The organism is Variovorax sp. V213, from assembly GCF_041154455.1.
Taxonomy (GTDB): Bacteria; Pseudomonadota; Gammaproteobacteria; order Burkholderiales; family Burkholderiaceae_C; genus Variovorax.
This window is the reverse complement of sequence record NZ_AP028664.1, coordinates 4,983,040-5,093,804: the sequence shown is the minus strand read 5'-3', so window position 1 is coordinate 5,093,804 and position 110,765 is coordinate 4,983,040. Positions and strand designations below refer to the sequence as shown.

The 110,765-nt window shown below is 67.7% G+C and carries 104 protein-coding genes, 1 tRNA gene and 1 riboswitch (2 of these 106 only partly in view); of the genes, 57 read left to right on the top strand and 48 right to left on the bottom strand.

Features of this window, described 5'->3' with window-relative positions; translation table 11 throughout:
* The 7 genes from ACAM55_RS24025 to ACAM55_RS23995 all read right to left on the bottom strand — a co-directional run.
* Positions 1-286, bottom strand: the 5' end (the start) of a protein-coding gene (locus ACAM55_RS24025) for a branched-chain amino acid ABC transporter permease (RefSeq protein ID WP_369653927.1). Its footprint begins 701 nt before the window's first position; the window shows 286 of its 987 coding nt (coding positions 1-286); the start codon lies at positions 284-286; its stop codon lies off the left edge, out of view.
* Positions 283-1,155: a branched-chain amino acid ABC transporter permease gene (locus ACAM55_RS24020; RefSeq protein WP_369653926.1), complete on the bottom strand. Its 873-nt coding sequence runs from the start codon at positions 1,153-1,155 to the stop codon at positions 283-285. Before ACAM55_RS24020 ends, ACAM55_RS24025 begins: the two co-directional genes overlap by 4 nt.
* Before the next feature lie 154 nt (positions 1,156-1,309).
* Positions 1,310-2,482, bottom strand: coding sequence for an ABC transporter substrate-binding protein (locus ACAM55_RS24015; RefSeq protein ID WP_369653925.1), 1,173 nt, complete (start codon positions 2,480-2,482; stop codon positions 1,310-1,312).
* Entirely contained in the window at positions 2,479-3,282 is an 804-nt protein-coding gene (locus ACAM55_RS24010; protein WP_369653924.1) for an alpha/beta fold hydrolase, read from the bottom strand. Before ACAM55_RS24010 ends, ACAM55_RS24015 begins: the two co-directional genes overlap by 4 nt.
* A gap of 46 nt (positions 3,283-3,328) precedes the next feature.
* Positions 3,329-4,879, bottom strand: coding sequence for a benzoate-CoA ligase family protein (locus ACAM55_RS24005; protein ID WP_369653923.1), 1,551 nt, complete (start codon positions 4,877-4,879; stop codon positions 3,329-3,331).
* 27 nt (positions 4,880-4,906) lie between these two features.
* The gene (locus ACAM55_RS24000; RefSeq protein WP_369653922.1) at positions 4,907-6,457 is read right to left on the bottom strand and encodes a 3,4-dehydroadipyl-CoA semialdehyde dehydrogenase; all 1,551 of its coding nucleotides are present in this window, start codon (positions 6,455-6,457) and stop codon (positions 4,907-4,909) included.
* A complete protein-coding gene (locus ACAM55_RS23995; protein WP_369653921.1) occupies positions 6,454-6,927 on the bottom strand; it encodes a DUF4863 family protein in 474 nt (157 codons plus the stop codon). Before ACAM55_RS23995 ends, ACAM55_RS24000 begins: the two co-directional genes overlap by 4 nt.
* 200 nt (positions 6,928-7,127) lie before the next feature.
* Here ACAM55_RS23995 and ACAM55_RS23990 point away from each other — a divergent pair, with 200 nt between their 5' ends.
* The 5 genes from ACAM55_RS23990 (at position 7,128) to ACAM55_RS23970 (ending at position 13,208) form a co-directional block, all read left to right on the top strand.
* Complete coding sequence (locus tag ACAM55_RS23990) at positions 7,128-8,072, top strand: helix-turn-helix transcriptional regulator (protein ID WP_369653920.1); 945 nt, start codon at positions 7,128-7,130, stop codon at positions 8,070-8,072.
* 127 nt (positions 8,073-8,199) lie between these two features.
* Positions 8,200-9,876 carry a 2,3-epoxybenzoyl-CoA dihydrolase gene (gene boxC / locus ACAM55_RS23985; RefSeq protein WP_369653919.1) on the top strand — a complete coding sequence of 559 codons (1,677 nt, stop codon included), beginning with the start codon at positions 8,200-8,202 and terminating at the stop codon, positions 9,874-9,876.
* A 34-nt stretch (positions 9,877-9,910) separates the two neighbouring features.
* The gene (gene boxB, locus ACAM55_RS23980) at positions 9,911-11,338 is read left to right on the top strand and encodes a benzoyl-CoA 2,3-epoxidase subunit BoxB (RefSeq protein ID WP_369653918.1); all 1,428 of its coding nucleotides are present in this window, start codon (positions 9,911-9,913) and stop codon (positions 11,336-11,338) included.
* A 123-nt stretch (positions 11,339-11,461) separates the two neighbouring features.
* A complete protein-coding gene (boxA, locus tag ACAM55_RS23975; protein ID WP_369653917.1) occupies positions 11,462-12,754 on the top strand; it encodes a benzoyl-CoA 2,3-epoxidase subunit BoxA in 1,293 nt (430 codons plus the stop codon).
* Positions 12,755-12,764: 10 nt separating this feature from the next.
* Positions 12,765-13,208, top strand: a complete 444-nt coding sequence (locus ACAM55_RS23970) for a MaoC family dehydratase (RefSeq protein ID WP_369653916.1) — start codon at positions 12,765-12,767, stop codon at positions 13,206-13,208.
* 68 nt (positions 13,209-13,276) lie between these two features.
* Here ACAM55_RS23970 and ACAM55_RS23965 read toward each other — a convergent pair whose 3' ends face one another.
* From ACAM55_RS23965 to ACAM55_RS23955, 3 genes are all read right to left on the bottom strand, one after another.
* Complete coding sequence (locus tag ACAM55_RS23965; RefSeq protein ID WP_369653915.1) at positions 13,277-13,804, bottom strand: adhesin; 528 nt, start codon at positions 13,802-13,804, stop codon at positions 13,277-13,279.
* 187 nt (positions 13,805-13,991) lie between these two features.
* Positions 13,992-15,026 carry an alpha/beta hydrolase family protein gene (locus tag ACAM55_RS23960; protein WP_369653914.1) on the bottom strand — a complete coding sequence of 345 codons (1,035 nt, stop codon included), beginning with the start codon at positions 15,024-15,026 and terminating at the stop codon, positions 13,992-13,994.
* A gap of 116 nt (positions 15,027-15,142) precedes the next feature.
* Positions 15,143-16,276 (bottom strand): helix-turn-helix domain-containing protein, encoded by a 1,134-nt coding sequence (locus ACAM55_RS23955; RefSeq protein ID WP_369653913.1) that lies wholly within the window; start codon positions 16,274-16,276, stop codon positions 15,143-15,145.
* Between the two features lie 130 nt (positions 16,277-16,406).
* Between ACAM55_RS23955 and ACAM55_RS23950 the strand changes: the two genes are divergently transcribed.
* From ACAM55_RS23950 to ACAM55_RS23940, 3 genes are all read left to right on the top strand, one after another.
* Positions 16,407-16,868, top strand: coding sequence for an Rrf2 family transcriptional regulator (locus ACAM55_RS23950; protein ID WP_369653912.1), 462 nt, complete (start codon positions 16,407-16,409; stop codon positions 16,866-16,868).
* A complete protein-coding gene (locus tag ACAM55_RS23945) occupies positions 16,858-17,766 on the top strand; it encodes an NAD(P)/FAD-dependent oxidoreductase (protein WP_369653911.1) in 909 nt (302 codons plus the stop codon). Before ACAM55_RS23950 ends, ACAM55_RS23945 begins: the two co-directional genes overlap by 11 nt.
* Before the next feature lie 47 nt (positions 17,767-17,813).
* A tRNA-Gly gene (locus ACAM55_RS23940) sits at positions 17,814-17,889 on the top strand.
* A gap of 48 nt (positions 17,890-17,937) precedes the next feature.
* Here the strand turns inward: ACAM55_RS23940 and fahA are convergent.
* From fahA to ACAM55_RS23905, 7 genes are read right to left on the bottom strand one after another with little or no spacing between them, the layout of a single operon-like run.
* The gene (fahA, locus tag ACAM55_RS23935) at positions 17,938-19,269 is read right to left on the bottom strand and encodes a fumarylacetoacetase (protein ID WP_369653910.1); all 1,332 of its coding nucleotides are present in this window, start codon (positions 19,267-19,269) and stop codon (positions 17,938-17,940) included.
* A 21-nt stretch (positions 19,270-19,290) separates the two neighbouring features.
* The gene (locus ACAM55_RS23930; RefSeq protein WP_369653909.1) at positions 19,291-20,097 is read right to left on the bottom strand and encodes a cyclase family protein; all 807 of its coding nucleotides are present in this window, start codon (positions 20,095-20,097) and stop codon (positions 19,291-19,293) included.
* Between the two features lie 46 nt (positions 20,098-20,143).
* Positions 20,144-20,935, bottom strand: coding sequence for an ABC transporter permease (locus ACAM55_RS23925; RefSeq protein WP_369653908.1), 792 nt, complete (start codon positions 20,933-20,935; stop codon positions 20,144-20,146).
* Positions 20,932-21,702: an ABC transporter permease gene (locus tag ACAM55_RS23920; RefSeq protein ID WP_369653907.1), complete on the bottom strand. Its 771-nt coding sequence runs from the start codon at positions 21,700-21,702 to the stop codon at positions 20,932-20,934. The genes ACAM55_RS23925 and ACAM55_RS23920 overlap by 4 nt, the downstream gene beginning before the upstream one ends.
* Entirely contained in the window at positions 21,695-22,477 is a 783-nt protein-coding gene (locus ACAM55_RS23915; RefSeq protein WP_369653906.1) for an ABC transporter ATP-binding protein, read from the bottom strand. Before ACAM55_RS23915 ends, ACAM55_RS23920 begins: the two co-directional genes overlap by 8 nt.
* Positions 22,474-23,418 carry an ABC transporter substrate-binding protein gene (locus ACAM55_RS23910; protein WP_369653905.1) on the bottom strand — a complete coding sequence of 315 codons (945 nt, stop codon included), beginning with the start codon at positions 23,416-23,418 and terminating at the stop codon, positions 22,474-22,476. The genes ACAM55_RS23915 and ACAM55_RS23910 overlap by 4 nt, the downstream gene beginning before the upstream one ends.
* A complete protein-coding gene (locus ACAM55_RS23905; protein ID WP_369653904.1) occupies positions 23,415-24,143 on the bottom strand; it encodes a TetR family transcriptional regulator in 729 nt (242 codons plus the stop codon). The genes ACAM55_RS23910 and ACAM55_RS23905 overlap by 4 nt, the downstream gene beginning before the upstream one ends.
* A gap of 99 nt (positions 24,144-24,242) precedes the next feature.
* On the opposite strand from ACAM55_RS23905, the gene ACAM55_RS23900 reads away from it, so the two are divergent.
* Entirely contained in the window at positions 24,243-26,237 is a 1,995-nt protein-coding gene (locus ACAM55_RS23900; RefSeq protein ID WP_369653903.1) for an acetoacetate--CoA ligase, read from the top strand.
* An 11-nt stretch (positions 26,238-26,248) separates the two neighbouring features.
* Here the strand turns inward: ACAM55_RS23900 and ACAM55_RS23895 are convergent, their stop codons facing one another.
* Genes ACAM55_RS23895 through ACAM55_RS23885 form a run of 3 tightly spaced genes read right to left on the bottom strand, consistent with a single transcriptional unit; the run spans position 26,249 to position 28,398 of the window.
* Positions 26,249-26,965: a 2OG-Fe(II) oxygenase gene (locus ACAM55_RS23895; protein WP_369653902.1), complete on the bottom strand. Its 717-nt coding sequence runs from the start codon at positions 26,963-26,965 to the stop codon at positions 26,249-26,251.
* A 60-nt stretch (positions 26,966-27,025) separates the two neighbouring features.
* On the bottom strand, positions 27,026-27,430 hold the full coding sequence (locus ACAM55_RS23890) for a phage holin family protein (protein WP_055807015.1): 405 nt from the start codon (positions 27,428-27,430) through the stop codon (positions 27,026-27,028).
* A gap of 59 nt (positions 27,431-27,489) precedes the next feature.
* Positions 27,490-28,398 (bottom strand): LysR substrate-binding domain-containing protein, encoded by a 909-nt coding sequence (locus ACAM55_RS23885; protein ID WP_369653901.1) that lies wholly within the window; start codon positions 28,396-28,398, stop codon positions 27,490-27,492.
* A 185-nt stretch (positions 28,399-28,583) separates the two neighbouring features.
* Here ACAM55_RS23885 and ACAM55_RS23880 point away from each other — a divergent pair, with 185 nt between their 5' ends.
* The 3 genes from ACAM55_RS23880 to ACAM55_RS23870 are packed head-to-tail and all read left to right on the top strand — an operon-like array spanning position 28,584 to position 31,487.
* Positions 28,584-29,783: an acyl-CoA dehydrogenase gene (locus tag ACAM55_RS23880; RefSeq protein ID WP_369653900.1), complete on the top strand. Its 1,200-nt coding sequence runs from the start codon at positions 28,584-28,586 to the stop codon at positions 29,781-29,783.
* Positions 29,784-29,791: 8 nt separating this feature from the next.
* Entirely contained in the window at positions 29,792-31,030 is a 1,239-nt protein-coding gene (locus ACAM55_RS23875; RefSeq protein ID WP_369653899.1) for a CaiB/BaiF CoA transferase family protein, read from the top strand.
* Positions 31,031-31,049: 19 nt separating this feature from the next.
* Complete coding sequence (locus ACAM55_RS23870; protein ID WP_369653898.1) at positions 31,050-31,487, top strand: VOC family protein; 438 nt, start codon at positions 31,050-31,052, stop codon at positions 31,485-31,487.
* On the opposite strand, the gene ACAM55_RS23865 is transcribed toward ACAM55_RS23870, so the two are convergent.
* Positions 31,484-31,942 (bottom strand): hypothetical protein, encoded by a 459-nt coding sequence (locus ACAM55_RS23865; RefSeq protein WP_369653897.1) that lies wholly within the window; start codon positions 31,940-31,942, stop codon positions 31,484-31,486. The genes ACAM55_RS23870 and ACAM55_RS23865 overlap by 4 nt on opposite strands.
* A 97-nt stretch (positions 31,943-32,039) precedes the next feature.
* Here ACAM55_RS23865 and ACAM55_RS23860 point away from each other — a divergent pair, with 97 nt between their 5' ends.
* The gene (locus tag ACAM55_RS23860; RefSeq protein ID WP_369653896.1) at positions 32,040-32,870 is read left to right on the top strand and encodes an oxaloacetate decarboxylase; all 831 of its coding nucleotides are present in this window, start codon (positions 32,040-32,042) and stop codon (positions 32,868-32,870) included.
* A gap of 17 nt (positions 32,871-32,887) precedes the next feature.
* Positions 32,888-33,517 carry a uracil-DNA glycosylase family protein gene (locus tag ACAM55_RS23855; protein WP_369653895.1) on the top strand — a complete coding sequence of 210 codons (630 nt, stop codon included), beginning with the start codon at positions 32,888-32,890 and terminating at the stop codon, positions 33,515-33,517.
* Here the strand turns inward: ACAM55_RS23855 and ACAM55_RS23850 are convergent.
* From ACAM55_RS23850 to ACAM55_RS23820, 7 genes are read right to left on the bottom strand one after another with little or no spacing between them, the layout of a single operon-like run.
* On the bottom strand, positions 33,463-35,136 hold the full coding sequence (locus ACAM55_RS23850; RefSeq protein WP_369653894.1) for an amidohydrolase: 1,674 nt from the start codon (positions 35,134-35,136) through the stop codon (positions 33,463-33,465). The two genes, ACAM55_RS23855 and ACAM55_RS23850, sit on opposite strands and share 55 nt — an antisense overlap.
* 2 nt (positions 35,137-35,138) lie before the next feature.
* Positions 35,139-36,128 (bottom strand): Bug family tripartite tricarboxylate transporter substrate binding protein, encoded by a 990-nt coding sequence (locus tag ACAM55_RS23845; protein ID WP_369653893.1) that lies wholly within the window; start codon positions 36,126-36,128, stop codon positions 35,139-35,141.
* A gap of 56 nt (positions 36,129-36,184) precedes the next feature.
* On the bottom strand, positions 36,185-36,541 hold the full coding sequence (locus tag ACAM55_RS23840) for a cupin domain-containing protein (protein ID WP_369653892.1): 357 nt from the start codon (positions 36,539-36,541) through the stop codon (positions 36,185-36,187).
* Positions 36,542-36,564: 23 nt separating this feature from the next.
* Positions 36,565-37,572 (bottom strand): zinc-binding alcohol dehydrogenase family protein, encoded by a 1,008-nt coding sequence (locus ACAM55_RS23835; protein WP_369653891.1) that lies wholly within the window; start codon positions 37,570-37,572, stop codon positions 36,565-36,567.
* Positions 37,569-38,474 (bottom strand): 3-keto-5-aminohexanoate cleavage protein, encoded by a 906-nt coding sequence (locus ACAM55_RS23830; RefSeq protein WP_369653890.1) that lies wholly within the window; start codon positions 38,472-38,474, stop codon positions 37,569-37,571. The genes ACAM55_RS23835 and ACAM55_RS23830 overlap by 4 nt, the downstream gene beginning before the upstream one ends.
* A complete protein-coding gene (locus tag ACAM55_RS23825) occupies positions 38,471-39,235 on the bottom strand; it encodes an SDR family NAD(P)-dependent oxidoreductase (RefSeq protein WP_369653889.1) in 765 nt (254 codons plus the stop codon). The genes ACAM55_RS23830 and ACAM55_RS23825 overlap by 4 nt, the downstream gene beginning before the upstream one ends.
* 17 nt (positions 39,236-39,252) lie before the next feature.
* Positions 39,253-40,119, bottom strand: coding sequence for a dioxygenase (locus ACAM55_RS23820; RefSeq protein ID WP_369653888.1), 867 nt, complete (start codon positions 40,117-40,119; stop codon positions 39,253-39,255).
* A gap of 137 nt (positions 40,120-40,256) precedes the next feature.
* Between ACAM55_RS23820 and ACAM55_RS23815 the strand changes: the two genes are divergently transcribed.
* Entirely contained in the window at positions 40,257-41,288 is a 1,032-nt protein-coding gene (locus ACAM55_RS23815) for a LacI family DNA-binding transcriptional regulator (protein WP_369653887.1), read from the top strand.
* Here the strand turns inward: ACAM55_RS23815 and ACAM55_RS23810 are convergent, their stop codons facing one another.
* Both ACAM55_RS23810 and ACAM55_RS23805 read right to left on the bottom strand, forming a co-directional pair.
* Positions 41,289-42,971, bottom strand: a complete 1,683-nt coding sequence (locus ACAM55_RS23810) for a hypothetical protein (RefSeq protein ID WP_369653886.1) — start codon at positions 42,969-42,971, stop codon at positions 41,289-41,291.
* A gap of 15 nt (positions 42,972-42,986) precedes the next feature.
* On the bottom strand, positions 42,987-43,211 hold the full coding sequence (locus ACAM55_RS23805; RefSeq protein WP_369653885.1) for a DUF1127 domain-containing protein: 225 nt from the start codon (positions 43,209-43,211) through the stop codon (positions 42,987-42,989).
* A 90-nt stretch (positions 43,212-43,301) separates the two neighbouring features.
* Here ACAM55_RS23805 and ACAM55_RS23800 point away from each other — a divergent pair, with 90 nt between their 5' ends.
* On the top strand, positions 43,302-44,192 hold the full coding sequence (locus ACAM55_RS23800) for a LysR family transcriptional regulator (RefSeq protein WP_369653884.1): 891 nt from the start codon (positions 43,302-43,304) through the stop codon (positions 44,190-44,192).
* A gap of 2 nt (positions 44,193-44,194) precedes the next feature.
* On the opposite strand, the gene ACAM55_RS23795 is transcribed toward ACAM55_RS23800, so the two are convergent.
* From ACAM55_RS23795 to ACAM55_RS23785, 3 genes are all read right to left on the bottom strand, one after another.
* The gene (locus ACAM55_RS23795) at positions 44,195-45,229 is read right to left on the bottom strand and encodes an aliphatic amidase (RefSeq protein ID WP_369653883.1); all 1,035 of its coding nucleotides are present in this window, start codon (positions 45,227-45,229) and stop codon (positions 44,195-44,197) included.
* Positions 45,230-45,403: 174 nt separating this feature from the next.
* Positions 45,404-45,904: a hypothetical protein gene (locus ACAM55_RS23790; protein WP_369653882.1), complete on the bottom strand. Its 501-nt coding sequence runs from the start codon at positions 45,902-45,904 to the stop codon at positions 45,404-45,406.
* Positions 45,901-46,839 carry a LysR family transcriptional regulator gene (locus ACAM55_RS23785; protein ID WP_369653881.1) on the bottom strand — a complete coding sequence of 313 codons (939 nt, stop codon included), beginning with the start codon at positions 46,837-46,839 and terminating at the stop codon, positions 45,901-45,903. Before ACAM55_RS23785 ends, ACAM55_RS23790 begins: the two co-directional genes overlap by 4 nt.
* A 95-nt stretch (positions 46,840-46,934) precedes the next feature.
* Here ACAM55_RS23785 and ACAM55_RS23780 point away from each other — a divergent pair, with 95 nt between their 5' ends.
* Entirely contained in the window at positions 46,935-47,930 is a 996-nt protein-coding gene (locus ACAM55_RS23780) for an SDR family oxidoreductase (protein ID WP_369653880.1), read from the top strand.
* Between the two features lie 25 nt (positions 47,931-47,955).
* On the opposite strand, the gene ACAM55_RS23775 is transcribed toward ACAM55_RS23780, so the two are convergent.
* From ACAM55_RS23775 to ACAM55_RS23755, 5 genes are all read right to left on the bottom strand, one after another.
* The gene (locus ACAM55_RS23775; protein ID WP_369653879.1) at positions 47,956-48,894 is read right to left on the bottom strand and encodes a glutaminase; all 939 of its coding nucleotides are present in this window, start codon (positions 48,892-48,894) and stop codon (positions 47,956-47,958) included.
* Complete coding sequence (locus tag ACAM55_RS23770; RefSeq protein ID WP_369653878.1) at positions 48,891-49,790, bottom strand: DMT family transporter; 900 nt, start codon at positions 49,788-49,790, stop codon at positions 48,891-48,893. The genes ACAM55_RS23775 and ACAM55_RS23770 overlap by 4 nt, the downstream gene beginning before the upstream one ends.
* Positions 49,791-49,831: 41 nt before the next feature.
* A complete protein-coding gene (locus ACAM55_RS23765; RefSeq protein ID WP_369653877.1) occupies positions 49,832-50,311 on the bottom strand; it encodes a BON domain-containing protein in 480 nt (159 codons plus the stop codon).
* 17 nt (positions 50,312-50,328) lie between these two features.
* Positions 50,329-50,838: a flavin reductase family protein gene (locus ACAM55_RS23760; RefSeq protein WP_369653876.1), complete on the bottom strand. Its 510-nt coding sequence runs from the start codon at positions 50,836-50,838 to the stop codon at positions 50,329-50,331.
* 113 nt (positions 50,839-50,951) lie between these two features.
* Positions 50,952-52,181 carry a nucleoside recognition domain-containing protein gene (locus tag ACAM55_RS23755; protein ID WP_369653875.1) on the bottom strand — a complete coding sequence of 410 codons (1,230 nt, stop codon included), beginning with the start codon at positions 52,179-52,181 and terminating at the stop codon, positions 50,952-50,954.
* 74 nt (positions 52,182-52,255) lie between these two features.
* Here ACAM55_RS23755 and ACAM55_RS23750 point away from each other — a divergent pair, with 74 nt between their 5' ends.
* Positions 52,256-53,842: a phospholipase D family protein gene (locus ACAM55_RS23750; protein ID WP_369653874.1), complete on the top strand. Its 1,587-nt coding sequence runs from the start codon at positions 52,256-52,258 to the stop codon at positions 53,840-53,842.
* Between the two features lie 7 nt (positions 53,843-53,849).
* On the opposite strand, the gene ACAM55_RS23745 is transcribed toward ACAM55_RS23750, so the two are convergent.
* Positions 53,850-54,656: a metallophosphoesterase gene (locus ACAM55_RS23745; protein ID WP_369653873.1), complete on the bottom strand. Its 807-nt coding sequence runs from the start codon at positions 54,654-54,656 to the stop codon at positions 53,850-53,852.
* A 123-nt stretch (positions 54,657-54,779) separates the two neighbouring features.
* On the opposite strand from ACAM55_RS23745, the gene ACAM55_RS23740 reads away from it, so the two are divergent.
* Positions 54,780-54,953, top strand: coding sequence for a hypothetical protein (locus tag ACAM55_RS23740; protein ID WP_369653872.1), 174 nt, complete (start codon positions 54,780-54,782; stop codon positions 54,951-54,953).
* Between the two features lie 10 nt (positions 54,954-54,963).
* Here ACAM55_RS23740 and ACAM55_RS23735 read toward each other — a convergent pair whose 3' ends face one another.
* A complete protein-coding gene (locus ACAM55_RS23735; protein ID WP_369653871.1) occupies positions 54,964-55,944 on the bottom strand; it encodes a LysR family transcriptional regulator in 981 nt (326 codons plus the stop codon).
* A 107-nt stretch (positions 55,945-56,051) separates the two neighbouring features.
* Between ACAM55_RS23735 and ACAM55_RS23730 the strand changes: the two genes are divergently transcribed.
* On the top strand, positions 56,052-56,600 hold the full coding sequence (locus ACAM55_RS23730; protein WP_369653870.1) for a hypothetical protein: 549 nt from the start codon (positions 56,052-56,054) through the stop codon (positions 56,598-56,600).
* Positions 56,601-56,692: 92 nt separating this feature from the next.
* On the opposite strand, the gene ACAM55_RS23725 is transcribed toward ACAM55_RS23730, so the two are convergent.
* From ACAM55_RS23725 to ACAM55_RS23715, 3 genes are all read right to left on the bottom strand, one after another.
* Complete coding sequence (locus ACAM55_RS23725) at positions 56,693-58,561, bottom strand: phosphoenolpyruvate carboxykinase (GTP) (RefSeq protein ID WP_369653869.1); 1,869 nt, start codon at positions 58,559-58,561, stop codon at positions 56,693-56,695.
* A 145-nt stretch (positions 58,562-58,706) separates the two neighbouring features.
* Entirely contained in the window at positions 58,707-58,859 is a 153-nt protein-coding gene (locus ACAM55_RS23720; RefSeq protein WP_369653868.1) for a hypothetical protein, read from the bottom strand.
* Positions 58,860-58,950: 91 nt separating this feature from the next.
* Positions 58,951-60,174: a threonine ammonia-lyase gene (locus tag ACAM55_RS23715; protein WP_369653867.1), complete on the bottom strand. Its 1,224-nt coding sequence runs from the start codon at positions 60,172-60,174 to the stop codon at positions 58,951-58,953.
* A gap of 116 nt (positions 60,175-60,290) precedes the next feature.
* Here ACAM55_RS23715 and ACAM55_RS23710 point away from each other — a divergent pair, with 116 nt between their 5' ends.
* From ACAM55_RS23710 to ACAM55_RS23700, 3 genes are all read left to right on the top strand, one after another.
* Positions 60,291-62,615 carry an ATP-binding protein gene (locus tag ACAM55_RS23710; RefSeq protein WP_369653866.1) on the top strand — a complete coding sequence of 775 codons (2,325 nt, stop codon included), beginning with the start codon at positions 60,291-60,293 and terminating at the stop codon, positions 62,613-62,615.
* A gap of 81 nt (positions 62,616-62,696) precedes the next feature.
* The gene (locus ACAM55_RS23705) at positions 62,697-64,298 is read left to right on the top strand and encodes a S41 family peptidase (protein WP_369653865.1); all 1,602 of its coding nucleotides are present in this window, start codon (positions 62,697-62,699) and stop codon (positions 64,296-64,298) included.
* Between the two features lie 147 nt (positions 64,299-64,445).
* Complete coding sequence (locus tag ACAM55_RS23700) at positions 64,446-65,636, top strand: nucleoside hydrolase (protein ID WP_369653864.1); 1,191 nt, start codon at positions 64,446-64,448, stop codon at positions 65,634-65,636.
* A gap of 21 nt (positions 65,637-65,657) precedes the next feature.
* On the opposite strand, the gene recQ is transcribed toward ACAM55_RS23700, so the two are convergent.
* Positions 65,658-67,553 carry a DNA helicase RecQ gene (recQ, locus tag ACAM55_RS23695; protein ID WP_369656468.1) on the bottom strand — a complete coding sequence of 632 codons (1,896 nt, stop codon included), beginning with the start codon at positions 67,551-67,553 and terminating at the stop codon, positions 65,658-65,660.
* Between the two features lie 292 nt (positions 67,554-67,845).
* Between recQ and ACAM55_RS23690 the strand changes: the two genes are divergently transcribed.
* From ACAM55_RS23690 to ACAM55_RS23620, 15 genes are all read left to right on the top strand, one after another.
* Positions 67,846-68,814, top strand: coding sequence for an ABC transporter substrate-binding protein (locus ACAM55_RS23690; protein ID WP_369653863.1), 969 nt, complete (start codon positions 67,846-67,848; stop codon positions 68,812-68,814).
* The gene (locus ACAM55_RS23685) at positions 68,795-69,673 is read left to right on the top strand and encodes an ABC transporter permease (protein WP_369653862.1); all 879 of its coding nucleotides are present in this window, start codon (positions 68,795-68,797) and stop codon (positions 69,671-69,673) included. Before ACAM55_RS23690 ends, ACAM55_RS23685 begins: the two co-directional genes overlap by 20 nt.
* Complete coding sequence (locus ACAM55_RS23680; RefSeq protein WP_369653861.1) at positions 69,673-70,458, top strand: ABC transporter ATP-binding protein; 786 nt, start codon at positions 69,673-69,675, stop codon at positions 70,456-70,458. Before ACAM55_RS23685 ends, ACAM55_RS23680 begins: the two co-directional genes overlap by 1 nt.
* A gap of 1 nt (position 70,459) precedes the next feature.
* A complete protein-coding gene (gene hutC, locus ACAM55_RS23675; RefSeq protein WP_369653860.1) occupies positions 70,460-71,197 on the top strand; it encodes a histidine utilization repressor in 738 nt (245 codons plus the stop codon).
* A 58-nt stretch (positions 71,198-71,255) separates the two neighbouring features.
* Positions 71,256-72,812, top strand: coding sequence for a histidine ammonia-lyase (hutH, locus tag ACAM55_RS23670; protein WP_369653859.1), 1,557 nt, complete (start codon positions 71,256-71,258; stop codon positions 72,810-72,812).
* 32 nt (positions 72,813-72,844) lie between these two features.
* On the top strand, positions 72,845-74,572 hold the full coding sequence (gene hutU, locus ACAM55_RS23665) for a urocanate hydratase (protein ID WP_369653858.1): 1,728 nt from the start codon (positions 72,845-72,847) through the stop codon (positions 74,570-74,572).
* Between the two features lie 142 nt (positions 74,573-74,714).
* Entirely contained in the window at positions 74,715-75,449 is a 735-nt protein-coding gene (locus tag ACAM55_RS23660; protein WP_369653857.1) for an IclR family transcriptional regulator, read from the top strand.
* Between the two features lie 42 nt (positions 75,450-75,491).
* Positions 75,492-76,244 carry a transporter substrate-binding domain-containing protein gene (locus tag ACAM55_RS23655; protein WP_369653856.1) on the top strand — a complete coding sequence of 251 codons (753 nt, stop codon included), beginning with the start codon at positions 75,492-75,494 and terminating at the stop codon, positions 76,242-76,244.
* Positions 76,245-76,260: 16 nt separating this feature from the next.
* Complete coding sequence (locus tag ACAM55_RS23650; RefSeq protein WP_124961348.1) at positions 76,261-76,929, top strand: amino acid ABC transporter permease; 669 nt, start codon at positions 76,261-76,263, stop codon at positions 76,927-76,929.
* Positions 76,930-76,993: 64 nt separating this feature from the next.
* The gene (locus ACAM55_RS23645; RefSeq protein ID WP_369653855.1) at positions 76,994-77,569 is read left to right on the top strand and encodes a HutD family protein; all 576 of its coding nucleotides are present in this window, start codon (positions 76,994-76,996) and stop codon (positions 77,567-77,569) included.
* A gap of 24 nt (positions 77,570-77,593) precedes the next feature.
* On the top strand, positions 77,594-78,844 hold the full coding sequence (gene hutI, locus ACAM55_RS23640) for an imidazolonepropionase (RefSeq protein ID WP_369653854.1): 1,251 nt from the start codon (positions 77,594-77,596) through the stop codon (positions 78,842-78,844).
* A complete protein-coding gene (locus ACAM55_RS23635) occupies positions 78,841-80,226 on the top strand; it encodes a formimidoylglutamate deiminase (protein ID WP_369653853.1) in 1,386 nt (461 codons plus the stop codon). The genes hutI and ACAM55_RS23635 overlap by 4 nt, the downstream gene beginning before the upstream one ends.
* 4 nt (positions 80,227-80,230) lie before the next feature.
* Complete coding sequence (hutG, locus tag ACAM55_RS23630; protein WP_369653852.1) at positions 80,231-81,055, top strand: N-formylglutamate deformylase; 825 nt, start codon at positions 80,231-80,233, stop codon at positions 81,053-81,055.
* A 48-nt stretch (positions 81,056-81,103) separates the two neighbouring features.
* Positions 81,104-82,153, top strand: a complete 1,050-nt coding sequence (locus tag ACAM55_RS23625) for a homocysteine S-methyltransferase family protein (protein ID WP_369653851.1) — start codon at positions 81,104-81,106, stop codon at positions 82,151-82,153.
* A 188-nt stretch (positions 82,154-82,341) separates the two neighbouring features.
* The gene (locus ACAM55_RS23620; protein ID WP_369653850.1) at positions 82,342-83,121 is read left to right on the top strand and encodes an SH3 domain-containing protein; all 780 of its coding nucleotides are present in this window, start codon (positions 82,342-82,344) and stop codon (positions 83,119-83,121) included.
* Here ACAM55_RS23620 and ACAM55_RS23615 read toward each other — a convergent pair.
* Entirely contained in the window at positions 83,118-84,029 is a 912-nt protein-coding gene (locus ACAM55_RS23615) for a LysR family transcriptional regulator (protein ID WP_369653849.1), read from the bottom strand. The two genes, ACAM55_RS23620 and ACAM55_RS23615, sit on opposite strands and share 4 nt — an antisense overlap.
* A 103-nt stretch (positions 84,030-84,132) precedes the next feature.
* Between ACAM55_RS23615 and ACAM55_RS23610 the strand changes: the two genes are divergently transcribed.
* The 5 genes from ACAM55_RS23610 to ACAM55_RS23590 all read left to right on the top strand — a co-directional run bounded on the left by ACAM55_RS23610 (position 84,133) and on the right by ACAM55_RS23590 (position 90,742).
* Positions 84,133-84,588, top strand: a complete 456-nt coding sequence (locus ACAM55_RS23610; RefSeq protein ID WP_369653848.1) for a PACE efflux transporter — start codon at positions 84,133-84,135, stop codon at positions 84,586-84,588.
* A gap of 48 nt (positions 84,589-84,636) precedes the next feature.
* Positions 84,637-84,741, top strand: a riboswitch (S-adenosyl-L-homocysteine riboswitch).
* Between the two features lie 59 nt (positions 84,742-84,800).
* The gene (metH, locus tag ACAM55_RS23605; RefSeq protein ID WP_369656467.1) at positions 84,801-87,515 is read left to right on the top strand and encodes a methionine synthase; all 2,715 of its coding nucleotides are present in this window, start codon (positions 84,801-84,803) and stop codon (positions 87,513-87,515) included.
* Positions 87,516-87,567: 52 nt separating this feature from the next.
* Positions 87,568-89,382: an ArnT family glycosyltransferase gene (locus ACAM55_RS23600; protein WP_369653847.1), complete on the top strand. Its 1,815-nt coding sequence runs from the start codon at positions 87,568-87,570 to the stop codon at positions 89,380-89,382.
* On the top strand, positions 89,379-90,356 hold the full coding sequence (locus ACAM55_RS23595; protein WP_369653846.1) for a glycosyltransferase family 2 protein: 978 nt from the start codon (positions 89,379-89,381) through the stop codon (positions 90,354-90,356). The genes ACAM55_RS23600 and ACAM55_RS23595 overlap by 4 nt, the downstream gene beginning before the upstream one ends.
* Positions 90,353-90,742 carry a GtrA family protein gene (locus ACAM55_RS23590; RefSeq protein WP_369653845.1) on the top strand — a complete coding sequence of 130 codons (390 nt, stop codon included), beginning with the start codon at positions 90,353-90,355 and terminating at the stop codon, positions 90,740-90,742. The genes ACAM55_RS23595 and ACAM55_RS23590 overlap by 4 nt, the downstream gene beginning before the upstream one ends.
* A 93-nt stretch (positions 90,743-90,835) precedes the next feature.
* Here ACAM55_RS23590 and ACAM55_RS23585 read toward each other — a convergent pair whose 3' ends face one another.
* Genes ACAM55_RS23585 through ACAM55_RS23575 form a run of 3 tightly spaced genes read right to left on the bottom strand, consistent with a single transcriptional unit; the run spans position 90,836 to position 93,531 of the window.
* Positions 90,836-92,035: an amidohydrolase family protein gene (locus ACAM55_RS23585; RefSeq protein WP_369653844.1), complete on the bottom strand. Its 1,200-nt coding sequence runs from the start codon at positions 92,033-92,035 to the stop codon at positions 90,836-90,838.
* The gene (locus tag ACAM55_RS23580; protein WP_369653843.1) at positions 91,990-92,742 is read right to left on the bottom strand and encodes a TetR family transcriptional regulator; all 753 of its coding nucleotides are present in this window, start codon (positions 92,740-92,742) and stop codon (positions 91,990-91,992) included. The genes ACAM55_RS23585 and ACAM55_RS23580 overlap by 46 nt, the downstream gene beginning before the upstream one ends.
* Positions 92,743-92,757: 15 nt before the next feature.
* Positions 92,758-93,531: a ferredoxin--NADP reductase gene (locus tag ACAM55_RS23575; protein WP_369653842.1), complete on the bottom strand. Its 774-nt coding sequence runs from the start codon at positions 93,529-93,531 to the stop codon at positions 92,758-92,760.
* Between the two features lie 323 nt (positions 93,532-93,854).
* Here ACAM55_RS23575 and ACAM55_RS23570 point away from each other — a divergent pair, with 323 nt between their 5' ends.
* The 14 genes from ACAM55_RS23570 to tssA form a co-directional block, all read left to right on the top strand.
* On the top strand, positions 93,855-95,471 hold the full coding sequence (locus ACAM55_RS23570; RefSeq protein ID WP_369653841.1) for a 6-hydroxynicotinate reductase: 1,617 nt from the start codon (positions 93,855-93,857) through the stop codon (positions 95,469-95,471).
* Positions 95,472-95,474: 3 nt separating this feature from the next.
* Positions 95,475-96,377: a UPF0280 family protein gene (locus ACAM55_RS23565; RefSeq protein WP_369653840.1), complete on the top strand. Its 903-nt coding sequence runs from the start codon at positions 95,475-95,477 to the stop codon at positions 96,375-96,377.
* Between the two features lie 21 nt (positions 96,378-96,398).
* The gene (locus tag ACAM55_RS23560; protein WP_369653839.1) at positions 96,399-97,040 is read left to right on the top strand and encodes an amino acid synthesis family protein; all 642 of its coding nucleotides are present in this window, start codon (positions 96,399-96,401) and stop codon (positions 97,038-97,040) included.
* Positions 97,041-97,077: 37 nt separating this feature from the next.
* A complete protein-coding gene (locus tag ACAM55_RS23555) occupies positions 97,078-97,662 on the top strand; it encodes an amino acid synthesis family protein (RefSeq protein ID WP_369653838.1) in 585 nt (194 codons plus the stop codon).
* Between the two features lie 79 nt (positions 97,663-97,741).
* Complete coding sequence (locus ACAM55_RS23550) at positions 97,742-98,947, top strand: ABC transporter substrate-binding protein (RefSeq protein WP_369653837.1); 1,206 nt, start codon at positions 97,742-97,744, stop codon at positions 98,945-98,947.
* Between the two features lie 30 nt (positions 98,948-98,977).
* On the top strand, positions 98,978-100,900 hold the full coding sequence (locus ACAM55_RS23545; RefSeq protein ID WP_369653836.1) for an ABC transporter permease: 1,923 nt from the start codon (positions 98,978-98,980) through the stop codon (positions 100,898-100,900).
* 149 nt (positions 100,901-101,049) lie between these two features.
* A complete protein-coding gene (locus ACAM55_RS23540; protein WP_369653835.1) occupies positions 101,050-101,853 on the top strand; it encodes an ABC transporter ATP-binding protein in 804 nt (267 codons plus the stop codon).
* A complete protein-coding gene (locus tag ACAM55_RS23535; RefSeq protein WP_369653834.1) occupies positions 101,850-102,584 on the top strand; it encodes an ABC transporter ATP-binding protein in 735 nt (244 codons plus the stop codon). The genes ACAM55_RS23540 and ACAM55_RS23535 overlap by 4 nt, the downstream gene beginning before the upstream one ends.
* Positions 102,585-102,635: 51 nt before the next feature.
* Positions 102,636-103,358 (top strand): bifunctional nicotinamidase/pyrazinamidase, encoded by a 723-nt coding sequence (gene pncA, locus ACAM55_RS23530; RefSeq protein WP_369653833.1) that lies wholly within the window; start codon positions 102,636-102,638, stop codon positions 103,356-103,358.
* 70 nt (positions 103,359-103,428) lie between these two features.
* A complete protein-coding gene (locus ACAM55_RS23525) occupies positions 103,429-104,589 on the top strand; it encodes an ABC transporter substrate-binding protein (RefSeq protein ID WP_369653832.1) in 1,161 nt (386 codons plus the stop codon).
* Positions 104,567-105,058 (top strand): (2Fe-2S)-binding protein, encoded by a 492-nt coding sequence (locus tag ACAM55_RS23520; RefSeq protein ID WP_369653831.1) that lies wholly within the window; start codon positions 104,567-104,569, stop codon positions 105,056-105,058. Before ACAM55_RS23525 ends, ACAM55_RS23520 begins: the two co-directional genes overlap by 23 nt.
* Entirely contained in the window at positions 105,055-108,903 is a 3,849-nt protein-coding gene (locus ACAM55_RS23515) for a molybdopterin cofactor-binding domain-containing protein (RefSeq protein WP_369653830.1), read from the top strand. Before ACAM55_RS23520 ends, ACAM55_RS23515 begins: the two co-directional genes overlap by 4 nt.
* Positions 108,904-108,987: 84 nt before the next feature.
* A complete protein-coding gene (locus ACAM55_RS23510) occupies positions 108,988-110,175 on the top strand; it encodes a fumarylacetoacetate hydrolase family protein (RefSeq protein WP_369653829.1) in 1,188 nt (395 codons plus the stop codon).
* Positions 110,176-110,339: 164 nt separating this feature from the next.
* Positions 110,340-110,765, top strand: the start of a protein-coding gene (tssA, locus tag ACAM55_RS23505; protein ID WP_369653828.1) for a type VI secretion system protein TssA. Its footprint extends 630 nt past the window's final position; the window shows 426 of its 1,056 coding nt (coding positions 1-426); the start codon lies at positions 110,340-110,342; its stop codon lies off the right edge, out of view.

Below are 110,765 nucleotides of genomic sequence, written 5' to 3'. Positions count from 1 at the left end.
GCAGCAGCGCGAGGTTGCCGCCCTCGCTGCCCGAGGCCAGTACCGTGACGTAGGCGCCGATGCCGTAGAACGCCGCATGTCCCAGGCTCACGAGCCCGGTCATGCCGACCAGCAGTTCGAGGCTCAACGCGAAGATCGACAGGATCATCACCTTGACGACGAAGTCCGAGACGTAGTTGCCCATGAGCGGGCCGAACACGCCGATGGCAATGGCGCAGGCCACCGGCACGGCGAATGCGCCGAGCCGCAGGGAGGTTGTGCGCATGGAGGTGGTGGCTTCGGTCATGGCCGCCTCCCCATCAGCCCTTCGGGCTTCCAGATCAGCACGATGGCCATCAACAGGTAGATGCCGATGCCGGCGAGGTCCGCGAAGAACACCTTGCCGAAGGTGTCGACGAAGCCCACCAGCAGCGAGGCCAGCAGCGCGCCGGTGATCGAGCCGATGCCGCCGATCACCACCAGCACGAAGCAGATGATGAGCACGCTCGCGCCCATGTTCGGATACACCGAGGACATCGGCGCCGCGATCATCCCGGCCAGCGCCGCCAGCGCCACGCCGGCTGCGAACACGATGCGGTAGAGCCGCTTCACGTCGATGCCCAGGCCGCGCACCATGTCGCGGTTGCTCGCGCCCGCGCGGATCATCATGCCGAGCCGCGTGCGGTTGACCACCCAATACAAACCCGCCGCAAGCACGATGCACGCGGCCGAGGCAAAGAGCCGGTACCACGGGTAGCTCATGACGTTGCCGAGCGCAAAGCTGCCGTCGAGCCATGCCGGCACCTTCACGCCATGCACGTCGTTGCCCACGAGGATGGAGCGCAGTTCCTCGAACACGAGGATGAGCCCGTAGGTCATCAGCACCTGCTGAAGGTGGTCGCGCTGGTACAGGTAGCTGAAGAAGGCCCATTCGAGCAGGTAGCCGAAGACGGCCGCCAGCACCACGCCGGCCCCCAGCATCAAGAGAAACTGGTCGCCGAACAGCGGCGCGAGCGCGAACGCCATGTACGCGCCGATCATGTAGAAGCTGCCGTGGGCGAGGTTGATCACGCCCATGATCCCGAAGATCAGCGTGAGCCCCGAGGCCACCAGGAAGAGAAGGAGTCCGTACTGAACCGAGTTCAGGCACTGGACGAGGAAGGTGCCGAAATCCACGTTGGGTTCATCCCTGTGAGACCGTGAAGGGAGCGTGGCGCGACAGCGCCCGCGATGTTCGGGGGACACCGCGGAACCGGCTTTGCCGGGCCGCTGGTGTCGCCCCCTTGAGGGGGAGTCGAGCTACACGAAGTGAGCGAGGGACGGGGGTGGGTTACATCCTGCAGCCGCGCGCGGGGTCTGCGAGACCCTTGATCGCCGTGCTCACCAGCTTGTTCTCCTTGCCTTCCACCTTGCGCAGATAGATGTCCTGCACCGGGTTGTGCGACTTGCTCATGGTGAACGTGCCGCGCGGGCTGTCGATCTTCGCTTTCTCGATGGCGGCCGTGAACTCGGCCTTCTTGCCGATGTCGCCCTTGGTGGCGGCGAGGCCCACGCCCAGCATCTGCGCCGCGTCGTAGCCCTGCACGGCATACACGTCGGGCTGCAGCTTGAAGGCCTTGGCGTAGCCGACGCGGAAGGCGTTGTCGCGCGCGGTGTTGAGGCCGTCGGCGTAGTGCAGCGTGGTCAGCATGCCTTGCGCAGCTTCGCCCTGCGCATCGAGCGTGCCGTCGGTCAGGAAGCCCGGGCCGTAGAGCGGAATGGTCTTGTTGAGGCCCGCTGCCTGATAGTCCTTGACGAACTTCACCGCGCCGCCGCCCGCGAAGAAGGCGTACACCGCATCAGGCTTGGCCGCCGCGATCTCGGTCAGGAGGGCCTGGAACTCGACGTTGGGAAACGGCAGCGTGAGCTGCTTCTCGACCTTGCCGCCGTTCTTCTCGAAGCCTTCCTTGAAGCCGTTGACCGACTCGTCGCCGGCCGCGTATTTCCAGGTGATGGTCATCGCCTTCTTCTTGCCCTGCTGCTTGGCGGCGACCTCGCCCATGGCGAACGCCGGCTGCCAGTTGCTGAACGAGCTGCGGAAGATGTTGGGCGCGCACATCGGGCCCGTGACCGCGTCGGCGCCGGCGTTCGGCACGATCAGCACGGTGCCGCTTTCCTTCGCGGCCTTGGCCATGGCCATGGCGACGCCGGAGTGCACGGTGCCCACGATCACGTCGACGTTGTCGCGCTTGATCAGCTTGTTGACGTTGTCGGTCGCCTTGGCGGGATCGGACTCGTCGTCGACCTTGAAGTATTCGATCTCGCGGCCGGCGAGCTTGCCGCCGTGTTCTTCCACGTAGAGCTTGAAGCCGTTTTCGATGGCCACGCCCAGTGCGGTGTAGGTGCCGCTGTACGGCAGCATCAGGCCGACCTTGAGCTTGCCGGTGCCCTGGGCGCTGGCGGCGGATGCCAGGGCGGCGAATGCGATCGCCGTGAGCGCGAGGCGGGCGGTGCGGATGGTCATGATGGCTGTCTCCTGTTTTTGCCAATGAAAGAAGTGGTCGCGACGATGACACGATCCGGCTGATCGCGATGCGGGGAATGCCCGCATTCGGGGATTTCCACCAGTTCGCAGCCGGGCACGCGCGCCGCGATGCCGCGGATTTGCGCAAGGGTGCCGTATTCGTCGTCGATGCCCTGGATGGCGAGCACCGGGCAGCGGATGGTATCGAGCTCGGACTCGATGTTCCATTCACGGAAGGGCGGGTGCAGCCAGATGCGGTTCCAGCCCCAGAAGGCGGAGTCGGCGCTGTCGTGGTAGCGGCCGAGCTTCTTCGGCAGGTCGGTGCCGAGGTAGGCGCTGCGGGCCTGTTCGATGTTCGCCACGGTCACGTCTTCCACGAAGATGTGCGGGGCAAGAACCACCAGGCCGGACACGTTGCCGGGAAAGCGCGAGGCATACAGCAGGCTGATCGAGCCGCCGTCGCTGTGGCCGAAGAGCCAGGGTTTTTCGTCGCCGATCGTCAGCGCGGCGAACAGCGCGGGCAGCACTTCGTGCGCCTGGCGGTGCATGAAGTCGACGTCCCAGATCTCGTTTGCTTCACGCGGCGTGGAGCGGCCGTAGCCGGGTCGCGAGAACACGAGGCCGCGCGCGCCGGCGGCTTGGCAGACTTGCGCGGGAAAGTCCTTCCACATGGCGACCGAGCCCAGGCCTTCGTGGAGGAAGACGATGAGCGGCGCATTCTTCCGCTCGGGTGCGATCCACTGGCACTCGATGCGGACAGGGCGGCCGCGCCATTCGATGGTGGCGAAGTCGGTGGTCATGGCTGTTACTCCCTCTCCCTCTGGGAGAGGGGACGCAGCGGAAACCTCATGCCTGCTTCTCCCTTTCCCGCAGCCTGAACCGCTGGATCTTCCCCGTCGCCGTCTTCGGCAGTTCCTGGACGAACTCCAGAAAGCGCGGGTACTTGTACGGTGCGAGCCGCTCTTTCACGAAAGCCTTCAGCTCGTCGTCCGTGATCGATTGGCCGTCTTTCAGAACGACGAAAGCCTTGGTCTTGGTGAGGCCGTCCGAATCTTCCTTGCCGATCACCGCGGCCTCGAGCACCGCGGGGTGCTGCATCAGCGTGGCCTCGACCTCGAAGGGCGACACGTAGATGCCGCTGACCTTCAGCATGTCGTCGCTGCGGCCGGCGTAAGTGTAGTAGCCGTCGGCATCGCGCGTGTACTTGTCGCCGCTCTTGGTCCAGCCGCCCTGGAAGGTCTCGCGCGACTTCTCGCGGTTGCACCAGTACATCAGCGCCGAGCTCGGGCCGCGGATGTAGAGGTCGCCCACTTCGCCATCGGGCACCGGCCGGCCGTCCTCGCCGCGCAGCTCGACCTCATAGCCTTCCACCGGCTTGCCGGTGGTGCCGTAGCGCACGTCGCCGGGCCGGTTGGAGAGGAAGATGTGCAGCATCTCGGTGGAGCCGATGCCGTCGATGATCTCGCAGCCGAAGTGCGCCTTGAAGCGTTGCGCGATCTCGCCGGGCAAGGCCTCCCCGGCGGAAGAACACATGCGCAATGCGACGGCTTCGCGCGGCGGCAGCTTCGGGGAGGCGAGCATGCCGGCAAAGCCGGTGGGTGCGCCGAAGAACACGGTGGGTTTGTGCTCCACCCAGCGGCGGAAGGTAGCGTCGGGTGTCGGGCGCTCGGCCATCAGCACGACGGTCGCACCGACCGAAAGGGGAAAGGTCAGCGCGTTGCCGAGCCCGTACGCAAAGTACATCTTCGCGGCCGAGAAGCAGACGTCGTTCTCGGTGAGCCCGAGCACCGGCTTGCCGTAAAGCTCGGCCGTCCACCACAGGTTGGCGTGCGTGTGGACCGTGCCCTTGGGCTTGCCGGTGGAGCCGGACGAATACAGCCAGAAGCCGGGATCGTCCGAGGCCGTGGGCGCGGGCGATGCCATCGGCTCGGCAGCGGCGAGCGCAGCTTCGAATTCCTGCCCGCCTGCCGGCAGCGCACCCGTCGGCTGCGAAACGATCAGCGTGTGCACTTCGTGCGCGCCGCGGGTCATCGCCTCCTGCAGCGTGGGCAGCAGCGCACCCGACACCAGCACGGCCTGGGCGCGGCTGTGGTCCAGCATGTAGGCGTAGTCGTCGGGCGTGAGCAGCGTGTTGACGGCGACGGGAACGACGCCCGCATACAGGCAGCCCAGGAAGCTCACCGGCCAGTCGCTGCTGTCGAGCATCAGCAGCAGCACGCGTTCCTCGCGGCGCACGCCGGCGGCCTTCAAAGCGGCGGCCAGGCGGCGCGCGCGCTCTTCGAGCTGGCCGTAGCCGAGCGTGCCGCGGTCGTCGATGTAGGCGGTGCGATCGGCACGGCCGCGGTTGAGGGCGAACAGGTGTTCGGCAAAATTGAATCGTGCGGGCGGGCTCGTCATGGGGTCTCCTTGGGCCGTGTTCTTTTTCTAGAGGCCGAGCTGCGCGAGCACGCCGGGGCTCGCTTGCACGGCGCTGCGGCGATGGTAGAAGTCCAGCGCGCGCAATCCGCCCAGTTCGGCGCCACCGCCGGCGCGGCCGGGGCCGCCGTGCAGCGACATCGGCATCACGTTGCCGTGGCCGGTGTGGGCCTGGGCCACTTCGGGCGTGACCACGTGCACGCGGCCGTGGCTCGGTGCGACGGCCAGCGCGGCCTCTGCCAACGCGGCGTCGTCGCTGCCGTAGAGCGAAGTCACCAGAGAACCCTGGCCGCGATGCGCCAGCGCGATGCCATGCGCAAGGTCGCGGTAGGGCAGCAGCGTGGCGACAGGGCCGAACACTTCCACGTCGTGCACGCGCTCTGCCGCATCGGCATCGCGCGCGCCCAGCAGCACCGGGCCGATGCAGGCAGCCACTGCCGGGTCGGCCTCGATCAGCGGCGTCTTGCGGCCGTCGTACAGCACGGTGGTCTGCGCCGACAGTGCTTCCAGGCCTTCATTCACTGCGTCCAGCTGTGCGCGGCTCACGAGCGAGCCCATGCGCACGCTCTCGTTGCGCGGGTTGCCGACGGCCACGCCCTTGAGCTTGGCGCCAATGGCTTCGGCCACGGCGTCGTACACCTCGGCCGGCACCAGGATGCGGCGGATGGCGGTGCACTTCTGGCCCGACTTCACCGTCATCTCGCGCGCCACTTCGCGCACGAGCAGGTTGAAGGCGTCGCTGCCGGGCGCGGCGCCGGGCAGCAGCAGGGCGCTGTTGAGGCTGTCGGCCTCGATGTTCACACGCACCGAACGCTCGGCCACGGCCGGGTGCGAGCGGATCACCGCCGCCGTTTCGGCAGAGCCGGTGAAAGAGACCACGTCGAAAGGCTGCAGCGCATCCATCAAGCCCGCGGAACTGCCGCAGACCACCGAAAGTGCGCCCGCGGGCAGCACGCCCGCGTCGACCACGTCCTTGACCATGCGCTGCGTGAGCCAGGCGGTGGCCGTGGCAGGCTTCACGATCACGGGCACGCCCGAAAGCAGCGCGGGCGCGGCCTTTTCCCACAGTCCCCAGGAGGGGAAGTTGAAGGCGTTGATGAACAGCGCCACGCCCTGCGTCGGCAGCTGCAGATGCTGCGACTGGAACATCGGCTCCTTGCCGAGCCTGGCCGCATCGCCGTCGCGCAGCGCGCGCACGTCGCCCAGGCCGTCGCCCCACTTGGCGTACTGGCCGAGCGTGAAGATCGCACCGTCGATGTCGACGGCCGAATCGTTCTTCACGGTGCCCGAATTGGCCGTGGCAATCTCGTAGTAAGCGTCGCGGTTGGCCTGCAGCACCTTCACGATGGCGCCGAGCAGCGCCGCGCGCTGGCGGTAGGTGAGGGCGCGCAGCGCGTTGCCGCCCTGTTCGCGCGCAAAGGCAAAGGCGGCGGGCAGGTCGAGGCCGGTGGCGTCGACGCGCGCGAGCTCGGTGCCCAGCACCGGGTCGAACAGAGGCGTGCCGGCGCCCGATCCGCTTTGCCAGCGGCCGGCGACGTGGTTGGGGAGGAGCTCGGTCATTGGGTGAATTTGATCTGCCCTTCGGGCAGTAGATAGAGAACGAGTGCGCGGCCTTGCGCCACGGTCGGCCGGTGCGCAGTGCCGGGCCCGTAGACGCACCAGCCCGCCGGCCGTCCGTCGAAGGTGGCATCGGCGCTGCCTTCGAGTGGCATGATCAGGTCGATCTCGCCATTCGGATGCGTGTGGTGCGGCCCGGCGATGTCCTGCATGTCGACCACGTCGACCGAGAACCGGTGCAGCGCGTCTTCGGCCTTGAACACGCGGCCATACTTGATGCCGCCGCCTTCGCGCTCGCACAGCCAGCCTTCGGCCACGCCGCCGATGCAGGCCTGGCGCAGCTGCTCGAAACGGGGGCTGCCCGCACCATGGGTGGCGTTGAGCCACTGGTCGAGTTGTTCGTCGAGCGGCCTGCCGGCAATTTCGGCGGTCAGGCCGGCGATCAACTGGTGAAATGCTTCCTTGCTGGACATTGGCGGGCTTCCTTTGGGAGGCTGGCTGGCAGGGGTGGTGCCACAGCGAAACTTACGATGTACCTTGCAGGATTGGTGTGCGTGCAGTATCTTGCTTGTGGTCGAACAATAAGCACCGAGACATCGGGTGTCAAGCAATATAGTGCATATATGGTGTTTACCCTGAGCGCGCACAATCCCGGCCAAGAACGAGGACTTGCATGAACGAGCATGTAGACGCGGTGCTGCCCGCCGCGCGCGACGGCAACCACGCCAGCAATGCCACACCGCCGGGAGAAGCCAGGAATCCATTGCTGGCAGCTCTGGGCGACCGTGTGCGCAACCTGCGCGCGCAGCGCGGCCTCACGCGCAAGGCGGTGGCGGTGGCGGCCGGCGTCTCGGAGCGGCACCTCGCCAACCTCGAGTACGGCATCGGCAATGCGTCGATCCTCGTGTTGCAGCAGGTGGCCGGCGCGCTGCACTGCTCGCTGGCCGAGCTGGTCGGCGATGTGACCACCAGCTCGCCCGAATGGCTGCTGATTCGCGAACTGCTCGAGCACCGCAGCGAAGCCGACCTGCGCCGCGTGCGCGTGGCGCTGGGCGAGCTGCTGGGCACGGCCTCGGTCGATCCGGCGCGGCACCGGCGCATCGCGCTCGTGGGCCTGCGCGGCGCGGGCAAGTCGACGCTCGGGCAGATGCTGGCGGAAGACCTCGAAGTGCCTTTCATCGAGCTGAGCCGCGAGATCGAAACGCTGGCGGGCTGCAGCGTGCGCGAGATCCACGACCTCTACGGCACCAACGCCTACCGCCGCTACGAGCGCCGCGCGCTCGAGGAAACCATCCAGATCTACAGCGAAGTGGTCATTGCCACGCCGGGCGGCATCGTGTCCGACCCGGCCACATTCAACGAGCTGCTCGCGCACTGCACCACCGTGTGGCTGCAGGCCGCGCCCGAGGAACACATGGGCCGCGTGGCCGCCCAGGGCGACACCCGCCCGATGGCGGCCAGCAAGGAAGCCATGGAAGACCTGCGGCGCATCCTGAATGGCCGCGCGGCCTTCTATTCGAAGGCCGACCTGTCGGTGGACACGAGCGGCAGGACCCTGGCGCAAAGCTTCCAGGCGCTGCGCGCCGTCGCACACCAATCCATGCGCCCCGGCGCCTGAACGGCTGAATTGAAAAAAAGCGATTCAGGCATTGACTTGCCTGTTCGCATGCAGCATGATGCATGTCATCGGAACCAGAAGATGCATTATTCTTCCGGTTTGCATCTGGCCCACAGGAGACTTCCGTATGACCGAAACCACGACCCTTCAGGCGCCTTCGCGCGTCGACTACCGTATCGAACCCGCGCAATACAAGCACTGGAAGCTCAGCTTCGAGGGCCCCGTGGCGCGCCTGGTGCTCGACATTGCGGAAGACGGCGGCATCCGCCCCGGCTACAAGCTCAAGCTCAACAGCTACGACCTGGGCGTGGACATCGAACTGAACGACGCACTCAACCGCGTGCGCTTCGAGCACCCCGAAGTGCGCAGCGTGATCGTCACCAGCGGCAAGGACCGCATCTTCTGTTCGGGTGCCAACATCTTCATGCTCGGCGTGTCGAGCCATGCCTGGAAGGTGAACTTCTGCAAGTTCACCAACGAGACGCGCAACGGCATCGAAGACTCGTCCAAGCACTCGGGCCTGAAGTTCATCGCGGCCGTGAACGGCGCCTGCGCCGGCGGCGGCTACGAGCTGGCGCTGGCCTGCGACGAGATCCTGCTGGTGGACGACCGCTCCTCGGCTGTGTCGCTGCCCGAAGTGCCGCTGCTCGGCGTGCTGCCCGGCACCGGCGGCCTCACCCGCGTGACCGACAAGCGCCATGTGCGCCACGACCTCGCCGACATCTTCTGCACCAGCGTCGAAGGCGTGCGCGGCCAGCGCGCGGTCGACTGGCGCCTGGTCGATGCGGTGGCCAAGCCCGCGCAATTCGCCGCCGCCGTGCAGGAGCGTGCATCGCAGCTCGCCGCGGGCAGCGACCGCCCCGCGAATGGCAAGGGCGTGGTGTTGACCCGCCTCGAGCGCAACGAAACCGCCGACAGCCTCAGCTACTCGCACGTCGACATCCAGATCGACCGCAGCAAGCGCACCGCGACCATCACCATCAAGGCGCCCACCGGCGCGCAGCCCGCGGACATCGCCGCCATCGAAGCGGCCGGCGCCGCGTGGTGGCCGCTCGCCATGTGCCGCCAGCTGGACGACGCCATCCTCAACCTGCGCACCAACGAGCTCGACATCGGCACCTGGCTGCTCAAGACCGAAGGCGACGCGCAGGCCGTGCTCGCATCGGACGCCGTGATGCTCGCCCACAAGGACCACTGGCTGGTGCGCGAAACCATCGGCGCGCTGCGCCGCACGTTGGCGCGCCTCGATGTGTCGTCGCGCAGCCTGTTCGCGCTGGTCGAAGCGGGTTCCTGCTTTGCCGGCACGCTGGCCGAGGTGGCTTTTGCGGCCGACCGAACCTACATGCTGGCGCTGCCCGACGATGCCGGGCGCGCACCGAAGCTCGTGCTCAACGAGTTCAACCTCGGCTTCTTCCCGATGGTGAACGACCAGAGCCGCCTGCAGCGCCGCTTCTATGAAGAGGCTGCGCCACTCGACGCCGCCCGCGCCGCCGCCGGCAAGCCGCTGGACGCCGACGAGGCGCTGAAGCTCGGCCTCGTGACCGCCGCGCCCGACGACATCGACTGGGAGGACGAGATCCGCATCGCCATCGAAGAGCGCGCCGCCATGTCGCCCGACGCGCTCACCGGCCTCGAAGCCAACCTGCGCTTCGCAAGCCAGGAGAACATGGCCACCCGCATCTTCGGCCGGCTCACCGCCTGGCAGAACTGGATCTTCAACCGCCCCAACGCCGTGGGCGAAAAGGGCGCGCTGAAGGTCTATGGCACCGGCGAAAAGGCCGGCTTCGACTTGAATCGCGTTTGAACCCGCAGCCCTGCGCACAACCCAAGGAACAACGATGAGCACGATCAACTACAGCGAGAAGATCCCCAACAACGTCAACCTCGGCGAAGACCGCACGCTGCAGCGCGCGCTCGAAGGCTGGCAACCCAACTTCATCAACTGGTGGGACGACGTGGGCCCCGAGGGATCGACCAACCACGAGGTGTACCTGCGCACGGCGGTGAGCGTCGATCCGCAGGGCTGGGCGCAGTTCGGCCACGTGAAGATGCGCGACTACCGCTGGGGCATTTTCCTGAACCCGGGCGATGCCAACCGCGAGATCCACTTCGGCGACCACAAGGGCGAGAAGGCCTGGCAGGACGTGCCCGGCGAACACCGCGCCAACCTGCGCCGCATCATCGTGACGCAGGGCGACACCGAGCCCGCATCGGTCGAGCAGCAGCGCCACCTTGGCCTGACCGCGCCGAGCATGTATGACCTGCGCAACCTGTTCCAGATCAACGTGGAAGAAGGGCGCCACCTGTGGGCGATGGTCTACCTGCTGCACAAGCACTTCGGCCGCGACGGCCGCGAAGAAGCCGAGGCGCTGCTGCAGCGCACTTCGGGCGACGCCAACAACCCGCGCATCCTGGGCGCCTTCAACGAGAAGACGCCCGACTGGCTCGCGTTCTTCATGTTCACCTACTTCACCGACCGCGACGGCAAGTTCCAGCTGGCCGCGCTGGCCGAGAGCGCGTTCGATCCGCTGGCGCGCACCACGAAGTTCATGCTGACCGAAGAAGCGCATCACATGTTCGTGGGCGAGAGCGGCGTCTCGCGCGTCCTGGCGCGCACCGCGCAGGTGATGAACGAGCTGAAGACCGACGACCCGCTGAAGGTGCGCGCGGCCGGCGCCATCGACCTGGGCACCATCCAGCGCTACCTCAACTTCCACTACAGCGTGACCATCGACCTGTTCGGCGCCGACCAGTCGAGCAACGCCGCCATCTTCTACAGCTCGGGCCTGAAGGGCCGCTACGAGGAAGGCAAGCGAGGCGACGACCACGTGCTCAAGGGCCAGACCTACAAGGTCCTCGAGGTGAAGGACGGCCAGCTCGTCGAGAAGGACGTGCCGATGCTCAACGCGCTCAACGAAGTGCTGCGCGACGACTTCATCAAGGACTCGGTGGCCGGCGTGGGCCGCTGGAACAAGGTGCTCGAGAAGGCCGGCATCCCGACCCGCCTGACCGTGCCGCACAAGGCATTCAACCGCCAGATCGGCGCGCTTGCGGGCATCAAGATGTCGCCCGAAGGCCGCGTCGTGAACGAGGTCGAATGGGCCGCGAAGAGGGACGAATGGCTGCCGAGCGCCGAAGACTTCGCTTTCGTGGCATCGTTGATGGGCCGCGTCGTGGAGCCGGGGAAGTTCGCTGGCTGGATCTCGCCGCCGGTGATGGGCATCAACCGCCAGCCGGTCGATTTCGAGTACGTGCGTTTCGGCTGATTGGTATGGCTCCCTCTCCCCTCGGGGAGAGGGCAGGGGTGAGGGTAGGCGGTGTCCCCACGACAAGCTGCCGCCCCCTCACCCTGACCCTCTCCCCAAGGGGCGAGGGAAAGGAGAAAAAACATGGACATGGCCGTTGAAGCCGGGGTGATCAAGCAGCACCTGATCGACCCCGAGATCTGCATCCGCTGCAATACCTGCGAGGCCACCTGCCCCGTCAACGCGATCACGCACGACGACAACAACTACGTCGTGCGGGCCGACATCTGCAATGGCTGCATGGCCTGCATCTCGCCGTGCCCCACGGGCTCGATCGACAACTGGCGCACGATGCCGCTGGTGCGCGCGTACTCCATCGAGGAGCAGTTCACCTGGGAGTCGCTGCCCGCCGAGCTTTCGACCGAAGAGCTGGAAGCCGCGGGCGTGTCCGCCGAAGCGGCCGGCGATGCGGCAGCCGCCGTGCCGGCGCAAACCCAGGCGCAAGCCCAGGCCGCGGTCGAATCCGTCGAGCCGGTTTTCAACTCGGCGCAATACGGCGCCACCGTGCCCCCGTGGTCGGCCGCGCACGCCTACACCAACCTGTTTGCGCCCAAGGCGCCGACCACCGCCACCGTGGTCGGCAACTTCAACTGCACCGAGGCGGGCTTCGACAGCGAGACGCACCACATCGTGCTCGACTTCGGCGTGGTGCCGTTCCCGGTGCTCGAAGGCCAGTCGATCGGCATCATTGCGCCGGGTGTCGATGCCATTGGCAAGCGCCACCATGCGCGCCAGTATTCGGTCGCCAGCCCGCGCAACGGCGAGCGGCCCGGCTACAACAACGTGTCGCTCACCGTGAAGCGCGTGACCGAAGACCACCAGGGCGACCCGGTGCGCGGCGTGTGCTCCAACTACGTGTGCGACCTGAAGGTGGGCGACACGGTGCAGGTGGTCGGGCCCTTCGGTACCTCGTTCCTGATGCCGAACCATCCCAGGTCGCACATCGTGATGATCTGCACCGGCACCGGCAGCGCACCGATGCGCGCCATGACCGAATGGCGCCGGCGCCTGCGCAAGAGCGGCAAGTTCGAAGGCGGCAAGCTCATGCTGTTCTTCGGCGCGCGCACCCAGCAGGAGCTGCCGTACTTCGGTCCGCTGCAGTCGCTGCCGAAAGACTTCATCGACATCAACCTCGCGTTCTCGCGCACGCCCGGCCAGCCCAAGCGCTACGTGCAGGACCTGATGCGCGAGCGCGCCGCCGACCTGGCCGCGCTGCTGAAAGACGGCGCGAGCCACTTCTACGTGTGCGGCCTCAAGAGCATGGAAGAAGGCGTGGTGCTCGCATTGCGCGATGTGGCCACGGAAGCCGGGCTTGACTGGGACACGGTCGGCGCCGCACTGAAGCGCGAAGGCCGCCTGCATCTCGAAACCTACTAAGCTCCGGCGAATGAAGTTCGCCGACTTCCACCCCGGCCAGGTCATCGAGGCCGGACCCTATGTCGTTTCCGAAGCGGAGCTGATCGGGTTCGCGCAGGCCTACGACCCGCAGTGGTTCCACACCGATCCCGTGGCCGCGGCGGACAGCGCCTTTGGCGGGCTGATCGCGAGCGGCTGGCACACCTGTTCCATCGCGATGCGCCTCGTGGTCGATGCCGCGCTCCAAGGCTCCGAGTCGTTCGCGTCGCCCGGGCTCGAGCATGTGCGATGGCCCCATCCGGTGCGGCCCGGCGATGCCTTGCGGCTCGTGGCCGACGTCATCGAGGCGCGGCGTTCCGGGAAGCGGCCCACGCTCGGCATCCTGCGCTGGCGCTGGCGGCTCTTCAACCAGCGCGAATTGATGGTGCTCGACGTCGAAGTGACGAGCCTCTTCAGGCTCGAGGCGACCGCCTGATTCGAAACACAAAGAAGCCCGCAACACGCGAGCGTTGCGGGCTTCATGGGCGCTACGGCCGTAGCGTCTTACTTCGTGACGTCGACGGCGCCCGAGCCCTTCGCCTTGCCGCTGGCCTTCACGCCGGCGCCCGACGGCTTCACTGCGCCGCCGGCCGAGCCCACGGCGCCGGTCGCGCTGTTCAGCGTGCCGCCCACGGTGTTCGTGACGCCGCCCGCCGCATTGGTGGCGCCACCGACGGCGCCCGTCGCACCGCTCACAGCCCCGGTGGCACCGCCGACCGTATCGGTCGCTTTGCCCACGGCACCCGTTGCACCGCCCACCACACCGCCGAGCGTGTTGCCCAGCCCGCCCGCTGCACCGCCGGCATTCCCGCCAGTGGAGGTGCCGGAGGTGCCAGCCGTTGCGGAGGTTCCCGCCCCTGCGCCTGCACTGCCCTGGGCTGGCGCGGTCTTGACGGCGCCCGAGGTGTTGACATCGGCATTCACGCCCACGCCGACACCCACGCCTTGTGCCTGTGCGAAGCCGCTCACGGCAAGCAGGCCTGCGAGCAAGGCGCCGACGATGATGGACTTGTGTTGTTGTTGCTGCTTCATAGGTGACTTTTCCTTTCGTTTGAAGATGGCCGGTGACCCGGCCAGAACCGGCTTGGGGCCAGTTCGGTCGCTACCGTCGCGGGCGGCTCCTATGTCGCCATGTGCGAGAGGGCCGCTCGCTCTTGTGGGACGTCTCCGTCGTCGGAAACCGGGGCTCGTGCGTTAGGGCCCCGGTCCAAGCCGGCACTCAAGGCAGCAGATGCGTGCTGAAGAAGGCCGTTGTCTTGCGGTTCACTTCCGGCAGCAGCGCGGCGCGGTCGAACCCCGGTGGATCGTTGAGCATGTCGCCGATCAATCCCGTGAGCCCCGGCGGCAGGGGCGAGAGCAGGGCGCCATGGCCGCCCCTGGGCAGGTCTGCAATCAGTTCGCAGCGCGGCCGGCAGGCCGCGAGCACGCGGTCGCTGTGATAGCGCCGGATCAGCCAGCGGTCCTCGCGCGCGGTGACCAGCCCCAGCGGCACGCGCGGCGTGGCGAGCGAGGCCATGTCGAAATCAGCCGAAGACGGCACGCCGGCCACCACGGCGGCGATGCGCGGATCGTCGTGCCCCTGCGGCGTGTCGTCCGCAAAGCGGCGGCGGATCACGAGCAGCGCGCCCCATTTGCGGAGGCCGTCGAACCAGCTCCCCGTCAGCCGCGTGATCAGACCGACGCAGGATTGGAAGTCGCCTTCGAGGTTGGCTTCGCAATGCCGCGTGAATGCGGCCGGCGACCAGCGCCCGCCCGCCAGGCTCAGCGCGGTGTGGCCGCCGGCCGACATGCCGTACATCCCCACCTTGTCGAGTTCGAGCAGCGGCGCAAGGCGTGCATCGCGCGCCACCGCGTCGATGGCGCGCGACACTTCGGCCGGGCGCATCGCCCAGCTGCCGGGACCCGGGTTGCTGGTGTCCTTGTAGTTGTCGGCCTTGTGCTCGGGCATCGCCACGATGAAGCCGGCATCCACGAAGCTGCGTGCCAGGTCCGCATGGACCCATGGCGCGCCGCCCGACCCGTGCGAAACCACAATCAGCCGGCCGTTGCCGCGAACAGGCGTGCCCTCCGCCGCCACGTCCAGCGTGAAAGGGCCGCGCCGCATCGGACGGGCCTCGCCGCTCGACGGATAGAACACGGTGACCGGGCCATCGCCGGCGGTGCCGGGAATCTCGGCAAATCCCACGGCGGCATGCACCAGCCCGGAGAGCAGCGCCAACCCCAAGGCCGGCAGAAAGAGAAACAGACGTCGCATCGGATCGAACTCCTGGTGGTCATCGAAGGCCCATGCCTTCAGCGAGCCGGAGAATGCCCCAGCCTGCTCGCCGCGTCTTGCTGAAAGCCGCAAGCGCGGCTTTCGGTTGGCCGATTTCAGGAATCGGCCAGCTTCTGCTTGCGGAATTCGGTGGGCGTGAGGCCCGTGGCCGTCTTGAACGCGCGATTGAACGGACCGATGGACTGAAAGCCCGCGGTGAGGGCGATGGTGAGGATGGGCAGGTCGCGCTTGCCCGGATCCGCCAGCGCCGCCAGTGCCTCGGCCAGCCGGAAGCCATTGACGAAGGCGTTGAAATTGCGATGCCCCAACCGCTGGTTGATGAGCCGCCGCAGCCGGTACTCGGGCGCGGCCAGCCGTGCGGCAAGGCTGGCGATGCTCAGGTCCTCGCTGCGGTAGGCGCGATCGACCGCCATGAGGTGCTGCAGGGATTCGGCGAGACGATCTTCTGCCGGATCGGGCTCGGTTTCCGATCTGCGTCCGGCCACCGGCTGGGCGAGGGGTTCGACCGCGGCAGGCTGGACAGTCGGCACAGCAGGAAGCACCGCCGGCACCTGCGCCGTCGGAAACAGCTCCGACCCCGCGAGCCGCAGCATCCGCCACGCCACCGCTGCGACGATCAACAGCAGCATCGCTGCGTCCGCCGTGGCCGACATGCCCGAGAGCCGGCCATGCGGCGAGGCCAGCCGAACCCCGACCATCGCCAGGCTGTAGCCGATGCCGGCCACCACGATGAACACGCGCAGCCGGCGCCTCTTCTCCACCAGATCGCCGCGCCAATGCGAAGCCGCGGCAAGCGCGGCAAGCACCGCGAACACCAGCGGTACCGCGCGCTGCAAGCCTCGCATGACCGATGCCATGGCCGAGCCGTCGGCCACGGCCGCGCAGTTGAACGCCGCCAGCGCCGCAACCGACACCCAGGCCGCGGCATGCAGCGGCCGCAGCGTGAAGTCGTCATCGAACAGCGCCTGCACGAACACCCAGAACAGCACGGCGTTGCCGACCGACACCGCCACCAGCGGCGCTTGCCAGATCCAGGGCACGAGCGCCTCGAACATCGGGGTGGAGTCAATGACCTGGACGCATAAGCCGAGCGCCAGTGCCGCCCCGGCCCGCGCGGCCGACAGGCGCGGCCGATCGCGGCCCAGCACCAGCGCCAGCAGGAGCAGCAACGCAATCAGCACGCCGCGCAGGGCGGCGTCGATGAGGATCGAGGGAGGGGCTGCGGACATGCGTGGGCTGGCGGCTCGAGGGGGAAGGGCGGCCGACGATAACAGGCGGCGGCTGCGGCAACCGCAGGGCCGGCAGGGTCAATATCCGCGATTCTGAATGCCTGTGCTTTCATGCAACTAATAATGTTGCATGAAACGAGACAGCAAGCTTTCAGGCGTTCTCCACGTGCTGCTGCACATGGCCGAGATGGACGGGCCCGTCACGTCCGAATCGCTGGCCGTTGCCATGCACACCAATCCGGTGGTGGTGCGCCGGGTCATGGCGGGCCTGCGCCAGGCGGGCTTCGTGAGCTCGGCCAAGGGCCACGGCGGCGGCTGGGTGCTGTCGTGCCCGCTGGCCGCCGTGACCTTGGGTGACATTCACAACGCCGTGGGTTCGCCCGCACTGCTGGCCATGGGCAACCGCACCGAGAGTCCCGGCTGCGTGGTCGAGCAGGCCGTGAATGCGGCGCTCGACGGCGCCTGCCAGGAGGCCGAGGCCTTGCTGCGAAAGCGTTTCAACAGCATCACGCTGGCCGATCTCTCGAAGGACTTTCATCGCCGCATGACGGGCGGCGGCTTCACTCACAAGGACATCGAACATGCGCCATGACGCTCTCATCGTGGGCGGCAGTTTTGCCGGCCTCTCCGCTGCGATGCAGCTTGCCCGTGCACGCAAGAAGGTGTGCGTGGTCGACGCGGGCTCGCCGCGCAACCGCTTTGCCGCCGCTTCGCACGGCTTCTTCGGCCAGGACGGCATGCCGCCCTCGAAGATGATTGCCGATGCGCGCGCCAAGCTGCTCGCGTACCCGAACGTCACTTTCATCGAAGGCAGCGTGGTCGGTGCCCAGGCCGACGACGCGGGCGGGTTCACCGCATCGCTGGACGGCAGCGATCGACAACAGGTGTCGGCCGCCAAGCTCATATTGGCGTTCGGCGTGCAGGACGGCTTTCCGGACATCGCCGGCCTGCGCGAACGCTGGGGCGCCAGCGTGCTGCACTGCCCTTACTGCCACGGCTATGAATTCAGCGGCCGGCAGCTGGGCGTGCTGCTCGAGAGCCCGCACCCGCCGGACCACGCGATGCTGATCGCCGAGTGGGGGCCGGCCACGCTTTTCCTGAATGGCAACAACACGGTCGAGGACGAGGCGCGTGCCAAGCTGCAGGCGCGCGGCGTGGCCATCGAGCCGGGCCGCATCGTGGCGCTGGAAGGGCCGGGGCAGGATCTGTCTGCCGTGCGCCTCGACGACGGCCGGCGCGTGCCGCTCGACGCGCTCTTCATGGCGCCCCGCACCCGCCCGGGCAGCCCGCTGGCCGAGCAGCTCGGCTGCGCGTTCGACGAAGGTCCGTTTGGCCCGATCATCCGCACCGATGCGATGAAGATGACCACCGTGCCCGGCGTGTTCGCCGCGGGCGACGCGGCCATGATGATGCATAACGCCACGCTGGCGTCCGCCGACGGCGTGATGGCAGGGGTGTCGCTGCACAGGTCGATGGTGTTCGAAACCTGACCGGTCAAAACAGCCCCAAAATCCCTCTATAATTCGACTCCTGAAATGCGGGAATAGCTCAGTTGGTAGAGCGCAACCTTGCCAAGGTTGAGGTCGAGAGTTCGAGACTCTTTTCCCGCTCCACATTTAATGCAAAAGGCCACCTCACCGGTGGCCTTTTCTTTTGGGCCATCAGACGTTCCGCGTCCTGGCCGGCAACACGGTTCCACGGCTTTCGCCGAACCCGATGCGCGCGTGCCCCGGCTTTTCGCACCAGCCGCGCAGCAGCACGGCATCGCCGTCTTCGAGGAATCCGCGCTCTTCGCCATTGGCCAGCGTGACCGGGCTTTGCGCGGCGCGGGTCAGCTCGATGATCGCGCCGGCCTCGCCCGGCCCCGGTCCCGAGATGGTCCCGCTGCCGAACAGGTCGCCCGGGTTCAGGCTGCAGCCGCCCACCGTGTGGTGCGCCACCATCTGCCCCACGCTCCAGTACTGGTGCTTGAAGCTCGTACGCGACAGGCGCGAAGGCCCGCTCCTGTCGTTGCGCGCCTTCTCGCTCTCCAGCCACACCTCCAGGCGGATGTCGATGGCGCCGCTTTCGCGGTTCGCCGGGCTTTCGAGATAGCCGAGCGGCTGGGGCTCGTTCGCGGGCCGCGTCCAGGCCTGCCGGTAGGGCGCAAGCGCTTCCATCGTCACGATCCACGGCGAGATGGTGGTCGCGAAGTTCTTTGCGAGGAAGGGGCCAAGCGGCGCCATCTCCCAGAACTGGATGTCGCGCGCCGACCAGTCGTTGAGCAGGCAGATGCCGAAGATGTGTTCTTCCGCGCGCGCGAGCGGAATGGGCTCGCCGGCCGCATTGCCTTCGCCGATCCACACACCCAGCTCCAACTCGTAGTCGAGCCGCGCACAGGCGTGGTACGTGGGCGCCTTCGCGCCCGGTGCCATCGTCTGGCCCATCGGGCGATGAAAGCGCTGGCCGCTGATGCCGATGGTCGATACGCGCCCGTGATAGGCCGTCGGAATCCAGCGGAAGTTGGGCGTCACGTCGCCATCGGGATTCATCAGGCGGCTGATGTTCAATGCGTGGTCGATCGAGGTGTAGAAGTCGGTGTAGTCGCCGATGCGAGCGGGCACCGTGTATTCGACCTCGGCCTGCGGCACGAGGCACTCGCGCACGGCATGCACCGTGGCGGCAGGCGCATCACCCCGCAGCACCGCGAACACAGCGTGGCGCAATGCTTGCCAGGCAGCGCCGCCAAGCGCGAAGAAATCATTCAGCGCCGGCAGCGCGGCGGCACGCGCTGCATCGAGTGCGAGGCCGTCGAGCAATTGGCGCACGGAGAGCGCCGCCATGTCGAGCACCTGGTCGCCAATGGCCACGCCGCCGCGAAACGGCTCCGGACTGCCTGCGCGGCGAAACACGGCGTACGGCAGGTTCTGGATCGGGAAGTCGGTTCCTTCGAGGTTGGCCGTGTCGACCCAGCTCCTGGCGCCGGCGTCGTGCGTGTGGTTGAGCGCAATCATTTGTTTTTTACGCCTTCGCGTTCAGACCGATGCCATCAACGCATCGTCGAAGATCGCCACCGCGCGCGTCCACCCCGCCGAGGCGCCGCGGATCTTGTGTGGAAAGCAGCTGATGAAAAAGCCGGTAGGCGGCAGCACCTCCAGGTTGTGCAGCTTCTCCAGGTGGCAGTAGCCGATGTCGCGGCCGGCCTTGTGGCCCTCCCAGATCAGCGAGGCATCGTGCGTCTCGCCGTACTTCCTGGCGGTGTGCACGAAGGGCGCGTCCCAGCTCCATGCATCGGTGCCCGTGAGGCGCACACCGCGCTCCAGCAGGTACATGGTGGCTTCGTAGCCCATGCCCGCGCCGGCCGACACGTAGTCGGGGTTGCCGTAGCGCGAGCCCGCGCGCGTGTTCACCACCACGATCTCCAGCGGGCTCAGCGTGTGGCCGATGCGCTTGAGTTCGGCCTCGACGTCGTGGGCGGTCACCACATAGCCATCGGCGAAATGCCGGAAGTCGAGCTTCACGCCGGGCTGGAAGCACCATTCGAGCGGCACCTCGTGAATGGCGATGGCGGGTTTCTTCTCGCCCAGCGCCTTGTCCATGGTCGAGTGGAAGTGGTAGGGCGCATCGAGGTGCGTGCCGTTGTGCGTGGAAAGCTGCACCAGCTCCACGGCCCAGCCTTCGCCATCGGGCAGGTCTTCGCGCTGAAGGCCCGGGAAGAAGGGCTCGATCTGCTCGTAGGTCTGCTCGTGCGTGAAGTACTGGATCTTTGGCGCGAAGGCGGGCGGGTCGGACAGCACATCGTTTTCGAGAAAGATCGAGAGGTCGACGAACTTGCGTGGCATGGGGGCTCCTTGTGCGGTGTTGGTATTGATGGGGCGTGAAGAGAGTTCAGGGCTGCCGCCAGCGCAGCAGCCGCTTCTCGGCAAGGGCCAGCAGCGCGTTGCTCACGAAGCCGATGAGCCCGAGCAGCACGATCCCGGCGAACAGGTCGCTGGCGCGAAACGCGCGCGCCGCGAGAAGAATGGCCTGGCCCAGGCCGCTTTGCGAAGCGATCATTTCGCCCACCACCGCGACGATGAGCGCAATGGTCAACGCGAGCCGCATGCCGGCCAGGATGTCGGGCATGGCATTGGGCAGGCCCATCTTCCAGACAAAAGCCGCGCGCGACATCTGCAGGCAGCGGGCCACTTCCGACAGCCGCGGCTCCACCGCCGCGAAGCCGTGCACCGTGGCCAGCAGCACCGGCCACATCGCGCCGAAGGCCACCACGAACAGCACCATGCCGGGGTTCAGCCCGAAGATCGAAATGGCCAGTGGCAGAAGTGCCGAAGCGGGCAGGGGGCGGATGAATTCGAGCGTCGGCTGCACCCACGCGCGCACCGCGGGCGACACGCCGATGGCGGCACCCAGCAGCACGCCGAAGAGCGAGGCCAGCAGCCAGCCCTGCACCATGCGGCCGACCGTGGCCTGCGTGAAGGCGAGCAGCTCGCCATGGCCGGAACCGCCGGAAAGATTGAGCCCCTCGAGCAGGCTTGCCAAGGTGGCTTGCGGCGTCGGCAGAAAGACGCGACTCACCCAGCCTGCATTGCTCGCCATCCACCAGAGCGCGATGAATGCGCACAGCACGGCGAACGAACCGAGCCGGTTCATGCCCACGAGGCGGCGGTTGTCGGCGTTCATGGCAGCACCCCCATGCGCCGGGCGACCACGCGCTGCAACTGCACCATGCCCGCGTTGATTGCAAAACCCACCACGCCGATCCAGCCCAGCCACGCGAGCATCAGCGCGGGATCGAAGCTCTGCTGCGCAATCATCATCGCGTAGCCCATGCCGTTCGGGTTGGCCGCGATCTCCACCGTGACCGCCACCACCAGCGCCACCGCGACGCCCAGCCGCAGCGCGACGAACAGGCGCGGCACGATGGCGGGCAGCACGATCTTGAAAGCACGCTCTCGCGCCGAGAGGCCCAGCACGCGGCTCACCTCGAGCAGCCGGGGCTCGATCTGCTGCACCGCCGACTGCACCAGCACCACGAGCGGCCAGAAGGTGGCGAAGGCGACGATGGCCAGCTCCATGCGCACGCCGAATCCGAAGGTCAGCATTGCCAGCGGAATCAGCGCCACCGAAGGCACGGGCCGCAGCACCTCGATCGACAGCGAACCCCACTGCGCCGCGCGGCGCGAGAGCCCGAGCACCAGCCCGAGTGCGATGCCGAGCATCGCGCCCAGCAGCAGGCCGAGCGCGGCCGTGCCGAGCGTGAAGCCGGTGGCCTGCCACAGCGAGCCGTCGAGCGCCGCACCGACGAAGGCCTTGGCGGCCGCGCTCGGCGGGGCAAGCGCATCGCTGCCCAACGCGGACGCGCGCCGCGCGTACCACTCGAAGGCGGCGGCAAGCATTGCAGGAAACACCCACGGCCGCACCCAACGAAGCAGGCGGCGTTCAGTCATGGCCCTGCTCGATGAAGGCGAACAGCTCGCGCCGCAGCTGCAGATACTCGGGATGCTCCTTGGTCGTGAGCTGGTCGCGCGGACGCGGAATCTTCACCTCGATCATCCGCGCGAGGCTGGGCCGGCCGGGCCCCGGATTGGCTTGCAATGCGATCACGCGGTCGCCGAGGTAGATGGCTTCTTCCAGGTCGTGCGTGACGAACAGCACCGTGAGTCCGTCGTCGCGCACCAGCCGCGCGAGCTCGTCCTGCAGGCTCTGGCGCGTGAGCGCATCGAGCGCGCCGAAGGGCTCGTCCATCATCATCAGCTCGGGCTTCTGCGCCAGGCAGCGGGCAATCTGCGCGCGCTGCTGCATGCCGCCCGAAAGCTGCACCGGAAACTTCTGCGCATGCTTGGCCAGGCCGACCTTGCCGAGCACATCGGCAATGCGACGCGCCCGCTCGGCAGCGGGCACGCCGGCCGCTTCGAGCGCGAGGCTCACGTTGCCTTCGACCGTGCGCCAGGGCAGCAGCGCGCGGCCGTAGTCCTGGAACACGAAAGCCACTTCGCGCGAAGGCTCGGTCATCTTCACGCCGCTGCGCCGCACCTCGCCGGCACTGGCTGTGACCAGTCCGCTGGCCGCGCGCAGCAGCGTGGTCTTGCCGCAGCCGCTCGGGCCCACGATGCAGACGAACTCGCCGCGTGCCACGTCGAAGGAGGTGGGCGACAGGATCTCACGCCCGCCGAGCCGGATCGCGACGCCGTCGAAGCGAAGAAAGTCGGCTGCAGCGTTCACTTGGCGATCAACTTTGCAACGTCGATGGAGGTCTTCAGCATGTCCTGGTCCTTCATCAGGCCGACCCAGTAGCCCAGCTGCTTCTCGTTCACCATGGCGCCGGGGGGCGAGACCTGGATCTTCGCGAGCACCTCCGGCGGCAGCTTGATGTACTTGCCGATGGCCCCGCGCACCTTGGCGTCGTTCTTCGGCTGCTGCATGAACGCGGCGGCCTCGACCAGCGACTCGCGGAACGCGCGCGCGGCGGCCGGGTTCTTCGCCACCCATTCGCGCTTGGCCGCATGCACGATGGTCTGGTTGTTCTCCGGCAGGAAGGTGGAGTAATACGACGCCACGTAGCCCGCGCCGCTTTCGGTGATGCGGCTCATGAACGGGTCGGCCGACACCACCGCATCGACCGAGCCGCCGCGCAGCAGGTCGGCATGCTGCGGGAACGAGGCCTCGACGAAGTTGACCTTGCGGTAGTCCACGCCACTGTCCTTGAGCCAGGCGCGGAAGGTCACGTGCAGGAACGCGCCCAGCCCGGGCACGCCGATCTTCTTGCCCACGCAGTCCTGCGGCCCCTTGATGCCCGAGCCGGCGCGCGCCACCAGGCCGAAGCCGGTGATGGTTTTCGACGTGAGCCCGCCGCCGGCCACCAGCACCAGGTCGAGCCCGCCGTCCACCGCCTGCAGGAACACCGAGGGCGTGGGCCCGCCGATCTGCAGCGAGTCGGACTGCAGCGCCGCGGGAATGGTGGAGTTGAGCGGAATGAACTTCAGCTCGACGTCGAGGTTGCGCTTCTTGAAGTAGCCCTCTTCGGCGGCCACGAAGACCGAGGCGAAGTCGGACACGGCCGTGTAGCCGAACACGATCTTCGGGTTCGCCTGCGCGCGTGAAGGCAGCGCCGCGGCGGCCGATGCGGCGGCCAGCGCCGACAGCAGGGTGCGTCTTTTCATCATGTCTTTTGTCTCCTGGGGGTGGTTTTCTTCTGCGGGGCCTTGGGTCGCGGGAGCGCGGCGCGCAGCCCGCCGACGATGAAGTTCACGAGCATCGGCGCCACGGCTGGGTCGCTGCGCCGGTTCTCGCCGTGCGACAGCCGCTCGATGCGGCTGTCGTTCAGGTGATGCAACAGCGCCCCGAGCGAGAACTGGTAGCCCCAGGCGGCCTGCCCGCGCGTGGCATGCGGCAGCGCGACGTGCAGCGCGTCGATGTAGGCCTCGGCCAGCGGGTCGAAGTAGCCGCGCAGCACGCGGTCGGCTTCCTCGGTGGCGTGATAGAGCTCGCGCGCCACCAGCAGCGCGTAGTACTCGCCCTCGGCGCTCGCGCGCAGCGCCAGCACCGGCCCCGTGAAGGCCTCGATGATGCGTGGCAGCGTGCGTACGTCGTCAGGGTCGTTGTTCACCGCCTTGAGACCCGCGAGCCGCTCCTCGATGCTGTGGCTCCAGTGTTCGAAGATGGCGTGGAAGAGCTCGTGCTTGGGCCCGAAGTAATAGCCGACCAGCGCCAGCGGCACCCCCGCTTCCTCGGCGATCTGGCGGATCGTGACCGCGTGGTAGCCGTGCTGCGCAAAGAGTTTCTCGGCCGCCAGCAGGATCGCGTGGCGCCGGTCGGGCCGGGCCGCTTCGGCGGTGAAGGCCGCGGCCCGGTGGGCGCTTCGTTTGGCGGTCGGGGTGCGGGCATTCATGGGGCGTATTGAACGTCTGTACAAAACTATTGAACACACGTACAAACCCTGAGGTCAACCCCGATTGAGCGCCGCGTGGCGCGGCATTACGCTCGAACCATGTCCGCTCCCAACACCCCTCAGATCCGCCTCTACCAGGATTGGCTGCGCGACAAGCGCGGCCTCTCCTTCGACACCTACGACGCGCTGTGGCGCTGGTCCGTGACCGATCTCGACGCTTTCTGGCAGAGCATCTGGGACTACGTCGGCATGCGCTCGCCCACGCCGCACACGGCGGTGCTGGCCGATGCGCACATGCCCGGCGCCAGGTGGTTTCCGGGTGCGCAGGTCAATTACGCACGCGAGGTGCTGCGCCACGCCGATGCAGCCCATGCGGCCGGCATGCCCGCCATCGTGAGCGACAACGAGCTGGGCGAAGTGCGCGAGATGTCCTGGCCCGAGCTGCGCCGCCAGGTGGCCTCGGTCGCGCTCACGCTGCGTTCGCTGGGTGTGCAGCGTGGAGACCGCGTGGCGGCCTACATGCCCAACGTGCCCGAGACCATGGTGGCGTTCCTCGCGTGCTCGAGCATCGGCGCCGTGTGGAGCGTGTGCGCGCCCGACATGGGCACCGCCGCGGTGGTCGACCGCTTCCGCCAGATCGAACCCAAGCTGCTGATCGCCGCCGACGGCGTGCACTACGGCGCCAAGCCCATCGACCGCAGCGCCGTGGTGCAGGAACTGCGCGGCGCGCTGCCCAGCGTGCAGAAGCTGCTGCTGCTGCGCACGCCGCATGCCGCGCAACAGCTCGCCGCCGATGCCGACTGGCACGAGGCCATGGCACGCGATGACGCCGAGGTGGCGGCCTTCGAACCCGAATGGCTGCCCTTCGACCACCCGATCTGGATCGTCTATTCGAGCGGCACCACCGGCCTGCCCAAGCCCATCGTGCACGGGCAGGGCGGCATCATCATGACGATGTATGCCTGCGGCCTGCACAACGACGTCGGTGCGAGCTACGGCGCCAACAACTTCGGCGAGCGCTTTCACTGGTACAGCTCGACCGGCTGGGTCATGTGGAACTGCCAGCTCTCGGGCCTGGCCTTCGGCACCACCATCGTCATCTACGACGGCCATCCGGCCGGCAGCAAGGAGAAGCCCGACTGGGCCGTGCTGTGGCGCTTCGCCGCCAAGCACCGCATCACCTTCTTCGGCGCCGGCGCGGCCTACTTCACCAACTGCATGAAGGCCGGCGTGGTGGCGTCCGAATGCGGCGACCTGTCACGCGTGCGCGCGCTCGGCAGCACCGGCTCGCCGCTGTCCGAAGACGTACAGCGCTGGGGCACGGCGCAGCTGCGGGCAGCCGGCGCCAGCGAGGTGTGGTGGTGCAATATTTCAGGAGGCACGGATTTTTGCGGCGCCTTCGTGGGCGGCAACCGCGAGCTGCCCGAGGTGCCCGGCCAGATGCAGTGCCGGCAGATCGGCCACGCGGTCGAGGCATGGAACGAAAACGGCCAACCCGTCATCGGCGAAGTGGGCGAGCTGGTCTGCACGCGGCCCATTCCCTCGATGCCGCTGTACTTCTGGGGCGACGAAGGCAATGCGCGCTACCTGTCGAGCTACTTCGACACCTACCCCGGCATCTGGCGCCACGGCGACTGGATCAAGATCGGCGAAGACGGCGGCTGCATCATCTACGGCCGCAGCGACGCCACCATCAACCGCCAGGGCCTGCGCATGGGCACCAGCGAGATCTACAGCGCCGTGGAGGCCTTGCCTGAAGTGCTCGACTCGATGGTGGTCGACCTCGAATACCTCGGCCGCGAAAGCTACATGCCGCTGTTCGTGGTGCTGCGCCCCGGCGTGGCGCTGGACGACGCCATGCGCGCGAAGATCAACGGCGCCATCAAGACCTCGCTCTCGCCGCGCTTCCTGCCCAACGACATCTTCCAGGTGGACGAGATTCCGCGCACGCTCTCGGGCAAGAAGCAGGAGCTGCCGATCAAGAAGCTGCTGCTGGGCCAGCCGCTCGAGAAGGTGGTCAACCGCGAGGCCATGGCCAACCCCGCTTCGCTCGGCTGGTACGTGGAATTTGCGGCGCGGCGCGCGGCGTCGTGAAGCCCTAGCGCCTAGCGCGCGTCGTGGAAGATGATGCCCAGCGTATGGCGACGCCCCGAGCGCACGCGGCTCACGCCATGGCGCATCGTCACGCGATAGCTGCCGCGCGTGCCCGCCACCGGCCGCTGGTTGACCGCGAAGATCACCGCCTCGCCCTGCGCGAGCGCCACCACCTCGGCGCGTGACTGCATGCGCGGCCGCTGCTCGGTGAGCACGAACTCGCCGCCGGTGAAATCTTCGCCCGGCCGGCTCAGCAGCACCGTGAGCTGCAGCGGAAACTGCAGGTCGCCGTACAGGTCCTGATGCAGGCAGTTGTAGTCGCCCTCGCCGTAGCGCAGCAGCAGCGGCGTGGGGCGCAGTTGCCCCGCCGCATGGCAGCGCGCGAGGTAGTCGGCATGGTCCGCCGGATAGTCGGCGGCCTGGCCCATTGCGGCGGCCCAAGCGTTGGCCAGTGGCGCCAGGCGCTCGTACAGCGCGCCGCGCCATGAGGCCACGACCGGCGGCAGCGGGCTGGCAAAGTACTGGTACTCGCCTTGCCCGAAGCCGTGCCGCTGCATCACCACGCGGCTGCGGAAATGGCCCGGTTCGTCATAGAGCGCCGCCAGCGCGCTGCATTCCTTCGGGCTGAAGAGCACGCCCGTGGTTGCAGAGCCGCGCGTCGCAAGGTCGGTTTCAATGCGGGGCCAGTCGAGGGCGGCAACGGATGCTTCGGGAGAGAGGGTTGGCATGCCGGCAGTGTGCTGTGGGCGCGGCCCTGGCGCTCGCTGTTTCCGGACATGGGTGCAGCGCTACAGCCACTTGCCGCTGCCCGTCGGCATCTGGATCGTCGTGGCCGGGTCGCCGCTGTTCACCAGCGAGTCGATCCCGATGCTCAGGAGCGAGATGAAGATGCTCGCGAAGAACGCCGTCCAGAAGCCCGAGAGCTTGAACCCGCGCACCATCGCGGCCACCAGCATGATCATCAGCGCGTTGATCACCAGCAGGAAGAGACCGAGGGTCAGCAGCGTCAGCGGCAGCGTGAGCACGATCAGGAGCGGCTTGACGATGGCATTGGCCAGGCCCAGCAGCAGGGCCGAGATCACGAGCGCCGAAGTGCTTTCGAACTTGATGCCGCGAAAGATCAGGCTGGCCACCCACAGCGACAGCGCGGTGATGGCCCAGTGCACGAGAAAGGGAGCGAGGTTGTTCAGCATGGTGTGAGAGGCGGAAGACGGTCCGCGAGGCGTTGCGGTCCGATCATATCGGCAGCTTCTCAGGGCGAGCCACGCCGTGCCTCGCCCAGCAGCCAGTCGCTGAAGAACTTCAGCAGTGGACGCTGGTCGGCGCGCTCGGGCGTCACGAGGTAGTAGTTGCGCTCGCCCGACAGCGGCCGCGCGCAGGCCACCACCAGTTCGCCGCGCGCGAGTTCGTCGGCCACCAGCATGGTCGGCATCAGCGCCACGCCCAGGCCGTGCGATGCGGCCGCGGCCAGGATGGAAAACAGCTCGTAGCGTGGCCCGCCGCGCGCATTGGGCGCATCGATCTGCTGCGCATCGAACCACTGGCGCCAGCCGTCGGGCCGCGTGCTCTGTTGCAGCAGCGGCATCTGCGCGATGGCCGCGGGCGCCACGGCCTTGCCGCGCGGCAACAGCGAGGGGCTGCACACCGGCACCACGTCCTCGTGCATCAGCAGCAGCGCACGCGTGCCGGCCCAGTTCTCGACCTGCGCGGGTGTGCCGGCGTACAGCGCGGCGTCGAATTCCGCATCGGCAAAGAGAAAAGGCCGCGTGCGCGTCTCGATGTGCACCACCACGTCGGGCTGCAAGGCCGCAAAGCCCTTCAGGCGCGGCATCAGCCAGCGCGTGGCAAAGGTAGGCACGGCCGCCAGCGAGAGCGAGCCGCCTTCGCCCTGGTGAGCCATGGCGTCGAGCGTGTCGCGCTCCATGGCTTCGAGCCGCTTGGTGATCTGCCGCGCGTAGGCCGCGCCGCTGGCCGTGAGCGCCACGCCGTGGCGGGTGCGGCGGAACAGCGCCACGCCCAGGAAGGCTTCGAGCGTGCCGATCTGGCGCGACACCGCGCTTTGCGTGAGCGCGAGTTCCTGCGCGGCGCGGGTGTAGCTCTCATGGCGCGCGGCGGCGTCGAAGCACACGAGGGTCTGCAGGGGCGGGATCTTTCGGCGCATGTATGCCGGTAGTGTATGACTGGAGAAGTGCCGCTACCAATGGAAACGTCTTTCCATGCCGGTGCAAGATGTGCGTCGAGCGCATATCTGGGTGAGGATTCATCGTTTGCGCCCGGCCCCCCGCATGGCTAGGATCGACCTATTCCCCCTCCTTTTCCTTTTTCCCCCAATTCCGGAGACAGCACATGGCCGCCAAAGCGCAATTCCACTGGGACGACCCCCTTCTTCTCGACCAGCAACTGACCGACGAAGAACGCATGATTCGCGACGCGGCCAATGCCTACTGCCAGGAGCGCCTCGCGCCCCGCGTCATCGAAGGCTTCCGCAGCGGCGAGACCGACCCCGCCATCTTTCGCGAAATGGGCGCGCTCGGCCTGCTCGGCCCGACCATTCCGGAGCAGTACGGCGGCCCCGGCCTCAACTACGTGGCCTACGGCCTGATCGCGCGCGAAGTCGAGCGCGTGGATTCGGGCTACCGCTCGATGGCCAGCGTGCAGAGCTCGCTCGTGATGGTGCCCATCTTCGAATTCGGCACCGAGGCGCAAAAGCAGAAGTACCTGCCCAAGCTCGCCACCGGTGAATGGATCGGCTGCTTCGGCCTGACCGAACCCGACCACGGCTCCGATCCTGGCAGCATGGTCACGCGCGCCAAGAAGGTGCCGGGCGGCTACTCGCTCAGCGGCGCCAAGATGTGGATCAGCAACTCGCCCATCGCCGACGTGTTCGTGGTCTGGGCCAAGGAAGTCAGCGAAAGCGGCACCGTGGGGCCGATCCGCGGCTTCGTGCTCGAGAAGGGCATGAAGGGCCTCTCCGCCCCCGCCATTCACGGCAAGGTCGGCCTGCGCGCCAGCATCACCGGCGAAATCGTGATGGACGGCGTGTTCTGCCCCGAGGAAAACGCGTTCCCCGAAGTGCAGGGCCTGAAGGGGCCCTTCACCTGCCTCAACAGCGCGCGCTACGGCATCTCGTGGGGCGCGATCGGCGCCGCCGAAGACTGCTGGCACCGCGCCCGCCAGTACACGCTGGACCGCAAGCAGTTCGGCCGCCCGCTCGCCGCCAACCAGCTTATTCAAAAGAAGCTGGCCGACATGCAGACCGAGATCACGCTGGGCCTGCAAGGCAGCCTGCGCCTGGGCCGCATGAAGGACGAAGGCACGGCCTCGGTCGAGATCACCTCGATCATGAAGCGCAACAACTGCGGCAAGGCCCTCGACATCGCCCGCCTGGCGCGCGACATGATGGGCGGCAACGGCATCAGCGACGAGTTCGGCGTGGCGCGCCACCTGGTGAACCTCGAAGTGGTGAACACCTACGAAGGCACGCACGACATCCATGCGCTGATCCTCGGCCGTGCCATCACCGGCATCGCCGCCTTCGCCAACTGAACGAACGCATGACAGCCAAGCCCGCAGCACTCGACGGCATCAAGGTCCTCGATCTGTCCCGCGTGCTCGCGGGTCCGTGGTGCACGCAGATCCTCGCGGACCTGGGTGCCGACGTCATCAAGATCGAGCGCCCCGGTGTCGGCGACGACACGCGCACCTGGGGCCCGCCGTTCATCAAGGATGCGGACGGCAACGACACCGACCAGGCCAGCTACTTCACCGCGTGCAACCGCAACAAGCGCTCGGTCACGGTCGACATGGCCACGCCCGATGGGCAAGCCTTGCTCAAGCAGATGGCCGCGCAGAGCGACATCGTGGTGGAGAACTTCAAGACCGGCGGCCTCAAGCAATACGGCCTCGACCACGAGGCCCTGCGCGCGGCCAACCCGCGGCTCATCTACTGCAGCGTGACCGGCTTCGGCCACGACGGCCCCTACGCAGAGCGCGCCGGCTACGACCTGATGATCCAGGCCATGACCGGCATGATGAGCATCACCGGCCGCCCCGACGACGTGCCCGGCGGCGGCCCGCTGCGCGTGGGCGTGGCGCTCACCGACCTTTTCACCGGCGTCTATGCCAGCACCGCGATCCTCGCGGCGCTGCAGGTGCGGGACCGCACGGGCGAAGGCCAGCACATCGACATGGCGCTGCTCGACGTAGGCATGGCCATCCTCGCCAACCAGGCCAGCGCCTTTCTCAACACCGGCAAGGCGCCCGAGCGACAGGGCAACACGCACCCGAGCCTTGCGCCGTACCAGGACTTTCCGACGCTGGACGGCTCGATGCTGCTGGCCATCGGCAACAACGGCCAGTTCGCGCGCTTCTGCGAAGCGGCTGGCCACGCGGAGTGGGCAGCCGATGCGCGCTTTGCCACCAACACGCTGCGCGTGAAGCACCGCGGCGTGCTCATTCCGATGATGGAAGAACTCACGCGCACGCGCACCACTGCCGACTGGGTCACGCTGCTCGAAGACAAGGCGGTGCCCTGCGGCCCGATCAACGACATCGCGCAGGCCTTCGACGACGCGCAGGTCAAGTCGCGCGGCCTGGCCGTCACGCTGCCGCGCCATGCGGGCGACGGCATCGAAAGCATCACCGGCGTGGCGAGCCCGCTGCGCCTCACGGCCACGCCGCCCGTGCTGCGCCATGCGCCGCCGGCGCTCGGGCAGCACACGCGCGAAGTGCTGGCCGAGTTCGGCATCGACGCTGCACGTTTCGACGCCCTGCGCTCGGCGGGCGTGGTCTGAAGAAGAGGGAAGGGCAGCCATGACCGGCCCGATGCGTCCACCGTTCTCGGTGCTGCGCATCGACCATGTCGTGCTGCGCGTGAAGGACGTGGAGCGCGCCATCGCCTTCTATCGCGACGTGCTGGGCTGCGAAGTGGAGAAGCGCCGCGACGACCTGGGGCTTGTCCATCTGCGTGCCGGCTCGAACCTCATCGACCTCGTCACCGCGGACGGCCCGCTCGGCCGGCAAGGCGGTGCACTTGCGGGCAAGGAAGGCCGCAACGTCGATCACCTGTGCCTGCGCATCGAGCCGTTCGACGAAGGGGCTATCCGCGCGCTGATGGCGCGGCATGGCGTGCCGGTGAACGGCGAGGTGCAGAACAACTTCGGTGCCGAGGGCAACGGGCCTTCGATCTACATCAGCGACCCCGACGGCAACGGTGTGGAGCTGAAAGGGCCGGCCGGCAGCAGCTTCTAGCCGGCGCGCCCCAGGATCGCCACGGCGAACACCGCCACGCCGAGCGCGAGATTCAGGCTCACCAGCTTGCGGATCAGGTCGAGCCGCCCGGCCGCGACGGGCCATGCGCTCTCGTCCACCGCGCGCCGCAGCGCCCTGAACACCGAGGCGCGGATGTACACGTAGATGCCCGCCATCACGATGGCGATGCTCATCATGGCCTCGACGCGCCAGTGCACCGTGCGGAAGCCGCCCGCGAGCAGAATCATGGACACGCCGGTCACGAACAGCAGCGTGACCGCCGCATCCACGCCGACAAAGAAGCGCCGCAGCGCTGCCGCCATCGTGGGCAGGCGCAGCGGCGGCTCCAGCGTGGCGACCGCGGCGGGGCGCACCGCGAAGTGCAGGGTGGCCATGCCGCCGACCCAGAAGGCGGCGGCGAGAAGATGGATGAACAGCAGGATGACGTAGGACATGGGGGTCGATCAGAACACCGAAAGGGGCGGGCGCGCAATGTCCGCGTCGTTGCGTTAAAACCCATCCTTCGCACGCAAGAAAGAAAGATGAGGCCTCATGACCCGCACCATCGCGCAGAAGCGCGCTGACTTCCGCGCCCTCCACGAGCAGGGCTGCTTCGTCATTCCCAACCCCTGGGACACGGGCAGCGCGCGCTACCTGCAGGGCCTGGGCTTCAAGGCGCTGGCGACCACGAGCTCGGGCCATGCGTGGTCGCAGGGCCTGTCCGACGGCGCCCAATCGCGCGACGTCGTGCTCGCCCACCTGCGCGACATCGTGGCGGCCACCGACCTGCCCGTGAACGCAGACTTCGAGAACGGCTTCGGGGCCGGGCCGCAGGAAGTGGCCGAGAGCGTGCGGCTCGCCATCGACACCGGCGTGGCCGGCCTGTCGATCGAGGACTCGACCGGCAATCCGGCGAATCCGCTCTTCGAGATCGATGTCGCGGTCGAACGGCTTCGCGCGGCCCGCGGCGCCATCGACGCGGCCGGCGGCGACACGCTGCTGGTGGGCCGTGCAGAAAATTTCTTCGTCGGCCGGCCCGACCTCGACGACGCCATCGCGCGCCTCAAGGCCTATGCCGAGGCCGGTGCCGACTGCCTCTACGCGCCGGGCATCCGCACGCGCGAGCAGATCGCGGCGGTGGTCGCGGCGGTGGCGCCCAAGCCGGTCAACCTGCTGATCGGCTGGGCCAGCGAGCTCACCATGCAGGACATTGCAGCGCTCGGCGTGCGGCGCGTCAGCGTGGGCGGCGCGCTCGCACGCGCGGCCTGGGGCGGCTTCGACCGCGCCGCGCGTGCGCTCGCCGAGCAGGGGCGCTTCGATGGCTTCGCGGGCGCCGCTGCGGGCGCGGACCTCGACGCCTTCTTCCGCCCGTTCGCCGAATAGCGCGCGCCGCCGGTGCCATGGACGCGCTGCTTGCGGAAATCCGCGGTTGCCGAGCCTGCGCCGCGCACCTGCCGCTCGGTCCCCGGCCGGTCGTGCAGGCCAGCGCCAGCGCGCGTCTGCTCATCGTCGGCCAGGCGCCCAGCCTGACGGTGCACGCCACCGGCGTGCCGTGGGACGACAAGAGCGGCGAGCAGTTGCGCCGCTGGCTCGGCATCGAGCGCGAGGTGTTCTACGACGCCACGCAGTTCGCGATCATGCCGATGGGCTACTGCTACCCGGGCCGAGGCAGCAGCGGCGACCTGCCGCCGCGCAGGGAATGTGCCGAGCTGTGGCATGCGCGCCTGCTCGCGCAGATGAAGCGCGTCGAGCTGACCTTGCTGATCGGCCAGTACGCGCAGCGCCAATTCCTGGGCGCGGCGCGCAAGGCCGGCGTGACCGAAACCGTCGAGGCCTTTGTGGAGTACGCGCCGCGCTTCATTCCGCTGCCGCACCCGTCGCCGCGCAACACCGGCTGGTTCAAGCACCATCCGTGGTTCGGAAACGATGTGCTGCCGGTGCTGCGCGAGCGCGTGCGGCAAGCGCTCGCTCAATCCTATGGTGCCACCGCGACCGAGGCGCCCACCGCATCGAAGGGCCGCGCGGCATAGACCACGCGACCACCCACCACCGTCATCAAAGACACCGTCCTGCCGATGCGTTCCACCGGCACCGCGAAGAAGTCCTGGTCGAGGATCGCGAAGTCCGCGAGCTTGCCGACTTCGAGCGTGCCGCGCTTTGCCTCGTCGAAGCTGAACCACGCGCTGCCCGCCGTGTAGAGCCGCAGTGCCTGTTCGCGCGTGGGCGTTTCCTCGGGGCCGCGCATGGCCTTGCCGCTGACGGTCTTGCCGTCGAGCATCCATTGCAGCGCGACAAAGGGGTTGTACGAAGCCACGCGGTGCGCATCGGTGCCCGCGCCCATGTTCACGCCCGTGCGCAGGGCGGTGCCGATGGGCGGCATGCGGCGTGCGGCCTCGCCGCGCACCGTGAGCGCGCGGTCGCCCTGGAAGTACATCGCGTCCTGCATCGTCCAGCCGATGCCCAGCGCCTTCATGCGCGCCAACGTTTCGGGCGAAGCATCGTCGAGGTGCGCGATCGACCAGCGCAAGTCGCGGATCGGCACCTCGGCATTCAGCCGCTCGTAGAGTCCGAGCAGGTGATCGACCGAGCCGTTCTCCTGCCAGTGGATGGTGACCGCGAGCTTGCGCGTCGCCGCCCACTTGATCAGCTCGTAGAACTTCTCCTTCGCCGCCGCGTCGGGAAAATTGTTGTTGTACATCGCGAGCGTCACGCGCTCGCCGAGACCGTTGAACTTCAGCATGTCGTCGCCGAAGCCCATCGGCAGCATCTGCGTCAGCTCGCGAAATTCCTGCAGCTCGGCGCCGGGCTTCTGCGCGAACACGCTGTAGGCCACGCGCAGCGTCAGTGCCTTTTCGCGCCACAGCTCGAACAGCGCCGCGTACTGCGAAGGCGCGATGCTGAAGCCGCCCGGGTCCATCAGGCCGGTGATGCCGAGGCGGTTGAGCTCGCTGAAGAAGGCGCGCGTGCCGGCCACGTTGTCGGCGTATGTCGGCTTGGGCAGCTTGTCGAACAGGGCCGAGATCCCGACGATGTCGCCCGTCATCCAGCCCGGCGCGCCATCGGCCGCGGGCTTCATGCCGGCCGGCAGCGTGCCCGCTGGAACGCCGAGTGCCTCGAGCGCCTTCGGTGTCATCACTACCGCTTCGTAGAACAGCTGCACGTACACCGGGTGCTCCGGCGCGGCCTCCTGCAGCTCGGCCATGGTGGGACGGCGGCGCTCGGCGAACTGCTGCTCGGTCCAGCCGCCCGCCACGATGAGCCACCCGCCGGGCCGTGCACGCGCGGCCGCGGTGCGGATGCGCGCCATGGCTTCGGCGATGGTGCCGGCGCCGATCCAGTTGACCTCGGTCGAGTAGCTCAGCGCCGCGCGCACCGCGTGCATGTGCGAGTCGATAAGCCCGGGAATCAGGGTGCGCCCGCCGGCATCCACTGTGCGCGTGGCCGGGCCCGAGAACGCGCGCATCTCGCCAGCACCGCCGACGGCCACGATGCGGCCTTCGCGCACGGCGAGTGCCTGCGCGGTGGTCGAGGCGGCGTCGAGCGTCGCGATCTTCGCGTTGGTGACGATGAGGTCGGCCGGCTGTGCCTGCGCGCCGATCGGCAGCAGCAATGCGGTGGCCGCAGCCATCGCCAGGAAGGTGCGCAGCATGTTCAATCCACCTTGATGCTGGCTGCCCTGACCACCTGCTGTGCCTTGGCCGTTTCGTCTGCGATGAACTTGTTGAACTGCGCCGAGGGCATGGTGAAGGGCTCGGCGCCCAGCTTGTCGAGGCGCTCCTTGAGTTCGGGCGAGGCCATGATCTTCGCGACCTCGGCCTGCAGGCGGTCCACCACCGGCTGCGGCGTTTTCGCGGGTGCGAAGAGCCCGACCCAGAACAGATACTCGGAACCCGGCACGCCGGCTTCCACGGTGGTGGGTGCCTCGGGCAGGGCCGGTGAGCGCTTGGCCGTGCCGACCGCCAGCGCCTGCAGCTTGCCGCTCTTGATGAGCGGCAGCGCCGACACCATCGGCGCGAAGAACCAGTCCACGCGCCCGGCCATCACTTCGGTCATGGCCTCGGGCGTGCCGCGGAAGGGCACGTGCTGCGCATCGAGCCCGGCCGCGAGGCGGAACACCTCGGCGTTCATGTGCGTGGCCGAGCCGTTGCCCGCGGAACCGTAGTTGAAGCTGCCCGGCTTGGCCTTGGCCTTGGCGACGAGGTCTTGCACGTTTGCGAAGCGCGAAGGCGCGGTGACCAGCACGTTGGGCAGGCTCGCCATCGGCGTGATGCCGGTGAAGTCCTTGAGGGTGTCGTACGACAGGCCCTTGTAGATCCACGGATTCACGAGGTGCCCCGCCGAATGCACCAGCAGCGTGTAGCCGTCGGCGGGCGCCTTGGCCGTGATGGCCGCGCCGAGCGTGCCGCCCGCGCCGGGCTTGTTGTCGACCACCACGCTGGTGCCCAGCACGGGCCCGAGCTTCTCGGCCACCAGCCGCGCGACGATGTCGGTGCCGCTGCCTGCGGTGAAGGGCACGACCAGCTTGATGGGTTGCGTGCCCGGCCATGTGCCCTGCGCATGTGCGCCGCCGAGCGTGCAGGCCGCGAGCGCTGCGGCCATCGCGAGCGCCTGCCGGCGGCTCGGTTTGAATGTCTTCTTCATGCGTCTTGTCTCCGTTGATTTGTTGGGGTGAGCGATGAATGACTGGAAAGAGGGTGCTAGCCTGGTGGCGTGTTCGGCATCACCAGCGCCACCAGCACCGGCCGGTTGCCGCGGTTTTCCAGCTGGCGCTTTTCGCCGGGCGCGAAGCGGCAGCTGTCGTAGGGGCCGAGCACTTCTTCCTGGTGCGCGCCGTCAAGTTCGCCGACCACGTGGAGCTGGCCTTCGAGCACGAGGTAGAGCTTTTCCATCGGCGAGCCGTCGAGGCCCGTGTGGCCACCGGGCAGGATCTGGCTCATGCCCATCCACATCTGCGTCGAGGGCCCGGCTTCCTTGCCCTGCAGGCGCAGGCAGCGCATGTCGAAATGGTTGGGCGCTTCGTAGTGCGGCGCTTCGCTGAAACGGGTCACGTGCATGGGGGTGTTCCTCTTCGGGGGGGTCAGGGCCGCAGCACGACGCGGTCGGTGCTGCCGGAGAGCACGAGCCGGTAGGCGTCCATGGCTTCGTCGAGCGTGAAGTGCCGCGCGACCGGAAAGGGTTTCAGCGTGCCGCGCTCGAAGCCCTCGCGCATCGCGTCGAGCTGCGCGGTGGAGGCCACGCAATCCATCGCGAGCGAGTCGATGCCCACGAAGGTGTGCATGCCGCGGTAGAACGCGAAGATGTCGAAGGGCACCGCGCGTTCGTGCGTGGCGATGAAGATCTGCGTCGCGCCCTTGGCCATCGCCTTGTTGGCGGCTTCGAAGTAGGCGCTGCCCACGGTGTTGTAGACGATGTGCGCGCCGCGCCCTCCGGTGAGCTCGCGCACCTGCGCACCCACGTCGGCGTGGTGGCGTGCGTCGATCACGTCGACCGGCCCGCTCGCGAAGCCTTCGAAGGGTCCGGTACGGCGCTGCACCGCGATCACGCGCGCACCGGCCTGCGAGGCGAGCTGCACCGCCGCCTGGCCGACCTTGCCGTTGGCGCCGAGCACCAGCACGGTCTGCCCGGCCTGCGGCATGCCGCTGCGCCGGAAGCCTTCGTACGCGGTGACGAAGGGAACGCCCACCGCGCCGGCTTCGTCCATCGAGATGCCCTGGGGCTTGGCACGCAGCGCTGCTTCGGGAAGCACGAGGTAGCGCGCATGCGAACCGTCGCGCGTGATGCCGATGTCGCCGCCCGATCCGTAGACCTCGCGGCCGATCCATTCGCTGGGCCCACTCACCACGGTGCCCGCGAAGTCGCGCCCCGGGGTGCGCGGCCACACGGCCTGCGGCATGATGCCCAGCGTGGCCTTCACGTCGCTCGGGTTCACCGCGGCGGCGGCGACGCGCACCACGGCGTGACCGGGGGGCGCTGTGGGTTCCGGCTGCGGTGCGGCTTCGAGTTGCAGCGCGTCGAGGTTGGCGGCCTTTTCGTTCACGCGCAGGGCGCGCGATGTGTAGGTTGTGTGCATGGCTGCGATGCTCATCGTGCGGCTCCCTGCGCAACCTGCGCACCGGGCAGGCCCAGCATCGCGCGCGCCTCGCGCGGATTGGCGATCTCGCCGCCCAGGCTCCGCAGGATGTCGCGCGCCTTCGCCACGAGCTGCGCATTGCTTTCGGCGAGCACGCCCTTCTCGAGGTAGATGTTGTCTTCCATGCCCACGCGCACATGGCCGCCCAGAAGCCACGCCTGCGCGACGATCGGAAACTCCATGCGGCCGATGCCGAAGGCGCTCCAGAAGGCACCGCGCGGCAGCATGTTGCGGGCATAGAGTAGCGTTTCGGGTGTGGGCGCGAAGCCGTACTTCACGCCGAGAACGAAGGTCCACATCGCGGGTCCGTCGAGCGTGCCGTCGCCGATCAGGTCGAGCGCGAGGTTGATGTCGCCCGAATCGAAGATCTCCAGCTCGGGCTTCACGCCCGCCTCGCGGATCACCTTTGCCATGCGGCGCACGTTCTTCGGCGTGTTCATCACCACGTCGGGGCCCGAATTCATGGTGTTGAGATCGAGCGAACACACGTCGGGCTTAATGAGCGCGATGTGTTCCACGCGCTTCTCGGGCGGCAGCAGCGTGGTGCCGGGCGCGGCGATCTTCGGATCGTCTTCGCTGGGAATGAAGCGCCCGCCGGGCCCGGTCGTGAGATTGATGACCAGCTCGCGGTTCTCGCGGCGGATGCGGTCGACCACCTCGCGGTAGAGCTCCACTTCCATCGATGGCTTGCCGGTTTCGGGATGGCGCACGTGGATGTGCACCTGCCCCGCGCCGGCCTCCGCAGCGGCCAGGCATTCGTCGGCGATCTGCACCGGCGTGATCGGCAGGTGCGGTGTCTGCTCGGGCTTCACGAGGTTGCCCGTGACGGCGCAGGTGATGAGGGTCTTGGCGTTCACAGGTGACGCCCTCCATCCACCACGATGCGCGTGCCGGTGACGAAGCGCATCGTCGTCGCCAGCGCCTCGACCGTGGCAGCCACGTCGTCGGGCTTGCCGATGCGCCCGAGCGGTGTGGTGCTCGCCATCTTGTTGGCAAACTCGGCGCCGCGGCCTGGCACGAAGGCCGACTCGACCGCGCCCGGCGACACCGACACCACGCGCACGGCCGGCGCCAGCGCCTTGGCCAGCGCATCGCCCACCACGTCGAGCCCGGCCTTGGCCGCGACGTACGCGAGGTTGCTGCCCACGCCGGTGAAGCCCGCGATCGACGAGATGTTGGCAACGAGGCCGTCGCCGCTTTGCTTCAGCATCGGCGCGAACGCGCGGATGGTGGCGAACACGCCGCGGAAGTTGGCGCGCAGCAGCTCGTCGATGAGCTCGTCCGTCAGTGCGTCGAGGTCGCCGGCGGGAATGGGTTGCGTATGCCCCGCGCTGTTGACCAGGATGTCGCAGCGGCCGTGCGTGGCTTTCACCTCGGCGGCCGCGGCCTGCAGGCTCGGCGTATCGACGATGTCGGCGCGAATCGCCGTGTGGCGCTGCCCATTGGCACGGGGCAGGGCCGCGGCGCGCGCGGCCGCATCGTCGCCCTTGCGATGCAGCAACACGCAGGTGGCGCCAAGCGCGGCGAGCCGCACGGCCGTCGCGTAGCCGATGGCGCCGAGGCCGCCGGTGATGACGGCCACCTTGCCGTCGAGTCGGGAAACAGGATCGAAGCTCATGGGATGGAAGAGTGGGTTCAGGGGATAGGGGGGCGTGGGAACTTCATCTCGCCGGGTTCGAGCCGGAAGTCGTACTGCAGCGTGGCGGTCTTGCCATCCGGCGCCAGCGCGAAGCGGCCGATCAGCCGCCGCGTCACGCCGAAAGTCGGATCGCTTTCCAGGTTCTCGTCGTCATCGGCGAACACCTGCGTGACCAGCACCTTGTGGCCCGGCTTGCTCACCATGAAGTGCAGGTGCGCGGGCCGGTTGGGGTGGCGTTGCTGCGCGCGCAGCAGCACGCCGCACGGCCCGTCTGTCGGCACCGGGTAGCCGGCCGGCCGCACGCTGCGAAAGCGGAAGCGCCCTTCGGCGTCGGTCGTGAAGCGCCCGCGCAGGTTCATGTCTTCCTGCGCCGGGTCCTGGTTTTCATAGAGGCCGATGGGCGAGGCCTGCCACACGTCGACCGTGGCGCCCGCGATCGGTTCGCCCCGCGCGTTGCGCACCGTGCCCGATACCGCGAGCGGAGCGCCCGGCGTGCCCGAGCGCGCGATGTTGTCGCCCTGCGCGCAGGCCGGCGAGTTGGCGCGCCAGAAAGGCCCGAGCAGCGCGGCCGGCGATTCGCCGTGCGGGTCCTGGTTGTTCTGCAGCGCCACCACCGTGGACACGCCGAGGATGTCGGCCGCCAGCACCACCTCGTTCTTCTTCTCGCCCGTGGCCTGGCCGATGGCGACGATGAATTCGAGCGCCTGCTCGAACTCTTCCTCGGTGAGCTTCACCTCCTGGACGAAGGCATGCAGGTGGCGGGTGAGTGCATCCATCACGGTGCGCAATCGCGGGTCGGCTGTGCGTGCCATGGCCTCGAGTGCGAAACCCAGCACCGAATCAGGAGAGGTGGCGATGTTCATGGAAAGTCTTTGCAATCGTTTGCATGATCTTAGTCCAAAACGCGGAAAAGTAAAATGACCCTGTTCGGATGGCCGGCAATGGAGAAAAGCCGCTCCGGCATTCCGCCTGAACGACAATCGTTTGCACCAATCAGTCCATGAGCACCAGCCCGCCTTCTTCTCCCGTCACCATCCGCGACGTTGCGCGCGCCGCCGGTGTGCATGTGTCGACCGTGTCGCGCGCGCTCAGCCCGGAAAAGCGCTCATTGATCAGCGACGAGGTGCTGCGCGTGGTGGAGGAGGCGGCGCAGCGCCTGGGCTACCGGCCCAACCGCGCGGCCTCGGCCTTGCGCACCGGACGCACCCACACCATCGGCGTGCTGGTGCCCGACATCACGAATGCGGTGTTCCCGCCCATCCTGCAGGGCATCGAGGCCAGCGCGGCGGCGCGCGGGTACTTCGTGTTCGTCACCAACGTGGTCGACCCTGCGCTCGCTCGGCCCGTGCTCGAACGCATGCTGGCACAGCGCGTCGACGGTGTGATCCTGGCCACGGCCACGCGCGACGACCCGCTGGTCGATTTCGTCACCAAGGCCGGCATGACCGCGGTGCTGGTCAACCGCGCCGACGAAACCGGCCGCCTGCCCGCCGTGGTGAGCGATGACCGGCTTGCGATGAAGCTCGCGGTCGACCATCTCGTGAGCCTGGGCCACAAGCGCATCGCGCACCTCGCGGGTCCGCAGAACATTCCCACCGGCGTGGGCCGGCGCCTGGGCGTGGAGCAGGCACTGCGCGACCACCGCATGAAGCCTTGCCGCGTGGTCGAGTGCGCGAGCTACAGCCGCGAGGCCGGCGCGGTGGCGATGCAGCAGATGCTCGAAGCCGGCGCCGCGCCGCAAGCGGTGGTGTGCTGCAACGACCTCGTGGCGCTCGGCGCCTACGACGCGCTGCGCCAGGCCGGCCTGCGCGTGCCGAAGGACATTTCCATCACCGGCCACAACGACATGCCGCTGGTCGACATGGTCGATCCGCCGCTCACCACCATCCGCCTGCCGCACCGCGAACTCGGCTGGCGCGCGGCGGAGATGCTGTTCCAGGAGATCGACGGACAGGCGATGTCGGCATCGACCGTGGTGCTGCGGCCCGAGCTGGTGGTGCGCAAGTCGACGGGGGCGCCGACGGCCCGGTGATCAACCGGGCCGGGGCACGGCCTTCTTGCGCGCGGCCGGCCGCCGCGGCGGCTTGGCTTCGAGCACCAGTTCCGCCGGCAAGGTGTCGTTCCACGATTCGGTGAAATAGGCGCGGTCGCTCGGCACCAGCTGGGGCAATGCCTCGCGCAGCGATCCCAGCGACTGCTCGGCTGCCTTCAGGTCGCCCGCATGCGCCGCATACCAGGCGTGCTCGAACAGCAGGCTGCAATGCTGCAGGCCGGGGTAGCGCCGCCGGCCGGCCTGGTGGTCGGCCAGCCGCGCCTGCGCGACGTCGACCCAGCGGGCGGGCCAATGCGCGGCATCGAAGGCATCGGCGAGCGGGCCGGCGAGCCTGGAGATTGCCGCCGGGTCCAGCGGCTTCTGCGTGCGGAACTGCGCGAGCGTGGGTTGCTTCTCGGGCCGGCATTGGCCGCGCGCGATGCGCATCAGGTAGATCGCATTCCAGGCCGAACGGCCCTGGCCGTCGGCGTGGCCGCAGAGCCATTCACTGAAGGCGATCCACTGCACGGCGCGGCGCGTGGTGTCGGCGTGCCCGTCGTGCGCGAGCGCTGGCAGGTCCGAGAGGCCCACGCGGTCGAACAGCCAGGCGGCCATGCCCATGTTGGCGGCCACGTGCTGTGCCGCGTCGAAGGAGTGCGATTCGAAGGCGGCGGCCAGGGCCTCGCCGAAGCGCTGCAGCGATTCTTCGGCGAGCGCGGCCGCCGTCTGTTTGTCGTCGGCGGAAAGGCCGAGTGCGCGCGAGCGGCACACCAGCGCCCAGAGGTTGCACCATTCGAAGCGCACGTCGGGGTGATGCCGCAGCACCAGTGCGCGCGCCGCATCCTCGCCCATGCCGGCAAGGAGGGACTGCGCGAGCGGCAGGTCGCGCGCGGTGTAGGCGCACCAGGCCGAGACGATGCATTCCATCGCGCCCAGGTAGTCGTTGCCCGCCACGTGGTGGGCGAGGCGTTGCTTCTTCAGGGCCTGCAGCCGCCGCCGCGCCTGCTCGTTGTCGCCGAGGCGGCGCCACAGCATGGCCTCGTTGAGCGTGACCAGCGCGCGTTGAAAGTCGGTGGCGGCCAGGGTGCCGGCGAGGCGGATCGATTCGAGCGCGCTGGCCGACGACCCGGTCGCGCTGCCACCCGCCACCGGCGCCATGAGCCTGCCTTGCCGCGCCGCCTGCTGCGAGGCGACCAGCTGCTTCCAGAAGGCGGCGTCCTGCAGGTGCACCGCATCGGGCGGCGGCGGAGAGCCGGGTTCTGCCGCACGCGCCCGGCGCGAGCGCAGCCCCAGGAAAGAAGCCACCTCGCTGGCCGTGGCCGCGCGGCCACCCACCAGCATGCGCACGCGCTTCGCTTCGGCCGCCGGCAGCCAGAAGGGGCCCTGGCTGCGCCGCTCGGCGTTGAGAAAGCGCGGCTCGCGTTGCGTGTCCTCGCCCCAGCCGACCTCGATGTTCCAGGCCTTGAAGTCGCGGAACGCGCGGCTCACGACCATGCGCAGCGTGCTCGCATCGGAGACTTCGCCGCGCAGGTCGGCGAGCCGCACGAGGCCGCCTTCGGCGTCGTGCGCGTGCTTCATGCGTACGAGCAGCCAGAGCGACTGGAACGCCGCGCGCTGGCCGTTGACCGATTGCGGTGAGGTGAGTTCGAGGGAAAGCGGGGTGGGCGTAGCGGGCTTGGGCACGCCCCGGATTGAACCTCAAATTCCGGCGCGATGGCCGACCGGGCGAGCCGTTTTCTTCAGATCCATCAAGCCCTGCACCTGGCTGCGGCCGATGCCCAGGTCGCGCAGCTCGTGGTCGCTCATGCCGGCCAGCTGCAGCGAGTCCGCGCGGCTGCGGCGGCGCTCCGCGGCGCGGCGGCGCCAGCTGCGCAGGGCATGCATCAGGCGTTGATGAAAGGGCGAGTGCGTCGGCGCTGTCACGGTGGTCTCCTTGTGGGGGAGCGCTCATCTTGCGGCGATGCATGCTATTGTGGAAGTTGAGATTCCTGACACCTTCAATCAGCATTCCTGATGCGACAGCTCAACCTCGACCAACTGCGCACGCTCATCGCCATCGCGGATCTGGGCACCTTCTCGGCGGCGGCCAAGGCGCTGCATCTCGCGCAGCCGACCGTGAGCCTGCACATCAGCGAACTCGAATCGCGGCTGGGCGCGCCGCTGGTGCTGCGCGGCAGCCGCCGCGTCACGCCCACGGCAGCCGGCGCGGCGCTGGTCGAGCGCGGGCGCAAGCTGCTGCGCGATACGGACGATGCCGTCGAGGCGGTCAAGCGCCAGGCCGAAGGCCGCACCGGCCGCGTGCGGCTCGGCACTTCCACCGGCGTGGTGGTCGACCTGCTGCCGCAAGTGCTCGAAGCGCTGGGCGTCCGGCATTCGGGCATCGACGTGGAGGTGAGCATCCTCGGCTCGTACGAGGCGATGGCGCGGCTGGCCGCTGGCACGCTCGACATCGGCCTGGTGGCCATGCCGCAGCCGCCGCAGCGCGACATCGTCGTCACGCCGTGGCGCGACCAGGCCATGATGGCCTTCGTGCCGCAGCGCTGGAAAGCGCCCCGGCGCGTCACGCCGGCGTGGCTCGCGGCGCAGCCGCTGATCTTCAACGACGCCACCACACACATGTACCGGCTCTCGATGGAGTGGTTCGCGGCGGCCGGCTTCGCGCCGCGTGCGCGCATCGAACTCAACTACGACGCAGCCATCCGCAGCCTGGTGGCGGCCGGTTACGGCGCGGCGCTGCTGCCGATGCAGCAGACCACCGATGCGGCGCTGAACGAGCGCATGCAGATCCTGCCGATCGCGCCCAGGCTCACGCGACGCCTGGGCATCGCGCACCGCCAGCGAGCCATGCTCGATGGCGCCACGCAAAGCGTGCTGCAGGTGTTGACGACGTTTCGCCAGCTCTGATTTCAGCCCTGGGCGGTCCCGTTCGGAATGCCCTCGATCGGGCATTCGGCCGTGCCGATGGTGCTGCGCGTGATCGACTCCACCTTCCTGCGCGTGCCCTCGGGGTCGTTGATCCACTGCGTGTAGAAGTCGTAGGGGCAGGCCGCCACGCCCTTGTCGCCGTCGCCGGAGTTGATGATGCCGGTGTAGCCGCGGTGCATCAGCTTGAAGAGGTGGTTCTGCGACTGGCCGTTCTTGCGTGCATCGCGGATCAGGCTCATGGAGAGCTCGGCGTAGTTGATGCCCATTTCTTCCTCGCCGCATTCGCCCAGCGTGCGGCCGTCGAAACCGATGAGGGCCGAATGCCCGAAGTACGAATACACGCCGTCGAAGCCCGCCGCGTTGGCCACCGCCACGTAGGTGTTGTTCATGAAGGCCATGGCCTTCGACACCAGGATCTGCTGCTCCTTGGCCGGGTACATGTAGCCCTGGCAGCGGATGATCAGCTCGGCGCCGCGCATCGTGCAGTCGCGCCAGATCTCGGGGTAGTTGCCGTCGTCGCAGATGATGAGGCTGATCTTCATGCCCTTGGGCCCGTCGCTCACGTAGGTGCGGTCGCCCGGGTACCAGCCTTCGATCGGCGTCCACGGCATGATCTTGCGGTACTTCTGGACGATCTCGCCCTGGTTGTTCATGAGAATCAGCGTGTTGTAGGGCGCCTTGTCCGGATGCGCCTCGTGGCGCTCGCCGGTCAGCGAGAACACGCCCCACACGTTGGCGCGGCGGCAGGCATCGGCAAAGATCGCGGTCTCCTCGCCGGGCACGGTGGCGGCGGTGTCGTACATCTCCTTCGCGTCGTACATGATCCCGTGCGTGGAATATTCCGGAAAGATCACCAGATCCATGCCCGGCAGGCCCTTCTTCATGCCGACCAGCATCTCGCCGATCTTGCGGGCGTTGTCCAGCACCTCGGCCTTGGTGTGCAGGCGGGGCATCTTGTAGTTGACGACCGCGACGCCGACGCCATCGCTGCTGCTCGAAATATCACCATGTCTCATGACGCTGCTCCTGAAGGGTGGTTGAGAAAAGAGAACAAAAAAAAGCCCGAGCCGGTGTTGAACCGATTCGGGCTTTGCGTCTCTGGTGCAGGAGCGGGTTCGTGTCGTCGGAGCCGATTGTTCTCAACTCAGCGCGGGCTGCACATACGTCATTTCGCTGATTGCGGGGCGCGTTCAGCGGGGCCGTGCATAGCCGGATTCGATCCAGGCGCTGGCGCTGGTGGCGGTGAGCCTGAAGGCGGGCGATGCGTTGACGCTGGCGAGTTCCGAGTCGTCGGCATCGTCATAAGCCGTCAGCGTGGCCGAGGGGTTGTCCTCGTCGGGCACGATGCTCAGGGCCACGCGAATGCGCCGGTCGCCCTGCGCAGTGACGGTCACGCTCTTGTTGAGCGTGGCGTGCAGCTGCTGCTCGTGGCGGCGAATGACCTCGGCGGCGGTCTTCACCAGCGTGGAAAAGGCGGGCCCGTCGAGCGGCTTCGGGTTCTTCTTGTCGCGGCCCATGGTCCAGGGGCCGACCAGCGCCGGCTCGGGGTCGCCGTGGCGGGTCATCTCGACGGCCCAGCCGTCGTCTTCCTCGTTCTTGATGACACGCGCGGTCCATTGGCCGTCGCGCCAGAGGCGGGGTTCCTGCAAGGGGAGGGTGTCGGAGTCGGTGGAGTCTGTAGCTTCTGTCATTCGGATGCTTGTGTTCGTGCGCGGCCCATTTTCGCCTGCGCCTGGGAGCCGATGTATTGCCGCAGGCCATCGACCAAGGCATCGAAGGCGGCGCGGCAGCGCGGGCTGTTGCGCAGGTCCTCGTGCATGGTGACCCAGGTTTCGAGCTTCAGCGAGAAGGTCCGCGGCACCAGGCGCACCAGCGCCTCGTTGCGCAGGGCGAGCCCGACCTGGCAAATGCCGATGCCCGCGCCGGCGCGGATCAGCGCGAGCTGCGCCAGGTCGTTGTCGGTACGCAGCGAAAAAGTTTCGCGGTTGAACCCCTTCAGCGACTTGCCCGCATTGCGAACGAAGGCCGAAGGCTGGTCGTAGCCGATGACCGAATGCGCTGCCAGTTCTTCGAGCTTGCGCGGCGTTCCGTGGCGGGCCAGGTAGTCCTTGTGCGCATGAAAGCCGAGTTCGATCTGCCCGATGCGTCGCGCCACCAGCTGCTCCTGCCTTGGCCGCATCATGCGCACGGCAATGTCGGCTTCGCGCCGCAGCAGGTCTTGCACACGGTTGGTGGCCACCAGTTCCACCTTCAAGGCCGGGTGCTGTTCGCGCAGCCGGGCGACGATGGGCGGCAGCACCTCGACGCCGATCACTTCGCTGGCGGACACCCGCACCACGCCCCGCACGCCTTCGCCCTGGCTCGTGGCGGCGCGCGCCAGCGAGGCCGCGGTGCTCTCCATGGCCTCGGCGTGGCCCTGCAGCGCCAGTGCCACTTCGGTCGGCATCAAGCCCACCTGCGAGCGCGTGAAGAGCACCACGCCCAGCGCTTCCTCCAGCGCCGCGACATGGCGCCCCGCGGTCGGCTGGGTGATGCCGAGCGCGCGCGCCGCGCCCGAGAGCGAGCCTTCGCGCAGCACGGCGAGAAAAGAGCGGTAGAGCTCCCAGCCGATGTTCTTCGAAGTCATGCATGAATGTATAGCTGTTGGCTCATGTTCGGCAATTCCAATGGAACGAGAGGCGCTCCAGAATTCATCATCGACAACTCTTCTGGGGCGTTTTCATGGCACGCGGCAACGACACGGTTCTGGTTCTTGGCGCCACGGGCGGCATCGGCGGCGAGGTGGCGCGGCAGCTTCGCGACGCGGGATGGCAGGTGCGCGCACTGAAGCGCGGCGCGATCGACCCGATGGCACCGAAGGACGGCATCACCTGGATTTCCGGCGATGCAATGGACAGGCACGCCGTGGCAGAGGCCGCGAAAGACTGCTCGGTCATCGTGCATGCGGTCAACCCGCCGGGCTACCGCCGCTGGTCGGAGCTGGTGCTGCCGATGCTCGACAACACCATCGCGGCCGCCACCGCCGAAGGCGCCACCATCGTGCTGCCCGGCACGCTCTACAACTACGGGCCGGATGCGTTCCCGGTGCTGGCCGAAGACTCGCCGCAGCGCCCGGCGACACGCAAGGGCGCCATCCGCGCGGAGATGGAAAGGCGGCTCGAAGCCGCCAGCCGCCGCGGCGCCCGCGTGCTGATCGTGCGCGCCGGCGACTTCTTCGGTCCGAAGGCCGGCAACAACTGGTTCTCGCAGGGGCTGGTCAAGATGGGGAAGCCGGTCGGCACGGTGAGCGATCCGGGCAGGAGCGGCATCGGCCACCAGTGGTCCTACCTGCCGGACGTGGCGCGCACCATGGTCGAACTGCTGGCTCGCCGGGGAAGCCTGCAAGACTTTGCGTGCTTTCACATGGCCGGCCATTGGGACGCCGACGGCACGCGCATGAGCGGTGCCATCCGCAGCGTGGTGGCGCGCCGCACCGGCACCGAGCCGCGCGTGGCAAAGTTTCCGTGGTGGCTGCTGACCCTGGCCTCGCCCTTCGTCACCACCTTTCGCGAGATGCGCGAAATGCGCTACCTGTGGAAGACGCCCGTGCGGATGGACAACGCGCGCCTCGTCGCTTTCCTCGGCCGCGAGCCGCACACGCCGCTCGACGAAGCGGTGGAGGCTTCGCTCGAAGGCCTGGGGTGCCTGCGCACCGCGTCCGTGGCGGTGCCAGCCTGAGGCCGATGCCCGAGCAGGCAGCCGCTCAGAAGACCGACAGCCCGGTTCTCGCGACGAAGAGTTCCAGCGCCTTCATGCCGAGCAGCGAATTGCCCGTGGCGTCGAGCGCGGGCGACCAGACGCACAGCGTGAGCCGGTCGGGCACCACGGCCACGATGCCGCCGCCCACGCCGCTCTTGCAGGGCAGGCCGATGGAGAACGCCACGTCGCCCGCGGCATCGTAGGTTCCGCAGGTGAGCATCAGCGCATTGATCCGGCGCGTCTGCCGCTCGCCGGTCACCTCGGCCGCGCCGTCGATCGGATGCGCGCCGTCGCGGCACAGGAACGCCGCCGCGCGCGCGAGCTGGCGGCAGCTCATGCGCAGCGCGCACTGGTGAAAGTAGGTGTCGAGCACCATGGCCACGTCGTTGTCGATCTTGCCGAAGCTCTTCATGAAGTTGGCGAGCGCGATGTTGCGGAAACCGGTCGCGGCTTCGGACCGCGCCACCTCGTCGTCGAACGAAATCGGCTCGCCGCACAGGCTGCCCATCAACGCAAGAATGTCGGCCTTGGCGCTGCCGCCGGCCTGCAGTGCCTGGCTCACCAGGCGGTCGGCCACGGCGATGGCACCCGCATTGATGAACGGGTTGCGTGGCTTGCCGTGTTCGTTCTCCAGCTGCACCAGCGAGTTGAAGGGATTGCCCGATGGCTCGCGGCCGATGCGCTCCCACAGCGCGTCGCCCATGCGCTGCATGGCCAGCGTCAGCGTGAAGAGCTTCGACACGCTCTGGATCGAGAATGGCGTTTCGGCGTCGCCGGCGAAAGCCTCGGTGCCGTCGCAGGTGCGCAGCGCAATGCCGAGCTGGCGCGGGTCGATGCAGGCCAGCGCGGGGATGTAGCCGGCCACCGTGCCGGCCTTGCCCAGCATGGGCCGCAGGGCGCTGACGATGTCGTCGAGCACCGGCTGGAAGTCCGTGTCTTTCATGGGCGCACCCTCCGCCGGTTGACCATCACAATGCCGAGCCCCACGCCCGCCAGCGCCAGCATCAGCTGAAGCGTGAGCGGTTCGCCCAGCAGCACCACGCCGAACACCAGCGCGAACAGCGGCGTGAGGAAGCTGAACGACGACATCTGCGTGGCGGGATAGTGCCGCAGCAGCCACATCCAGGTGAGATAGCTCGCGAAGGCGCCGACCACGGTCTGCAGGCCGATCGAGGTCCATGCCCACGCCGAATACGAGAAGCCCCATTTTTCCCCGAGCGCCAGCGACAGCACCGGGCACACGGCGGCGGTCACGCCCACCTGGTAGAACAAGGATTTCTCGGCGCTGGCGGTGGCCAGGCGCGTGGTGCGCAGCGCCAGCGTGGTCAGGCCCCAGAGCATGCCGCCAGCGAGCCCCATCGCATCGCCGATCAGCTGGCCCGAGCCCGAATGCCCGAAGCCCTCGCTGAACGCGAACAGCACGGCCGCGAAGGCGATGGTGAGGCCCAGCCACTGCAGGCCGCGCAGGCGTTCGGCGGGCACCCAGCGCGGCAGCAGCAGCGAGACCCAGAACGGCGCGGTGTACAGGAACACCGTGAGCCGCGAGGCCGAGGTGTGCTGCAGGCCCAGGTAGATGCAGGCGAACTCGCCCGCGAACAGCAGCCCCACCACCAGGCCGCCCGGCAGCGTGCCGTCGCGCTTGAAGAGCGGCACGCCGCGCGACACGCACCAGAGCCACAGCAGCGCGACGGCGCCGACCATGCGGATCGTTGCCTGCCAGAGCGGCGGCACTTCCGCCACTGTCGTCTTGATGAGGATCTGCTGCAGCCCCCAGAACGCGCAGCATGCGATGAGAAGGCCGATGGCGAGGGAATCGAGGTGGGTCTTGCGTTGGATCATTCGGCTCGTTGTCGTCGTTGCCTGTGCTGCTGTTTTTGCGTTCATCGGCCGGCCACGGGATAGGTCGGCTTGCCGCGCGTGCCCACCATCAGGTCGGGCACCACGGTTTCGACATCGGGCACCGCGCGTGCGGCGCGCTCGAGTTTGCGGGCCAGTGCGGCCGACGGCACACAGCCTTGCAGGTAGACCCAGCGGCGCTGGATGACCACCCACACGCTGCTCTTCTGCACGCCCGGCACGGCCAGCAGCGCGGCGCGCACCTTGGGCGCGAGCGGCTTGTCGTAGCGGTAGGCGTTGCTGTCGGTGCACTTTCCCGCGAGCCAGCAGCTGGTGCCGCGCTCCAGCCGCGAATGGGTCTGGGCGCGCCTTTCGTCAGCGGTATAGAACGGGCCTTCGGGCATGGTGCAGGCGGGCAGGCCGGCGGAGACCCGGAAGAAGGGATCATCGAACCAGTTCTGCTTGAGCGGCGCCGCCGCCTCCTGAGCCACCGCAGCCTGTGCAGCCAGCAGCAGGACGGGCATGAGTGCAGCCCAGCGGCTCACAAGGGATGTTCCGTGTAGAAACGTCCGCCGTGGAACAGCAGCGGCGAGGCGCCGGCGTTGTGGGTGCAGCGCTCGACTTCGCCGACGAAGATCACATGGTCGCCTTCGTCATAGCGGCTGCGGTTGAAGCACTCGAAACTCGCCGCCGCGCCCGCCAGCACCGGGGCACCGCCCAGACCTTCGGTAAAGGCCACGTCGGCCCAGCGGTCGATGTTCTTGGTGGCGAAGCGCTCCGCCAACTGCTTCTGGTTGGCGGCGAGGATGTTGATGGCGTAGTGCGAGCCGGTGCTGAGCGCGGCCATCGAAGCCGCGGCGCGCGCCAGGCTCCACAGCACCAGCGGGGGCGCGAGCGACACCGAATTGAACGAATTGGCCGTGAGGCCGACCAATGCGCCCTCGGCTGAACGTGCGGTGACGATGGTCACGCCAGTGGCGAACATGCCGAGCGCCTCGCGGAATTCTTCGGGCGAAAAGGTAGGGGGCTTGGCCCGGCGGGAGGTGGTCACGAGGAAGGCTGAACGTTGAAAGGCAGAGGACTATTCTGGCTCAGCGCACGGTCGGCTGCTCGGCGGGGCCGCATCACCCCGGCGGCCCCGGCTGCGCGACAGGTTCCGCGGCGTCAGCCGAAGAACCAGTAGCAGACTGCAATCGCGGCAACCACGCCGGCCAGCTCGGCCAGCAGCGCGCACGACACCGCATGCCGCGCGCGCTGGATGCCGACGGCGCCGAAGTACACGGCCAGCACGTAGAAGGTGGTTTCGGTGCTGCCCTGGATGGTGGCGGCCACCAGCGCGGGGAAGCTGTCCACGCCCTGGGTCTTCATGGTCTCGATCAGCATCGCGCGTGCCGCGCTGCCCGAGAAGGGCTTGACCAACGCGGTGGGAAGCGCGTCGACAAAGCGTGAATCCCAGCCGCCCATGTCCACCAGCCAGCGCAGCCCCCCGAGCACGAAGTCGAGCGCGCCCGAGGCACGCAGCACGCCGACCGCGCACAGCATCGCCACCAGGTAGGGCAGCAGGTTCTTCGCGATGTCGAAGCCTTCCTTCGCGCCCTCGATGAAACATTCGTAGACCTTGATGCGCCGGATCGCGCCGGCCAGCAGGAACACGATGATCACGCCGAACAGCGCGAGGTTGCCCATCAGCGAGGAGAGCGAGGCGATGGCTGCGGCAGACAGCGTGCCCAGCAGCGCCATGAAGCCGCCGAGCAGCAGCGCGCCCGGCACCAGGTAGGCCAGCACCACCGGGTCCCACAGCCGCAGGCGCTGCGCCACGGCCACCGAGAGCAGGCCCACCAGCGTCGATGCACTGGTGGCCAGCAGGATCGGCAGGAATACCATCGTCGGATCGCTTGCGCCCTGCTGCGCGCGGTACATGAAGATCGTGACGGGCAGCAGCGTGAGCGACGAGGCGTTAAGCACCAGAAACAGGATCTGTGCGTTGGTGGCCGTGACCGGGTCGGGGTTCAGCCGCTGCAGCTCGCGCATGGCCTTGAGGCCGATGGGCGTGGCCGCGTTGTCGAGCCCGAGCGCGTTGGCCGCAAAGTTCATCGTGATGAGGCCCAGCGCCGGATGGCCCGCCGGCACGCCCGGCATGAGCCGACTGAAGAGCGGGCCCAGCAGCCGGGCAAGCCAGCCGACCAGCCCCGCCGCCTCGGCGATGCGCAGGAAGCCGAGCCACAGCGTGAGCGTGCCGAACAGCAGCACCATCACCTCGACCGCGAGCCGCGCCATGGCAAAGAGGCTTTCGACGATGGCCGCAAAAACGGCCGGGTCGCCGCCCACGAGCCAACGCCCGAGCGCGGCCAGCATCGCCATTCCGAAGAAACCCAGCCACAAGCCGTTGAGCACGCGTGTTCTTTCCTTTTTTTGTGAGCGCGATCATAGGGCTCCACTCGCGCCTGTCTCGGGCTACAGTGCGGCCCATGGCAGCTTCTCCCCTGATCCGCAGGCTCGCGGCCCTGGTGTGGGCCGCCGTGGCTTCGGCGTGGCTGGCGGGCTGTGCGAGCCTGCCGCCGCCGCAACCGCACGCGCCGGCCACGGCCATGACCGACGTGGCCGACACCGCGCTGGGCCAGCTGGCGCGGCTGGGGGCGGCGCCCCATGGAGCCGCGTCGCTGTCGGGCTTCCGGCTGCTGCCGGAAGCGGCCTTCGCCTTCGACGCCCGCATCTCGCTCGCCCGGCATGCCGAGAAGTCGCTCGACGTTCAGTACTACCTGATCCAGAACGACGACGTCGGGCTGCTGTTGCTGCGCGAACTGCGCGACGCGGCGGCGCGGGGCGTGCGGGTGCGCCTCTTGGTGGACGACCTCTACACGGCAGGAGAGGACGAGGTGTTCGCCGCGTTCTCGGCGTTTCCGAATGTCGAGGTGCGCCTGTTCAACCCGCTGCCCTCGCGGGTCGGCTCGTTCGCGCTGCGGCTCCTGTTCTCGGCCGCCGATTTCGGCCGCATCAACCATCGCATGCACAACAAGCTGCTGGTGGCCGACAACAGCTTTGCCGTCTCGGGCGGCCGCAACATCGCCAACGAATACTTCATGCGCGGCACGGCCGCGAACTTCATCGACATGGACGTGCTTTCCAGCGGGCCGGTGGTGCGCCAGATGTCCGAAGGCTTCGACCGCTACTGGAACAGCGAGCATGCCTGGCCCATCGAGCGCATCGCGCCGCTGCGCATGACGGTGGACGAGGCGCAGAAGCGCTTCGACACCATCGCCAGCACGGCGCAGCCCGACGTGCCGATTCGCCAGCGCGACGTGATGGACAGGTCGCCGGTGGGCGAGCAGCTCACCACCGGCAAGGTCGAGCTGCGCTGGGCGCCGTTCACGCTTTTCGTGGACGACCCCGCGAAGATCACGCGCGCGCCCGGGGCGGCCTATGCGGGCAGCGTGAACGAGGGTGCGCTGGGCGTCATCAATTCGGGCAAGCGCGAGGTCAAGATCGCCTCGCCGTACTTCATTCCCGGCCCGCCAGGCATGGCCATGATGAAGGCGGCGATCGATCGCGGCGGGCGGATCACCGTGGTGACCAATTCGCTCGGCGCCACCGACGAGCCGCTGGCCTATGCGGGCTACGAACGCTATCGCGCCGACATGCTGAAGATCGGCGTCACCATCTACGAGATCGCGCCGATGCTCACCGGGCGCTCGGGGCGCTTCGGCAACTTCGGCCAGTCGATCAGCCGCCTGCACGCCAAGATCGCGGTGATCGACGACGAGCGGTTCTTCATCGGCTCGATGAACCTTGACCGTCGCTCCGCCGCGGTCAACACCGAGATGGGCCTCGTGATCGACAGCCCGGAACTGGTGGCCGACTACGAAAAGCTCTTGGGCGGAGAGCGCGTGAGCCTGGGTTACCGCCTGCGGCTCGCGCCCGGCGGCCGCCGCGTGCAATGGCTGGAATACGACGACGCGGGCGGCGATATCGTCCACGAGGACGAGCCCGGCGAGTTTCTCTGGCTGCGCTTCAAGAACTGGCTGCTGCTCCCCATCGTGGGCGAAGAACTGCTGTAGCCCGGCGTCAGGACACTTCGATCAGCAAATTCGGGCGAAAGCCTTCCTGTTCGCCCTTGCCTTTGTAGCCGAGCGGGTTGGCCACCACGCGGCAGCCGTCCTTCACGTAGTCGAAGGGGCAGTGCAGGTGGCCATGCAGCCACAGCCGGGCGCGGGGCAGCAGCGCATCGAGCGAATTGCAGAAACCCGCCGTGCCCGGCGTGAGGCCGTAGCGCGGATCGGCGCTGGCCAGGCTGGGCGCGAAATGCGTGATCGCCACCGTGGTGCCGCCGAACGGCTCGGCCAGCGCCGCTTCGAGCCAGGCCTGGCATGCCAGCCCCTGCTCCCGCATCGCGCCGGCCATGAAGGGCTGGCCATGGCGCACGGTGGCGGCCTTTTCCAGGTAGAAATCGGCCGCCCGCATGGCCTTGCCGCGTTTCTTGAGCGCGTCCGCCAGGCCGTCGGTGGGCGTCACCAGCGCGTCGAAGTCGGCCCAGAGGGTGGTGCCGATGAAGCGGATGCCCTCGATGACCGTTGTTTCCCGCTCCAGCCAGAGGATGTCGAGCTCCTTGCAGAGCACACGCAGGCGGTCGTGGGTCTGGTCGAAATCGGCGTTGTCGTATTCGTGATTGCCCGGCACATACATCACCGGCACGGGCCAGCCGTTGCGGGGCGAGAAGCGGCCCAGCCCGAAATCGGGGTCGGTCAGGCGGGAGCCCTGCTGGTAGGAGCCGATATCTCCTGCCAGCACCAGCATGTCGGCCCCGGGCGCGGGCTCGGCCTGGAAGCGGGGATGGGACTCCAGATGCAGGTCGGAGAGCAGTTGCAGCTTCATCTGGGTCAGTCTAGGGGAATCAGTCCATGCATAAAGCGCATGAAGTGGGGCTTTCAATATTAGGGATAACCCCTATTCTTAGGACATCAACCACTCCAGCGCAGCCAAAAGCAGCGCACTGTCATGTTCAGCCTCATTGCCCAAGTGGCCCGTTTCTTCCGTTCTTCCAATGACAGCATCCCGGCCAGCCATGCCGCGACGCTGATGGAAACCGCCGACGTCCGCGCCGGCCTCGATGCCCACCACGCGCAGGAACTGCGCGTCGCGGCATCGGCCTGGCTCTCGGTCGTTCGCTAAAAAGCCCAGGTCAGCCGGGCACCTTCTGCCCGAGGACCGAATCCGCGAATGCCGCCGCGGCCGAGCGCAGCAGCGCCGTTCGCAGCCACTCGTGCGCGTGCCCGTGCTGCGCACGGCGATGCCAGATGGCGTCGACGTGCACCATCGGCTGGTCGAAGGGCAGGTCGCGCAGTACCAGCTGGTCGTCGATGCCGGTCACGGTGACGAAATGGCGCGGCAGCACCGTCAGCAGGTCTGAATTCGCGACCACCCGGCCGGCCGTGAAGAACTGGTTCACGGTCACCACGATGCGCCGCTCGCGACCCATGGCGCCCAGCGTCTGGTCGATGAAGCCGTATGGGCGCCCCGAAAAACTCACGAGCAGGTGCCGGGCGGCGCAGTAGTCGTCCAGCGTGAGCGGCGCATCCGCGAGCGGGTGTCCGCGCCGCATCACGCAGACATACTGGCCCAGATAGAGCCGCTGCGTCTCGAACGCCACCCCCACGCCCGATTGCCCCCGCGCCGCAAGGCTGGCGATCACGGCCGGAAAGTAGCCGATCGCCATGTCGACTTCTTCCTGCTCCAGCATCCGCCGCGGATCCCGTGTCGTCAGCGGCAGAACGCGCAGCGAGATAGCGGGCGCTTCCTTCTCCACGATTTGCACCAGCCCCGGGATGAGCTCGGCGGCCGTGGCATCGGCCATGGCCAGCAGGAAGGTGGTGTCGGCCGTGGACGCATCGAACTCGCCCGGCGCGAGCGTGTGCTGCAGCTGCCGCAAGGCATCCCGTACGGTGGGCCAGAGCGCCAGCGCGCGCGGCGTGGGCTCCACGCCCGCGCCCGACCGGCTCACCAGCTCGTCGCCGAGCACTTCGCGCAGGCGGCGCAGCGCGTTGCTCACCGCCGGCTGGGTGATCGACAGGTTGCGCGCGGCGCGCGTGAGGTTGCGCTCCGCCATCACTTCATCGAAGACGCGCAGCAGGTTGAGGTCGAAGGTGCGGAAATTGACATCCATCAGTGATGTGAATGATAAACATCAGAAAGATAAAGTGGCAAAACACTAGGGCAAACCCTAATATCACTACATCGGCACCCAGCCATTCATCCCTGGAGGGATTCATCATGACCAGCTTTGTCCACGTAGACCAACCCACTGTGCACCCTGGCGTCCAGCGCGCCGAGGTGCTGTTCGGCCAGATCCAGGCCGCCCGCGCCGGCGCGAAAGGCTCGCGTCCGCTGATTGTCCTGCTGATCGTCGCCGTGGTTTCCGCGGTGCTGGTGGTGGCCGACACGCTCGTTTCCAACTGGGACGAAGGCGCGCTGCTCGCCGCCTGGGCCGTGCTCTGCGGCGCCGCTTTCGGCATCGCCGCGTTGTTTGCCGGCTCGCTGCGCAACGTTTTCGCCGGCGTGGCCGGCGCCTGGAACGCAGCCGCCCAGCGCCGTGCATCGGCCCGCGCCGACGCCCGCTTCCTGGAAACCGCGAAGAACGACCCGCGCGTGATGCAGGAACTGCAAGCCGCCACCTGGCGCCAGCAGTCCGAAGGCAAGGTTTCGACCGCGACGGCTGCGAAGGTGGACGCGCTGGCCCGCGTGGCCGCACGTTCCAGCGAAGCGCGCATGCCCACGCTGTACGAAGCCATGCGCCGCATGAACAGCTCGCGCTACTACTGATCGACTGATCGATCCGCCAGCCGAGTCATGAAAAAGCCGCCCTTGGGCGGCTTTTTTCATTGGTGCGGCCGGGGCCGCACAAGTGGATGGCGTCAGGCCGCCAGGCGCTGTTCGATGGCGGCCTTGGTTTCCGGCAGTTCCTTCGGCAGGTGGTGCGCCAGCTGCTGGAACAGCTCGGCATGCAGCTTCAGCTCGGCCTGCCAGGCGGCCTTGTCGATGCTGGTGACGGTGGCGAACTGCTCGGCGCTGAAGTCCAGGCCGGTCCAGTTGAGGTCCTCGTAGCGCGGGCTCACGCCGAAGACATGGTCCACGCCCTGGGCCTTGCCTTCGATGCGGTCGATGATCCACTTGAGCACGCGCATGTTCTCGCCGTAGCCGGGCCAGACGAACTTGCCGTCCGGACCCTTGCGGAACCAGTTGGTGGTGTAGATCTTCGGCTGCTTGGCGCCCGAGGCTTCGAGCTTCTTGCCCAGGTCGAGCCAGTGCTGGAAGTAGTCGCTCATGTTGTAGCCCATGAAGGCCAGCATGGCGAACGGATCGCGGCGCACCACGCCCACCTGGCCGACGATGGCGGCGGTGGTTTCCGATCCCATCGTGGCGGCCATGTAGACGCCCTCGGTCCAGTTGCGGCCTTCGGTGACCAGCGGCACCGTCGTCGAGCGGCGCCCGCCGAAGATGAAGGCGTCGATCGGCACGCCGGCCGGGTCGTCCCAGGCCGGGTCCAGCGCCGGGTTGTTGGTGGCAGCGACGGTGAAGCGCGAGTTGGGGTGCGCGGCCTTGGCGCCGGTTTCCTTGGCGATGGCGGGGGTCCAGTCCTTGCCCTGCCAGTCGATCAGGTGCTCGGGCAGCTTCTTGCCGGGCGTGTCGTCCTCGAGGCCTTCCCACCACACGTCGCCGTCGTCGGTGAGTCCCACGTTGGTGAAGATCACGTCGCGGTCCAGGCTCTTGAGGCAGTTGGGGTTGGTCTTGAGGTTGGTACCGGGGGCCACGCCGAAGTAGCCGGCTTCGGGGTTGATGGCGTACATGCGGCCATCATTGCCGGGCTTGATCCAGGCGATGTCGTCGCCGATGGTCGTGACCTTCCAGCCGTCGAAGCCGGCCGGCGGCACCAGCATCGAGAAGTTGGTCTTGCCGCAGGCCGAGGGGAAGGCGGCGGCCACGTGGTACTTCTTGCCTTCGGGCGAGGTCACGCCCAGGATCAGCATGTGCTCGGCCAGCCAGCCCTCGTCGCGGCCCATGGTGGAGGCGATGCGCAGCGCGAAGCACTTCTTGCCCAGGAGCGCGTTGCCGCCGTAGCCCGAGCCGTAGCTCCAGATCTCGCGCGTCTCGGGGTAGTGGACGATGTACTTCGTCTTGTTGCAGGGCCAGGCCACGTCCTTCTGGCCGGCTTCGAGCGGCGCGCCCACGGTGTGCACGCAGGGCACGAACTCGCCGTCGGTGCCGAGCACCTCGTACACGGCCTTGCCCATGCGGGTCATGATCTTCATGTTGACCGCGACGTAAGGGCTGTCGGAAAGCTCGATGCCGATGTGCGCGATGGGCGAGCCGAGCGGGCCCATGCTGAACGGCACCACGTACATCGTGCGGCCCTTCATGCAGCCGTCGAACAGCGGCTGCAGCGTGGCGCGCATCTCGGCCGGGGCCAACCAGTTGTTGGTGGGGCCGGCGTTTTCCTTCTTCTCGGAGCAGATGAAGGTGCGGTCTTCGACGCGCGCGACGTCGCTCGGGTCGGACAACGCGAGGAAGGAGTTGGGGCGCTTGGCGGGGTTGAGCTTCTTGAAGGTGCCCGCGTCGACCAGTTTCTGGCACAGGCGGTCGTACTCTTCCTTGCTTCCGTCGCACCAATGAATGGCCTCGGGTTTGCAAAGCGCGGCCATTTCGGCCACCCAGGCAATCAGCTTTGCGTTCTTGACGAATGAGGGTGCCTGAATGGCGAGGCCCTGCATCGTGGGTGCGTTCATCGGAAATCTCCTAAGTTGAAAAATCGTCTTTCCGAACGGGGCGCCGCGCCGGCATGGCGCGGAGGTCCGTTTGAGAAAACGTTTCTCTTAGGGAGACTGCGTCAACGCGGGCCGCAAAACCCGCGGACGAAGACGCAAATGGCTGTCAGGCCAAATAGACAGCGATGGATGCGAGCAGCAGCATCAGCACGCCGCCGGCCAGCGGCAGGACGAGCGGCATCAGGTGCACGACCGATTCGACGGCGTCGTGTTCAACGGCGGCGGCGTGGTGGGGCTCGACGGGAGTGGGGTTGGACATTGAAATTACCTCGAATACGCAAATACAAAAAACTGGGGGCATTTTACGGGCGGGGCCCGCCGGCTCGGTCTAGGGGGTTGCGAGCCCCCTGTCAGTGCTGTTCTTCGGCCTCGAAGCCGGCCTCGTGCAGCGCGCCCAGCACGCTGGCCAGGTGGGCCCGCCCGCGGGTCTGCAGCACCAGCTCGATGTCGACGTTCTGCGCTGCCAGCATGGTGAATGCACGTTGATGGTGAACCTCATCGACGTTAGCGCCCGCTTCCGCTACGGTGGCCGTGATCTGGGCCAATGAGCCCGGTACATCTCGCGCGCTGACCCGCACGCGGGCCAGCCGGCCGGCCCGCACCATGCCGCGTTCGATGATGGCCGCGAGCAGCAGCGGGTCGATGTTGCCACCCGAAAGCACCAGCCCCACGCGCTTTCCCTTGAAGCGCTCCGGATACCGGATCAGCGCCGCCAGGCCGGCCGCGCCCGCGCCTTCGACCAGGGTTTTCTCGATTTCGAGCAGCATCAGCACGCCCTGCTCGATGTCGCCTTCGTCGACCAGCAGCAGGTCGTCGACGTGGGTGGCGATGATTTCCCGCGTCAGCACGCCCGGCGTGCCGACCGCGATGCCTTCGGCGATGGTGCTCTTGCCCTGCAGGTGCTGGGTGCCCTTGACCGCATTGACCATGCCCGGAAAGCGCGTGGTCTGCACGCCGACGATCTCGATGCCGGGTTTGCGGTCGCGCGCCGCAATGGCCATGCCGGCAATCAGCCCGCCGCCGCCGACCGACACCACCAGGGTGTCGAGGTCGGGCACCGCGTCGAGCATTTCGAGCGCCACCGTGCCCTGGCCCGCGATGATGGCCTCGTCGTCGTAGGGGTGGACGAAGGTCAGCCCTTCGCGTTCGGCCAGTTCCAGCGCATGCGCGCGTGCGGCGTCGAGCGTGTCGCCGTGGAGCACCACCTCGGCGCCGAAGCCGCGCGTGCGCTCGATCTTGACGCCGGGCGTGAACCGCGGCATCACGATGAGCGCGCGCAGGCCGAGCCGCTGCGCGTGATAGGCCACACCCTGGGCATGGTTGCCGGCCGACATGGCCACCACGCCCCGCGTGGTTTCCTGGCCGTCGCCGCGCGGCCCGTTCTCCGAGAGATCGACCAGCTTGTTACACGCCCCGCGTTCCTTGAACGAGGAGGTGAACTGCAGGTTCTCGAACTTCAGGAACACCTGCGCGCCCACGATCTCCGAGAGCGTGCGCGATTCGACACAGGGCGTATTGAGCACCTGACCCTGCAGGCGCGCCGCGGCGCGCCGGATTTCTTCGATTCCGACCATGGCGGGCATTGTGGCTGGAATCGCATCATCAGGGTTTTTACCGTTCCAGTGTCTTCCCGAAGAGAAAAGTCTGCGTTATGGTCGCCCCAGGAAATTCCTCGTCTGGAGGCTGTCTGATGGTCAAGCGTGCGGGTGTCGATGTCGTGGCTGCTGCGGTGCGCGGGCAGGCATTGCCGTCGCCCGGGCTCAAGGGCGCGCCGGTGCTCGAGCTGATGTGCTCGCACTTCGTGCTCACGCTTGCCGCCAAGCAGGGGCCGCGCTTCAACGTGCGCCGCGACATCAACGGCCTGCTCTCGCTGACCGGCCGCCACCTGGTGTGGCCGGCCGCAGTGCTGCAGCGGTTGCGCGAATTCCTCGGCCGCCGCTGCGCGGGCAACGAGGCCTGGAAGGGCGTCGAGAATTTCGACGGCCGCACGCTGCTGGAGCGCCACGGCGTCTGGCGCGGCCCGTACGAGGAAGGCACGCTCTTTTTCTACCTGGACGAATACGCCAAGGACCAGCCCAAGGACCTGCTCTCGGTGCTGGCCGTCACGCGCGACTGGCTCACCCACGCGCTGCGCAAGCAGTCGACGCTGGTCGAGAAGAACATCGATGCGCTCGCAGGCCTGCTGCAGCTCAACAAGGCCGAGCGCGCGCTGCTGCTCTACGGCACGCTCGCGCGCTACCAGCGCGACCTGCGTTCGCTGCTGGTCGAGTTCAAGGTCAACAATGCGCCCGAGGCCTACGCGGCCATTGCCGACATTGCGGGCGTCAACGCGAGCGAGGTGGGGGAGGCGCTGCGCGCGGGCTCGCGCCTGGAGCGCATCGGACTGGTCGAGAACCTGATCTCCGAGCACAACATCACCGACCTGGCCGACCTGATGAAGGTCAGCGAAAAGCTGCCGCCGGTGCTGATGCGCGAATACCGCGACCACAACGAACTGATGGCCGTGTTCACGCGGCCCTCGGCCAAGAGCGCACTTACCGCGCACGACTTTTCCTTTGTCGAGGAAGACGCGCAGATGCTCGTCACGCTGCTGCGCGCGGCGGTGGCGCGCAAGGAGCCCGGCGTCAACGTGCTGCTCTACGGGCCGCCCGGCACAGGCAAGACCGAACTCGCCAAGGTGGTGGCGCAAGCGGCCGGGCTCGAGCTGTTCGAGGTCGAGTACGCCGACCGCGACGGCAACTCGCTGAGCGGCCGCGACCGCTACCGCTCGCTGCAGATCGCGCAGGTGTTCCTCAAGGGCAGCGCGCAGGCCGCGCTGTTGTTCGACGAGGTCGAGGACGTGTTCCCGCCCATCAGCACCGAGGCCGCGCAGTTCATGGCGCGCGCCGAGCAGACTCCGGCGCCCACCAGCGGCAGCGTGAGCGGCAAGGCCTGGGTCAACCAGATCCTCGAAGCGAACCCGGTGCCCACGCTGTGGGTGACCAACCGCATCGAGCAGATCGACCCGGCGTTCCGGCGCCGTTTTGCCTATCACCTCGAACTCAAGTCGCCGCCCCCCGGCGCGCGCGAGCAGCTGGTGAAGAAAACGCTCGAGGGCATCGTGGTGTCGGAAGCCTTCACCGCCAAGCTGGCCGAGCGCAAGGGCCTCACGCCCGCGCAGATCCGCACCGCGGTGCGCTTTGCGGGGCTGGCGCAAACCGATGGTGCGTCGATGGAGGCGCTGATCGAGCGGCAGCTCAAGAACGCCGACCTCGCGCTGGGCACGCTCGACACCGGCCTGGGCGAGCGCCGCAACGTGACCACCTACGACCTCGGCATGCTCAATGTCGAGACCCGCTTCGAGATCCCGCGCGTCGTGGCGGCGCTCAAGGCGCGCGGCCACGGCACGCTGTGTTTCTACGGCGCGCCCGGCACCGGCAAGACCGCGCTGGCCGAGCACATTGCCAAGGCCATCGGCCGGCCGCTGATCATCAAGCAGGCCAGCGATCTCATGAGCAAGTACGTCGGCGAAACCGAGCAGAACATGGCCGCCATGTTCAAGGAGGCGGAGGCCGAAAAAGCCGTGCTGCTGCTCGACGAGGCCGACAGCTTCCTGCAGGACCGGCGCGGCGCCCAGCGCACCTACGAAGTGACCGAGGTCAACGAGATGCTGCAAGGCATGGAGCGCTTCAACGGCGTCTTCATCTGCACCACCAACCTGCTCGACCGGCTCGACCAGGCGGCGCTGCGGCGCTTCACTTTCAAGATCAAGTTCATGCCGCTCACCGCCGCGCAGCGCGAGCGCATGTTCGTGACCGAGGCACTGGCCGGCGATGATGCATTGCTCACCGGGGAGATCAAGGCCCGCCTCGCGCAATTGCGCCAGCTGTGCCCGGGTGATTTCGCGGCCGTGAAGCGGCAGACGGACATTCTCGCAGTCGAGTTCTCGGCCGCCGAATTTCTCGACCAGCTCGAGGCCGAGCACCGCATCAAGCCCGAGGTGCGCGAGTCGCGCGGCATGGGTTTCGTGCAGTAGGTATAGAGAGCCACAAAAGTCCGCCGGCACACGGCAAACAAGAAAACACCGTCCGTCGCAACGGACGCGAGGAGGGGTTCGATGAACTCAGGCAATGCGGGCACGCGGGAGATGCCGCGCCCCACCGTATCGGCCGCGGCCGCATTCGTGCTCGCCTGCGCGGCCTTCGCACTCGAGGGCTGCGGGGGCGGGGGCGGCGGAGGAGGAGGCGGCGGCGGCGCGTTCCCGATCATTGCGCCCCCGGCGGCCATCGCACCGCCGCCCAGCGGCGGCGACGACGACGCCATTCTTGCCTCGTCCACCGTGGCGGGCCTGTGCGCCGCGCCGCGCGGCGGCCTCAACCCCGAAACCGGGCTGGCCTACCCCGACAAGCCCGGCACGCTGACCGACGAGAAGCGCTGGGTGCGCGGCTGGATCGACGAAACCTATCTCTGGTACGGCGAGGTGCCGACCACCCTCAAAGCCGCCGACTACGCCACGCCGGTCGCTTATTTCAACGTGCTCAAGAGCCCGGCCGTCACCGCGTCGGGCCGCGCGAAGGACCGTTTTCACTACGTCTACGACACCGAGCGCTATCGGCAGCTGTCGCAGAACGGCGTGGCGCCGGGCTACGGCATGGAGTTCGCGTTCGTGCGCAACTCGCGACCGCGCGACCTGCGCATTGCGTTCATCGAACCTGGCTCGCCCGCGGCAGCGGCCGGCATTGCGCGCGGCGCCAAGGTGCTCGAGGTGGACGGCATCGACGTGATCAACGGCACCAACACCACGGTCATCAACCGAGGCATCTCGCCGACGACGATCGGCGAATCGCACGTCTTCAAGCTGCAGGAAGGCAGCGCGACGCGCACCCTGACGCTGGCGGCCGCGAGCGTCACGCGCACGCCGGTGCAGAACGTGAAGAGCATCGACACCGGCAGCGGCCGCGTGGGCTATCTGCTTTTCAACGACCACATCACGACCTCGGAGTCGCAGCTCATCGATGCCTTCAAACAGTTCAGGCAGGACGGTATCCAGGACCTGGTGCTCGACATGCGCTACAACGGCGGCGGGCAGCTCAACATCGCGAGCCGGCTCGCCACCATGGTGTCTTCGTCCACCGCTTCGTCAGGCAAGGCTTTCGAGCGCCTCGTCTTCAACGACAAGAACCCGTTCCACCTGACGCCGGCGCAGTCGATCATTCCGTTCTACGGCACCAGCCGCACCGGCGCGACGCTGCCGAGGCTCGGCCTTTCGCAGGTGACGGTGCTGGTCGGGCCCGACACCTGCTCGGCCAGCGAATCGGTCGTCAACAGCCTGCGCGGCATCGACGTCAAGGTCAACCTCGTGGGCGGCGCCACCTGCGGCAAGCCCTACGGCTTCTCGCCGCAGGACAACTGCGGCACCAGCTACTTCGCGATCCAGTTCCAGGGCGTCAACGCCAAGGGCTTCGGCGACTATGGCGACGGCTTCGTACCCGACTGCACCGTGGCCGACGATTTCGACCATGCGCTCGGCGACCCGGCCGAGGCGCGGCTCGCGGCCGCGCTTGCCATGCGCGGCGGCGGCGCATGCCCTGCATCGGCTTCGGCCAAGACCCTGCCGGGGCTGGAGAAATCCGAAGCGATCGAGGAGCAGCCCTACCTGCTTCACCGCACCCCGCTGCGCGAAATGCGCCTGCTCGAAGCCGCGCCCTCGCCGGGCTGAGCCGCTTCGGCGGCATCGCCGTTACCCTTTGAAACCTTGCCCTCCGCCATGTCCGCGGCATGCGCTTTAGAGTTACAGCAAACGTTTGCGCAAACGTTTGGCATTTAGTTCTACATCGCCAACAACACCACTCGAGAAGGAGCCGGGATGAAGATTCGGATTCAGCGACGCAAATGGATGGCGGCGGCATTGCTCGCCACGGTGCTCTCGGCCTGCGGTGGTGGCGGTGGCGACGGCAACAGCGGCATCGGGCTGGCTCCGGGCTTCGGCGCGGCCCCGCCGCCGGCGCAGAAGATCATCATCGACAGCGACTACAACACCATGAGCGACGACGGCCAGCTCGGCGTGATGGCCGCGCAATTGCAGGCGTCGGGCAAGGTGCAGGTCATGGGCATCAGCGTGGTGTCGGGCAACCAGTGGCTCAAGCAGGGCGTGGCCGATGCGCTGAAGTCGGTCGAGCGGCTGGGCGTGGGCGATCGCATCGGCATCTATGCGGGCGCGAACTACGCGTTCAATCACGACTACGCGACCATCGAGGCCGAGATGGCTGCCGGCTCCGGCGGCGACGGCTACCTGGGCGCCTGGAGCTCGCCCGAGCCCAAGACCGATGCCGACCTGAAGCCCTCGCCCGACGGCTTTGCCACGCATACCCCAGTGCAGGGCAGGAGCGCGGTCGACTTCATCGTCGACACCGTGAAGGCCAACCCCAACGAGATCACCATCCTGGCCATCGGCCCGCTCACCAACATCGCGCTCGCGGTCAAGCAGAACCCCGAGATCGTGCCGCTGATCAAGAAGATCATCTACATGGGCGGCGCCATCGACGTGGCGGGCAACACCACCAAGTTTGCCGAGTTCAACTGGTGGTTCGACCCCGACGCCGCGCAGTTCGTGGTGCGCCTGCCGATCCCGCAGGTGGTGGTGCCGCTCGACGTGACCGACACCGTGTTCCTGACCAAGCCCATCTACGACCGCATCGCGCATCCGGCCAGGCCGACCGCTGTGACCGAGGTGTTCAGGCAGCTCAATGGCTACGGCTTCAGCGGCACCAACGGCTTCGAGAACAACCCGGCCTACACGCAGAACATCTGGGACACGCTCACGCTCGCCTACCTCATCGATCCGAGCTATGCCACGCAAACGGTGGAGCGCTATGTCGACGTGGTCGCCAAGCCCGGCGCCGCCGACAACGGCCGCTCCGTCGGCTACGGCTCGCAGCCCGCAGGCCCGGCGCTGCAGAAGATGACGGTGGTGAAGAAGTTCGACAACGCGCGTTTCTTCGAGCTCTACGTCGACCTGCTCACGCGGCCGGTGCCGATCACGCTGCCGGCCGGCTGACCGCCGGCGCGCGTCGCAAAGCTAGAAGGCGCTGCAAACCCGCAGCACCTCGGTGCCGTAGGCCTCGAGCTTCTTGGTGCCGATGCCGCTGATGCCCTGCAGGTCTTCGAGCGTCGCGGGTGCGCGCTCGGCAATGGCCGCCAGCGTGGCATCGTGGAAGATCACGTAGGCCGGCAGGTTGTGCTCGCGTGCCACCTCCGCGCGCCACGCCTTGAGCGCCTCGAAGCGCTTCTTGCCGGTGTCGTCGAGCTTGGCAGCGGCCGGCGACGGCGCGCCTTTGGCGACCTTCTCGCGGCGGGGCTTGCGCTCCGCCGGCGACGAGACCGATTCGCGCAGCGTCACGTTCGATTCGCCCTTGAGCACCGCACGCGATCCCTCGGTGAGCTTCAGCGTGTTGAAGGCTTCCGCATCGACGGCCAGCGCGCCCGTGGCGATGAGCTGACGCAGCACGCCGCGCAGCTGCACCTCGCTGAACTCGGCGCCCAGCCCGAAGGTGCTGATGCGTTCGTGCCCGAACTGCTTCACCTTCTCGGTTTCCTTGCCGCGCAGGATGTCCATGATGTGGCCCGCGCCAAAGCTGATGCCGCTCAGTTGCTGCACGCGGTAGATGGTGGAGAGCAGCTTGCGCGCGGCGTCGGTCCCATCCCACACCTGCGGCGGGTTCAGGCAGTTGTCGCAGTTGCCGCAGGGCGTGCTCTTCTCGCCGAAGTAGCCCAGGAGGCGCACGCGCCGGCAGTCGCTCGCCTCGGCCAGCGACAGCAGCGCGTCGAGCTTGCCGCGCATCACCTGCTTGAACTCTTCGCCGGCAGGGCTCTCGTCGATCATGCGGCGCTGGTTCACTACGTCCTGCAGGCCGTAGGTCATCCAGGCGTCGGCCGGGGCGCCATCGCGGCCCGCGCGGCCGGTTTCCTGGTAGTAGCCCTCGATGTTCTTGGGCATGTCGAGGTGGCCGACAAAACGCACGTCGGGCTTGTCGATGCCCATGCCGAAGGCGATGGTCGCCACCATCACGATGCCTTCCTCGCGCAGGAAGCGGTCCTGGTGCCTCTGGCGCACCGCCGCATCCAGGCCGGCGTGGTAGGGCAGCGCATTGATGCCCGCACCCTGCAGCATCACCGCCACGTCTTCCACGCGCTTGCGCGACTGGCAATAGACCACGCCCGCGTCGCCTTCGTGCTCGCGCTCGATGAAGCGCAGCAGCTGCGTGGTCGCGTCTTTCTTCTCGACGATGGTGTAGCGGATGTTCGGCCGGTCGAAGCTGGAGACGAACTGGCGCGCCTCCTCGAGCTGCAGCCGCTCGACGATGTCGGCGCGCGTGAGCGCGTCGGCGGTGGCCGTGAGCGCAATGCGCGGCACGCCCGGATAGCGCTCGTGCAGCACCGTGAGTGCGCGGTACTCGGGACGGAAGTCGTGGCCCCACTGGCTCACGCAATGCGCCTCGTCGATCGCGAACAGCGAGAGCTTGCCGCGCTCCTTCAGCGAATCGAGCTGCGACAGAAAGCGCGGCGTGTTCACGCGCTCGGGCGCCGCGTACAGCAGCGTGATCTCGCCGCGCAGCATCCGGCGTTCCACGTCCTGCGTCTCTTCCCAATCGAGCGTGGAATTGAGAAAGGCCGCGTTCACGCCGGCCTCGTGCAGCGCGCCGACCTGGTCGTGCATCAGCGCGATCAGCGGCGACACCACCACCGAGACGCCGCGCCCCGCGCGCTGCCGCGCAATGGCCGGGATCTGGTAGCACAGCGACTTGCCGCCGCCGGTGGGCATCAGCACCAGCGCGTCGCCGCCGCCCACCACGTGGTCGACGATGTCCTGCTGCGGCCCGCGGAACTGCGAGTAGCCGAAGACTTCGTGAAGGATGTCGGCGGGGGCGCTGCTGCTGCCGGGGGCGTCGAGGGGGAGGGGAGCGAGCGAGGACACAGGCAGCGGTGCGAAGGGCGGGATGGGCAAGAAGAGGGGGAAGCGTCGATTGTCCCCCAGCGGCATCGACATGACTGTGGCATGAGGTTTGCAAAGGTGAAGCCCGTCCCGCCACCCTTCCTGTATAGACAGCAATCTGGTGCATTTTCCCGAGGAATGCACCGGAAAAGGTACTTCCGGGTTATCCTGTATATACAAGTTGGGGCGCTTGGCAACAATGCGAGGTTCGTGCAGCCCGGACACCGGAGCGCATCGCCGAGCTTTTTCCCAAAGAACAGAACCAGGAGTACCCATGGTCAAGACGGTAGTTGTGAAAATCGCCTCCCTGCTGGCAGCAGGCGCATGTGCAGCGGGCATGGCCGGAACGGCCGCCGCGCAGGAAACCAAGATCGCGCTGGGCATGTCCGGCTGGACCGGTTTCGCGCCGCTCTCGCTGGCCGACAAGGCCGGCATCTTCAAGAAGAACGGCCTGGACGTCGAACTCAAGATGATTCCGCAGAAGGACCGCCACCTGGCGCTGGCCTCGGGCGCCATCCAGTGCGCGGCCACCACGGTGGAGACGCACGTGGCCTGGAACGCCAACGGCGTGCCCATCGTGCAGATCTTCCAGATGGACAAGTCCTACGGCGCCGACGGCCTCGCGGTGCGCAACGACGTGAAGAGCTTCGCCGACCTCAAGGGCAAGACCATCGGCGTGAGCGCGCCTGGCACGGCGCCCTATTTCGGCCTGGCCTGGATGCTCAACAAGAACGGCATGACGCTGAAGGACGTGAAGGTGGTGTCGCTCGAGCCGCAGCCCGCCGCCCAGGCCTTCGTGGCCGGCCAGAACGACGCCGCCATGACCTACGAGCCCTACCTGTCGACCGTGCGCGCCAACCCCACCGCCGGCAAGATCCTGGCCACCACCCTCGACTACCCGATGGTGATGGACACCGTGGGCTGCGCGCCCACCTGGCTCAAGGCCAATGCCAAGGCCGCGCAGGCGCTCACGCAGTCGTACTTCGAGGCGCTCGACATGATCAAGGCCGACCCGGCCAAGGCCAACGAGCTCATGGGCTCGGCCGTGAAGCAGACCGGCGAGCAGTTCGCCAAGTCGTCGGCCTACCTGCGTTGGCAGGACAAGGCGGCCAACCAGAAGTTCTTTGCGGGCGAACTCACCAGCTTCATGAAGGAAGCCACGCCCATCCTGCTGGAGGCCGGCGTGATCCGCAAGGCCCCTGAAGACTACGCGGCCACCTTCGATGCAAGCTTCGTCAAGTAAGGCCCTGCCGCAGGTGCAGCCGCGCACGGCGGCGCCTGCGCCGGCCGTTCCCTCCCAGGCCGCCGCGCCCGCGCGGCGCCGTTCGCTCGCGCCGCTCGAGCCCATCAGCGGGCGCGCCCGCGTGGTGCTCGGGCTGGCCTTCTTCGTGGCCTTCGTGCTCGTGTGGTCCATCGCCACGCTCGGCGGCTTCGTGCCGCCGACCTTCCTTGCCAGCCCGTTGACCATGCTCAAGGAAGGCTGGATGCTCTTCGCCGAGTTCGGCTTCATCGGCGACGTGGGCATGACCGTGTGGCGCGTGTTCGGCGGCTTCCTGCTGGCGGCCGTGCTGGCGGTGCCGCTCGGCATTGCCATGGGCACATGGAAGGCCGTGGAGGCCTTCTTCGAGCCCTTCGTCTCGTTCTGCCGCTACCTGCCGGCGTCCGCATTCATTCCGCTGCTCATCCTGTGGGCGGGCCTCGGCGAAATGCAGAAGCTGCTGGTGATCTTCATCGGCTCCTTCTTCCAGATCGTGCTGATGGTGGCCGTGACCGTGGGTGGCGCGCGGCGCGACCTCGTCGAGGCGGCCTACACGCTGGGCGCCAAGAGCCGCGGCATCGTGGCGCGCGTGCTCATTCCGGGTGCCGCGCCCGGCATTGCCGAAACGCTGCGCCTCGTGCTCGGCTGGGCCTGGACCTACGTGATCGTGGCGGAGCTCATCGGCTCCTCGTCGGGCATCGGCCACATGATCACCGACAGCCAGGCCCTGCTCAACACCGGGCAGATCATCTTCGGGATCATCGTGATCGGCGTCATTGGCCTCGTGTCCGACTTCGCTTTCAAGGCGCTCAACCGCCGTCTCTTTGCATGGGCGGCACTCTGATGACGAACAAGCAGCTTTCCATCCAGGGCGTCTCGCGCGTCTTCACCGGCACCAAGGGACAGAGCACGCAGGCGCTTCTGCCCATTGACTTCGAGGTGCGCGAGAACGACTTCGTCACCATCCTCGGCCCTTCGGGCTGCGGCAAGTCGACGCTGCTGCGCATCGTCGCGGGGCTCGACTTCCCGACCACCGGCCAGGTGCTGCTCGACGGCGAGCGCATCGAAGGCCCGGGCGCCGACCGCGGCGTGGTGTTCCAGAGCTACACGCTGTTCCCGTGGCTCACGGTGGCGCAGAACATCCGCTTCGGCCTGCGCGAGCGCGGCATGAGCGAAGCCGACCAGAAGGAGCGCAGCGAATTCTTCATCGCCAAGGTGGGCCTGCGCGGCTTCGAGAACCACTTTCCGAAGCAGCTCTCGGGCGGCATGCAGCAGCGCACCGCGATTGCGCGCGCGCTCGCCAACGACCCCAAGATGCTGCTGCTCGACGAGCCCTTCGGCGCGCTCGACAACCAGACCCGCGTGCTGATGCAGGAACTGCTGCTCGGCATCTGGGAGTCGGCGCGCAAGACGGTGCTGTTCGTCACGCACGACATCGACGAGGCGATCTTCATGGCCAACCGCGTGGCGGTGTTCAGCGCGCGGCCCGGCCGCATCAAGACCGAGATCGCGGTGGACTTTCCGCATCCGCGCAGCTACACGATCAAGACCTCGCCCGAGTTCATGGACATCAAGGCGCAGCTGACGGAAGAAATCCGCGCCGAGTCGATGGCCGCGGCCGAGCACTGACATGAAACGCGACTTGCCGTCCCTCGCGCTCTATGCGCAAGTCAAGGATCACATCTCCCGCAAGATCCAGGACGGTACCTGGCCGGCCGGCCACCGCCTGCCGTCCGAGAGCGAACTGGTGGCGCAGTTCGGCATCTCGCGCATGACGGTGAACCGCGCGCTGCGCGAGCTGATGGAGCAGGGCCGCATCGTGCGCATGGCCGGCGTCGGCAGTTTCGTGGCCGAGAACAAGCCGCAGTCCACGCTGCTGCAGATTGCCAACATCGCGAGCGAAATCCGCCAGCGAGGCCACGACTATCGCTGCGAGATGCTCGCGGTGGAGCGCGTTTCCGCATCGCCCGACGTGGCGGCCTGGCTCGACATGCGCGCGGGCACCTCGGTGTTCCACAGCGTCTGCCTGCATCTGGAGAACGACACGCCGGTGCAGCTCGAAGAGCGCTACGTCAATCCGCAGGTCGTGCCCGATTTCCTCGAGCAGGATTTTGCCGCCGTACCGCCCAGCGAGTACCTGGTGCGCAACGTGCCCTTCGACCAGATCGAACACGTCGTCGATGCCGTGCTGCCCACTGCGGAGCAGGCGAGCCGGCTCGCGATGGAGCCCACCGATCCCTGCCTGCTGCTCACGCGCCGCACCTGGACGCGCAACACGCCGGTCACCTGGGTGCGCTGCCTGCATCCCGCGTCGCGCTACAGCCTGGGCAGCCGCTTCAAAGCCGACGGCAATCCATCTTTCGGTTGAGTTTTTGTCCTTAACGACTTACGTTTTCTCTCGCAACCACTTGTATAGACAGGTTCACATGCCAACAAGCCATCACACCACCACCACCACCCTGACCCTCACGCCCGGCACGGTGGACCTCGCGATGCTGCGCCGCATCCAGGCCGGTGGCGTGCGGCTGGCGCTCGACCCCTCGGTGCAGGAAGGCATGGCGCGCGCCGAAGCGGCGGTGCGCCACATCGTCGACAACGACCAGGTGGTGTACGGCATCAACACCGGCTTCGGCAAGCTCGCGAGCACGCGCATCGGCAACGACCACCTGGCCGACCTGCAGCGCAACCTCGTGCTCTCGCACAGCGTGGGCACAGGCGAGGCGCTGACCGCGCCTGTCGTGCGCATGGTGCTGGCCACCAAGGCCGTGAGCCTGGCGCGCGGCCACTCCGGCGTGCGGCCCGCACTGGTCGATGCGCTGCTGGCCTTGTTCAATGCGGGCGTCATGCCGCGCATTCCGTGCAAGGGCTCGGTGGGCGCCTCGGGCGACCTCGCGCCGCTCGCTCACATGGCCTGCGTGCTCATCGGCGAGGGCGAGGCCACCACGGCCGACGGCGCCGTGATCAGCGGCGCCGAGGCCATGCGCCTCGTCGGCCTCGAGCCCTTCGTGCTCGGCCCCAAGGAAGGCCTGGCGCTGCTCAACGGCACGCAGGTGTCGACTGCGCTCGCACTCGCAGGCCTGTTCGGCGCCGAAGACGTGTTCGCTTCGGCCTTGATGTCGGGCGCGCTATCGCTCGAAGCCATCCAGGGTTCGATCAAGCCTTTCGATGCGCGCATTCATGCGGCGCGCGGCCAGCCGGGACAGATCGCGGTGGCCGGTGCCGTGCGCACGCTGCTCGAAGGCAGCGAGATCGTGCCGTCGCATGCCGATTGCGGCCGCGTGCAAGACCCGTATTCGGTGCGCTGCATCCCGCAGGTGATGGGCGCCTGCCTCGACAACCTCGCCCATGCCGCGCGCGTGCTGGTGATCGAAGCCAATGCCGCATCGGACAACCCGCTGGTGTTCTGCGACACCGGCGAAGTGATCTCGGGCGGCAACTTCCACGCCGAGCCGGTGGCCTTCGCGGCCGACATCATCGCGCTGGCCGTGAGCGAAGTCGGCGCCATCGCAGAACGCCGCATCGCGCTCTTGCTCGACACCGGCCTTTCGGGCCTGCCGCCGTTCCTGGTGCACGACGGCGGCCTGAATTCGGGCTTCATGATCGCGCAGGTCACGGCCGCTGCCCTTGCGTCGGAGAACAAGTCGCTCGCGCATCCCGCCAGCGTCGACAGCCTCCCCACCTCGGCCAACCAGGAAGACCATGTGTCGATGGCCACCTTCGCGGCGCGCCGCCTGGGCGACATGGTCAACAACACGGCGGTGGTCGTGGGCATCGAAGCCATGGCCGCCGCGCAAGGTATCGAGTTGAAGCGAAAGCTCAAGAGCTCGCCGCTGGTCGAAGCCGAATTCGCCAACATCCGCCAGAAGGTCGCCTTCCTCGAACGCGACCGCTACCTCGCGCCCGACATCGAAGCCATGCGCCAATGGGCGCTGAAGGCCGAGCTGCCGGCCGCGCTGCTGAACATCCTGCCCAGCCATTCGTAAGAACCGACATTCCGATTGAGGAGAACCACGCCATGAACGCTCCGGAAAAATTCGCCCTGAACAACCCCGACGCCGCCGATCCGCGCCACGATCCCACGCGCGTGATCCGCGCTCCGCGCGGCAGCACGCTCAACTGCAAGAGCTGGCTCACCGAGGCGCCGTTCCGCATGCTGCAGAACAACCTCGACGCCGAGGTGGCCGAGCGCCCGCAAGACCTCGTGGTGTACGGCGGCATCGGCCGCGCCGCGCGCAACTGGGCCTGCTACGACCAGATCCTGGCATCGCTGAAGGAACTCAACGACGACGAGACGCTGCTCATCCAGTCGGGCAAGCCGGTGGGCGTGTTCAAGACGCACGAGAACGCGCCGCGCGTGCTGCTCGCCAATTCGAATCTCGTGCCGAAATGGGCCAACTGGGAGCACTTCAACGAGCTCGACCGCCAGGGCCTCTTCATGTACGGCCAGATGACGGCGGGCAGCTGGATCTACATCGGCAGCCAGGGCATCGTGCAGGGCACCTTCGAGACTTTTGTCGAAGCCGGCCGCCAGCACTACAACAACAGCCTCGCGGGCAAGTGGATCCTCACGGCCGGCCTCGGCGGCATGGGCGGCGCGCAGCCGCTCGCGGCCACGCTGGCGGGTGCGGTGTCGCTCAACATCGAGTGTCAGCAGACCAGCATCGACTTTCGCCTGCGCACGCGCTACGTCGACAAGCAGGCGCGCGACATCGACCACGCGCTCGAACTCATCCAACAGCACCGCGACGCGAAGGAAGCCGTGTCGATCGCGCTGCTCGGCAACGCGGCCGACATCCTCCCCGAGCTGGTGAAGCGCGCGAAGGCCGGCGGACTCAAGCCCGACCTCGTGACCGACCAGACCTCCGCGCACGACCTGATCAACGGCTACCTGCCTTCGGGCTGGAGCGTTGCGCAATGGCAGGCTGCGATGAAGGACCCGTCGCAGCACGATGCGCTCAAGACCGCGGCCGCCAAGTCGTGTGCCGTGCACGTGCAGGCCATGCTGGACTTCCAGGCCATGGGCATCCCCACGGTCGACTACGGCAACAACATCCGCCAGGTCGCTTTCGACGAAGGCGTGAAGAACGCCTTCGACTTCCCGGGCTTCGTACCGGCCTACATCCGCCCGCTGTTCTGCGAAGGCAAGGGCCCGTTCCGCTGGGTGGCGCTCTCGGGTGACCCCGAAGACATCTACAAGACCGACGCCAAGATCAAGGAGCTGTTCCCCGAGAACACCCACACGCACCGCTGGCTCGACATGGCGCGCGAGCGCATCGCGTTCCAGGGCTTGCCCGCGCGCATCTGCTGGCTGGGTCTGGGCGAGCGCCACATCGCGGGCCTGGCCTTCAACGAGATGGTGAAGAACGGCGAGCTCAAGGCGCCGATCGTCATCGGCCGCGATCACCTGGACACCGGCTCCGTCGCCAGCCCCAACCGCGAGACCGAAGCCATGAAGGACGGCACCGATGCCGTCTCCGACTGGCCGCTGCTCAACGCGCTGCTCAACACCGCGGGCGGTGCCACATGGGTGAGCCTGCACCATGGCGGCGGCGTCGGCATGGGCTATTCGCAGCACTCGGGCGTGGTCATCGTCTGCGACGGCACCGAGGCCGCCGCCAAGCGCATCGAGCGCGTGCTGTGGAACGACCCGGCCACCGGCGTCATGCGCCATGCAGATGCGGGTTATGACATTGCCGTGGCCACGGCGAAGAAGCAGGGTCTCAATCTGCCGATGGTGCGCTGACCTTCCTCTGCAGCGGTAAGACGAAGGTAGAAAGAAAAAGCGCGCCCATTCCCACTTGGTGGGAATCGGCGCTTGGATGTGGGAACGGCGGGCAAGATACTGCACGCCGCATCCACTTTCGACGCCCCCGCGATTGCCCCCGATGACACCGCTGACCGAAGCTTCCGCCCACAACGATCGCGCCCTGCTGGTGCTGTCGGTGCTGGCGCAGAGCAAGGTGGCGATGTCGGCGGCGCAGCTGATGCAGGCCACGGGCCTTTCGCAGAGCACGCTGTACCGGCAGATCGCGATGCTGCGGCGCTGGGGCTTCGCGATGGAGTCCGACGGGCGCTATTCGCCCGGCCCGGTGAGCGTGCAGCTCGCGAGCGGCTTCGACGGCAACTCCGACCTCGTGATGGCGGCGCGCGCCGACATGCGCGCGCTCGCACAGCAGAGCCATGAAAGCGTGGCGCTGGTCACGGCCGTGAACGACCGCGTGGTGTGCCTCGAGATGATCGACAGCGAGCAGTCGCTGCGCTGTTCGTTCGACCGCGGCCGCAGCGTGCCCGCGCGCGACGGCGCCAGCGCCAAGTGCCTGCTGGCCCACATGCCGCTCGATCAGCGCGACGCCTTGCTCGACGCGTTCGGCGAAAGCCCCGAGCGCCGCGCCGAGCGCGCCGCCGAACTCGACGCCATCCGCGAGGCCGGCCATGCCGTGACGCATGGCGAGGTCGATGCCGGTGTGTGGGGCGCGAGCGCGCCGGTGCTGGCCTCGGGACGGCGCCTGCGCGGCGCGATCACGCTCATGGCACCGCTCACACGCGTCGAAGGCACGGAAGCTGCATTGCTCCACATGACCGTCGTCACGGCGGCTCGCATTTCCCGCGCACTGCAGTAGACATCGCTGCGCCTTTCTTTTTCAACCCATGGAAGCCTTCACATGAACACCCGCCGCACCCTCGTCGCCGCCGCCCTCTCGAGCCTCGCCTTCTTCGGCTTTGCCGCCACCGCGCAAGCCCAGGGCGAGCCGCTGCGCGTGGCTACCGATGCCACCTTTCCGCCGATGGAATACGTGGAGAACGGCAAGCGAACGGGCTTCGACGTGGAACTGGTGGAGGCCATCGGCAAGACGCTGGGCCGCAAGATCGAGTGGATCGACATCGACTTCAAGGGCCTCGTGCCGGGCCTGGTCTCCAAGCGCTTCGACATGGCGGTGTCGGCCATCTACATCACCGACGAGCGCAAGAAGGTCGTCGATTTCACCGTGCCGTATTACGCGGGCGGGCTGGTCGTGATGGTGAAGGACGGCAACGCGGCCATCAAGACGCCGGCCGACATCAACGGCAAGAAGGTCAGCGTGCAGGTGGGCACCAAGTCGGTCGCCTACACCAAGGAAAAATTCCCGCAGGTGCAGCTGATGGAAGTCGAGAAGAACCAGGAGATGTTCAATCTCGTGGACATCGGCCGCGCCGACGCCGCCGTGACCGGCAAGCCCGCCGCCTACCAGTACGTGCGCACGCGCGGCGGCCTGAAGGTGCTGCCGGAGCAGATCACCACCGAGGAATACGGCATGGCCATTCGCAAGGACACGCCCGAACTCACCAAGGCCGTGAACGGCGCCATCGAGAAGCTCAAGGCCGACGGCACCTATGCGCAGATCGTCGCCAAGTGGTTCAGTGCCAGCGCCAAGTAAATAAATAGAACGGCTCATGGATTTCGACTTCTCGCCGGTCTGGCAGGGCTGGCCGGACCTGCTGCGCGGTGCGCTCGTCACGGTGGAAATCACCGCCTGCGCGCTCGCGCTCGGCTGCGTGTTGGGCCTCCTGGTCGGCATCGGCCGGCTCAATCCGAAACGACGCTGGCTGTACGGCGTGTGCACGGCCTACGTGGCGGCGATTCGCGGCACGCCGCTGCTGGTGCAGCTGTTCATCTTGTTCTTCGGTCTGCCGCACTTCGGCATCCTGCTGCCGGCCTTCTTGTGCGGCGTGCTGGGGCTGGGCGTGTACTCGGGCGCGTACGTGTCGGAGATCGTGCGCGGCGCGATCCAGTCGATCGACAAGGGCCAGACCATGGCCGCGCAGTCGCTGGGCATGACGCCCGGCACGGCGATGCGCGAGATCGTGCTGCCGCAGGCGGTGGTCCGCATGATTCCGCCGCTGGGCAACGAGTTCATCGCGCTCATCAAGAACTCGGCGCTGGTGTCGCTCTTGACGATCCACGACGTGATGCACGAGGGGCAGAAGATCATCAGCGTGTCGTACCGTTCGCTGGAGGTCTACCTGGCCATTGCGCTCGTGTACTTCGTGCTCACGGGCACGATGACGCTGGTCCTGCGGCACTTCGAGCAGAAGCTGAGGCAGGGCGGGTTGATGCGATGAGCGGCGCTGTATTTGCATTTCTCCCTCCCCTCCCCCGGAAGGGGAAGAAGCAAGAGGATGCGTCATGAACAACGTGCAGCGTTTCTCGCGCAGCGCGCTGCCGGCCACGCCCTGGAAGAACGGCGGCGGCACCACGCAGGAAATCGTCAGCTGGCCCCAAGGCGCGGGGCTCGAAAGCTTCGGCTGGCGCGCAAGCATCGCGACCATCGCGGCGGCCGGGCCGTTCTCGGTTTTCGCGGGCGTCGACCGCAGCATCATGCTGCTGGAGGGCGACGGCGTGCGGCTCTCCACGCAGGACGGGCGAGTGGACCACCGGCTCGACGTGCCGCATCGGCCGTTCGCGTTCGGCGGCGATGACGCGATCGATTGCACGCTGCTGGGCGGCGCATCGTCGAACGATTTCAACATCATGACGCGGCGCGGCAAATGGCGCGCCGACGTGCGGGTGCTCGCGAATGCATCGGCCGTCGAGCCCGCGCCGCACGGCGTGCTGCTTGTGCTTCGCGGCGCATGGCGCCTGAACGGCGAGGCCTGCGCCGAGGGTGAAGGCGTCTTCTGGACCGACACCGAGCAGGCATGGCAGGCCGTGCCCGAAGGTGAAGGCGCGCGGCTGGCTGCGGTTCGCATCGTCCCGGCGTAAGCTGTGGAAACCGGAAGACGAACCATGACATCCGCACACCCATTTCCATCGGCCGACGGCCTCTGGACCGGCCTGCGCCTGGCGCCCGGTGCCGCGCCCGACGCCGCATTGCCAGCCGACACCGAAGCCGCGATCGCGGTCACGGAGGGCACGATCCGCTGGGTCGGCGCCCGCGAAGCGCTGCCCTCCGAGTTTGCCGCCCTCGCGCCGCACGACGGCGGCGGCGCGCTCGTCACGCCCGGCCTGGTCGATTGCCACACGCATCTGGTCTACGGCGGCCAGCGCGCCAACGAGTTCGCCATGCGCCTCGCTGGCGCCACCTATGAAGAAGTGGCAAAGGCCGGTGGCGGCATCGTCTCGTCGGTGCGCGCCACGCGCGAAGCCGACGAAGACACGCTCTTCGCAGAGGCCGCGCCGCGGCTCGAACAGCTGCTGGCCGATGGCGTCTGTGCCATCGAGATCAAGTCGGGCTACGGCCTTTCGCTCGAGCACGAACGCAAGCAGCTGCGCGTGGCGCGGCGCCTGGGCAAAGCCTATGGCGTCACCGAGCGCACCACCTTCCTCGGCGCCCATGCGCTGCCGCCCGAATACGCGGGCCGCAGCGGCGACTACATCGACCTCGTCTGCAACCAGATGCTGCCCGCGCTCGCGGCGGAAGGGCTGGTCGACGCGGTGGACGTGTTCTGCGAGCGCATCGCCTTTTCGCTCGAGGAAACAGAGCAGGTCTTCAAGGCCGCGAAGGCGCTCGGCCTGCCGGTCAAGCTGCATGCCGAGCAGCTCTCCGACATGGGCGGCGCCGCACTGGCCGCGCGCTATGGCGCGCTGTCGTGCGACCACATCGAGCACCTGTCGGCCGAAGGCATCGAGGCCATGCGCCAGTCGGGCACCGTGGCCGTGCTGCTGCCCGGCGCCTACTACACGCTGCGCGACACGCACCTGCCGCCCATCGAGGCGCTGCGCGCCGCGGGCGTGCCGATGGCCGTGTCGACCGACCACAACCCGGGCACCTCGCCGGCGCTGAGCCTGCTGTTGATGATGAACATGGCGTGCACGCTGTTCCGCCTCACCGTGCCCGAGGCGCTGGCCGGCGTCACGGTGCATGCGGCGCGCGCGCTGGGGCTGTCCTCCACGCACGGCGTGATCGCCGAAGGCATGCCCGCCAACTTCGTGCTCTGGAACGTGCGCGATGCGGCCGAGCTCGCCTACTGGTTCGGCCAGCGGCCCGTGCGCAGCGTCGTGCGCCGAGGCCGCATCGCCGTCGGAGCTGCCGCATGACGCAAACGCTTTTCGCGGCCGACGCATTGCTGCCCGAAGGCTGGGCGAAGAACGTCCTGCTGTCTTGGAACGACGCCGGCCAGCTCACGCAGGTGCAGTCCGCCGCGCCGCCTGCCGCCCGCGTGCAGGTGGCGAACGGCCCCGTGATTCCCGGCATGCCCAACCTGCATTCGCACGCCTTCCAGCGCGCCTTCGCGGGCCTCACCGAACACCGCGCCGAGCAGCAGGACAGCTTCTGGAGCTGGCGCACGCTGATGTACCGCTTTGCCGCGCGCCTGGGCCCGCAGCACATGGAAGCCATCGCCACCTGGCTCTATGCCGAGATGCTCGAGGCAGGCTACACCAGCGTGTGCGAGTTCCAGTACGTGCACCACGACGCCGACGGCCGACCCTATGCCGACGATGCAACCCTGAGCCTCGCGCTGCTGCGCGCTGCGCAGAAGGTGGGCATCGGCTTCACGCTGCTGCCCGTGCTGTACCAGACCAGCGGCTTCGGCGGCCTGCCGCCCAACGAAGGGCAGCGCCGCTTCATCCGCTCGACCGATTCGATGCTGCGCCTGCTGGGCACGCTGAAGCCCGCGTGCGATGCAGCGGGCGCGCGGCTCGGGCTGGCGCCTCACTCGTTGCGCGCCGTGCCACCCGATGCGCTGCGCGAGGCCGTTGCGGGCCTTGAAGCCATCGACCCCGGCGCGCCCATTCACATCCACATTGCCGAGCAGACCAAGGAGGTCGACGACTGCGTCGCCTGGAGCGGCCAGCGGCCGGTCGCCTGGCTGCTCGACCACGCACCGGTCGATGGGCGCTGGTGCCTGGTGCATGCCACGCACATGGACGCGGCCGAATACGCGCGCGGCGCAAAGAGCGGCGCGGTGGCCGGCCTGTGCCCGACCACCGAAGCGAATCTTGGCGACGGCATCTTCGATTTCCCGGCATGGCGCCACCATGGCGGCGCCTGGGGCGTGGGGTCCGACAGCCATGCCACGGTCAACGCGGCGGAAGAGTTGCTGATGCTCGAATACAGCCAGCGCCTGGCTTGGCGGCAGCGCAATGTCGGCGCCGATGCGGCGCAGCCGCACGTGGCCACCGCGCTCACGCTCGGCGCGGTGAGCGGCGGTGCGCAGGCATCGGGCCGGGCCATCGGCGGCCTTGCCGCGGGGCAGCAGGCCGACTTCGTCGTGCTCGATGCCGCGCAGCTTGCGCTGCAGGGCCTCGCCGCGCCCGACATGCTGTCGTCGCACGTCTTTGCCAGCCACCGGACTTCCGCCATCGATGCCGTCTGGGTGTCCGGCCAGCCGCGCGTCGCCGCGGGCCGCCATGCCTTGCACGACGAGGCCGCCGCCGCATTCGTCGCGGCGCGCGGCCAGCTTCTTCTGGAAAATTGATCCCATGAGTTTCACCACCACCGAACCCCCGTTCCGCTTTCGTCAGGGCACGCGGCCCTTGCTGATCTCGATGCCGCATGTCGGCACCCACGTGCCGCCCGCGCTCGCCGCCCGCTTCACCGAAGAGGCGCGCCAGGTGCCCGACACCGACTGGCACCTCGAGCGGCTCTACGACTTCGCCGATGCGCTCGGCGCCTCGGTGCTCGTCGCCACGCATTCGCGCTACGTGATCGACCTGAACCGTCCGCCGGACGGCGCCAGCCTCTACCCGGGCCAGAGCGTCACCGGCCTGTGCCCGGTCGACACCTTCGACGACACGCCCGTCTACGCGTCCAGCGGCGACTTGCCGGACGACGAGGAAATCGCCGCGCGGCGCGACGCGATCTGGCGGCCGTACCACCAGCAGCTGCAGGCCGAGCTTGACCGCCTGAAGGCCACGCACGGCACCATCGCGCTGTGGGACGCGCACTCGATCCGCTCGGTGCTGCCGCGCTTCTTCGAGGGCAAGCTGCCCGACCTCAACCTGGGCACCGGCAACGGCACCAGCTGCGATCCGGCGCTGGCGGCCACGCTGCTCGATATCGCCAAGTCGGCCGAATCGGCCACGGGCTACACCGGCGTGCTCAACGGCCGCTTCACGGGCGGCCACATCACGCGCCGGTACGGCAACCCCGCCGCTGGCGTGCATGCGGTGCAGCTGGAGATGACGCAGTCGAGCTATATGCAGGAGAAGCTGCCCTTCGACTACCTGCCCGAAGTCGCGGCCGGCGTGCAGCCGCACGTGCGGCGCATGATCGAGGCGGTGCTGGAATTCGTGGAACGCCGTTAAAGCACCGACAGCGGCCAAGGGCAGCCTCGCTTCCTACAATCAGGGGCTATGAAGCCCGTCACCTACACCCGCGGCCAGGCCCTGCCCGGCATCCTCGAAAAGCGCATCGCCATCCTCGACGGCGCGATGGGCACGATGATCCAGCGCTTCAAGCTCACCGAGGAACAGTACCGCGGCGAGCGCTTCAAGGACTTCGAGCGTGACGTGAAGGGCAACAACGAGCTGCTCTCGCTCACGCGGCCCGACGTGATCCGCGACATCCACGAGGGCTACCTCGCGGCCGGCGCCGACCTGATCGAGACCAACACCTTCGGCGCGACCACCATCGCGCAGGAGGACTACAAGATGGCGCATCTCGCGCGCGAGATGAACCTCGAATCGGCCAAGCTCGCGCGCGCCGCCTGCGACAAGTTCAGCACGCCGGACAAGCCGCGCTTCGTGGCCGGCGCCCTGGGCCCGACGCCCAAGACCGCGAGCATCAGCCCCGACGTGAATGACCCCGGAGCGCGCAATGTCGACTTCGAGCAGCTGCGCGCGGCCTACTACGAGCAGACCGAGGCGCTGGTCGAAGGCGGCGCCGACGTGATCCTGGTCGAGACCATCTTCGACACGCTCAACGCCAAGGCCGCGCTGTTCGCGGTGGACGAGTACTTCGACAACAGCGGCCAGCGCCTGCCGCTGATCATCAGCGGCACCGTGACCGACGCGTCCGGCCGCATCCTGAGCGGCCAGACGGTGACCGCGTTCTGGCACAGCGTGCGCCACGCGCAGCCGCTGGCCGTGGGGCTCAACTGCGCGCTGGGCGCGGCGCTGATGCGCCCCTACATCCAGGAACTGGCAAAGGTGGCAGGCGACACTTTCATCAGTTGCTACCCGAACGCCGGCCTGCCCAACCCGATGAGCGAAACCGGCTTCGACGAGACGCCCGACGTCACCTCGCGGCTGCTGCACGAGTTCGCGGCCGAAGGGCTGGTGAACATCGTCGGCGGTTGCTGCGGCACCACGCCGGACCACATCGCGGCGATCGGCAAGGCCGTGGCGCCGGTTGCAGGCCGCCTGCTGAACAACAACGCCGGCTTCTATCGCGAAGCCGCGTAACTGGGCTCGCCCCCAGTCTTCGCGCACTTCGTGTCGCTTCGCCAAACCCCCTACCGGGGGCAACACCAGCGGCCCGGCAAAGCCGGTTCCGCGGTGTTTCACGAAGGGGACAGCGGCGCTGTTGCGTTCGTGGCTGATTGACGGCATCTGTGCCGCCGCCTAGGCTGGCTGCGCAAAGGAAGCCCATCATGAACAACAAACTCCTCATGCGCTGGATCGGCATCGGCGCCATTGCATTGGCCTTGCCGCTGGCGGCCGCGGCGCAGCAGGCCTTCACGCGCGGCGCGGTCAACCTGCGGGCCGGCCCTTCGGGCGACTATCCGCTGGTGGCGCGGCTAGGGCCGGGCCAGCCGCTTGATGTGATCGGCTGCACCGGCGGCTACAGCTGGTGCGACGTGGTGCTGCCCGACGGCGGGCGCGGCTGGGTCTGGGCGAGGAGCCTCGACTACGCCTACCAGGAGCGGCGCGTACCGCTGGCGACTTATGGGGCGGTGATCGGCGTGCCGATCGTGACCTTCGTGATCGGCAGCTACTGGGCCGATTACTACCGCGACCGGCCCTGGTATGGCGAACGGCGCTGGTGGGGCAGCCGGCCGCCGCCTCCGCCGGTGCCCGGATGGCGCCCGCTGCCGCCCGTGCGCCCTGACTGGCAACCCAAGCCGTGGCCCGGCCCCGGTTTCAAACCCCAGCCAGGGCCCGGCGTCCGGCCGCAACCCGGGCCCGGCTATCGCGCGCCCCATCCGGGACCAGGCTACCGCCCGCCGGCGGACCCGGGCTTCAAGGCGCCTCGGCCCCAGCCGGCCTTCCGGCCCGGGCCACTGCCCGGCCAACCGCAAATGCACCAGGGCGGCGGACGGCCCGAGGGTGGCGGAGGCGGGCGCAAGCAGCGCGGCGATGAAGGCGGCGGCAAGGGTGGCGGCCACGGTGGCGGCGGAGGCAAGGGCGGCGGCCACGGCCATCGCGACTAGGGCGCAAGGCCCGCCGCAGCCTGGCGGTCGCGCGCAATCAGCGCCACGAAGCGCTGCGCCCCCAGGCCCAGCGGCCGCTCGCGCGACCACACCACGTCGACCCACAGGTCGAGCCCGTTGCTGAGGTTCTCGAACGGAATCTCGACCAGCGCGCCGGCGGCCACATGGGGCTTGGCAAAGTTGCGCGGCAGCCAGCCCCAGCCGAGGCCGGCGGTGATCAGGCTCAGCGCGGCCAGCGCGTTGTCGGTGCGCCAGACATGGCGCGCGAACACGAAGCGCGGGTCGCTGGTGGCCAGGTCGCGCCCCGCCACGACGATCTGCCGGGTGTTCGTGAGGTGTTCTTCCCGCAGGCGCTCGCCGGCGGCCGCCATCAGGACGGGATGGTTGGGGGCCATCACCGCCACCATGGTGTCGCTGCCGACTTCCTGAAAGCCTTCCCGCCCGTCGAGGCTCGGGCGCTCGAACACCAGCGCCAGCTGCGCGCGGCCACTGTGCAGCAGCGCCAGCGCATCGGCCTGGGGGGCGGCCAGCACCTCGACCTGAAGCAGCGGATATTCCTCGGCCAGCGCGGCCAGCGGTCCGCTCCAGGGCGCGGCCAGCAGTTCGGGCGCAATCGCCAGCGTGAGCCGGTTTTCCAGCCCCTGGGTGAGTGCGAGCGCCTGCACCTGCAACTGCTTCAGCTGGGCCGCCAGGAGCCGCGCCTGCGGCTCCAGCGATCGGGCGGCGGCGGTCGGTTGCGGTTCGCGGCCGCTGCGGTCGAACAGGGGCAGTGCCAGTTCGGCCTCGAGGTTGGCAATGGCCATGCTCACGGCCGAAGGCACCTTGTGCAGCGCGCGCGCCGCAGCCGAAAAGGAGCCGTGGTCGATCACGGACAAAAAGACTTCGACGTTGTCGCTGGAGAAGGCCATTGCCGCACCAATCTATCAATAAAACTGAAATAAGTTAACTTTTTATATCAGTTAACAACAAATAAAGTCCAGCCATCGTCTTCATTCGCCAGAGGAAAGAGCCATGCAGGGGTTTCAGCGTCGCGTCGTCTACATCACCCTTTACGAAGGGATCGCCATCGTGGCCGCCAGTGCCGGCCTGGCGCTGATGACGGACGCCGGGCTCGGCCATTCCGGCGTGCTGGCGGTGGCCGCCTCGGTCATCGCGGTGATCTGGAACCTGGTGTTCAATGCCCTGTTCGAGCGCTGGGAGTCGCGCCAGGCGGTGCGCGGGCGCAGCGTGCGCCGTCGCGTGGCGCATGCCATCGGCTTCGAGGGCGGGCTGATTGCGTTCCTGGTGCCGATGTTCGCCTGGGGCCTGGGCGTGTCGCTTTGGCAGGCGCTGGTGATGGACCTGGGGCTGGTGGTGTTCTTCCTCGTCTACACCTTCGTCTTCAACTGGGCTTTCGACCGGGTGTTCGGGCTGCCGGCTTCGGCCGCGCCCCTCGGGCCTGCGTCCGTGGCCGGGCAGGGGGCCTGAACATCCCCAACGGCCGCGGCCCTTGCCGCAGCCGGTAAAATTGCGCTCCCTTCCAAGGAGCGTTGCAGCGGCGGCCCACATCAACAGGCCCGCCGTCAGGCTTGGAAGGCGCCCTGTGGCCGGGGCGCAAGCCGCAAACGACGCTCACCTGACGTTTTTTCCTGCACAGGTGAGCCCCCATGAGCGATGTTCCCACGCCTTCCGTTCCCCCGATGAAGCTGTCCGGCCTCGAGCCGGTGGCCATCGATGCCGGATCGCTGTTCGTCAACATCGGCGAGCGCACCAACGTCACCGGCTCCAAGGCCTTCGCCCGCATGATCCTGAACGGCCAGTTCGAAGACGCCCTGGCCGTCGCGCGCCAGCAGGTCGAGAACGGCGCGCAGGTGATCGACATCAACATGGACGAGGCCATGCTCGACAGCAAGGCCGCGATGATCCGCTTCCTGAACCTGATTGCCAGCGAGCCCGACATCGCGCGCGTGCCGGTGATGGTCGACAGCTCCAAGTGGGAGGTCATCGAGGCGGGCCTGCGCTGCATCCAGGGCAAGGGCATCGTCAACTCCATCTCCATGAAGGAGGGGGTCGACAAGTTCAAGCACGAGGCCAAGCTGGTGAGGCGCTATGGCGCCGCCGCGGTGGTCATGGCCTTCGACGAAAAGGGCCAGGCCGACACCTACGAGCGCAAGATCGAGATCTGCGAGCGGGCCTACCGCATCCTGGTGGACGAGGTGGGTTTCCCGCCCGAGGACATCATCTTCGACCCCAACATCTTCGCGATTGCCACCGGCATCGAGGAGCACGACAACTACGCGGTCGACTTCATCAACGCGGTGCGCTGGATCAAGGAGAACCTGCCGGGCGCCAAGGTGTCGGGCGGCGTGAGCAACGTGAGCTTCAGCTTCCGCGGCAACGACCCGGTGCGCGAAGCCATCCATACCGTGTTTCTGTACCACGCGATCAAGGCGGGCATGGACATGGGCATCGTCAACGCCGGCATGGTGGGCGTGTACGACGACCTCGAGCCGACCCTGCGCGAGCGCGTGGAAGACGTGGTGCTGAACCGCCGCCCCGACGCCGGCGAACGCCTCGTCGAAGTGGCCGAGACCGCCAAGAGCGGCGCCAAGGACGACAGCAAGAAGCTCGAATGGCGCGGCACGCCGGAACATCCGGTGCACGTGAACCAGCGCCTCTCGCACGCCATGGTGCACGGCATCACGGACTTCATCGTGGAGGACACCGAGGAGGCCTACCAGCAGATCCTCGCCAAGGGCGGCCGTCCGCTGCACGTGATCGAAGGGCCGCTGATGGACGGCATGAACATCGTGGGCGACTTGTTCGGCCAGGGCAAGATGTTCCTGCCGCAGGTGGTCAAGTCGGCGCGCGTGATGAAGTCGGCCGTGGCCCACCTCATTCCCTACATCGAGGAGGAAAAGCGCCAGGACGAGGCCGCGGGCCGCGACGTGCGCACCAAGGGCAAGATCATCATCGCCACCGTGAAGGGCGACGTGCACGACATCGGCAAGAACATCGTCACCGTGGTGCTCCAGTGCAACAACTTCGAGGTGGTGAACATGGGCGTGATGGTGCCGTGCCACGAGATCCTCGCCCGGGCGAAGGTCGAGGGCGCGGACATCGTGGGCCTGTCGGGCCTCATCACGCCCAGCCTGGAAGAAATGCAGTACGTGGCCGGCGAGATGCAGAAGGACGATCACTTCCGCATCAAGAAGATTCCGCTCCTGATCGGCGGCGCCACCACCAGCCGCGTACACACCGCCGTGAAGATCGCGCCGCACTACGAAGGCCCGGTGGTCTACGTGCCCGATGCTTCCCGCAGCGTGAGCGTGGCGCAGTCGCTGCTGTCCGAGCAGGCCACCGCGTACATCGACGAGATCAACGCCGACTACGAGAAGGTGCGCACGCAGCACGCCAACAAGAAGCAGGTGCCGATGTGGCCGCTGGCCAAGGCGCGCGCCAACAAGACGCCGATCGACTGGTCCGGCTACACGCCGCCCGCGCCCAAGTTCATCGGCCGCCGCGTGTTCAAGAACTTCGACCTGACCGAGCTCGCCAAGTACATCGACTGGGGCCCGTTCTTCCAGACCTGGGACCTGGCGGGCCCGTTCCCGGCCATCCTGAAGGACGAGATCGTCGGCACCGAGGCCGTGCGCGTGTATGCCGACGGCCAGCGCATGCTCAAGCGCCTGATCGAAGGCCGCTGGCTCAGCGCCAGCGGCATCGTCGGCTTCTGGCCCGCCAACACGGTGAACGACGACGACATCGAGCTCTACACCGACGAGACGCGCAGCGAGGTTGCCATGACCTGGTACGGCATGCGCCAGCAGACCGAGAAGCAGGTGATCGACGGCGTGATGCGGCCCAGCCGCTGCCTGGCCGACTTCGTCGCACCGAAGGACAGCGGGCTGAAAGACTATGTGGGCGTGTTCGCGGTCACGGCGGGCCTGGGTGTCGAGAAAAAAGAGAAGTATTTCATCGACGATCTCGACGACTACTCCGCCATCATGCTGAAGGCCCTGGCCGACCGGCTGGCCGAGGCCTTTGCCGAATCGCTGCACCATCGCGCGCGCACCGACCTCTGGGGCTATGCGCCCTACGAGGGTTTGAGCAACGAGGACATGATCGCCGAGAAATACCGCGGCATTCGACCCGCGCCCGGCTACCCCGCCTGCCCCGACCACAGCGTGAAGCGGCCGATGTTCGACCTTCTGGGTTGCGCGGACATTGGCATGACGCTGACGGAAAGCCTCGCTATGATGCCCGCCGCCAGCGTGAGCGGCTTCTACCTGAGCCACCCCGAGTCGACGTACTTCAACGTCGGCAAGATCGGGCACGATCAATTGCAGGACCAGGCGGCACGGCGCCGGACGAGCGAATCCGACCTCGAGCGCCTGCTGGCGCCGAACCTTTGAACCTGCCGGCCGGCATGGCCGACCGGCGCCGGGAGTTGTTATTCAGAAGTTGATGTTTGCCGCCGCGCACTACGCGGCACTGGCGGTCTTTGTCATTGCCTGCTGGGGTTTCGGACGCGCGCTGCTGGCGCGCCTTTCGCCGCCGCCACGCCGGGACGCCTGGCTCGAATCGGCGATGGCCGCGACCCTGGGCGTCGGCCTCTTCATCTGCGCCTTCCAGGTGCTGGCGATCTTCGGCGCGTTCAAGGTCGGCGCGACGGTGACGCTGATCGCCGCCGGCTTGGTGGCCGCCGCCCTCCAGCTGCGGCCCGGGTGGCGCGACGTTCGCACGGTTCGCGCTGCGGCTGTGGCCTCCGCCGCGCCATGGACCCGCGCCGACAAGATCGCGGCCATCGCGCTGGGCCTGGTGGCGCTGCCCGCGCTGGTCGCGCCGCTCGCGCCGCCCGCCGCCTTCGACGAGCTGATGTACCACCTGCCCTATGCGCGGCAGGTGGCGCAGCAGGGCTCCCTGGGCATCCACGAGTGGCTGCGCTACCCCTGGTTTCCGTACAACTACAACCTGCTGTATGCCGCCGCGCTGCAGGTGGGCGACGACGTGCTGCCGCATTTTCTCAATGCGCTGGCGGGTGTGCTTTCGGCGGTCATGGTCCTGCGCCTCGGCATCCAGCACACGAACCGGCTCACGGCCTTGATCGGCACGGCCATCTGGGTCGGCATCGGCGACTATTCGAATGCGCTGATCGACATGGGCGTGGCGCTCTTCGTGCTCGGCGCCTGCGTGGCGCTGTGGTGGTGGCGCGAATCGCAGCCGGTGCAGGGCGGCATGCGCTGGCTCGGCCTGGCGGCGTTCTGCCTCGGCGTGGCCGCGGGTTCGAAGTACCAGGCACTCACCTTCCTGCCCCTGGTGGCCCTGTTCGTCGTCTGGCACGAGCGCCGGCCCAAGGCGTGGGCGCTGGCGCTCATTTGCTTCCTGGTTCCGTGCGTGTACTGGTACGCCCGCAACGCCATCATGACCGGCGATCCGTTCAACCCCATCGGCGCGCGCGTGTTCGGTTTCACGGAGTGGATTCCGGCCGACTACGTGCAGCAGGTGGCCGACGTGCGCGACCATGCGGCGCGGCCCAATGCGCTCATCTGGGCCGTGTTCCTGGCACCGTTCAGCATGCTGTGGAAGCGTTCGGCCGCCGTGCGCGCGGCGGGCTGGTTCTGCTTTTATTCCGTGGCCGTGTGGATCGTGACCTCGCGCTATCCGCGCTATCTCATGGCCTCGTTTCCACTGCTCGCGCTGATGGCGGCCATCGGCTGGCAGGTGCTGTTCGGCTGGATTGCCAAGGGCGTGCGCCGCGCGTTCGGCGGCAAGGGGGCGACGGCGACCGCCGAGGATGTGCCGGCCGCCGCCTCCACCGGGCGTCTGGGCCTTGCCGGCGACTGGATCGTCGTGCTGCTCGTGGCCGCGCTGGCCGCCGTGTCGTTGCGGCAGACGGCGGTCAAGGTGGCGATGATCTCGCCCACGCCCGAAACCCGCGAAGCCTTCCTGCGCCAGCACGTGCCCGGCTATGCCGCCATGGACTACCTGCGCCAGCATGCCGACGGGCGCGTCTACCAGATTGCGCTGAACGAGGCGATCTACTACGGCCCCAATCCGATCTGGGGCGATACGCTCGGCCCGTGGCGCTACCGCGATTTCCTGCTGCTGCCTCCGGGCGACATGGCGGTCAAGCTCGCCCGGCTGGGTTTCACGGCCATCGTCATGCCCACGTCGATGGTGCCCACGCTCGCTACCCGGCCCGGCTTCGACCAGCATTTCGCCCTGCTGTACGAGAAAGACGGCGGCCGGGCCTATCGCATTATTTCGACCGCACCATGACCGACGACAACCAATCCGCCGCAGCCCGCGCACCGATACGCATCGCAGCGGTGATCCCCTGCTACAACGAGGCGCTGTCGATCGCGCAGGTGGTCGCGCAATTCCGCGCGGCGCTGCCGGAGGCCGAGATCCACGTCTTCGACAACAACTCCACCGACGACACCGCCGCCATCGCGCGCGCGAGCGGCGCTTTCGTGACGCACGTGGCGGCACCCGGCAAGGGCAACGTCGTGCGGCGCATGTTCGCCGACGTCGAGGCCGACGTGTACGTCACGGTCGACGGTGACGCCACATACGACGTGGCCAGCGCACCGCGGCTGGTGGAAACGCTGGTGCAGGGCAACCTCGATATGGTGGTGGGCTGCCGTGTCGACGACGGGCGGAACGCGCTCACCTACCGCGCCGGCCACCGCTTCGGCAACCGGATGCTCACCGGCGCCGTGGCGCAGCTTTTCGGCGGCGGCCTGACAGACATGCTGTCGGGATACCGCGTGTTCTCGCGCCGCTATGCCAAGTCGTTTCCGGCCCTTTCGCACGGCTTCGAGATCGAGACCGAGCTCACGGTGCACGCACTCGAGCTGCGCATGCCCCATGCCGAGCTCGACACCGCCTACAGCACGCGGCCTGAGGGTTCGCACAGCAAGCTCTCGACCTACCGCGACGGCTGGCGCATCCTCCGGACCATCTGCAAGCTGTTCATCAGCGAGCGGCCGCTGCAGTTTTTCACGATCCTTGCGGCGCTGCTCGCAGTGGGTGCGATCGCGCTGGCCATTCCGCTGCTGATCACCTACCTGCACACCGGCCTGGTGCCCCGGCTCCCCACGGCGGTGCTGTCGACCGGCGCCATGCTGGCCGCCATGCTGTCGATGGTCTGCGGCGTCGTGATGCACGCCATCCGGCTCGGCCGCCGCGAGGCCAAGCGGCTGCGCTACCTCGCGATTCCCGGCGTCGGGCAGTTCCGCCGCACGCCATGAAGGCGGGCCGCGAGTTCCTGGCGTTCGCCATCGTCGGCGCGGCGGGATTCGTGGTCGACGTGGCCGTGCTATATCTCGCGGCGCCCTTGCTGGGCTGGTACGGCGCGCGGGTGCTGTCGTTTCTTGCGGCGGCCACGGCCACCTGGGCGCTGAACCGGCGCTACACATTCAGCGGCCGGCGTTCCGATGCTTCGGTGCTGCGCGAGTACCTCGGCTACCTCGTGACCATGCTGGGGGGCGCGGTCGTGAACTATGGCGCCTACGTGCTCGTGCTGCACTGGGCTTCGGGTCCCTGGGCACCCGCGGCCGGCGTGGCGCTGGGCAGCTGCGCGGGACTGGTCGTGAACTTCCTGTCGGCGCGCTACCTGGTGTTCAAGGCGCGATAGATGCCGGCGGAGATCGGCGCCGACGCTGCATGGGCGCTGCTGACCCTCACCCTGGCCCTCTCCCGGAGGGAGAGGGGACAAGGCGGGCGCTGCTCAGTGTGCGCCTGACACCACCACCGGGATTTCCGTCGCCGGCGGCGTGTTGCGGCTGCGGCCGCAGCGCACGATGCCGTCGATCATCACCATGCCCACGCCCGGAATGTCGCCGAGCTGCACGCTTTCGAGCAGGCCCGGCGCCGGCGAATGCTGCGCGCGGTCCATGAAGACGAAGTCGGCGTCGCGGCCCACCTCGATCAGCCCGCAGTTGAGCTTGCGGATCTTCGCCGTGTTGCCGGTGGCAAAGCAGAACACCAGCTCCGCCGGAATGTTGGCGATGGACGACAGCATGGCCACCATGCGCAGGATGCCCAGCGGCTGCACGCCCGAGCCGGCCGGGCCGTCGGTGCCCAGAATCACGCGGTGCGGGCACTTGAGTTCGAGCGCGGCCTTGGCCGCGGCTATGGCGACCTTCTCGTTGCCGTTGTGCACGATCTCGATCGCACGCGAGCTCTTCTCGCACAGCTCGCACACATGCGCCTCGGGCAGCGAGGTGTGGCCGCCGTTGATGTGGCCGATGATGTCGGCGTCGGCCTCCAGCACCACGTCCTTGTCGATCAGGCCGGAGCCCGGAATCGACGGGCCGCCGGTGTGGATGGTGCTCTGGATGCCGTACTTGCGCGCCCAGGCCACCATTTCCTTGGCCTCGTAGCCGGCCTTCACCGAGCCCAGGCCCACTTCGCCGAGCAGGCCCACGCCGGCTTCGGCGAGCTCCTTGAAGTCGCTCTCGACCATGCCCTTCTCGATGACCGGCGCGCCCGCCAGCACCTTCACGCCGCCGGGACGGAAGTTGTCGAACGCGCGCTGCGCGGTGATGGCCAGCGCCTTCAGGCCCACGATGTCCTTCGGGCGGCCCGGCAGGTGCACCTCGCCGGCCGAGATCATGGTGGTCACGCCACCGTGCATGGTGGAATCGATCCAGCCGATCTGGCCCTGGCGCGGCGTCCAGTCGCCGAACACCGGGTGCACGTGGCTGTCGATCAGGCCCGGCGCCACGCAGGTCTGCTTCGCGTCGATGACGGTCTTCGCGCCTTCGAGGTCGCAGTCTTTTTCCTTGCCCACCTGGACGATGAGGCCGTCGTTCACCACGAGGGTGTCGGCGTCGAGGATGGGCTTGTCGATGTCGCCCGAGAGCAAGAGGCCGATGTTCTTTATGACGACCTTGCCCGACTTTGCGCCGGCTGCGATTTCTGCCATTTCGTGGTGTCCTCGTGGGGTGGGGTGTTGTCTTGTATGTCGTCCGAGCGCACGGTGCGCAGCACGGTCTCGATCACGAAGTCTTCCCAGTGCGTGATGGCCTCGGGCGATTCCAGCGGCTCGCCCAGGAATGCGGTCAGCGTGTGCCGGTTGGAGGTGTAGAAATAGCCGGTGGACGCGATCAGCAGGTAGATGTCGCGCGCCACGAGATCTTTGCGGAACAGGCCCTGGGCTGCGCCGCTCGCGAGGATCTCGGCAATGATGGCCACCGCCCGCGACGAGTACTCGCGCGCCCGCAGCGACTTCGAGATGTGCCGGCCCTTATGCAGGTTCTCGGTGTTCAGGAGCGTGACGAACTCGGGGTTCTTGCGGTAGTAGCCCAGCACGAAGCGGATCACCTCGGTGAGCGCCTCCACGGGCCGCGAGGCATCGAGCGCAATGGCGGCCTCGGCATCGTCCATGCGCTTGTAGATGCCTTCGAGCACTGCGATGAAGAGGCCTTCCTTGCTGCCGAAGTAGTAGTAGATCATCCGGTCGTACGACTTGGCCGCCTTGGAGATTTTCTCCACGCTGCCGCCGTCGTAGCCGTACTTGGCGAACACCTTGGTCGCCGCCTTCAGGATGCTGTCGCGCGTGGCCTGCGCCGCGGCCTCGCGAACGCCGGTGCGGCGCTGGGGCTTGGTGCTGGCGGAGCGGCTGTCGGCCATCGTGCGCGGCGCCGGCTACTTTTCCGCGAAGGCGCGTTCGACCACGAAGTCACCTGGTGTCGAGGTGTTGCCTTCCTTGAAGCCGCGCCCCTCGAGGATGTGCTTCAGGTCCACCAGCAGGCCGGGGCTGCCGCACAGCATCACGCGGTCTTCCACCGGGTTGAGCGGGGGCAGGCCGAGGTCGTCGGTGAGCTTGTTGGTCGCGATCAGGTCGGTGATGCGGCCCTGGTTGCGGAACTCCTCGCGCGTGACCGTCGGGTAGTAGAGCAGCTGCTTGGCGACCATCTCGCCGAGGAATTCGTGCTTGGGCAGGTGGTCGGTCACGAGGTCGTGATAGGCCAGCTCGTCCACCTGGCGCACGCCGTGCACCAGGATGACCTGCTCGAACTTCTCGTAGGTGTCGGGGTCGCGGATGATGCTCATGAACGGTGCGAGGCCCGTGCCCGTGCCGAACAGGTACAGGCGCTTGCCCGGCAGGGTGTAGTCGATCAGCAGCGTGCCGGTAGGCTTGCGGCCCACGATGATGGTGTCGCCCACCTGGATGTGCTGCAGCTTCGAGGTGAGCGGGCCTTCTTCCACCTTGATGCTCAGGAACTCGAGATGCTCCTCGTAGTTCGGGCTCACGATGCTGTAGGCGCGCAACAGGGGCTTGTTGTTGACCTTCAGGCCGATCATCGTGAAATGACCGTTCGAGAAGCGCAGCGCCGGGTCGCGCGTGGTGGTGAAGGTGAACAGGCGGTCGGTCCAGTGGTGGACGCTCAGGACGCGTTCTTCGCTGAATGCACTCATACGGAACTCAAGAGTTGGTTGAAACAGTGGAAAGTGGCTGGGCCGAAATGCACGCCCCTGGGGCGGCAGCCTTCGGCCGGCTGCGAACCCTCCATTGTCGTTGGTCGGAAATACCCCCGGCGGATACCGCGAGAAAACACCATTGCAAGCATCGGGCCTGTTTGCTACATTGACCGCGAATGTAGTGAACGCAACATGAAAGTGTAGGGAATGCTACACAAACGGAAGGCGGCGCACAAGCGGGCAGACGGCACGTTTGTTGCAACCCTTCGCAGACCGAGATTCCCGACGCCCCCCGCACCACACGCCCACGAGACCGCCCGATGACAGAACACACCAAGACAGACGGACTGCCCGGCATGGACATGCCGCTGGTTGCCGACGCCGGCGGCGGCGCCTTCGGCAAGGCGCCGCCGCGCAACGAGCGCATGAGCACTGCCAAGGTCGAGTGCAACGCCTGTCCGGTGCTGTGCCAGATCTCCGACGGCCGCACCGGCGCCTGCGACCGCTATGCCAACAGGGAGGGCGTGCTGGTGCGCGTCGACCCCGTGGTCCTGCTGCGCCGCGAGATCGCGACCGAGGCCCCCGTGCTGGTGCCCTTCGACCGGCCCGCCGCCGAAAAAGCCGAAGCCGGCGCGCCCGACTGGAGCGGCGACCTGCTGCATGCCGACGAAGTCTTCGTGACTGGCGTGGGCTCGTCCACCACCTACCCCGACTACAAGCCGGCCCCATTCATCGTCGCCTCGAAAGCCCAGGGCGTCGACATGGTCACCGTCGTCACCGAAGGCATCTTCAGCTACTGCAGCTTCAAGGTGAAGATCGACACCGACCGTTTCCTCGGCTCCGAGCAGGCCAACGTGCGCTACCGCGGCGAAGTGGTCGGCCACGTCACCACGGCCGAGTACGGCTCGCAGATGCTCTCGCTCGGCGGCGTGCACCACCTCACCGGCGGCAGCAAGAAGGAAGGCCGCATGACGGCCGAGCTGATGCAGCTGCTGGGCAACAAGAAGGCGGTGGAGTGCACCATCGACGGCGGCTCCACCCTCGTCATCCAGGCTGGCAAGGCGCCCATCGTCAACGGCGTGGAAGAGCAGCGCATGCGCGTGGGCTGCGGCTCGGCGGCGGTGGGCATCTTTGCGCGCCAGTTCGCAGGCGTGGCCGACGAGGTGGTGGTGGTCGACGACCACATCACCGGCGTGCTCACCGAACACCAGGCCGGGCGCTGCCTCGACATGGCGCCTTCGGGCATCCAGATGCTGGGGCGCAAGTCCACGCCGGGGCGCTACTTCCAGGTGGCGAACCCGGGCAACGGCTGGGGCGGCACCGACATCGCCGATCCGCTCTCGATCATCGAGGGCTGGGAAGAAGGCGTGGCGCGCCCGGGCCTGCGCCTCCTGATGACGTCGACCACCGGCGAGCACGCGCAGTGGTATGTGCTGGACGACGCATTGAAGCCCGTCGAGCAGCCCATGCCCGCCGACGTGCGCCGCATCGTCGAGCGCATCGGCGAGAACTGCGAACCGTCGCTGTGCACCGTGCTGTTCCTCGGTGGTGCGGGCGGGTCCTTGCGCGCCGGCGTGACCGAAAACCCCGTGCTGCTGACGCGTGCCATCAAGCGCGCGCTCGTCAACGTGACCTGCGGCGGCGCGCCGGCCTATGTGTGGCCAGGCGGCGGCATCACCGTGATGGCCGATGTCATGCGCATGCCCGACAACAGCTTTGGCACCGTGCCCACGCCGGCCATCGTGGCGCCCATCGAGTTCAGCATGCGGCGCGATGACTACGAGGCGCTCGGCGGCCACATGGAGCACATCTTCTCGCTCGAGCAGGCGCTTGCGCGCGGCGCGTGGCAGGAAGACGGCGCTCCCTTGGCGCGCCAGTGGGTCGTCATGGACGACGCCAATCCGTGGCCGCTCGGCCAACCACCCATGCTGGGTTGAACCATGACCGCCCAACGCGCCGCGCTCGACAAGAACCGCTGGCACTTCAACCACGGCCCGATCGACATCGTGGCCGAGGCGCATGGCGACCCCTACGCCGTTGCTGCCGCGCACGACGCGGCGTGGGCGCGCTTCGGCCATGTGCTGAATGAGCTGGTGCGCGAGTTGCCGCTGCTGCGCCTGGCTGCGAGCGACAACATGCGCCCGCGCGGCGTGGTCGGCAGGCGCATGTGGGATGCCTGCGCCGCGTTCTCGCCGATGTTCATCACACCCATGGCGGCCGTGGCCGGTTCGGTGGCGCAGGAGCTGATCGCGTTCTACGACCGCCCCGGCATCGAGCGGGCCTGGATCAACAACGGCGGCGACATTGCGCTGCACCTCGCGCCGGGGCAGTCGGCACGCGTGGGCGTCTATGCCGACCTGGCGCGCTTCGACTGGCGGGGCACCGGCATTCTCACGACCGACGGCCAGTTCGAAATCAGGGCCGAGCAGCCGGTGCGCGGCGTCGCCACCAGCGGCTGGCGCGGCCGCAGTTTCTCGCTGGGCATTGCCGACAGCGTGACCGTGCTCGCCGCCACCGCGGCCGAGGCCGATGCCGCCGCCACCGTGATCGCCAATGCGGTGGATGTGGACGATGCCGCCATCCAGCGGCGCCCGGCCAGCGAGTGCAAGGACGACAGCGACCTGGGCGACCTCCTGGTCACGGTCGACGTGCCGCGGCTGGCGTCTTCGCAGGTGAAAAGCGCGCTGGATACGGGCGCCGTTTGCGCCAAGGTCCTGCAGAAAGGCGGGCTCGTCTGGGCTGTCCTGCTCGTTTGCCAGGGTCAGTGGCGACTTGTTGAACCCTTATGCTCGAAGGCGCTGTCAAAATCGCCGTCCGGTGCAGTTGGTTCAGTATTTGCTTAACGAAAAGCAAGGTTCTTTTTCATGATCGATATACGCCGCGTCTTCACCCATGTCGAGCACATCCACCACGAGTTCGGGCCGCGCGCCAGGACCCCGTTGGTGCGCGGTGCCATCGGCGCGGTGCTGACCAATCCGTTTGCGGGCCGCTACGAACCCGACATCCTGCCGATGATGGCGCTGCTCGACCCCGTGGGCGTCGACATGGCGCACAAGCTGCATGCCGCCATGGACGTGCCGCTCGAGCAGATCGCCACCTACGGCAAGGGCGCCATCGTCGGCGCCGCCGGCGAACTCGAGCACGGCGCGCTCTGGCATGTGCCCGGCGGGTACGCCATGCGCGAGCTGCTCGGCTGGAAGGGCGACCGCGCGGCCTACACCGCGGGCAAGGCCGAGGAAAAAACCGGCCAGCCCGGCAATGCGCTGTCCATCGTGCCCTCGACCAAGAAGGTCGGGCCGCCCGGCGCCGCGCTCGACGTGCCGCTCACCAACATCAACGCCAGCTACGTGCGCGGCCAGTTCGACGCCATCGAGGTGCGGGTGCCCGGCGCGCCCGCGGCCGACGAGATCGTGTTCATCCTGGCCATGAGCACCGGCTATCGCATCCATGACCGCGTGGGCGGTCTTCGCGCCGAAAACATCAGCAAGTGGGACGGCCTGCGCTGAGCCGCCGCACAGAGACAAAAGAAGGAACATCCAAGCCATGACTGCCAACATCCGAAAGCTCGTGATCCAGGTCGACGAGACCCGCAAGGAAATGGGCCAGGCCATCGATCCGCCCACGCGCCGCGCCGTCGCCATCGCGGTGATCGAGAACCCCTACGCGGGCCGCTTCAGCGAGAACCTCGACGAGCTGATCGCCATCGGCGAAGAGCTCGGCGCATTGCTGGGCCAGAAGGCCGTGAAGGCGCTCGGCATCGAGCCCGGCCAGGCGCAAAGCTACGGCAAGGCCGCCATCGTCGGCGAGAGCGGCGAGCTCGAGCATGCCGCAGCCATCCTGCACCCCAAGCTCGGCGCGCCGTTGCGCGTGGCGGTTGAAAAGGGCGCGGCACTCGTGCCCTCGGCCAAGAAGCGCGGCACGCTGGGCACGGCCATCGACGTGCCGCTCGGCCACAAGGATGCGGCTTTCGTTCGCAGCCATTTCGACGCCATCGAGGCGCGCGTGTCCGACGCGCCGCGCGCCAACGAGATCGTGGTGGCCGTGGCCGTCACCGACAGCGGCCGTCCGCTGCCCCGCGTCGGCGGGCTGCAGGCCAGCGAAATCAAGGGTGAAGACGGGCTGCGCTGAATCCGTCCACCCTTCACGCGCATCCACGTCCAGGCGATTTCTTTTTTCTCTTTCTGTTTCGATCCCAAGGAGTTTCACCATGAACCCATTGCGTCACGTCTTCAGCGCCGCGGCAGTTGCCACGCTGGCCACGGCCCTCGTTCCTGCCCATGCCCAAGGCGTGATCAAGATCGGCGAGGTCAACAGCTACAAGGCCCAGCCCGCCTTCCTCGAGCCCTACAAGAAAGGCATGGAGCTGGCCGTGGAAGAGATCAACGCCAAGGGCGGGGTCAACGGCCGCAAGGTCGAGCTCATCACGCGCGACGACAACGCCAACCCCGGCGATGCGGTGCGCGTGGCCGAGGAGCTGGTCGCGCGCGAGAAGATCGACGTACTCACCGGCACCTTCCTGTCGAACACCGGACTGGCCGTGGCCGACTTCGCCAAGCAGAAAAAGATCTTCTTCCTGGCCGGCGAACCGCTGACCGACAAGATGACCTGGCAGGGCGGCAACGAATACACCTTCCGCCTGCGCCCCGGCACCTACATGCAGGCCGCGATGCTGGTGCCCGAAGCGGCCAAGCTCAAGAAGAAGCGCTGGGCTGTCGTGTACCCCAACTACGAATACGGCCAGTCGGCCGTGGCCGCGTTCAAGAACCTGCTGAAGGCCGCGCAGCCCGATGTCGAGTTCGTCGCCGAACAGGCGCCGCCGCTCGGCAAGGTCGATGCGGGTGCCGTGGTGCAGGCGCTGGCCGATGCCAAGCCTGACGCGATCTTCAACGTGCTGTTCGGCGCCGACCTTTCCAAGTTCGTGCGCGAAGGCAACACCCGCGGCCTCTTCAAGGACCGCACGGTGGTGAGCGTGCTGACCGGCGAGCCCGAGTACCTCGACCCGCTCAAGGACGAAACGCCCAACGGCTGGATCGTGACCGGCTATCCCTGGTACGGCATCCAGACGCCCGAGCACAAGGCCTTCTTCCTCGCGTACCACGCCAAGTACAAGGACTACCCGCGCCTGGGCTCGGTGGTCGGCTACAGCATGATCAAGTCGGTGGCGGCCGGCATCGACAAGGCCAAGAGCACCGAGACGCCGAAGCTCGTCGCAGCGTTCAAGGGCCTGCAGGTCGACACGCCGTTCGGCAAGATCAGCTATCGCGCGGAAGACCACCAGTCGACCATGGGCGCCTTCGTCGGCAAGACGAAGAACGACAACGGCAAGGGCGTGATGGTCGACTACACGTATTTCGACGGCGCCAAGTTCCAGCCGAGCGCCGCGGACGTGAAGAAATCGCGCGCCGCAGACTGATCTTTTCTTCTCCCTGGAACGCTTGCACCCATGAGCCTCTCGTCCCTGCTGCTTCAGTTCCTCACCGGGCTGTCGTCGGCTTCGTCGCTGTTCCTCGTGGGGGCCGGCCTTTCGTTGATCTTCGGCGTCACGCGCATCGTCAACTTTGCGCATGGCTCCTTCTTCATGGTGGGCATCTACCTCGCCTACACGCTGGTGGAGAAACTCGGCACGCTCGGCTTCTGGCCGGCCGTGCTGATCGCCGCCCTCGCGGTGGGTGTGATCGGCGCGCTGATCGAGATGGTGCTGCTGCGGCGCATCTACAAGTCGCCCGAGCTGTTCCAGCTGCTGGCCACTTTTGCACTGGTGCTCGTCATCAAGGACGCGGTGCTGTATTTCTGGGGGCCGGACGAATTGCTCGGCCCACGCGCGCCGGGCCTGTCGGGCTCGGTCGACATCCTGGGCCGGCAGTTTCCGACCTATGACCTGTTCCTGATCGTCGTCGGACCGGTGGTACTGGGCCTCATGTGGCTGCTGCTCACGCGCACCCGCTGGGGCACGCTGGTGCGCGCCGCCACGCAAGACCGCGAGATGGTCAGCGCGCTGGGCGTGAACCAGGCCTGGCTCTTTACCGCGGTGTTCGCGCTCGGCGCCACGCTCGCGGCACTCGGCGGCGCGCTGCAGCTGCCGCGCGAGCCGGCCACGCTCGCAATGGACCTCAACACCATCGGCGCGGCTTTCGTGGTGGTGGTGGTGGGCGGCATGGGCTCGATTCCCGGCGCCTATGTGGCGGCGCTGCTGCTCTCCGAAATCAAGGCGGTCTGCATCTGGCTCGGCGTGGTCGAGATCTTCGGCTACAGCGTGTCGTTCTCCAAGCTCACGCTGGTGGTCGACTTCATCGTGATGGCCATCGTGCTGGTGTGGCGCCCCTGGGGCCTGCTGGGCCGTCCGCAGGCGCCGAGCCGCTACGTGGGCATGCAGGAAGAGCCGCTGCGGCGCGCGAGCAGGGGCTACCTGTGGCTCGTCGCCGCGCTCGGCCTCGCGCTCATGGCCATGCCGCTGCTCACGGCCGATTCGCCCTACACCACGGTGCTGATGATCGACCTGCTGATTGCGGCGCTCTTCGCGGCCAGCCTGCACTTCATCATGGGACCGGCGGGCATGCATTCGTTCGGCCATGCGGCGTACTTCGGCCTCGGTGCCTACGGCGCCGCTCTGCTGGTGCGCGCGAGCGGCATGCCGATGGAGCTCGCCCTCGTCGTCGCGCCGCTGGTGGCCGCCATCGGCGCTTTCGTCTACGGCTGGTTCGCGGTGCGCCTTTCGGGCGTGTATCTTGCGATGCTCACGCTCGCTTTTGCGCAGATCACCTGGGCCGTGGTCTACCAGTGGGATTCGTTCACCGGCGGCAGCAACGGGCTCACCGGCGTCTGGCCTTCGGAGTGGCTGTCGGACAAGCGCACCTACTACTGGCTCACGCTGGTGCTCGTGGCGGCCGGCATTTTGATGCTGCGCCGCGTGCTGTTCTCGCCGTTCGGCTATGCGCTGCGTGCGGGCCGCGATTCGGTGCTGCGCGCCGATGCGATCGGCATCGACGTCAAGCGCATGCAATGGACCGCTTTTGTCATCGCGGGGGCCGCGGCTGGACTGGCGGGGTCGCTCTATGCTTTTTCCAAGGGCAGCATTTCGCCTGAGAGCCTGAGTGTGGACAAGTCGGTCGATGGGCTGGTGATGGTGCTGCTTGGCGGTATCCAGACGCTGGCGGGGCCGGTGGTGGGGGCTGTCACTTTCAGCTGGCTGCATGACACGGTGGCGCGCAATACGGATTACTGGCGGGCTACGCTGGGAGCGATCATCTTGCTGCTGGTGCTGCTTTTTCCGCAGGGGATTGCTGGGTTCGCGAAGCAGCTCACCGAGCGTGTGATGCGGGGGCGTCGTCGGGAAGTGGATGTTGCTTTGAAGGAGAAACGGACGTGAGGGGCGGTTGTCTTTCAGCGTTCCGGGGTCTTCTTTTTTCCCCGGGCCGGGATATCCCCCGGGCCTCGGGAGGCAAACCATCGGCACTGATCGAAAGGCCGCCGGCCCTCACCCCAACCCTCTCCCAGAGAGAGAGGGAGTAAATCCAAATGACCCTTCTCAAAGTAGACAACCTCGGCAAATCGTTCGGCGGCGTCAAGGCCGTGGACGGCATCAGCTTCGAGCTGAAAGCAGGCGAGCTGCTGGCCCTCATCGGCCCGAATGGCGCCGGCAAGTCCACCACCTTCAACATGGTCAATGGCCAGCTCAAGGCCGACCAGGGTTCGATCGTGTTCGACGGCCATGAACTGGTGGGCCAGAAGCCGCGCGCCATCTGGCGCCTGGGCGTGGGCCGCACTTTCCAGATCGCCGAAACCTTTGCATCGCTCACCGTCGCCGAGAACGTGCAGATGGCCATGCTCTCGCACGACGGCAAGTTGTTCTCGATGTGGCGCCGCGCGGCGGACCACAAGCGCGACGAGGCGCTGGCGCTGCTCGACCAGGTCGGCATGAAGGCCCAGGCCGACCGGCCCTGCAGCGAGCTTGCCTATGGCGACGTCAAGCGCGTGGAGCTCGCGATCGCGATGGCCAATGCGCCCAAGTTGCTGCTGATGGACGAGCCCACCGCGGGCATGGCGCCGAAGGAGCGCAATTCGCTGATGGCGCTCACCAAGGAACTGGTGGTCCAGCGCGGTCTCGCGGTGCTGTTCACCGAGCACAGCATGGACGTGGTGTTCGCGTATGCCGACCGCATGATCGTGCTGGCCCGCGGCCGCCTCATTGCGCAGGGAAAGCCGCTCGAGATCCGCGACCACCCGAAGGTACAGGAGGTGTACTTCGGCAGTGGCAAGACCTTCGAGAAGATTGCGGAGAAGGCCGCCGCTGTGAATGCGGCAGTGGGAGCAGCTGTATGAGCACGCACGAAACATTGTTGAAGGCGAACTCGCTGTGCGCCTGGTATGGCGCCGCACAGATCCTGTACGACGTGGATCTTGAAGTGCGCCGTGGCGAGGTCGTCGCGCTCATGGGGCGCAATGGCGCCGGCAAGTCGACCACGCTCAAGACGCTGATCGGCATGCTCGCCAAGCGCAAGGGCAACGTCAGCTTCCTCGGCCACGACATCTCGAAGAGCGAACCTCATCACGCGGCGAAGCTCGGCCTCGGCTTCGTGCCCGAAGACCGCCGGGTGTTCACCGATCTCACGGTGATGGAGAACCTCGAGGTCGGCAAGCAGCCGCCGCGCCGCTGGGCCGACGGCGCCGAGGCGCCGCTGTGGACGCCTGAGCGCCTGTTCAAGCTCTTTCCCAATTTGGGTGAAATGCCCAACCGCCCGGGCGGCCGCATGAGCGGCGGCGAGCAGCAGATGCTCACCGTGGCGCGCACGCTCATGGGCAACCCGTACCTGGTGCTGCTCGACGAGCCTTCGGAAGGCGTGGCGCCCGTCATCGTCGAGCAGATGGCCAACATGATCCTGGAGCTCAAGGCGCAGGGCGTGAGCATCCTGCTGTCGGAACAGAACATGCATTTCGCCGAGTTGGTGTCCGATCGCGCCTATGTGCTCGAGAAGGGCCAGATCCGCTACCACGCCACCATGGCAGAGCTCGCGGCCAACGAAGAGGTGCGCCGCGCCTACCTGAGCGTCTAGCCCGCGGAGACCTTCGTTCCTTTTTCATCGTCAACCACCGGAGCACACACCATGCACGACTCGCACCGCAGATCCCTTCTGAAGTCCACGGCCGCTTTGAGCTTGCTCGGTGCGACCGGAACCCTGTTCGCGGCTTCGAAGCTCAAGCCCAACGGCAAGTCCGCGCTGATCGTCATCGACGTGCAGAACTGCTTCGTCGACGGCGGCACGCTGCCCGTCAAGGGCGGCGCGGAGGTGGTGCCGGTGATCAACAAGCTGGCCGATTCGTTCGAGAACATCGTGGTCACGCAAGACTGGCACACGCAAGGCCATGCATCGTTCGCCAGCGCGCATGCCGGCCAGAAGCCGTTCAGCAGCATCAAGCTCTCGTACGGCAACCAGGTGCTCTGGCCCGACCACTGCGTCCAGGGCACCGACGACGCGGCCCTGCACAAGGACCTGAAGCTGCCGACCGCGCAGGTCATCATCCGCAAGGGCTTCCACAAGGGCGTCGACAGTTACTCCGCCTTCGAGGAGGCCGACCGCAAGACTGCTACCGGCCTGGGCGGCTACCTCAAGCAGCGCGGCATCAAGACGGTCTACGTGGCCGGGCTGGCCACCGACTTCTGCGTGGCCTGGACCGCGCTCGATGCGCGCAAGGCCGGCTTCGAGGTCTACGTGATCGAAGACGCCACGCGCGCCATCGATCTCAACGGCTCGCTCGCCGCCGCATGGAAGCAGATGACGGCCAAGGGTGTCAAGCGCATCCAGTCCTCCGATATCCAGACGGCCTGAGCACCTTCTCCGCCACCGCATTTACCATCCCGCACCACCACAACAACGACAGCAAAGAGCTTGACGACGCATGACGATTTCGATTTCAAGGCGCGCCCTGGTGGCGGGCGGCGCAGCCCTGGCAATGGGCCCTGGTCTTCTACGTTCGGCGCGCGCCGATAACGGCGTCACCGACAGCCTCATCCGCATCGGCCAGTCGGCCGTGTTCAGCGGTCCGGCCAAGGACTTCGGCGTCGACTACCGCGCGGGCATCAAGCTCTATTTCGACCGGACCAACAAATCGGGCGGCATCAACGGCCGCAAGATCGAGCTCGTTTCGTACGACGATGCTTACGACCCCGCGAAGACGGCCCTCAACACGGCCAAGCTGATCGACGAGGACAAGGTCTTTGCGCTCGCGGGCTTCGTAGCCACCGGCAACCTCGCGGCCGCGATGCCGCTGGCCGAGAAGGCGGGCGTTCCAATGTTCGCGCCGCTGGTGGGCACCAGCTCGTTTCGCGCCAAGGTCAACCGCCTGCTGTTTCACGTACGCGCCGGCTACGACCTCGAACTGCGCAAGATCATCAGCCATCTCTCGACCATCAGCCTCTCGTCGATTGCGGTGGTCTACCAGGACAGCGCCTTCGGCAAGTCGAACCTCGCCACCTGCGAGAAGCTCGCTGCCGAATACAAAGTGCAGGTCGTGAAGACGCTGCCGCTTGCCATCGCCGCCGAAGACGCCAAGCAGGTCGTCGCCGGACTGGCCGAAGCCAAGCCCGGCGCGGTCGTGATGATCATGGCGGGGCGCATGGTCGAGGTCTTCATGCGCGACTACCGTGCGAACGGCGGGGCGGCGCCGCTCTACACGCTGTCGGTCGGCATCACCGATGCGACGGGTTCCGCCAAGCGCCTCGAGGGCAAGCTCGCGGGGCTGGTCACGGCCAGCATCGTGCCGCCGCCGGAAGCACTGCGCGTGCCCATCGTGGCCGACTACCAGCGCGACCGCGCCGAGTTTGGCGAGAAGATCGACGGCTACACGGCGCTCGAAGGCTACATCGCCTCGCGCGTGATGGTCGAAGGCCTGCGCCGCGGGGGCAAGACGCTCACGCGCGACAGCTTCATCGCAGGGCTCGAAAGCATCGGCAACACGCGCTTCGGCGATTTCCCGGTCGAGTACAGCGCGAAGAACCACAACGGCTCGACCTTCGTGGACCTGGAGATGTACACCCGTGACGGACAGCTGCGGCGCTGAGCCGCTGCAATTGCAGGTCAACGGGCAGGCCCGTTCGCTTCCGGGCGTGCCGCGAGAGGCCACGCTGCTGCACTTGCTGCGCAACGACCTCGGCCTGAACGGGCCCAAGTACGGTTGCGGCCTGGGCCAGTGTGGCGCCTGCACGGTGCACGTCGATGGCGTGGCGGCCCGTGCCTGCGTGATTCCCGCGCACGGCGTGGCGGGCCGTGCCGTCACCACCCTGGAGGGTCTTGGCACGCGCGGCCACTGGCATCCGGTACAGGCAGCTTTTGAAGACGCGCAGGCCGCGCAGTGCGGCTATTGCCTCAACGGCATGGTGATGCAGGCCGCGGCGCTGCTCGCGCGCGACCCGCATGCGAGCGAGGCGCGCATCCGCAGCGAGCTGTCGGGCAACCTGTGCCGCTGCGGAACGCATATTGAAATTCTGGCTGCGGTGCAGCGGGCTGCGGTACGCATGCAAGAGCCATGACGCGGCGCGCCGATCTTCCGCAGACCCGAGCGGAGTTTCTCTCGGCCAACGGCGTGCTGCTCGTCGTGCGCGAGACGCCGCCCGCACCGCCACCCGCCAAGGGCCAGCCTACGGCTGTCGCGGGCAATCCCATCGAGGGTGACGAAATCCTGCTTGCGGTGTGGGACGACGGCAGCGCCTCGGCGCTCAACGGCCACGTCGACCTGGGCACCGGCATCCAGACCGCACTCGCGCAGATCGTGGCCGAAGAGCTCGACCTCGGCATGCCCTGCGTGCGCATGATGCTCGGCGACACCGCGCGCGCGCCCAACCAGGGCGCGACGATCGCAAGCGCCTCCATCCAGATCCATTCGCAGCCACTGCGCCTGGCCGCCGCGCAGGCGCGTGCGTGGCTGCTCGCGCGCGCGGCCGAGCGGCTCGGCACGCCGGTGGAAGCGCTGCAGGTGCGCAACGGCGTGGTGCGCGTGGCCGATGAGCCCGATCGCCGCGTCAACTACGCCGAGCTGATCGCAGGGCAGCGCACCGTGCTGCGGCTCGACCGCGCTGCCGAGCCCAAGCACCCGGCCGACTACCGCATCGTCGGCACGCGCCAGTCGCGCGTGGACATTCCTGCCAAGCTCGCGGGCGAGGGCGTATTCGTGCACGACATGCGCGTGCCCGGCATGCTGCACGGCCGCGTGGTGCGACCGCCGTATGCCGGTGCGGACCATGGCGAGTTCATCGGCAACACGCTCGAGTCGGTGGACGAATCGTCGATTGCGCACATTCCCGGCATTCGCGCGGTGGTCGTGATCCGCGACTTTGTCGGCATCGTGGCCGAGCGCGAAGAGCACGCCGAGCAGGCGCTGCGCCAACTGCGCGTCACATGGAAAAGTTGGCCCGGCATGCCGGACCTTTCCGACCTGGCGCAGGCCCTGCGCGACAATCCCTCGACGCAGCGCCTGCTGGTCGATGAAGGCGATGTCGACGGTGCGATTGCCGCGGCCGCGCAGCCGATGCATCGCACCTACGTGTGGCCCTACCAGATGCACGCGTCCATCGGACCTTCGTGCGCGCTGGCCGAATGGCAGCCGCAGGAGGGCGGCGGCGTCGGTTCCGCCGCCGGGCCGCTCCCAAGGCGGAACGCGCCCCCTTCGGGAGGCAGCGACCCACACGCAGTGGGGGAGCGTGGGGGCATTGTCTTGCGCTGCTGGGCCGGCTCGCAGAATCCCCACGTGCTGCGCGCCGATCTTGCGAAGCTCATGGGCGTGGACGACGTGCAGGTCGACGTCATCCGCATGGAAGCCGCGGGCTGCTACGGCCGCAACGGCGCCGACGACGTCGCGGCCGATGCGGCGCTGCTCGCGCGCGCCGTGGGCGCGCCGGTGCGGGTGCAACTCACGCGCGAGCAGGAGCATGCCTGGGAGCCCAAGGGTGCCGCACAGCTCATGGAAGTGGACGGCGGCCTCATGGCCGATGGCCGCATCGCGGCCTACGACTTCGAGACCTCGTACCCATCGAACGGCGCGCCCACGCTCGCGCTGCTGCTCACCCGCACCATCGAACCGGTGGCGCAGGCCTTCGAGATGGGCGACCGCACGGCGCGACCGCCCTACAGCGTCGACAACCTGCGCGTGAAGGTCAACGACATGGCGCCGATCGTGCGCGCCTCGTGGCTGCGCGGCGTGTCGGCGTTGCCGAGTTCGTTCGCGCACGAGTCGTACATCGACGAGCTGGCCACCGCGGCCGGTGTCGATCCGGTGCAGTTCCGCCTGCGCCACCTGAACGATCCGCGCGCCGTCGAACTGGTGCAGGCCACCGCGCAGAAGGCCGGCTGGCGCATGCGCACCGGCCCAGAGGAGAATGCCGACGGCGGGCTGGGCGAGGGCGGCGACATCCTCTTCGGCCAGGGCTTCGCGTACGCGCGCTACATCCACAGCAAGTGGCCCGGCTTCGGCGCCGCGTGGGCCGCATGGGTGGCCGACGTCGAGGTCAACCGCAAGACCGGCGAAGTGCACGTGCGCCGCGTGGTGGTGGGACACGACGCGGGGCTGATGATCAACCCCGCGGGCGTCGAGCACCAGGTGCACGGCAACGTGATCCAGACCACCAGCCGCGCGCTCATGGAAGAGGTGCAGTTCGCGCCGCAGCAGGGCGCTGCAGCGGCTGGTGCACAGCTGCCCGGCGTGCTGCCGTCCGGCGTGGTTGCGAGCCGGGAGTGGGGCAGCTACCCGATCGTCAACTTCCGCGACGTGCCGGTGGTCGAGATCATGCACATGCCTCGGCCCGGGGAACCCTCGCTGGGCGCGGGCGAGTCGTCGTCGGTGCCGGGAACTGCGGCGATTGCGAATGCGATCTTCGATGCGACGGGGGTGCGGTTCCGCGCGCCGCCGTTCACGCCGGAAAAGGTGCTGGCTGCGTTGAATCCGTTGACTTCGGACTTGCCCCCTCTCCCTGTGGGAGAGGGTTGGGGTGAGGGAGGGCGGCCTGCGAACAGTGACGCTGTCGTACCGTCATCCCAACCTTCTCCCAGAGGGAGAAGGAGCCATTCAGCCTGGCCCCAGCGCAAGGGCCTCTGGGCCACCGGCGCCGCGCTGTTCATCGGCGGCATCGGCCTCATCGCCGGCCTGCTCGGCTGGCGCTCTTCCATCGCCCCCGTTTCGCTCAGCGCCCCGGTCTACAGCGAAGCGACCATCGAACGCGGCCGCGTGCTTGCCGCGCTCGGCGACTGCGCCGTGTGCCACACCGCACCGGGCGGTGCGCCCAACGCGGGCGGCCGCGCGATGGAGACGCCCTTCGGCACGCTCTACACCACCAACCTCACGCCCGATGCCGACACGGGACTGGGCCGCTGGTCGTTCAGCGCGTTCCAGCGCGCGATGCGCGAGGGTGTCTCGCGCGACGGCCATCACCTGTACCCGGCGTTTCCGTACACGGCCTTCGCCAAGACCAGCGACGACGACCTGCAGGCGCTCTACGCCTACTTCATGTCCATGCCCGCGGTGCGCGCCGAGACGCCGAAGGCCGAGCTGGAGTTTCCGTTCAGCATGCGGCCGTTGATGGCCGGCTGGAACGCGCTCTTCCACGATCCGGCGCCGCTGCAGCCTGTGGCCACGCAAAGCGCGGAATGGAACCGCGGCGCCTATCTGGTCAACGGCCTCGGGCATTGCGGCGCGTGCCATACGCCGCGCAACGCGCTCGGCGCGGAGCAGGGCGGCAGCGCCTTCCTCTCGGGCGCCATGGTCGAGGGCTGGGAAGCACCGGCGCTCACCGGTCTTTCGAAATCGGCCGTGCCATGGGACGCCGACGAGCTGTACCGCTACCTGCGCCAAGGCCATACGCAGCGCCACGGCATGGCGGGCGGTCCCATGGCGGAGGTGGTGCGCGAACTCGCGCAGGTGCCCGATGCCGATGTGCGCGCCATGGCCACGTACCTCGCCTCTTTCAACCCCGCTCCGGCGGCCGAGCCGCAGGCCTTGGCGCAACAAGCGATCGACAAGGCCGCACGCACGCAGGGCCGGTTGCTCGGCCCCGCGCAGCGCATGTTCGACAGCGCCTGCGCCTCGTGCCATCACGACGGGGACGGCCCCACGCTGCTCGGCGTGAACACGCCGCTCGCGCTCAACAGCAACCTCACGAGCGCGCGGCCCGACAACCTGCTGCGCACCATTCTCGATGGCGTGCGCGAGCCCGCGAGCCAGGGCATCGGCTTCATGCCGGCCTTCCGCGAGGCGCTCGACGACCGGCAGATCGCGGAACTCGCGGGCTACATGCGCGCACGTTTCGCGCCGCAGGAGCCGCCGTGGAAGAACCTGCCGGCCGAAGTGGCGCGCGTGCGTACGGCTCGCGGCCACGGCGCCAAGTAGCGCCAGTCTCCGGTCGCCCAGCGGCCAGGGAGACATTCATTCAGAATGTCCGTTCCCTGAACCACAAGTGCCTCCGGAGACAACATGCCCCTGAACCTTTCCACCGCCACCAGCCTTCCCCGCGACGCCGAGCGCGCCACACTCGTCGGCCGCATCTGGCAGCCCGGCGTGGGCCCCGTTCTCGTGGCGGTGCATGAGGGCGGCTTGCACGATCTCTCCAAGCTGGCGCCGACCATGAGCGACTTGCTCGAGCGCGCCGAGTCTCCTTCGGCCAGCGTGCGCGACGCAGTGAACGCGGGCAAGGCCCCGCGCATCGCCGAGCTGGCTGCCGTGCTCGCCAACAGCGACGCGACCGCGCGCGACGAAGCGAAGCCCTGGCTGCTCGCGCCCTGCGACCTGCAGGCCATCAAGGCCAGCGGCGTGACCTTTGTCGAAAGCCTGCTCGAGCGTGTGATCGAAGAGCAGGCGCGCGGCGATGCGTCGCGCGCAGAGGCCACGCGCGCGGCGCTCAGCGGCGTGCTCGGCGACAACCTTGCGGGCATCGTGCCCGGCTCGGCCGAAGCCGCGAAGGTCAAGGAGGTCTTGATCGGGCAGGGCGCATGGTCGCAGTACCTCGAAGTCGGCATCGGGCCCGACGCCGAAATCTTCACCAAGGCGCCGGTTCTCTCCGCCGTGGGCACCGGCGCCGACGTGGGCATTCATGCCGCATCGGTGTGGAACAACCCCGAGCCCGAGGTCGTGCTCGCGGTCAACAGCCGCGGCGAGACACTCGGCGCGGCGCTCGGCAACGACGTCAACCTGCGCGACTTCGAAGGCCGCAGCGCATTGCTGCTCGGCAAGGCCAAGGACAACAACGCCTCCTGTGCCATCGGTCCGTTCATCCGCTTGTTCGATGCGCATTTCGGCATCGACGATGTGCGCCGCATCACGGTGGCGCTCGAAGTCACGGGGCCCGAAGGCTTCACGCTCGAGGGCTCGAGCTCGCTCGCAAAGATCAGCCGCGATCCGCTCGACCTGGTCTCGCAAGCCATCGGCGCGCACCATGACTATCCCGACGGCTTCATGTTGTTCCTCGGCACGATGTTCGCGCCGACACAAGACCGTCATGGTCCTGGGCAAGGATTCACCCACGTCGTCGGCGACCGCGTGCGCATCGCGGCACCGGAACTCGGCGCGCTCGTGAACCGCGTGGTCCATTCGGATCAAGCGCCACGGTGGACTTTTGGACTCAGCGCGCTCATGCGCAATCTTGGTGGGCGCGGATTGCTGTAACCGTTCTTTCTACGCTTTAAAAGGAGTTGTACTCCTTAGTGATTCATAGGCAGCACGTAGCAGTGTGTTGCTGTTGACCGCGCTTCGCGTTCCCCTCAAGATAACCATTGTTGACGGTTATTAATAAAAGGGAGATGGGGTTGTCGCCGAGCGAGATAGAACTATTGCAGTCGCCTGTTGAAGGCCCGCTAGCGTGCGGCGAAGACCTCGAATACGACCCCGACTTCATGGCGCTGCAGCAGGCTGCGACAGGAAAGCGGGAGCAGCAGTTCGGCTCCACCATCATCCCGGCCGAGCCACCTGACTGGGCCCGTGTCGAGCGCATTGCAAAGCAGCTGTGCCAACGCACGCTCGACGTGCGCGTGCTGGTTCTGCTGACGCTGGCATGGACCGAGAGCCGCGGCCTGCCTGGCTATGTCGATGGCTTGCGCGTGGTCGACGGCATCCTGCAAAAGTATTGGGACGACGTGCATCCGCGCGTTGTCGATGGCGATTTCGAAGACCCGCTGCCGCGCATGAATGCGCTGGCTGCATTGGCCGAAGCCGAGGGACTCGGACGCAGCGTGCGCGACGCACGCCTGCTCGAGGAT

What these genes read in the sequence shown, in the direction of transcription:
- ACAM55_RS23820 (WP_369653888.1), bottom strand. Translation starts at nt 40,119, where the DNA reads ATGAACATCGCCACCTCTCCTGATTCGGTGCTGGGTTTCGCACTCGAG.
- ACAM55_RS23660 (WP_369653857.1), top strand. Translation starts at nt 74,715, where the DNA reads ATGACACCGCTGACCGAAGCTTCCGCCCACAACGATCGCGCCCTGCTG.
- ACAM55_RS23815 (WP_369653887.1), top strand. Translation starts at nt 40,257, where the DNA reads ATGAGCACCAGCCCGCCTTCTTCTCCCGTCACCATCCGCGACGTTGCG.
- ACAM55_RS23750 (WP_369653874.1), top strand. Translation starts at nt 52,256, where the DNA reads ATGGCAGCTTCTCCCCTGATCCGCAGGCTCGCGGCCCTGGTGTGGGCC.
- ACAM55_RS23900 (WP_369653903.1), top strand. Translation starts at nt 24,243, where the DNA reads ATGTCCGCTCCCAACACCCCTCAGATCCGCCTCTACCAGGATTGGCTG.
- ACAM55_RS23795 (WP_369653883.1), bottom strand. Translation starts at nt 45,229, where the DNA reads ATGAGACATGGTGATATTTCGAGCAGCAGCGATGGCGTCGGCGTCGCG.
- ACAM55_RS23845 (WP_369653893.1), bottom strand. Translation starts at nt 36,128, where the DNA reads ATGAAGAAGACATTCAAACCGAGCCGCCGGCAGGCGCTCGCGATGGCC.
- boxC (WP_369653919.1), top strand. Translation starts at nt 8,200, where the DNA reads ATGACCGAAACCACGACCCTTCAGGCGCCTTCGCGCGTCGACTACCGT.
- ACAM55_RS23950 (WP_369653912.1), top strand. Translation starts at nt 16,407, where the DNA reads ATGAAACGAGACAGCAAGCTTTCAGGCGTTCTCCACGTGCTGCTGCAC.
- ACAM55_RS23920 (WP_369653907.1), bottom strand. Translation starts at nt 21,702, where the DNA reads ATGACTGAACGCCGCCTGCTTCGTTGGGTGCGGCCGTGGGTGTTTCCT.
- pncA (WP_369653833.1), top strand. Translation starts at nt 102,636, where the DNA reads ATGCACGACTCGCACCGCAGATCCCTTCTGAAGTCCACGGCCGCTTTG.
- ACAM55_RS23550 (WP_369653837.1), top strand. Translation starts at nt 97,742, where the DNA reads ATGAACCCATTGCGTCACGTCTTCAGCGCCGCGGCAGTTGCCACGCTG.
- ACAM55_RS23745 (WP_369653873.1), bottom strand. Translation starts at nt 54,656, where the DNA reads ATGAAGCTGCAACTGCTCTCCGACCTGCATCTGGAGTCCCATCCCCGC.
- ACAM55_RS23590 (WP_369653845.1), top strand. Translation starts at nt 90,353, where the DNA reads ATGAAGGCGGGCCGCGAGTTCCTGGCGTTCGCCATCGTCGGCGCGGCG.
- ACAM55_RS23610 (WP_369653848.1), top strand. Translation starts at nt 84,133, where the DNA reads ATGCAGGGGTTTCAGCGTCGCGTCGTCTACATCACCCTTTACGAAGGG.
- ACAM55_RS23735 (WP_369653871.1), bottom strand. Translation starts at nt 55,944, where the DNA reads ATGGATGTCAATTTCCGCACCTTCGACCTCAACCTGCTGCGCGTCTTC.
- ACAM55_RS23685 (WP_369653862.1), top strand. Translation starts at nt 68,795, where the DNA reads ATGCAAGCTTCGTCAAGTAAGGCCCTGCCGCAGGTGCAGCCGCGCACG.
- ACAM55_RS23570 (WP_369653841.1), top strand. Translation starts at nt 93,855, where the DNA reads ATGACAGAACACACCAAGACAGACGGACTGCCCGGCATGGACATGCCG.
- ACAM55_RS23540 (WP_369653835.1), top strand. Translation starts at nt 101,050, where the DNA reads ATGACCCTTCTCAAAGTAGACAACCTCGGCAAATCGTTCGGCGGCGTC.
- ACAM55_RS23600 (WP_369653847.1), top strand. Translation starts at nt 87,568, where the DNA reads ATGTTTGCCGCCGCGCACTACGCGGCACTGGCGGTCTTTGTCATTGCC.
- ACAM55_RS23595 (WP_369653846.1), top strand. Translation starts at nt 89,379, where the DNA reads ATGACCGACGACAACCAATCCGCCGCAGCCCGCGCACCGATACGCATC.
- ACAM55_RS23995 (WP_369653921.1), bottom strand. Translation starts at nt 6,927, where the DNA reads ATGTCCAGCAAGGAAGCATTTCACCAGTTGATCGCCGGCCTGACCGCC.
- ACAM55_RS23655 (WP_369653856.1), top strand. Translation starts at nt 75,492, where the DNA reads ATGAACACCCGCCGCACCCTCGTCGCCGCCGCCCTCTCGAGCCTCGCC.
- ACAM55_RS23775 (WP_369653879.1), bottom strand. Translation starts at nt 48,894, where the DNA reads ATGAAAGACACGGACTTCCAGCCGGTGCTCGACGACATCGTCAGCGCC.
- ACAM55_RS23625 (WP_369653851.1), top strand. Translation starts at nt 81,104, where the DNA reads ATGAAGCCCGTCACCTACACCCGCGGCCAGGCCCTGCCCGGCATCCTC.
- boxA (WP_369653917.1), top strand. Translation starts at nt 11,462, where the DNA reads ATGGACATGGCCGTTGAAGCCGGGGTGATCAAGCAGCACCTGATCGAC.
- ACAM55_RS23785 (WP_369653881.1), bottom strand. Translation starts at nt 46,839, where the DNA reads ATGACTTCGAAGAACATCGGCTGGGAGCTCTACCGCTCTTTTCTCGCC.
- ACAM55_RS23770 (WP_369653878.1), bottom strand. Translation starts at nt 49,790, where the DNA reads ATGATCCAACGCAAGACCCACCTCGATTCCCTCGCCATCGGCCTTCTC.
- ACAM55_RS23555 (WP_369653838.1), top strand. Translation starts at nt 97,078, where the DNA reads ATGACTGCCAACATCCGAAAGCTCGTGATCCAGGTCGACGAGACCCGC.
- ACAM55_RS23525 (WP_369653832.1), top strand. Translation starts at nt 103,429, where the DNA reads ATGACGATTTCGATTTCAAGGCGCGCCCTGGTGGCGGGCGGCGCAGCC.
- ACAM55_RS23740 (WP_369653872.1), top strand. Translation starts at nt 54,780, where the DNA reads ATGTTCAGCCTCATTGCCCAAGTGGCCCGTTTCTTCCGTTCTTCCAAT.
- ACAM55_RS23800 (WP_369653884.1), top strand. Translation starts at nt 43,302, where the DNA reads ATGCGACAGCTCAACCTCGACCAACTGCGCACGCTCATCGCCATCGCG.
- ACAM55_RS23790 (WP_369653882.1), bottom strand. Translation starts at nt 45,904, where the DNA reads ATGACAGAAGCTACAGACTCCACCGACTCCGACACCCTCCCCTTGCAG.
- ACAM55_RS23890 (WP_055807015.1), bottom strand. Translation starts at nt 27,430, where the DNA reads ATGCTGAACAACCTCGCTCCCTTTCTCGTGCACTGGGCCATCACCGCG.
- ACAM55_RS23960 (WP_369653914.1), bottom strand. Translation starts at nt 15,026, where the DNA reads ATGCGACGTCTGTTTCTCTTTCTGCCGGCCTTGGGGTTGGCGCTGCTC.
- ACAM55_RS23720 (WP_369653868.1), bottom strand. Translation starts at nt 58,859, where the DNA reads ATGTCCAACCCCACTCCCGTCGAGCCCCACCACGCCGCCGCCGTTGAA.
- metH (WP_369656467.1), top strand. Translation starts at nt 84,801, where the DNA reads ATGAAGCTGTCCGGCCTCGAGCCGGTGGCCATCGATGCCGGATCGCTG.
- ACAM55_RS23710 (WP_369653866.1), top strand. Translation starts at nt 60,291, where the DNA reads ATGGTCAAGCGTGCGGGTGTCGATGTCGTGGCTGCTGCGGTGCGCGGG.
- ACAM55_RS23705 (WP_369653865.1), top strand. Translation starts at nt 62,697, where the DNA reads ATGAACTCAGGCAATGCGGGCACGCGGGAGATGCCGCGCCCCACCGTA.
- ACAM55_RS23645 (WP_369653855.1), top strand. Translation starts at nt 76,994, where the DNA reads ATGAACAACGTGCAGCGTTTCTCGCGCAGCGCGCTGCCGGCCACGCCC.
- ACAM55_RS23635 (WP_369653853.1), top strand. Translation starts at nt 78,841, where the DNA reads ATGACGCAAACGCTTTTCGCGGCCGACGCATTGCTGCCCGAAGGCTGG.
- ACAM55_RS23885 (WP_369653901.1), bottom strand. Translation starts at nt 28,398, where the DNA reads ATGCGCCGAAAGATCCCGCCCCTGCAGACCCTCGTGTGCTTCGACGCC.
- ACAM55_RS23580 (WP_369653843.1), bottom strand. Translation starts at nt 92,742, where the DNA reads ATGGCCGACAGCCGCTCCGCCAGCACCAAGCCCCAGCGCCGCACCGGC.
- ACAM55_RS23515 (WP_369653830.1), top strand. Translation starts at nt 105,055, where the DNA reads ATGACGCGGCGCGCCGATCTTCCGCAGACCCGAGCGGAGTTTCTCTCG.
- ACAM55_RS23730 (WP_369653870.1), top strand. Translation starts at nt 56,052, where the DNA reads ATGACCAGCTTTGTCCACGTAGACCAACCCACTGTGCACCCTGGCGTC.
- ACAM55_RS23535 (WP_369653834.1), top strand. Translation starts at nt 101,850, where the DNA reads ATGAGCACGCACGAAACATTGTTGAAGGCGAACTCGCTGTGCGCCTGG.
- ACAM55_RS23855 (WP_369653895.1), top strand. Translation starts at nt 32,888, where the DNA reads ATGGACGCGCTGCTTGCGGAAATCCGCGGTTGCCGAGCCTGCGCCGCG.
- ACAM55_RS23945 (WP_369653911.1), top strand. Translation starts at nt 16,858, where the DNA reads ATGCGCCATGACGCTCTCATCGTGGGCGGCAGTTTTGCCGGCCTCTCC.
- ACAM55_RS23510 (WP_369653829.1), top strand. Translation starts at nt 108,988, where the DNA reads ATGCCCCTGAACCTTTCCACCGCCACCAGCCTTCCCCGCGACGCCGAG.
- ACAM55_RS23930 (WP_369653909.1), bottom strand. Translation starts at nt 20,097, where the DNA reads ATGCCACGCAAGTTCGTCGACCTCTCGATCTTTCTCGAAAACGATGTG.
- ACAM55_RS23690 (WP_369653863.1), top strand. Translation starts at nt 67,846, where the DNA reads ATGGTCAAGACGGTAGTTGTGAAAATCGCCTCCCTGCTGGCAGCAGGC.
- ACAM55_RS23565 (WP_369653840.1), top strand. Translation starts at nt 95,475, where the DNA reads ATGACCGCCCAACGCGCCGCGCTCGACAAGAACCGCTGGCACTTCAAC.
- ACAM55_RS23955 (WP_369653913.1), bottom strand. Translation starts at nt 16,276, where the DNA reads ATGTCCGCAGCCCCTCCCTCGATCCTCATCGACGCCGCCCTGCGCGGC.
- ACAM55_RS23990 (WP_369653920.1), top strand. Translation starts at nt 7,128, where the DNA reads ATGAACGAGCATGTAGACGCGGTGCTGCCCGCCGCGCGCGACGGCAAC.
- boxB (WP_369653918.1), top strand. Translation starts at nt 9,911, where the DNA reads ATGAGCACGATCAACTACAGCGAGAAGATCCCCAACAACGTCAACCTC.
- ACAM55_RS24005 (WP_369653923.1), bottom strand. Translation starts at nt 4,879, where the DNA reads ATGACGAGCCCGCCCGCACGATTCAATTTTGCCGAACACCTGTTCGCC.
- ACAM55_RS23560 (WP_369653839.1), top strand. Translation starts at nt 96,399, where the DNA reads ATGATCGATATACGCCGCGTCTTCACCCATGTCGAGCACATCCACCAC.
- hutG (WP_369653852.1), top strand. Translation starts at nt 80,231, where the DNA reads ATGAGTTTCACCACCACCGAACCCCCGTTCCGCTTTCGTCAGGGCACG.
- ACAM55_RS23880 (WP_369653900.1), top strand. Translation starts at nt 28,584, where the DNA reads ATGGCCGCCAAAGCGCAATTCCACTGGGACGACCCCCTTCTTCTCGAC.
- ACAM55_RS23905 (WP_369653904.1), bottom strand. Translation starts at nt 24,143, where the DNA reads ATGAATGCCCGCACCCCGACCGCCAAACGAAGCGCCCACCGGGCCGCG.
- ACAM55_RS24015 (WP_369653925.1), bottom strand. Translation starts at nt 2,482, where the DNA reads ATGACCATCCGCACCGCCCGCCTCGCGCTCACGGCGATCGCATTCGCC.
- ACAM55_RS23860 (WP_369653896.1), top strand. Translation starts at nt 32,040, where the DNA reads ATGACCCGCACCATCGCGCAGAAGCGCGCTGACTTCCGCGCCCTCCAC.
- ACAM55_RS24000 (WP_369653922.1), bottom strand. Translation starts at nt 6,457, where the DNA reads ATGACCGAGCTCCTCCCCAACCACGTCGCCGGCCGCTGGCAAAGCGGA.
- ACAM55_RS23840 (WP_369653892.1), bottom strand. Translation starts at nt 36,541, where the DNA reads ATGCACGTGACCCGTTTCAGCGAAGCGCCGCACTACGAAGCGCCCAAC.
- ACAM55_RS23585 (WP_369653844.1), bottom strand. Translation starts at nt 92,035, where the DNA reads ATGGCAGAAATCGCAGCCGGCGCAAAGTCGGGCAAGGTCGTCATAAAG.
- ACAM55_RS23765 (WP_369653877.1), bottom strand. Translation starts at nt 50,311, where the DNA reads ATGCCCGTCCTGCTGCTGGCTGCACAGGCTGCGGTGGCTCAGGAGGCG.
- hutU (WP_369653858.1), top strand. Translation starts at nt 72,845, where the DNA reads ATGAACGCTCCGGAAAAATTCGCCCTGAACAACCCCGACGCCGCCGAT.
- hutC (WP_369653860.1), top strand. Translation starts at nt 70,460, where the DNA reads ATGAAACGCGACTTGCCGTCCCTCGCGCTCTATGCGCAAGTCAAGGAT.
- ACAM55_RS23895 (WP_369653902.1), bottom strand. Translation starts at nt 26,965, where the DNA reads ATGCCAACCCTCTCTCCCGAAGCATCCGTTGCCGCCCTCGACTGGCCC.
- ACAM55_RS23970 (WP_369653916.1), top strand. Translation starts at nt 12,765, where the DNA reads ATGAAGTTCGCCGACTTCCACCCCGGCCAGGTCATCGAGGCCGGACCC.
- ACAM55_RS23620 (WP_369653850.1), top strand. Translation starts at nt 82,342, where the DNA reads ATGAACAACAAACTCCTCATGCGCTGGATCGGCATCGGCGCCATTGCA.
- hutH (WP_369653859.1), top strand. Translation starts at nt 71,256, where the DNA reads ATGCCAACAAGCCATCACACCACCACCACCACCCTGACCCTCACGCCC.
- ACAM55_RS23875 (WP_369653899.1), top strand. Translation starts at nt 29,792, where the DNA reads ATGACAGCCAAGCCCGCAGCACTCGACGGCATCAAGGTCCTCGATCTG.
- ACAM55_RS23825 (WP_369653889.1), bottom strand. Translation starts at nt 39,235, where the DNA reads ATGAGCTTCGATCCTGTTTCCCGACTCGACGGCAAGGTGGCCGTCATC.
- ACAM55_RS24010 (WP_369653924.1), bottom strand. Translation starts at nt 3,282, where the DNA reads ATGACCACCGACTTCGCCACCATCGAATGGCGCGGCCGCCCTGTCCGC.
- hutI (WP_369653854.1), top strand. Translation starts at nt 77,594, where the DNA reads ATGACATCCGCACACCCATTTCCATCGGCCGACGGCCTCTGGACCGGC.
- ACAM55_RS23545 (WP_369653836.1), top strand. Translation starts at nt 98,978, where the DNA reads ATGAGCCTCTCGTCCCTGCTGCTTCAGTTCCTCACCGGGCTGTCGTCG.
- ACAM55_RS23870 (WP_369653898.1), top strand. Translation starts at nt 31,050, where the DNA reads ATGACCGGCCCGATGCGTCCACCGTTCTCGGTGCTGCGCATCGACCAT.
- ACAM55_RS23925 (WP_369653908.1), bottom strand. Translation starts at nt 20,935, where the DNA reads ATGAACGCCGACAACCGCCGCCTCGTGGGCATGAACCGGCTCGGTTCG.
- fahA (WP_369653910.1), bottom strand. Translation starts at nt 19,269, where the DNA reads ATGATTGCGCTCAACCACACGCACGACGCCGGCGCCAGGAGCTGGGTC.
- ACAM55_RS23965 (WP_369653915.1), bottom strand. Translation starts at nt 13,804, where the DNA reads ATGAAGCAGCAACAACAACACAAGTCCATCATCGTCGGCGCCTTGCTC.
- ACAM55_RS23715 (WP_369653867.1), bottom strand. Translation starts at nt 60,174, where the DNA reads ATGGTCGGAATCGAAGAAATCCGGCGCGCCGCGGCGCGCCTGCAGGGT.
- ACAM55_RS23780 (WP_369653880.1), top strand. Translation starts at nt 46,935, where the DNA reads ATGGCACGCGGCAACGACACGGTTCTGGTTCTTGGCGCCACGGGCGGC.
- ACAM55_RS23850 (WP_369653894.1), bottom strand. Translation starts at nt 35,136, where the DNA reads ATGCTGCGCACCTTCCTGGCGATGGCTGCGGCCACCGCATTGCTGCTG.
- ACAM55_RS23725 (WP_369653869.1), bottom strand. Translation starts at nt 58,561, where the DNA reads ATGAACGCACCCACGATGCAGGGCCTCGCCATTCAGGCACCCTCATTC.
- ACAM55_RS23700 (WP_369653864.1), top strand. Translation starts at nt 64,446, where the DNA reads ATGAAGATTCGGATTCAGCGACGCAAATGGATGGCGGCGGCATTGCTC.
- ACAM55_RS23865 (WP_369653897.1), bottom strand. Translation starts at nt 31,942, where the DNA reads ATGTCCTACGTCATCCTGCTGTTCATCCATCTTCTCGCCGCCGCCTTC.
- ACAM55_RS23615 (WP_369653849.1), bottom strand. Translation starts at nt 84,029, where the DNA reads ATGGCCTTCTCCAGCGACAACGTCGAAGTCTTTTTGTCCGTGATCGAC.
- ACAM55_RS23650 (WP_124961348.1), top strand. Translation starts at nt 76,261, where the DNA reads ATGGATTTCGACTTCTCGCCGGTCTGGCAGGGCTGGCCGGACCTGCTG.
- ACAM55_RS23835 (WP_369653891.1), bottom strand. Translation starts at nt 37,572, where the DNA reads ATGAGCATCGCAGCCATGCACACAACCTACACATCGCGCGCCCTGCGC.
- ACAM55_RS23575 (WP_369653842.1), bottom strand. Translation starts at nt 93,531, where the DNA reads ATGAGTGCATTCAGCGAAGAACGCGTCCTGAGCGTCCACCACTGGACC.
- ACAM55_RS23910 (WP_369653905.1), bottom strand. Translation starts at nt 23,418, where the DNA reads ATGATGAAAAGACGCACCCTGCTGTCGGCGCTGGCCGCCGCATCGGCC.
- ACAM55_RS23680 (WP_369653861.1), top strand. Translation starts at nt 69,673, where the DNA reads ATGACGAACAAGCAGCTTTCCATCCAGGGCGTCTCGCGCGTCTTCACC.